At 52.9% G+C, this 115,343-nt stretch carries 83 protein-coding genes and 1 tRNA gene (1 of these 84 running past the window's edge); 44 read left to right on the top strand and 40 right to left on the bottom strand.

Annotated features, from left to right (window positions below; all coding sequences use genetic code 11):
* The 3 genes in view from JIN87_RS09280 to JIN87_RS09270 are tightly spaced (at most 6 nt apart) and all read right to left on the bottom strand, a layout consistent with a single transcriptional unit that may run on beyond the window.
* Nucleotides 1-1,193, bottom strand: partial view of a DUF1501 domain-containing protein gene (locus JIN87_RS09280; protein ID WP_200355276.1) — the 5' portion only. 271 nt of this gene lie to the left of the window's left edge; 1,193 of the gene's 1,464 nt are visible here — the first part of the coding sequence; it begins with the start codon at nucleotides 1,191-1,193; its stop codon lies beyond the left edge, outside the window.
* A gap of 6 nt (nucleotides 1,194-1,199) precedes the next feature.
* A complete protein-coding gene (locus tag JIN87_RS09275; protein WP_200355275.1) occupies nucleotides 1,200-4,763 on the bottom strand; it encodes a PSD1 and planctomycete cytochrome C domain-containing protein in 3,564 nt (1,187 codons plus the stop codon).
* Nucleotides 4,756-5,286, bottom strand: coding sequence for an RNA polymerase sigma factor (locus tag JIN87_RS09270; protein ID WP_200355274.1), 531 nt, complete (start codon nucleotides 5,284-5,286; stop codon nucleotides 4,756-4,758). Before JIN87_RS09270 ends, JIN87_RS09275 begins: the two co-directional genes overlap by 8 nt.
* A gap of 228 nt (nucleotides 5,287-5,514) precedes the next feature.
* Between JIN87_RS09270 and JIN87_RS09265 the strand changes: the two genes are divergently transcribed.
* Nucleotides 5,515-6,528: an NHL repeat-containing protein gene (locus JIN87_RS09265; RefSeq protein WP_200355273.1), complete on the top strand. Its 1,014-nt coding sequence runs from the start codon at nucleotides 5,515-5,517 to the stop codon at nucleotides 6,526-6,528.
* Nucleotides 6,529-6,564: 36 nt separating this feature from the next.
* Here JIN87_RS09265 and JIN87_RS09260 read toward each other — a convergent pair whose 3' ends face one another.
* Entirely contained in the window at nucleotides 6,565-7,470 is a 906-nt protein-coding gene (locus JIN87_RS09260; RefSeq protein WP_200355272.1) for a DMT family transporter, read from the bottom strand.
* A gap of 356 nt (nucleotides 7,471-7,826) precedes the next feature.
* Between JIN87_RS09260 and JIN87_RS09255 the strand changes: the two genes are divergently transcribed.
* The 10 genes from JIN87_RS09255 to JIN87_RS09210 all read left to right on the top strand — a co-directional run bounded on the left by JIN87_RS09255 (nucleotide 7,827) and on the right by JIN87_RS09210 (nucleotide 22,838).
* Complete coding sequence (locus JIN87_RS09255) at nucleotides 7,827-10,424, top strand: peptidase MA family metallohydrolase (protein ID WP_200355271.1); 2,598 nt, start codon at nucleotides 7,827-7,829, stop codon at nucleotides 10,422-10,424.
* Nucleotides 10,408-11,232 (top strand): DUF4159 domain-containing protein, encoded by an 825-nt coding sequence (locus tag JIN87_RS09250; protein WP_200355270.1) that lies wholly within the window; start codon nucleotides 10,408-10,410, stop codon nucleotides 11,230-11,232. The genes JIN87_RS09255 and JIN87_RS09250 overlap by 17 nt, the downstream gene beginning before the upstream one ends.
* Before the next feature lie 35 nt (nucleotides 11,233-11,267).
* Nucleotides 11,268-12,254: an AAA family ATPase gene (locus JIN87_RS09245; RefSeq protein WP_200355269.1), complete on the top strand. Its 987-nt coding sequence runs from the start codon at nucleotides 11,268-11,270 to the stop codon at nucleotides 12,252-12,254.
* 5 nt (nucleotides 12,255-12,259) lie between these two features.
* Nucleotides 12,260-12,700 carry a hypothetical protein gene (locus tag JIN87_RS09240; RefSeq protein WP_200355268.1) on the top strand — a complete coding sequence of 147 codons (441 nt, stop codon included), beginning with the start codon at nucleotides 12,260-12,262 and terminating at the stop codon, nucleotides 12,698-12,700.
* Nucleotides 12,697-13,602, top strand: a complete 906-nt coding sequence (locus JIN87_RS09235) for a DUF58 domain-containing protein (RefSeq protein WP_200355267.1) — start codon at nucleotides 12,697-12,699, stop codon at nucleotides 13,600-13,602. Before JIN87_RS09240 ends, JIN87_RS09235 begins: the two co-directional genes overlap by 4 nt.
* Nucleotides 13,599-15,614, top strand: coding sequence for a BatA domain-containing protein (locus tag JIN87_RS09230; RefSeq protein ID WP_200355266.1), 2,016 nt, complete (start codon nucleotides 13,599-13,601; stop codon nucleotides 15,612-15,614). Before JIN87_RS09235 ends, JIN87_RS09230 begins: the two co-directional genes overlap by 4 nt.
* Nucleotides 15,611-18,988 carry a coiled-coil domain-containing protein gene (locus JIN87_RS09225; RefSeq protein ID WP_200355265.1) on the top strand — a complete coding sequence of 1,126 codons (3,378 nt, stop codon included), beginning with the start codon at nucleotides 15,611-15,613 and terminating at the stop codon, nucleotides 18,986-18,988. Before JIN87_RS09230 ends, JIN87_RS09225 begins: the two co-directional genes overlap by 4 nt.
* Entirely contained in the window at nucleotides 18,985-21,318 is a 2,334-nt protein-coding gene (locus JIN87_RS09220) for a hypothetical protein (protein WP_200355264.1), read from the top strand. The genes JIN87_RS09225 and JIN87_RS09220 overlap by 4 nt, the downstream gene beginning before the upstream one ends.
* Nucleotides 21,315-22,253 (top strand): hypothetical protein, encoded by a 939-nt coding sequence (locus JIN87_RS09215; protein WP_200355263.1) that lies wholly within the window; start codon nucleotides 21,315-21,317, stop codon nucleotides 22,251-22,253. The genes JIN87_RS09220 and JIN87_RS09215 overlap by 4 nt, the downstream gene beginning before the upstream one ends.
* A gap of 78 nt (nucleotides 22,254-22,331) precedes the next feature.
* Nucleotides 22,332-22,838, top strand: coding sequence for a nuclear transport factor 2 family protein (locus JIN87_RS09210; RefSeq protein WP_200355262.1), 507 nt, complete (start codon nucleotides 22,332-22,334; stop codon nucleotides 22,836-22,838).
* 2 nt (nucleotides 22,839-22,840) lie between these two features.
* Here JIN87_RS09210 and JIN87_RS09205 read toward each other — a convergent pair whose 3' ends face one another.
* Nucleotides 22,841-23,833: an NAD-dependent epimerase/dehydratase family protein gene (locus JIN87_RS09205; protein WP_200355261.1), complete on the bottom strand. Its 993-nt coding sequence runs from the start codon at nucleotides 23,831-23,833 to the stop codon at nucleotides 22,841-22,843.
* A 162-nt stretch (nucleotides 23,834-23,995) separates the two neighbouring features.
* Between JIN87_RS09205 and JIN87_RS29035 the strand changes: the two genes are divergently transcribed.
* A complete protein-coding gene (locus tag JIN87_RS29035) occupies nucleotides 23,996-25,615 on the top strand; it encodes a peptidylprolyl isomerase (RefSeq protein WP_200355260.1) in 1,620 nt (539 codons plus the stop codon).
* On the opposite strand, the gene mutL is transcribed toward JIN87_RS29035, so the two are convergent.
* The 8 genes from mutL to JIN87_RS09160 form a co-directional block, all read right to left on the bottom strand.
* Nucleotides 25,616-27,490 carry a DNA mismatch repair endonuclease MutL gene (gene mutL / locus JIN87_RS09195; protein WP_200355259.1) on the bottom strand — a complete coding sequence of 625 codons (1,875 nt, stop codon included), beginning with the start codon at nucleotides 27,488-27,490 and terminating at the stop codon, nucleotides 25,616-25,618.
* Nucleotides 27,491-27,496: 6 nt separating this feature from the next.
* Nucleotides 27,497-28,897: an argininosuccinate lyase gene (gene argH / locus JIN87_RS09190; RefSeq protein WP_200355258.1), complete on the bottom strand. Its 1,401-nt coding sequence runs from the start codon at nucleotides 28,895-28,897 to the stop codon at nucleotides 27,497-27,499.
* Between the two features lie 75 nt (nucleotides 28,898-28,972).
* Nucleotides 28,973-29,416, bottom strand: a complete 444-nt coding sequence (locus JIN87_RS09185) for an ExbD/TolR family protein (protein ID WP_200355257.1) — start codon at nucleotides 29,414-29,416, stop codon at nucleotides 28,973-28,975.
* Between the two features lie 2 nt (nucleotides 29,417-29,418).
* Nucleotides 29,419-29,850, bottom strand: a complete 432-nt coding sequence (locus JIN87_RS09180) for an ExbD/TolR family protein (protein WP_200355256.1) — start codon at nucleotides 29,848-29,850, stop codon at nucleotides 29,419-29,421.
* Nucleotides 29,851-29,859: 9 nt separating this feature from the next.
* Nucleotides 29,860-30,552 carry an SDR family oxidoreductase gene (locus JIN87_RS09175; RefSeq protein WP_200355255.1) on the bottom strand — a complete coding sequence of 231 codons (693 nt, stop codon included), beginning with the start codon at nucleotides 30,550-30,552 and terminating at the stop codon, nucleotides 29,860-29,862.
* A 52-nt stretch (nucleotides 30,553-30,604) separates the two neighbouring features.
* Entirely contained in the window at nucleotides 30,605-31,654 is a 1,050-nt protein-coding gene (locus tag JIN87_RS09170) for a 3-keto-disaccharide hydrolase (RefSeq protein ID WP_200355254.1), read from the bottom strand.
* A 15-nt stretch (nucleotides 31,655-31,669) separates the two neighbouring features.
* The gene (locus JIN87_RS09165; RefSeq protein WP_200355253.1) at nucleotides 31,670-32,695 is read right to left on the bottom strand and encodes an NAD-dependent epimerase/dehydratase family protein; all 1,026 of its coding nucleotides are present in this window, start codon (nucleotides 32,693-32,695) and stop codon (nucleotides 31,670-31,672) included.
* 13 nt (nucleotides 32,696-32,708) lie between these two features.
* Complete coding sequence (locus JIN87_RS09160) at nucleotides 32,709-33,491, bottom strand: NIPSNAP family protein (protein ID WP_200355252.1); 783 nt, start codon at nucleotides 33,489-33,491, stop codon at nucleotides 32,709-32,711.
* A 95-nt stretch (nucleotides 33,492-33,586) separates the two neighbouring features.
* On the opposite strand from JIN87_RS09160, the gene JIN87_RS09155 reads away from it, so the two are divergent.
* The gene (locus tag JIN87_RS09155) at nucleotides 33,587-34,018 is read left to right on the top strand and encodes an acyl-CoA thioesterase (protein ID WP_200355251.1); all 432 of its coding nucleotides are present in this window, start codon (nucleotides 33,587-33,589) and stop codon (nucleotides 34,016-34,018) included.
* A gap of 12 nt (nucleotides 34,019-34,030) precedes the next feature.
* On the opposite strand, the gene JIN87_RS09150 is transcribed toward JIN87_RS09155, so the two are convergent.
* Together JIN87_RS09150 and JIN87_RS09145 are read right to left on the bottom strand one after the other, a co-directional pair.
* A complete protein-coding gene (locus tag JIN87_RS09150) occupies nucleotides 34,031-34,552 on the bottom strand; it encodes a HugZ family pyridoxamine 5'-phosphate oxidase (RefSeq protein WP_200355250.1) in 522 nt (173 codons plus the stop codon).
* Between the two features lie 15 nt (nucleotides 34,553-34,567).
* Nucleotides 34,568-35,761, bottom strand: a complete 1,194-nt coding sequence (locus JIN87_RS09145) for a class I SAM-dependent methyltransferase (RefSeq protein ID WP_200355249.1) — start codon at nucleotides 35,759-35,761, stop codon at nucleotides 34,568-34,570.
* 335 nt (nucleotides 35,762-36,096) lie between these two features.
* Here JIN87_RS09145 and JIN87_RS09140 point away from each other — a divergent pair, with 335 nt between their 5' ends.
* From JIN87_RS09140 to JIN87_RS09115, 6 genes are all read left to right on the top strand, one after another.
* Nucleotides 36,097-37,167, top strand: coding sequence for an Ig-like domain-containing protein (locus JIN87_RS09140; RefSeq protein WP_200355248.1), 1,071 nt, complete (start codon nucleotides 36,097-36,099; stop codon nucleotides 37,165-37,167).
* 23 nt (nucleotides 37,168-37,190) lie between these two features.
* Nucleotides 37,191-39,539, top strand: coding sequence for a dockerin type I domain-containing protein (locus JIN87_RS09135; protein WP_200355247.1), 2,349 nt, complete (start codon nucleotides 37,191-37,193; stop codon nucleotides 39,537-39,539).
* Nucleotides 39,536-40,900: a hypothetical protein gene (locus JIN87_RS09130; RefSeq protein WP_200355246.1), complete on the top strand. Its 1,365-nt coding sequence runs from the start codon at nucleotides 39,536-39,538 to the stop codon at nucleotides 40,898-40,900. Before JIN87_RS09135 ends, JIN87_RS09130 begins: the two co-directional genes overlap by 4 nt.
* On the top strand, nucleotides 40,897-43,689 hold the full coding sequence (locus JIN87_RS09125) for an Ig-like domain-containing protein (protein WP_200355245.1): 2,793 nt from the start codon (nucleotides 40,897-40,899) through the stop codon (nucleotides 43,687-43,689). Before JIN87_RS09130 ends, JIN87_RS09125 begins: the two co-directional genes overlap by 4 nt.
* A 62-nt stretch (nucleotides 43,690-43,751) precedes the next feature.
* Nucleotides 43,752-45,881, top strand: coding sequence for a kelch repeat-containing protein (locus tag JIN87_RS09120; RefSeq protein ID WP_200355244.1), 2,130 nt, complete (start codon nucleotides 43,752-43,754; stop codon nucleotides 45,879-45,881).
* Nucleotides 45,882-45,984: 103 nt separating this feature from the next.
* Nucleotides 45,985-46,269, top strand: coding sequence for a hypothetical protein (locus JIN87_RS09115; protein WP_200355243.1), 285 nt, complete (start codon nucleotides 45,985-45,987; stop codon nucleotides 46,267-46,269).
* Nucleotides 46,270-46,325: 56 nt separating this feature from the next.
* Here JIN87_RS09115 and JIN87_RS09110 read toward each other — a convergent pair whose 3' ends face one another.
* Nucleotides 46,326-47,891, bottom strand: coding sequence for an HTTM domain-containing protein (locus JIN87_RS09110; protein ID WP_200355242.1), 1,566 nt, complete (start codon nucleotides 47,889-47,891; stop codon nucleotides 46,326-46,328).
* A gap of 164 nt (nucleotides 47,892-48,055) precedes the next feature.
* On the opposite strand from JIN87_RS09110, the gene JIN87_RS09105 reads away from it, so the two are divergent.
* Both JIN87_RS09105 and JIN87_RS09100 read left to right on the top strand, forming a co-directional pair.
* A complete protein-coding gene (locus JIN87_RS09105) occupies nucleotides 48,056-49,348 on the top strand; it encodes a vanadium-dependent haloperoxidase (protein ID WP_200355241.1) in 1,293 nt (430 codons plus the stop codon).
* Between the two features lie 64 nt (nucleotides 49,349-49,412).
* Nucleotides 49,413-50,189 carry an SGNH/GDSL hydrolase family protein gene (locus JIN87_RS09100; protein WP_200355240.1) on the top strand — a complete coding sequence of 259 codons (777 nt, stop codon included), beginning with the start codon at nucleotides 49,413-49,415 and terminating at the stop codon, nucleotides 50,187-50,189.
* A gap of 2 nt (nucleotides 50,190-50,191) precedes the next feature.
* Here JIN87_RS09100 and JIN87_RS09095 read toward each other — a convergent pair whose 3' ends face one another.
* Nucleotides 50,192-50,809: a fumarylacetoacetate hydrolase family protein gene (locus JIN87_RS09095; protein WP_200355239.1), complete on the bottom strand. Its 618-nt coding sequence runs from the start codon at nucleotides 50,807-50,809 to the stop codon at nucleotides 50,192-50,194.
* Between the two features lie 247 nt (nucleotides 50,810-51,056).
* On the opposite strand from JIN87_RS09095, the gene JIN87_RS09090 reads away from it, so the two are divergent.
* The 5 genes from JIN87_RS09090 (at nucleotide 51,057) to JIN87_RS09070 (ending at nucleotide 56,226) form a co-directional block, all read left to right on the top strand.
* A complete protein-coding gene (locus tag JIN87_RS09090) occupies nucleotides 51,057-52,496 on the top strand; it encodes a hypothetical protein (protein WP_200355238.1) in 1,440 nt (479 codons plus the stop codon).
* A 135-nt stretch (nucleotides 52,497-52,631) separates the two neighbouring features.
* Nucleotides 52,632-53,108, top strand: coding sequence for a type II secretion system protein (locus JIN87_RS09085; RefSeq protein ID WP_200355237.1), 477 nt, complete (start codon nucleotides 52,632-52,634; stop codon nucleotides 53,106-53,108).
* 142 nt (nucleotides 53,109-53,250) lie between these two features.
* Nucleotides 53,251-54,225: a GSCFA domain-containing protein gene (locus JIN87_RS09080; protein WP_200355236.1), complete on the top strand. Its 975-nt coding sequence runs from the start codon at nucleotides 53,251-53,253 to the stop codon at nucleotides 54,223-54,225.
* On the top strand, nucleotides 54,207-55,217 hold the full coding sequence (locus JIN87_RS09075) for a hypothetical protein (protein ID WP_200355235.1): 1,011 nt from the start codon (nucleotides 54,207-54,209) through the stop codon (nucleotides 55,215-55,217). Before JIN87_RS09080 ends, JIN87_RS09075 begins: the two co-directional genes overlap by 19 nt.
* Nucleotides 55,218-55,467: 250 nt before the next feature.
* Complete coding sequence (locus tag JIN87_RS09070; protein WP_200355234.1) at nucleotides 55,468-56,226, top strand: TLD domain-containing protein; 759 nt, start codon at nucleotides 55,468-55,470, stop codon at nucleotides 56,224-56,226.
* Nucleotides 56,227-56,357: 131 nt separating this feature from the next.
* Here JIN87_RS09070 and groL read toward each other — a convergent pair whose 3' ends face one another.
* The 3 genes from groL to dnaK form a co-directional block, all read right to left on the bottom strand.
* A complete protein-coding gene (groL, locus tag JIN87_RS09065) occupies nucleotides 56,358-58,007 on the bottom strand; it encodes a chaperonin GroEL (RefSeq protein ID WP_200355233.1) in 1,650 nt (549 codons plus the stop codon).
* 53 nt (nucleotides 58,008-58,060) lie between these two features.
* Nucleotides 58,061-58,369: a co-chaperone GroES gene (locus JIN87_RS09060; RefSeq protein ID WP_200355232.1), complete on the bottom strand. Its 309-nt coding sequence runs from the start codon at nucleotides 58,367-58,369 to the stop codon at nucleotides 58,061-58,063.
* Between the two features lie 92 nt (nucleotides 58,370-58,461).
* Nucleotides 58,462-60,417, bottom strand: a complete 1,956-nt coding sequence (gene dnaK / locus JIN87_RS09055; RefSeq protein ID WP_200355231.1) for a molecular chaperone DnaK — start codon at nucleotides 60,415-60,417, stop codon at nucleotides 58,462-58,464.
* 246 nt (nucleotides 60,418-60,663) lie between these two features.
* Here dnaK and JIN87_RS09050 point away from each other — a divergent pair, with 246 nt between their 5' ends.
* Nucleotides 60,664-61,299: an LON peptidase substrate-binding domain-containing protein gene (locus tag JIN87_RS09050; RefSeq protein WP_200355230.1), complete on the top strand. Its 636-nt coding sequence runs from the start codon at nucleotides 60,664-60,666 to the stop codon at nucleotides 61,297-61,299.
* Nucleotides 61,300-61,311: 12 nt separating this feature from the next.
* Here the strand turns inward: JIN87_RS09050 and polX are convergent, their stop codons facing one another.
* From polX to menC, 3 genes are read right to left on the bottom strand one after another with little or no spacing between them, the layout of a single operon-like run.
* Nucleotides 61,312-63,066, bottom strand: a complete 1,755-nt coding sequence (polX, locus tag JIN87_RS09045) for a DNA polymerase/3'-5' exonuclease PolX (protein WP_200355229.1) — start codon at nucleotides 63,064-63,066, stop codon at nucleotides 61,312-61,314.
* Nucleotides 63,067-63,092: 26 nt separating this feature from the next.
* Nucleotides 63,093-64,478 (bottom strand): AMP-binding protein, encoded by a 1,386-nt coding sequence (locus JIN87_RS09040; RefSeq protein WP_200355228.1) that lies wholly within the window; start codon nucleotides 64,476-64,478, stop codon nucleotides 63,093-63,095.
* On the bottom strand, nucleotides 64,463-65,461 hold the full coding sequence (gene menC / locus JIN87_RS09035) for an o-succinylbenzoate synthase (RefSeq protein ID WP_200355227.1): 999 nt from the start codon (nucleotides 65,459-65,461) through the stop codon (nucleotides 64,463-64,465). Before menC ends, JIN87_RS09040 begins: the two co-directional genes overlap by 16 nt.
* Before the next feature lie 102 nt (nucleotides 65,462-65,563).
* Here menC and guaB point away from each other — a divergent pair, with 102 nt between their 5' ends.
* Complete coding sequence (guaB, locus tag JIN87_RS09030; RefSeq protein ID WP_200355226.1) at nucleotides 65,564-67,132, top strand: IMP dehydrogenase; 1,569 nt, start codon at nucleotides 65,564-65,566, stop codon at nucleotides 67,130-67,132.
* A gap of 60 nt (nucleotides 67,133-67,192) precedes the next feature.
* Here the strand turns inward: guaB and JIN87_RS09025 are convergent, their stop codons facing one another.
* On the bottom strand, nucleotides 67,193-67,579 hold the full coding sequence (locus tag JIN87_RS09025) for a hypothetical protein (RefSeq protein WP_200355225.1): 387 nt from the start codon (nucleotides 67,577-67,579) through the stop codon (nucleotides 67,193-67,195).
* Nucleotides 67,580-67,757: 178 nt separating this feature from the next.
* On the opposite strand from JIN87_RS09025, the gene pyrE reads away from it, so the two are divergent.
* Nucleotides 67,758-68,327 carry an orotate phosphoribosyltransferase gene (gene pyrE, locus JIN87_RS09020; RefSeq protein ID WP_200355224.1) on the top strand — a complete coding sequence of 190 codons (570 nt, stop codon included), beginning with the start codon at nucleotides 67,758-67,760 and terminating at the stop codon, nucleotides 68,325-68,327.
* Nucleotides 68,328-68,392: 65 nt separating this feature from the next.
* Here pyrE and JIN87_RS09015 read toward each other — a convergent pair whose 3' ends face one another.
* Genes JIN87_RS09015 through JIN87_RS09000 form a run of 4 tightly spaced genes read right to left on the bottom strand, consistent with a single transcriptional unit; the run spans nucleotide 68,393 to nucleotide 72,941 of the window.
* The gene (locus JIN87_RS09015) at nucleotides 68,393-69,493 is read right to left on the bottom strand and encodes a coiled-coil domain-containing protein (RefSeq protein WP_200355223.1); all 1,101 of its coding nucleotides are present in this window, start codon (nucleotides 69,491-69,493) and stop codon (nucleotides 68,393-68,395) included.
* A complete protein-coding gene (locus JIN87_RS09010; protein WP_200355222.1) occupies nucleotides 69,490-70,557 on the bottom strand; it encodes a vWA domain-containing protein in 1,068 nt (355 codons plus the stop codon). The genes JIN87_RS09015 and JIN87_RS09010 overlap by 4 nt, the downstream gene beginning before the upstream one ends.
* A 12-nt stretch (nucleotides 70,558-70,569) precedes the next feature.
* The gene (locus tag JIN87_RS09005; RefSeq protein ID WP_200355221.1) at nucleotides 70,570-72,051 is read right to left on the bottom strand and encodes a hypothetical protein; all 1,482 of its coding nucleotides are present in this window, start codon (nucleotides 72,049-72,051) and stop codon (nucleotides 70,570-70,572) included.
* Nucleotides 72,052-72,092: 41 nt separating this feature from the next.
* Complete coding sequence (locus tag JIN87_RS09000) at nucleotides 72,093-72,941, bottom strand: MotA/TolQ/ExbB proton channel family protein (RefSeq protein ID WP_200355220.1); 849 nt, start codon at nucleotides 72,939-72,941, stop codon at nucleotides 72,093-72,095.
* A 230-nt stretch (nucleotides 72,942-73,171) separates the two neighbouring features.
* Here JIN87_RS09000 and JIN87_RS08995 point away from each other — a divergent pair, with 230 nt between their 5' ends.
* Nucleotides 73,172-73,786: a hypothetical protein gene (locus JIN87_RS08995; protein ID WP_200355219.1), complete on the top strand. Its 615-nt coding sequence runs from the start codon at nucleotides 73,172-73,174 to the stop codon at nucleotides 73,784-73,786.
* Nucleotides 73,787-73,836: 50 nt separating this feature from the next.
* Nucleotides 73,837-74,589 carry a hypothetical protein gene (locus tag JIN87_RS08990; protein ID WP_234033314.1) on the top strand — a complete coding sequence of 251 codons (753 nt, stop codon included), beginning with the start codon at nucleotides 73,837-73,839 and terminating at the stop codon, nucleotides 74,587-74,589.
* Here JIN87_RS08990 and JIN87_RS08985 read toward each other — a convergent pair.
* Genes JIN87_RS08985 through JIN87_RS08975 form a run of 3 tightly spaced genes read right to left on the bottom strand, consistent with a single transcriptional unit; the run spans nucleotide 74,558 to nucleotide 78,203 of the window.
* Nucleotides 74,558-76,954 carry a DedA family protein gene (locus tag JIN87_RS08985; RefSeq protein ID WP_200355217.1) on the bottom strand — a complete coding sequence of 799 codons (2,397 nt, stop codon included), beginning with the start codon at nucleotides 76,952-76,954 and terminating at the stop codon, nucleotides 74,558-74,560. The genes JIN87_RS08990 and JIN87_RS08985 overlap by 32 nt on opposite strands.
* 8 nt (nucleotides 76,955-76,962) lie before the next feature.
* Nucleotides 76,963-77,697 (bottom strand): NRDE family protein, encoded by a 735-nt coding sequence (locus JIN87_RS08980; protein ID WP_200355216.1) that lies wholly within the window; start codon nucleotides 77,695-77,697, stop codon nucleotides 76,963-76,965.
* The gene (locus JIN87_RS08975; protein ID WP_200355215.1) at nucleotides 77,697-78,203 is read right to left on the bottom strand and encodes a DinB family protein; all 507 of its coding nucleotides are present in this window, start codon (nucleotides 78,201-78,203) and stop codon (nucleotides 77,697-77,699) included. Before JIN87_RS08975 ends, JIN87_RS08980 begins: the two co-directional genes overlap by 1 nt.
* 326 nt (nucleotides 78,204-78,529) lie before the next feature.
* Between JIN87_RS08975 and JIN87_RS08970 the strand changes: the two genes are divergently transcribed.
* A complete protein-coding gene (locus JIN87_RS08970; protein ID WP_200355214.1) occupies nucleotides 78,530-80,587 on the top strand; it encodes an ATP-binding protein in 2,058 nt (685 codons plus the stop codon).
* Nucleotides 80,588-80,608: 21 nt separating this feature from the next.
* Entirely contained in the window at nucleotides 80,609-82,057 is a 1,449-nt protein-coding gene (locus JIN87_RS08965; protein ID WP_200355213.1) for a response regulator, read from the top strand.
* A gap of 116 nt (nucleotides 82,058-82,173) precedes the next feature.
* On the opposite strand, the gene JIN87_RS08960 is transcribed toward JIN87_RS08965, so the two are convergent.
* Nucleotides 82,174-82,249, bottom strand: a tRNA-Ala gene (locus tag JIN87_RS08960).
* A gap of 196 nt (nucleotides 82,250-82,445) precedes the next feature.
* On the opposite strand from JIN87_RS08960, the gene JIN87_RS08955 reads away from it, so the two are divergent.
* Nucleotides 82,446-83,345: an ion transporter gene (locus JIN87_RS08955; RefSeq protein ID WP_200355212.1), complete on the top strand. Its 900-nt coding sequence runs from the start codon at nucleotides 82,446-82,448 to the stop codon at nucleotides 83,343-83,345.
* A 12-nt stretch (nucleotides 83,346-83,357) separates the two neighbouring features.
* On the opposite strand, the gene JIN87_RS08950 is transcribed toward JIN87_RS08955, so the two are convergent.
* The 5 genes from JIN87_RS08950 to JIN87_RS08930 form a co-directional block, all read right to left on the bottom strand.
* The gene (locus tag JIN87_RS08950; RefSeq protein ID WP_200355211.1) at nucleotides 83,358-84,854 is read right to left on the bottom strand and encodes an SLC13 family permease; all 1,497 of its coding nucleotides are present in this window, start codon (nucleotides 84,852-84,854) and stop codon (nucleotides 83,358-83,360) included.
* Between the two features lie 3 nt (nucleotides 84,855-84,857).
* Nucleotides 84,858-85,544 (bottom strand): 3-keto-disaccharide hydrolase, encoded by a 687-nt coding sequence (locus tag JIN87_RS08945; RefSeq protein ID WP_200355210.1) that lies wholly within the window; start codon nucleotides 85,542-85,544, stop codon nucleotides 84,858-84,860.
* Between the two features lie 55 nt (nucleotides 85,545-85,599).
* Complete coding sequence (locus JIN87_RS08940) at nucleotides 85,600-85,785, bottom strand: hypothetical protein (RefSeq protein WP_200355209.1); 186 nt, start codon at nucleotides 85,783-85,785, stop codon at nucleotides 85,600-85,602.
* Between the two features lie 53 nt (nucleotides 85,786-85,838).
* The gene (locus tag JIN87_RS08935; RefSeq protein WP_200355208.1) at nucleotides 85,839-86,900 is read right to left on the bottom strand and encodes a 3-deoxy-7-phosphoheptulonate synthase; all 1,062 of its coding nucleotides are present in this window, start codon (nucleotides 86,898-86,900) and stop codon (nucleotides 85,839-85,841) included.
* A gap of 139 nt (nucleotides 86,901-87,039) precedes the next feature.
* On the bottom strand, nucleotides 87,040-89,187 hold the full coding sequence (locus JIN87_RS08930; RefSeq protein WP_200355207.1) for a hypothetical protein: 2,148 nt from the start codon (nucleotides 89,185-89,187) through the stop codon (nucleotides 87,040-87,042).
* A 470-nt stretch (nucleotides 89,188-89,657) separates the two neighbouring features.
* On the opposite strand from JIN87_RS08930, the gene JIN87_RS08925 reads away from it, so the two are divergent.
* From JIN87_RS08925 to JIN87_RS08910, 4 genes are all read left to right on the top strand, one after another.
* Nucleotides 89,658-97,451: a S8 family serine peptidase gene (locus JIN87_RS08925; protein WP_200355206.1), complete on the top strand. Its 7,794-nt coding sequence runs from the start codon at nucleotides 89,658-89,660 to the stop codon at nucleotides 97,449-97,451.
* A 322-nt stretch (nucleotides 97,452-97,773) separates the two neighbouring features.
* A complete protein-coding gene (locus JIN87_RS08920; protein ID WP_200355205.1) occupies nucleotides 97,774-98,025 on the top strand; it encodes a DoxX family protein in 252 nt (83 codons plus the stop codon).
* Between the two features lie 928 nt (nucleotides 98,026-98,953).
* The gene (locus tag JIN87_RS08915; RefSeq protein ID WP_200355204.1) at nucleotides 98,954-104,740 is read left to right on the top strand and encodes a S8 family serine peptidase; all 5,787 of its coding nucleotides are present in this window, start codon (nucleotides 98,954-98,956) and stop codon (nucleotides 104,738-104,740) included.
* 84 nt (nucleotides 104,741-104,824) lie between these two features.
* The gene (locus tag JIN87_RS08910) at nucleotides 104,825-105,244 is read left to right on the top strand and encodes an ester cyclase (RefSeq protein WP_200355203.1); all 420 of its coding nucleotides are present in this window, start codon (nucleotides 104,825-104,827) and stop codon (nucleotides 105,242-105,244) included.
* A gap of 47 nt (nucleotides 105,245-105,291) precedes the next feature.
* On the opposite strand, the gene JIN87_RS28740 is transcribed toward JIN87_RS08910, so the two are convergent.
* The 3 genes from JIN87_RS28740 to JIN87_RS08895 are packed head-to-tail and all read right to left on the bottom strand — an operon-like array spanning nucleotide 105,292 to nucleotide 108,922.
* Nucleotides 105,292-105,807 carry a biotin/lipoyl-containing protein gene (locus tag JIN87_RS28740; protein WP_200355202.1) on the bottom strand — a complete coding sequence of 172 codons (516 nt, stop codon included), beginning with the start codon at nucleotides 105,805-105,807 and terminating at the stop codon, nucleotides 105,292-105,294.
* Nucleotides 105,808-105,826: 19 nt separating this feature from the next.
* Complete coding sequence (locus JIN87_RS08900; protein WP_200355201.1) at nucleotides 105,827-107,338, bottom strand: ATP-binding protein; 1,512 nt, start codon at nucleotides 107,336-107,338, stop codon at nucleotides 105,827-105,829.
* A gap of 24 nt (nucleotides 107,339-107,362) precedes the next feature.
* Nucleotides 107,363-108,922, bottom strand: coding sequence for an acyl-CoA carboxylase subunit beta (locus JIN87_RS08895; protein ID WP_200355200.1), 1,560 nt, complete (start codon nucleotides 108,920-108,922; stop codon nucleotides 107,363-107,365).
* Between the two features lie 709 nt (nucleotides 108,923-109,631).
* On the opposite strand from JIN87_RS08895, the gene JIN87_RS08890 reads away from it, so the two are divergent.
* The 6 genes from JIN87_RS08890 (at nucleotide 109,632) to JIN87_RS08865 (ending at nucleotide 115,250) form a co-directional block, all read left to right on the top strand.
* A complete protein-coding gene (locus JIN87_RS08890; RefSeq protein ID WP_200355199.1) occupies nucleotides 109,632-111,698 on the top strand; it encodes a carbohydrate binding domain-containing protein in 2,067 nt (688 codons plus the stop codon).
* Between the two features lie 536 nt (nucleotides 111,699-112,234).
* The gene (locus JIN87_RS08885; RefSeq protein ID WP_200355198.1) at nucleotides 112,235-112,843 is read left to right on the top strand and encodes a hypothetical protein; all 609 of its coding nucleotides are present in this window, start codon (nucleotides 112,235-112,237) and stop codon (nucleotides 112,841-112,843) included.
* Between the two features lie 325 nt (nucleotides 112,844-113,168).
* The gene (locus tag JIN87_RS08880) at nucleotides 113,169-113,672 is read left to right on the top strand and encodes a hypothetical protein (protein WP_200355197.1); all 504 of its coding nucleotides are present in this window, start codon (nucleotides 113,169-113,171) and stop codon (nucleotides 113,670-113,672) included.
* Nucleotides 113,673-113,702: 30 nt separating this feature from the next.
* Nucleotides 113,703-114,431, top strand: coding sequence for an NYN domain-containing protein (locus tag JIN87_RS08875; RefSeq protein ID WP_200355196.1), 729 nt, complete (start codon nucleotides 113,703-113,705; stop codon nucleotides 114,429-114,431).
* 442 nt (nucleotides 114,432-114,873) lie between these two features.
* Nucleotides 114,874-115,116: a hypothetical protein gene (locus JIN87_RS08870; protein ID WP_200355195.1), complete on the top strand. Its 243-nt coding sequence runs from the start codon at nucleotides 114,874-114,876 to the stop codon at nucleotides 115,114-115,116.
* Nucleotides 115,113-115,250 carry a hypothetical protein gene (locus JIN87_RS08865; RefSeq protein ID WP_200355194.1) on the top strand — a complete coding sequence of 46 codons (138 nt, stop codon included), beginning with the start codon at nucleotides 115,113-115,115 and terminating at the stop codon, nucleotides 115,248-115,250. Before JIN87_RS08870 ends, JIN87_RS08865 begins: the two co-directional genes overlap by 4 nt.
* The last annotated feature ends 93 nt before the right edge of the window (nucleotides 115,251-115,343 follow it).

Here is a 115,343-nt window from a genome sequence, read left to right as displayed (position 1 = left end):
AGTTCTCCTTGGCAGTAGATCGTCCGACCAAACTCCCCACCCCAAACGACGAGCGTATCGTCGAACATTCCACGCTGCTTGAGGTCAGTGATCAACGCGGAGCAGGCCTGGTCAATGTCCTTGCACTGGTTGGGCAAATCCTTCGGAAGCACATTGTGTTGGTCCCAGCCGCGATGGAAAATCTGCGAAAAGCGAACGCCCTTCTCCGCCAAGCGGCGAGCCATCAAACAGTTGTACGCAAAAGTCCCGGGTTTACGAGAATCCGGTCCGTAAAGGTCGAAAATATAGTCCGGCTCATCCGACAAATCCGTTAGTTCCGGAACCGAAGTCTGCATTCGAAACGCCATCTCGTACTGCGAAATACGGGCATGTGTTTCGGGATCTCCAAATTCGTGATACAGATCGCGATTAATCTCATTGACCCCGTCCAGCATCTGACGGCGCAGGTTTCGAGAGACGCCATGTGGATCGGATAGATACAAAACCGGATCTCCATCGGAACGCAACGCCACCCCTTGGTGCTCAGAAGGCAACGGACCAGAACCCCAAAGCCGAGAGAACAATGCTTGGGCTTCCTTCCGTCCCGTCCAAGAAGAGTTCAAAACGACAAATGCCGGCAAATTCTCGTTCAGGCTTCCCAATCCGTAACTCAGCCATGCCCCTAGGCTAGGTCGGCCCGGGATCTGGTTTCCTGTTTGGATATAAGTGATCGCCGGATCATGGTTAATCGCCTCCGTCCACATCGAGCGAATGATCGCAATGTCATCCACGATCTTTGCCGTGTGCGGCAACAGCTCACTTACCCAAGCACCCGACTTCCCATATTGCTTGAAGTCGTAAATTGTTGGAGCGATTGGGAAACGGTCCTGCCCTGAGGTCATTGTCGTCAAGCGCTGGCCATCCCTAATCGATTCGGGCAAGTCGGTATCGAAGAGTTTCTTCATAGCCGGCTTGTAGTCGAACATATCCATCTGAGATGGAGCTCCCGACATGAACAAGTAAATTCCTCGCTTCGCTTTCGCAGGGAAATGGCTACTGCCAAGAGCTCCATTGGCCAGACCTCCAAGCGGCGAACTGGAGGCAAAGCCCGCCCCGCCCAGAGAGGACAAAGCGGCGATCCCCAGGCCCTTAGCCATGGTACCCAAAAATTGGCGACGTGTCTCTAGTTGTACGTATTGGTCAATCGGGTTCATATCTGGCTAGTATTTGTTGATAAAGCTATCGAGGTTCATGATCTGGCTTGCAACCATAGTAAGCGACGCGAGCGATGCAGCATCTTCAGACTCGAGCGCAACGCTATCGCCTACTTCGAGAAAGGCTTTGGCTGCGTCCGTATCTGCTTGGAAGTTGAGAAGGAACTGTTTGTAGGAGCGTAGAAGCACATCCTTATGCTTTGGGGACAACTCCGAACCAAAAGCAAAGCGATACATGCTACCGATCAGGTTCTCTACGTTACTCGTCCCTTCGATGCTCGCCTCCACAGAACGTTGAGCGAGCATACGAGCCGCCTCAACATATTGAGGATCGTTCATGAGCGTTAAGGCCTGCAGTGGAGTGTTTGTACGCTCCCTTCGTACTGAACAGTTCTCTCGAGACGGAGCATCAAAAATGACCATATTAGGAGGAGGAGCTGTCCGTTTCCAGAACGTGTATAGACTTCTACGATACACAGCATCGCCCTCGTCCTTTTTGTAGAAACGAGTATTGCTTCCAGAGTAGGCAACGGCGTTCCAAATCCCCTTCGGCTGGTATGGCTTCACTGGAACTCCACCGACCTTATCATTCAATGCACCACTTACCGCTAGCGCTTGGTCTCTCAGAACTTCGCCGTCGAGTCGGTAACGAGCGCCCCTAGCGAGATAGATGTTGTCGGGGTCAGCCTCTAGTTCCTCTGGGTCGATACGGGAGTCTTGTCGATAGGTGCTGCTCATCACCATTTTCTTAATGAGTGATTTCAGGTCCCAGCCGTTTTCCTGGAAGTCGACAGCTAGCCAATCCAACAACTCTGGATGGCTCGGATTCGATCCCATGATACCAAAATCTTCGCTGGTTTCAACCAGCCCGCGACCAAACAAGTTCTGCCAATAACGGTTTACTGTCACTCGAGACGTTAGTGGATTCTCTGGACTGACGAGCCAACGGGCGAGCCCCAGTCGATCATTTGGAGCGCCCTCGCCTAGGGTTCCAAAGACGGAAGGTATATCCGCAAGCACCCTGTCACCCTTCTTCTCGTAGTCTCCACGTGACAGCATAAACGCATGCGGTTCTCCATCCGCCTTCTCCTTCATCACTAGAGAGACAGTAGCGTGGTCGTAAATGACTCGATACTTGTTCTCCAAAGGAACGAAAGATTTTCGTACGGGCGAACGCTCGGGATCGATCATGTCGAAGTAGAATGCCTGCAGGGCCTTCTTTTCCTTCTTCTTTCTACTCCCTTCATCCTTCTCGAGAGTCTTGCGAAGTGCCTTCTCCCCTTCGAAATGCGAAAGGGCGTAGAATGGGTGTTCGCTCGAGTAGTAGGCCAAGTTAACCACTGGAGTCTTCTTGGCAGTCTCCTCGTCGAAATCGCTACCGATAACGACTTCCGCCCCCGTACTGAAGTCACCAGTCAATTGGTTAATCGTCAAAGTCCCGTCCACGGCCATCGGCTTGCTATCTTTGGCGAAAGCCACGCCTGAAGCGTCTCCTGAGCCATCATAGGAAACACGCAAGCTGTACTGCCCCCAAGCGGAGATCGCGTAGCGGCTCGCCTTCGTAGTGACTGATATCATGTCTTGCGATTTCAGCGAATGCACAAGCTCCAAGCGAAGACGTCCAATGTTCGGTTGGTCTGGGTCTCCGAAAAGCAAATACAGTCGGTAGCCTCTATCACCATCAAACTTCGACATCAGCAAGTACTCTCCCTCAGGTGCCGTTTTTCCTCCGAGATAGCTCATTGAGAGAATGAACCCATCGCCTTTCCCAAGCGAGGATACCTCATCGGGGACCTCAAATGACTGTCCATAGGTAAAAAATACATCCGCTTCCGGCAGTTTATCCGCAGGCTTCTTCTTTTTCTCCTCTTCGTCTTGCTCGTACGCTTCCGGAGCGAGTTTGCTGATCAACAACGGCTTCACGATGTCCGACGGTAGTTGCTTGTTCTCTTCGGCTAGCCAATCCTCGAAACCATCCTTATTCTCCTTCTTGATCTTTTCTAGGAGCTTGAAGATCTGGTCGTATTCAGATTCTACAGATGGCCACTCCGCTACGTATTCCTCAGTTGGCAAAACCATCACAGGAGCGGTATCCCGAGCATTCCCGTCCATGATCGGCCCATCCAAGTTATTGAAGAAAGCAGAGAACTTATAGAAGTCTTCCATCGATACCGGATCGAACTTATGGTCATGGCAGGACGCGCAGCCCATGGTTAATCCCAGAAATACAGTGGAGGTCGTTTCGACCCTGTCTTTTGCGTAAATGGTACGGTACTCCTCGTCAATCGCTCCCCCTTCGCTGGTGGTGGGGTTACACCGGTTGAAGCCGGTAGCGATGATCTGGTCCTGAGTCGCATTCGGCAACAGGTCCCCGGCAATCTGCTCTACCGTGAAGTCATCGTACGGTTTGTTGTCGTTGAACGCGTTGATAACCCAATCACGATATGGCCAAATCTCTCTGTAATTATCGAGATGTAATCCATGCGTGTCGGAGTAGCGGGCAGCATCTAGCCAATAACGAGCCTGGTGTTCTCCATAGGCGGGGCTTGCGAGAAGAACGTCGACGTACTTTTCGTACGCATTGTATGACTTGTCGGATACAAACGCCTCAACCATCTCCGGGGATGGCGGCAATCCAGTCAAATCAAGAGAGAGACGACGGGCCAGCGTCTCACGATCTGCTTCCGGATTTGGCTTTAGACCAAGTTCATCGTGTCGGGCTGCAATAAACGCATCGATTTCCCCGACTCCCCAATCCGTATCTGGCACCGCCTGTTTGCTTGGCTGCTCGAACGCCCAGTGCCCCTCCCAATTGGCGCCTTGCTCAATCCAGCGTTTGACAAGGTCTTTTTCCTCTTCAGTGAGCGTCTTGTTCGTATCCGGAGGAGGCATAACCTCGCTCTTGAGAGTGCTGACGATACGCTGATATAGAGGACTGCTTTCCGGATCTTCCGCTACGATCGGCGCTTCAAACTTACCATGAGGTTGAAAGGCGTTCGCCTCGATATCCAGACGAAGATCCGCTTTCCGACTCGAAGCATCAGGCCCATGACAATGGTAACAGTTTTCGGAAAGAATCGGACGTATATCGTGATTGAAGCTTACCAGTTCATCCTCAGCAGGACTCTTGCTGATAACTGCAAAGTTTGTCGGCGGCCGTTTGAGATTTCCCTCATTCGGGAATTCCGCTTTTTCGTAGGCCGCTTCAGGAGTCAACACAGGCCCTTCCGAAACGAGTTCCGTCTCGTTGCGTCCTGTAAAATTCAATACAGTCAAAATTCCGACTACGCTAATCGCAACCGAAGCCGCCATTACGCCAATTTGCGGCATGATCCGTCCCCACAAGGTCTTCTCCACCTTTGGAGATTCCTCTGGATCTATCGGCGAACTTTCAGCCAACGCTCCCTTGAGACTAGGTTCCTCTGCCAAAAAAGCGTGCATGTGGCACTGTTCCACATAAGCCTTCCGGGCCTCTGGATCCGTTTCCAGAATCGCGTGCAACTTTTTTGCTTCGCGATCGCTCAGCTCGCCTTCGAGCATCTTGTTTACGAGACTCTGAAACTCATTCATCTTCCGAACTCTCCGATTGAGTCATACATTCAAATAGGGCCTTTCTGGCCCGAAAAAGAACTTGGCCCACGTGATTGGCGCTCAAGTCGTGTTTAGCCGCTATGTCCTTTATGGAGCTGGCCTGGTAATAGTATTCGCTAACGATCACTCTCGTTTTTTCCCTAAGCTTCAGGAGGCAAGCTTCTAGCCGGCGCAGACGTGCTTCGTTCTGGGATCCCGCTTCCTCGCTCAAACTCGCGATCTCGTCCAAGGTCTGCTCGCTAAGCGTTCCCCAACGTTTCGCCCGCTTCTTGATTAACGACAGGCTTTGGAAGTAAGCGATTCTGTAGGACCAAGGAGCAAATCGTTCAGGACGCTGCAGTTCTTCCAGTTTCTGCAAAATCACTCGGTTCGTCTCCTGCAAGGTATCTTTCGCATCTGCAGGACTGGAAACGAGGGATAAGATGTACGCGTAGAGCTTTGGCTGCATCTGCGACAAAAGCTCTTCGTAAAACCGTAATGCTTGGGGATCGGGGGTACTCAAAACGCTGCGGGGTGAGGAGGGAAAACAAGACCTAACAACTACATAGTATCCACTCCCCCGCAAATATTACAGAATTCGTAGGTTTTTTTCTGAACTTTTTTCGAAACGTGAAAAACCTGCATACATCAGCTACTGTAGCCTTGACGAACAGTCGGTTCTCACGGCAGTGAGATTTGTGCACGATTCCTCACCTTCGTACGTGCCTGAACCCGCAACCCCAGCTTAACTATGCGCCTCTACACCCTCCTAGCCGCTACTTTATTGGCTACGTCAGCCTCCTCTCATCCGATCGGAGATCACTCCCACGAAGCTCGTGAGACCATCCAGCACCCTACTCTCGTAGGCAACGGTCAAAACCAATACCGAGCGATTCCGAATTGGGCAAAATTTGAGGACAATAAACCGATTGGAGCGACCCACGGTGGCATTGCGATCGATGCAAGCGGCAAGGTTTACATGTCAACCAACGGTGAGCGTAGTATTTGCGTTTTCGATACGGACGGCAATTTCATCAGAAGCATCGCCCCCGACTGCTCCGGTATCCACTCTCTCATGATTCGAGAGGAAAATGGCGAGGAGTTTCTCTATGGAGCTCACCTGACCGCGCAACGAATCGTCAAACTGGACCTCGAAGGGAATATCGTTCTGGAAATCAAGCACAGCGACGACTCGCCCATTCCCGGAAGCTTCAAGGGACTAACCGCCGTAACCGTCCTGCCGGACGGAAAAATCGTCGCCGCCATCGGCTACGGCTCCAACTTCCTGCATATCTTCTCCCCCGAGGGCGAGCTCTTGAAGACTTTTGGCCGAAAGGGCACCGGCTACGATGAAACCCACACCTGCCACGGCATCTCCCTTGACACCCGCTACGACGAGCTTCGCCTGCTCGTCTCCGATCGCGAAAATCGCCGCCTCAAGCATTACACCCTGGAAGGCGAAATGATCGGCGTTTACTCCACTCACCTCAGGCGTCCCTGCGCTGTCAGCTTCTTCGGCGAACTCTGCGCCGTCGCCGAGCTGCAAGGTCGGGTAACCATCCTTGATAAAAACGGCACTCCCGTCGCCTTCCTCGGTGACAATCCAAACCCGAAGCAATGGGCCGCATTCAAAACGCCGCTCGAAGATATCCCTCTCGGCATTTTCACCGCTCCACACGGCCTAAGCTACGACAAGCACGGCAACCTATACGTCCAGGACTGGAACGCCACCGGCCGTGTCACCAAGCTCGAGAAACTAAAGTAGCGGCACTCGACAAGTGTGCCAAGGCCCCCTAATCCACTAGGCCTTTCTTGCCTCGAGCCGGCTCATCGCCCACAGGGAGCCGAGAATAAGGCTACCCCCAACCACAATCCCGATCCCGATTGATTCGTCCTCGATTAGGAGCGACGATTCGATGACCCCGCAGAGCGGAATCAGAAACCGGTAGGCGGATAGCACCGTCACGCTGTACCGCTCGATCAATCGGTTCCACAGCGTAAACGCTGTCGCGGAAAGGAAGGCCAGGTAGAGCATAATCCAAATCGCGTCAGTCCCGAGATCACTCCAAAATCCATTCCACCCGTTCGCTCCCAAGACGGTTAGCAGCGCTCCGCCCGCAAATAGGGAGATCGCGGTCACAGCCCTGCTCCCGTGCCGCGTTGAAACCTTTTTAAGACCGATCGCTCCCCAAGCCCCAGCCAACGAAGCGAGCAGAAACGCAGCAGAGCCGAGCCCAACATTCCCGCTTCCCGCACCCGGAGCCCAGACGGCGATCACGATCCCGACCGTGCATACAGCGATTACGGTCCATTGGCTACGCGTCGGCATTGGCGTTTTCAGAAAGAACGGCGCGAGCAACATCCACCAGAAACTTCCGCCACCTACCAGCAAAGCTCCCAATGTGCCGCTCGAGACGCTTAAAGCGTAGTAGAAAAACACATACTGAAGGACCGTTTGCCCAAGGACCACCCAAAGAAGCAGCCCCTTGGGGGCCGACCTCATCGTGTTCACAATCGAGCTCCGGCAAAACGGCACGATCAGCAAGCCCGCGATCATGAATCTAACTCCGGCGAACACCATACGTTCTCCAAATCCTTCGATCGCCAGAGTTTCGTAGCTTAGTTTGATCACCGGAAACGCGCTCCCCCAAAGCGCGGCGCAAATCAAGACCTGAACAAAAAAACTGACTGGAAGCTTAGGTTTCATTCCGAAGTTCGTCCAACAAGCTGCATGCCACGGCTACTGCAATGTTAAAGCGGCATTCATGACTCAGCTTTTTCAAAAATTGCAGGCGTCCCGATTCGCTTTCGAAGGCATAGCGCGCGAGGGTTTAGAACGCCTGAATCGGGCGAATCGCCTGTCTTTCGCCCGATCACTCCAACGAACTATCAAAATGGCATGAAGCTAGCTGCTTTGACGCAGAAACCCGTATCAGGACAAGCAATCAATTCAGTCCAGATCCGCCGCAATCCAGCCCTCTTCCCAGCCGTTTCTTTTCCAGCCCCTGCCAGAACATCGATCGAACTCTAAAAACCGTGCCGCTAACCCCGAGATCCAGCATCGTGCCAACCAATCGTTTTCCGATGACCTTGCATGCGCTGATCATCGCCTGCTGCCTGCTCTGTTCCGTGGCGATCGCCCAGGAAACAGAAGAACTCCTGCAGTCCAGCGCCCCCAAACTGGATATCCTGCAGGAGCAGTACAACCAAGGGCTCTACGAAGAGGCTGCTGAGTACGCGAAACGAGGCCAGGAATTCGATCCCTGGAACGGCGAATGGGAAGTGATCAAATCAAAGTCCCTCGTTGCCACCGGACGCTACGAGGAAGCCTACCAGTCGCTTCAAACCTTCGTCGCGGATCGCGTTTATGAACTGAGAGCTCGGCTCCTGCTTTACGACGTCTCTCTCCTCAACGGCCTCGACGAGGAAGCCCGCCGCCAAAAGGACACCCTCGGCTATCTAGTGAACGAGCGAGCCAATCGCTACTCCTACAATCCCGCTAGCATTGCTGCCGTCGGCGATATCGCCCTACTCTTCGATGTTGAGCCCAAGCTTGTCCTCGAAAACTTCTATCGCCGAGCCCAGAGCTACGGTTCCCAACCTCTCTCCGCCTTTCTAGGCATCGGTCGTCTCGCCCTTTCCAAGGACGACTTTAAGCTCGCTTCTAAAACCTACCAGGAAGGCCTTCAGGTTTACCCGGAGAATGTAGAGCTATGGCATGGGCTTGCCTCGTCCTACCGAGAAGGCGATCGATCCAAACTAATCGAGTATGCGGAAAAAGCATTAACGATCAACCCACGCCATGCTCCGAGCCGCATCCTAATCGCGGAGCACCTGCTCGCCGCCGAGGCGTACGATGCAGCGTCAGAACAACTGGATACGGTGCTGCAAACGAACCCGAAGGATTTCAAGGCGCTCGCGCTCAAATCAGCATTGAGCTACATCCGAAATCAAAACGATACGGGCGACGAGCTTCGAACCGCCGCCCTCACCCCTTGGAACACAAATCCGCAAGTAGACTATATCATCGGGAAGCAGCTCTCGCGGAAATACCGGTTCACAGACGGAGCCAGTCATCAGCGAATCGCCCTCAGTCTGGACGAGACTTTCGATCCCGCTCGTTTGCAACTAGCTCAAGATCTACTCCGGCTCGCTCGAAACAAGGAAGCCTGGCCCCTTGCCCACACGGTGTATCAGGCAGACCCTTACAATATCTCCGCCTACAATCTCGTCACGCTACACGACAACCTCGACGATTTTACAACTGTAGACTCTGAAAACTTCCACATCCACTTGAGACAAGATGAAGCCAAGGTTTACGGAGAGCGTGCCTTGCGGGTGCTAGAAAGTGCCCATCAACGCCTCTCTGAACGCTACCAAGTGGAGCTCCCGCAAAAGACGACCGTAGAAATCTACGCGGAGCCTGCCGACTTCGAAACACGCACCTTCGGCGTTCCGGGCAATCCCGGCTACCTCGGCGTTTGCTTCGGCCCCGTCTTCACCATCAACAGCCCAGCCACACGCTCGAGTAATTGGGAAGCCGTTCTCTACCACGAATTTTGCCATACGATCACACTCCATCTGAGCCAAAACAGGATGCCTCGCTGGCTCTCTGAAGGCATTTCAGTTTACGAGGAACAACTTGAAAATCCGTCTTGGGGGCAGCGAATGTCCGCCTCATACCGCGACCGTATTCTCTCAGGCCGCATGCAACCCATAAGTTCCATGAGCTCGGCATTCCTTGAGGCGGAAGACGGCGAGGATATTCAGTTCGCCTACTACCAGTCCTACCTTGTAGTCGAATACCTTGTACAAAATTACGGAATGGAGAAAATTCGTGACCTCTTGGTTTCACTGGGTGAAGGGACCGAGATGAACGACTGCCTCGCTCTCCACCTCGCCCCAATAGAGGCCCTGGATGAGGGCTTCAGCGCCTTCGCACGCGAGCAAGCGGAAGCCCTGGCTCCGGGTTATGAATTTGCCGCCCCGACGGGTTTGATGGCGTCAATCAAAAGCCAGTTAAACGACACAAAAGAATATCAGCCCGTCTTGCAGCGTGGGCTCGACCTGCTCGCCGAAGAAAATTGGGAAGCGACTATCGAAACCTTACAAGAGCTCGTCGACGAAGTCGGGTACCTGCCCGCCCCAGAAAATGCCCACTGGACCCTCGCTCAAGCCTACCGAGGCAACGAGGATCAGCAAAACGAGAAGCGGATCCTCGAGGAGATGTACCAGCACGAGTCAAACCGTCTAGGCCCAATTAGCCGTCTCCATGAAATCGCTACCACCGCTGATTCCCAACCGGACTTGCTCAAATGGTCCAACGCCTGGATTGCCATCAACCCAATGGCCAAGACGCCTTGGCGTACCCTATTGAGCTCGGCATCATCTACAGGAAACAGCGGCCTAGCAATCGAATCAGCCAAAGCGCTTCTCGCGCTCGAAACACCGGACTCCGCTTCCCTGAACTATCAGATCGCCGTGTTGCTGCAAAGCTCGGATCTCGAATCTGCGAAACGCCATCTCATGATGTCGCTCGAAGAAGCTCCACGCTTCCGCAAAGCCTACGCCCTCTATGACGAAATAAATGAGAAGCTAGCTCTCCAAGAAAAGGAACAAAACCTTGAAGGGCTCGAACTCGATTATGACTTTCTCAAGTAAAACGCTCGCAGCCACCCTCCTTTTGATCGCCAGTCTCCACTACGCCAAAGAGACCGACGCTCAAATGCACGATCGAGCAGGAGTGCCCGAATGGGAAGTCCCTGCCGCCTTCAAAAAAGACGTATTCACCTTCGCCCGCATACAATACAATTCGTATGGCAACGACGGATACCGATGGGGCAGACGCCGCGGGCGTTGGGCAATCGACTACCCAGACGCCGAGCTAAACCTCGCCTACCGGCTCCAGCAGATGACCAGTCTAAAGGTCAATCCAGATTCCGCAGTCGTCGTTCTGGACCAAGACAATCTGGCGGACTACCCCTTCCTCTACATGGTCGAGCCGGGCTATCTCAGCTTCCGCGAGTCCGAAGTCGAATCATTGCGTAATTACCTGCTCAACGGCGGCTTCTTAATGATCGACGATTTTTGGGGCGAAGACGAATGGTTGAACTTACGCTATGAATTGGAACGCGTCTTTCCTGATCGAGAGATTCACGATCTCACGATCGATCACCCCATTTTCCACATCGTCTTCGACTTAAAGGAAAAGCCTCAAGTCCCGTCCCTGCACCACGCGATTTCCAACCAAGGAACAGGTATCACTTGGGAACGAGCAGATGCTCAGGAGGTCAATTACAGAGCCATCTACGACGACAACGGACGCATGATCGTCATTATTTGCCACAACACGGACTTAGGCGACGGCTGGGAACGTGAAGGCGAATCAGAATGGTACTTCAGAGAGTTTGCCGAAAAGAAAGCCTACCCCATGGGAATCAATATAATCGTCTACGCTATGACGCACTGAATCGCCAACCGTATCCAACTTTACCTCACAAACCTATGTCAGAAACCATTGAATCACAATCCGAGATTTTCGAACGCGTACAAATCGGTCGCGAAAAAGTAGAACGAGAACTCTCCAAGGCAATTGTCGGCCAGAAAGACGTGACCAAGCAGCTGCTCGTCGCCCTCATGGCCGGAGGGCACTGCATGATAACAGGAGCCCCTGGCTTAGCAAAGACCTTGCTCGTCAAGTCGATCTCCCAAATCTTCCAGCTGAACTTTCAGCGTATCCAGTTCACTCCTGACCTAATGCCTGCAGATATAACTGGCACCGAGATCCTAATCGATTCGGATGAAGGACGTAAGCTCACCTTTGTTCCCGGACCGATCTTTACGAACCTCCTGCTGGCCGACGAAATTAATCGCACACCGCCAAAGACACAATCGGCCCTTTTGGAAGCGATGCAGGAGCATCAGGTCACCGCAGCTGGAGCTCGTCATACCTTGGAAGAACCTTTCTTCGTGCTCGCCACACAGAATCCGGTGGAAATGGAAGGCACCTACCCGCTACCGGAGGCACAACTCGACCGCTTTATCTTCAACGTGCTCATCGATTATCTACCGGAAGAAGATGAAATAGAAGTCGTTCGCCTAACAACCTCACAGGCCAGCGAAAAGATCGAACCGGTTTTTAGCGCGGAAGACGTCATCGCCATCCAAAGCCTAGTGCGAGAGGTGCCCGTGTCTGACGATGTCATCCAATACGCCGTCCAGCTCGTTGCTGCGACACGCCCCGGAACGAAAGACTCGCCCGAGTTTATCAACAAGTACGTAAACTGGGGGGCCGGAACTCGAGCCGCTCAGGCTCTGATCCTCGCCGGAAAGGCGCTCTCGCTTTGGGAAGGCAAACCGTACGTAAGCAAGGAAGAGATCAAATCCCTTGCAAAACCTGTATTACGCCACCGGATACTCCTCAATTATCGAGCCGAAGCGGAGGCCGTAAACGTGGAAAAGATCATCGAGCAACTGATCCAAGACGATTGACGCGAATGCCTACGACAGCCCTATCCAACGACGAACTCGCCAAACGGGCGGAATCCATAGCGCGAACGGCTCATGCGGGACAATTCCGTAGAGACGGCGCCACCCCTTACATCGTGCACCCGCAGGCCGTCAGCGAAAGAGTCGAAGGAGCGGAAGCCAAAGCGGCAGCCTGGCTGCACGATGTATTGGAAGACACCTCATGGACGGAGGAGCAACTGCTCGACGCCGGCATTCCGCAACATGTTGTAGAGGCAGTGACTATCCTGACTAAAAACCCCGGCATCACTTACCAAGACTACCTGGAAAAGGTAAACAACAACCCGCTTTCCCGTACTGTGAAAATAGCGGACATGCTCGCCAATTTGTCCGACAACCCAAGCCGCAAGCAGATTTTGAAATACGCCAAAGGCTTACTCTTCCTACATGGGGAGTCCGAAAACAAGTGAGCCAGCAACGAACATCTATCGACCCCGACGCTCTCCTCGCCATTCGCGATTTGGAGTTGCGGGCTCGCATTGTCGTTGAAGGGATCTGGGCCGGACTCCACCGCAGCCCGTACCATGGATTTTCAGTCGAGTTCTCCGAATACCGCCAGTACAGTCCAGGCGACGACTTGCGCTATTTGGACTGGAAAGCGCTCGCCCGCACGGATCGCGAGTACTTGAAGATATTTGAAGACGAAACCAATCTAATCTGTACCTTAGCCCTCGACTCTAGTCGGTCGATGTCGTTCGGTTCAGGCGCGTTTCCAAAGTTTGAATACGCACGCACTTTGGTCGCCACCCTTTCCTACTTCATGCTCCAGCAGAGGGACGTGGTAGGCTTGGCTCGGTTCGAAGATGACATTTCGGACTTTGTGCCAGCTAGATGGCGTCCAGGCCACCTAAAGTGGCTGCTGGCGTCTTTAGAGCGACCCGCAAACGGCGAGGCAACCGATATCGCCCGCAGCCTCAGAGCGATACGTCGTGTCAGTCGCAAACGCGGAATCATCGTAATCGTATCAGATTTCCTATCGGATCCCGATACGTGGGAACGTGCCCTTTCCCACCTCAGCACTATGGGTCACGATGTGCGAGCCCTTCAAGTTCTCGATCCAGTTGAGCTAGACCTCGAATTCGGCAAAGCTGCCTACTGGGAAGATCTCGAATCCGGGGAGAGTATTTACGTTGATCCCAACGAAATGAGATCCCGTTACCAGGAACGCTTTCAAAAACGTCAGAAACGCCTCGTAGAGGCATTCCTCAACTGCGGAGTTCGCTACCACACGATTCAAACCAACGAACCATTGGATCAAGCTCTACTCGATTTCGTACGAGAGCTTCGCAGTCCCAACAAGATTAGACGATGAACTTTCTAGCTCCACTTTTCTTGTTCGGAATTCTGTTCGTCGCCGGACCTGTAATCTTTCACTTGATACGCCAAGTGCCCCGCAAACGCGTCCGTTTCAGTTCGACCGAACTCCTAGACGAAACGGAACCAAAAACGGAAAAGGCCCGCAAACTTCAAAACCCTTGGCTCCTACTCCTACGCTGCCTAATTGTCGCCCTTCTCACCTTTGCTTTCGCCCGCCCATTTTTTCCGGATGACGATTCCTCTGTCAGTCCCGATGCTGTTCGCAACAACGTGATAATCGCCATCGATCAAAGCGCAAGTATGAGCCGCGACGGTATCGAAGATAACGTTAGAGGCGAAATGAAGGCGATTCTTTCGAGCTTAAAGGATAACGACCAGCTTTCTGTATTCACTTTTACTGATCAGGTCTCGCCCGTTCTAAGCAACGATGAGTGGCAGGAAATTCGCAATGACCTAAAAGTTGATTACGCTCTTGAACTCCTTGATCAACTCCTCGCGAAAAACCGCCCTGCTTCTCTGAGCGTCGCCCTTGAGGAAGCGGTTTCCCAAGCTGAAACGATGCAGGAGGACTCCAAGCTGGCCAGCTACAGTACGGTCTATTTGCTATCAGACTTTTCCAAAGGAACTGACTCCACAAATGTGGATAGCATAGAGTGGCCGCAATATCTGGACCTTCAGCTAAAACAGATACTTCCGAGTCGAGAATCTCCGAATCTTGGCTTGAGTTGGGAAGGTTGGACGTCTCATGAAAACGGAACATTAACCGCAAACCTTGGAGTCTCCTCAACTCATCCAGAGCAGACAATTTCATCTCGTATCGTAGTTACAACTGCCGAAAGCCATAAAGTGGCACAAGACGTCCAGCTCCTCCTCTCGGAAAAGAGCAAGCACCTCATTCAGATAGAAATTCCAAACGAGCATTCGAATTCCCTCTTGTTCTTCGAGATATTTGGTGACGAACACTCTTTTGACAACCGTCTGCCAGTCGCCCCTACCTACACGCCCAAGGTTCAAGTTTCTCTCTTGTCTGACACCCCGTTAAGCAACCCGCAAGGAGCCTCATACTTCGTTAGCAAAGCCTTGGCGGGACTAACCGATCCACAGAGCGAACTTTCTGTCGATCCAGCCGAGATCTCAAGCAACGACACATACGTAATCGATCGCCCCCTCTCAACAAGCGAGATAGCGTCACTGAGACTAGAGATCGAAAGCGGGAAACACGCCTTTTTAATCATCGACAGTATCGAATCCCTAGATACAGTAGCGGCCCTAGCCCAGTCTTCTGATTGGGTTGCGAAGGAGCATAACGGCACTCCTCTTCTTATCGGAGATATTGATTTCAAGCATCCCTTTTTCTCCCCCTTCACTGACGCCCGCTTCAGCAATTTCTCGACCATCCAGTTCTGGGAACCCTTTCTCTTCACCCCTCCGAGTGACCTTTCCCTAAAGGCGGTCTCGCGCTTCGATGACGGCTCCCTGCTTTTGGCACAAATTAACTTAGGGAAAGGATCTCTCTATGTATGGTCCGGTTCGTGGGCACCGCAAAAATCGCAGTGGGTACTCAGCTCGAAGTTCGTTCCTTTCCTCCACCAGTACCTTTTACAAGCCTCAGGAGGACCTAGCCTCTCCAGTAACGCGACCCTAAGCGCCAACTCCGTATCCAATTATCAATCCCTATTCGAAGAGCCTATCGGTGAAATCGTAGGTTTTGAACGGTCGCAAGCTCACAATAGAAGTATCGCCTTCCAGCTCGATTCCAGTGAAAGCGACACTCGCCCTATGAAGCTAGACGAGTGGGACCAGCTGGGGCTGCCCGAAATGAATCAGGAGAGACGTGAAGACATGATCGCAACGTTGATAGCCTCCGTTCATTCTGAATCGATCGAAGAAACCGAGCAGCGGCAAAACGTCTGGCAATGGATCCTTTGGGCGGTACTCTTTTTGCTGATCGCTGAAAGCATTCTCGCCATTCTTTGCACCAAAAGGAAGGAGGCAGTGGCGGCATGAACCATTCATCTGGATACACTTCCAGCCTGAAACACCCGCAACTACAACGGCGACTGTATCCAGTCGCGAAACGGATCCAGCGAATCAAGCGGCTTAGGGTACGCCAAAGGGCGATGATGCTCTCTCTCGCAATTTGTAGCTTGCTCGCACTGGTCACCTTCTTTGCCAACGACCTGGCAACCGTTTCAGTGCTGACCAGCTCCTTTATAACCGCATTCATGCTCGCAAATGCATGGCAAAAGGAAAAGCGAGTCCTCCTGGACTATTTAGAAGCGGCAAGACATGTCGAATCCGAGAATCCAGATCTCCGTCAATCCCTCGTCACCGCCGTTCAGCAACAGCTATCACGCAACAACGACTTCTTCGCCGAAAGGACTGCCAGCATCGCTCTCGGAGCAAAAAGCACAGCGAACTGGCAGCTCGCCCGAAAGGCGGATCACTTGCGGCAACGGCTGCTCTATCTAGGAACTGCTCTCTCCACCCTCGCGATCGTTTTTCTGAACGCAACCTTCACCAACAGTCCCGCAGGCGCTCTCGGAAATCACTTATCGCCCCTGCACAGTCTGCCGGTTACGATCGAGCCAGGTGACGTTGAAGTCGAGCAAGGATCGAGTTTGGTGGTCACAGCTCGTTTCGAAAAAGAGCTCCCTAACGACGCGACCCTGCTTGTCCATTTAGACAATGGACAAACGCTAACCCACGAAATGGGACGCAGCCTCTCGGACCCCGTATTTGCCTATTCATTACGAAATATAGAAAGCTCAGCCTCTTACAGTATACAGTACGATTCCCAGGAAAGTGAAAGCTACCGCATAGAGACCTACACCCTACCCAAGCTCCTTCAAGCGGACGCAAGCTTGGACTATCCAGACTACACGGGCTGGGAAGATGCTGTGATTGAAGATACATTGAAAGTCAGCGCGATTGAGGGAACAGCCCTGCAATATTCCTTTACTTCAGAAAAACCGGTACAAGCAGCTTCCCTCGTAACTGAAGACGGAACTCGCATTCCCCTCGAACCGAAGGATGACTCAGAAACCGAATTCACGTTTACGAAACGCCTGCAGAGCGACGAGCGTTATCACCTCGAACTGGTCGATTTTTCCGGCCGGGAGAACGCCTATCCTCCAGAAGTCTCGATAAAGGTGATTGCCAATCAACGCCCCGATCTTCGCGTCACATCTCCACGAGGAGATCAACGGCTCTCCCTGTTGGAGGAGCTTACGATCAGCGGAAATGCATCCGATGACTTCGGCTTGTTAGACTACGGCATCGGCTTCGTCGTAGCTACCCTTCCTCAAAGCGACATTTCCTTAAACTCGGAGGAATCCCTTGAGCTTCCCCTGACTGGCGAAGTTTCTTACGACCTCGATCTCGAGCAATATGGCCTATACCCCAAGGATACCTTAAACTGGTTTCTCTGGGCAGTAGATTATGGGCCAGACGGCAAACCACGGCGTACCACCGGAGACCTTCTCTTTGCTGAAATACGAAGTTTCGACGAAATATTTAGAGAGCGAGATCAGGGCAGTTCCGGACAAGGAAGCCCTAGCGGGCAAGGGATGGAGTTGATCGAAAAGCAAAGAAGAATTTCGATTTCATTGTTCCGTATCAAGAATACGGCGACAAATACCGAATCAGTTCTAGAGGATTTGGACGTCGTCCAACGCTCTCAGATAGAAGCGATGAACGATTTGCAAGGGGTAATCCCTGAGCTTCAGGAGGCAAGCTCGAGACAACACGCTCAAGATGCCCTGCGCTTCATGGAGGCGGTCAATGACCATATCGATACTACATTCGTAGAATCCCAACTCCGCCCTCTCGAGTCCGCTTGGCGCAACGCCCAAAGCGCCTACGATAGCTTGGTCAAACTCAGCAACGATGAGTACAACGTATCGCGTGGACAAAACCAAGGAGGCGGCGGCGGAAATTCCCAGTCTCGCAACCAATCCCAGATAAACGAACTCGATTTCCGCCAGGAAGACAGCCGCTACGAAACCGCAAGCGAGGCCCAGCAATTGGGATCCCCTGATGACCGCCAAAACCTGGAACTCATTTCTCGCCTCAACGAACTCTCACAACGCCAGGACGACCTCAACCAGCGTCTACAAGAATTGCAGAGCGCTTTAGCCGAAGCTGAAACTGAAGAAGAGCGGGAACGCGTTCGCCGTGAGCTGAAGCGACTTGAAGAAGAGCAACGGGAAATGCTTGCGGAAGCGGATGAAGCGATTCAACAGGCTGGCAATCGACAGCAAACACGGCAGGCGCGACAACAATTAGAAGAAGCTCGCGAAAACATGAGGCAAGCAGGTGAGCAAATGAGCGAAGGTCAAGTCTCGCGCGCTCTCGCATCAGGATCCAGAGCCCAAAGTACCTTGCAAGAAACGCGTGAACAGCTTCGTGAATCAAATTCGAGCCAATTCGCCGATTCCATGCGGGAAGCAAGGTCTCAAGCTCGAGACCTCGCTGAATCCCAGCAAAAGCTCGAGGAAGCCTTAGACGCCTACTCTAACCGAGAGCAGAGATCCCTAGACGATAGCGATGAAAGGGATGAACTCGTGCAAAAGCTAGGAGAGCAATCCGAGTCTTTGGAAAATCTACTAGAAGATGTCCAGGAAATCGCTGAGGCAGCCGAAAGCGTAGAGCCAGGATTATTTCGTGAGTTGTATCAGGTTCTTCGCGACACAAATGGAGGACGTTTCGAGGAGCGTTATGAAAGTAGCTCACAGTTACTGCAGCAAGGGTTCCTAGAAGAGGCAGAAGAGGAACAACGTGGTTTATCGAACGAACTGACAGAGCTTAGTGAAGCTGTCTCGCAGGCAGCAAGCGGTATCCTCGGGAGCGAAGAAGCGACCTTGGAGTTCGCTCAATCTGAACTCGAATCCCTCCAAGAGCAGCTGCAACAGGAGCAGCAAGCCCAAGACTCACCATCACCCACTGGACAGAGCGCTCAGGGACAAGCAAGCGGCGGACAGAGCGCGGCAGAGGCGTTTCGCAGAGGCATGGAAAATTTCAATTCCCCTGGGTCTGCGCCCTTGTCTGGAGCTGGTTACGGCGAGTGGCTCGAGCGTCTGCGTACGGTAGAGAGCTTGATTGAAGAACCTCAAATCCGGGATCGAATTTCTGCCGCTCGCGAATTCGCCGAAAACATGAGGCGAGATTTCAAGCGACACGGCGAGCTCCCCCAATGGAGCATGGTCGTCGACGAAATCGCGACTCCCCTAACTGAAGCCAGTTCCTGGCTAGGCAATGAACTATCTCGTATTAAGAATCCTGACACACTTCAGGCGATCGACCAAGATCCCGTCCCTGAAGCCTACCGTGCTGCGATCGATCAGTATTATGAATCTTTAGGAGAGGAGGACGCACCGTGATTTTTTCAAGTGGTCAGATTTGGCCGATCTTGCTTATCGCGATCGCTCTTCTTCTCCCTCTCTCGTGGTTTGCCTGGTCACGCCACGATCTACGCCAGAAACTCCTTCCCGTGGCGATGAGAGCCATCGGAGTGTCACTTATTCTCTTCGCTCTAGCGGACCCTCTCATATTGGAAGAGCAACCCGCCACAGGCGCCAACCTCGTAGCCATACTCGCCGACGACAGTACCGGGCTTAGAATCACCGACCCAGGCGACCTTATCGATAGAGCCGAAAAATCGAGAAAACTGCTCAGCGGAAGCTCCTCAACTTGGCAGGCGCAATTGGCGAACACCTTTCAGCTCAGAAAATACCGCTTCGACCATTCACTCCACCGAATCGGCGATTTCAACAATTTGTCATTCGAAGGAAACTACAGCGAACTTGGACACAACCTCCTGAAGCTACACGATCGGCTTGATCAAAAACCGCTAGCCGGAATCGTCCTATTTAGCGACGGCAACTCGACCGATGTCGAATTGAGTGACGAAGCCCTTTCGAAGCTTCCCCCTATTTACCCCGTGATCTTAGGTTCGCAAAAGCAAGTCCCCGACCTCGCATTGGGCAAGATCACGCTCGAGCAATCAGCCTTCTCGGACTCTCCCATCGTCTTAGAAGCCGACATACGGCAATCACTGGAAAACCAGTCGCAAGTTAAGCTGCAGCTGAACCAATTAAAACCTCCATCGATTGAAGAAACCGCCCAAACCGCAACCATTCGGCTGGATGAACAAATCCTCGCTGTGGATGCACGTGATCAGACTACGTTCGAGTGGCAAACAGAGGGCGGTGGCACACAGTTCTTCAAACTCGATTTGCGACAAGCCAACACGGAAACACCTCAGCAAGAAGCAACTCTTGCAAACAACCAACGGTTGCTCGCTATCGACAAAGGAAAATCTGAATACAGAATTCTATACGTCACAGGCCGCCCTAACTGGGAGTACAAGTTCCTCAATAGAGCTCTCTCCGAAGACGAACGCCTCAGTATGGTAGGCCTCATTCGAGTCGCCACCAAGGAGCCTAACTTCGAGTTTAAGGGAAGGGCTGGCGAAAACTCTAACTCGCTCTACCGTGGTTTCGGGCGCGAAGAAGAAAACGAGCGCTACGACGAAGCCGTGCTCATTCGAATGAACACCAAAGACGCGAAGGAACTCGTCACAGGATTCCCCAGCGAAGCGGAGGAGCTGTTCGCGTATGACGCGATTGTCATCGACGATCTCGAAGCCGACTTCTTCAGCTTCACGCAACAAACCCTGGTTCGAGACTTCGTGAAAAAGCGAGGGGGGGGGCTCTTGCTGCTCGGCGGCGTAAACGCCTTTCAGGATGGAGGCTACGCGAACACTCCTATCGCTCAGTCTCTTCCCATATACCTTAGCCGAGCCATAGAGACATCGCCATCCCGCCCTCCCGCTCTTTGGGAGCTTACGCGTAACGGTTGGGTTGAACCCTGGACGCGTATCCGCTCTGTGGATTCTGATGAGCGTCTTCGTATACAGGACATGCCTCAGTTTTTCGTCTATAACAAATTCGAAAGGATCAAGCCTGGAGCGGAAGCCCTCGTTTCCATTGAAGTTCCAGGTAGCGAGAATCATCCCGCCCTCGTGACGCGAAAGTTTGGTTCAGGGCGCGTCGCCGCTTTTGCAGTCGGCGATCTCTGGCGTTGGGGACTACAAGATGCGGGCACCCAAGCCGATCTCGCGCAATTCTGGCGACAACTCTCTCGGTGGATGGTTACGGACACTCCTGATCAAATCCAACTTGACGCATCAAAAACGAACGCTCGGGAGATAACCTTAACCGCCAAGGCTTACGATCAAGATTTCAATCCAGTCCAACTCGGCCAAGCCCTCGTGAATATTAAAAATCTCTCTTCGCGTGACTTTGACCGAAAGGTTGAGATGAAAGCAATTCCTGAAAAACCAGGTACCTTCACAACTCGAATCGCAATCAGAGATGAGGGAGCCTATCTAGCTGAAGTAAGCGTCGCAAACGCCGAGGGCGAACTCGTCGGTTCCGCAGAGACAGGCTGGGTAACGCAACCCCTAGTAGACGAATTTGCGGCGACCACCCCAAATCTCGCTTACCTCCAACGAATCGCCGACGCTACAGGTGGCAAACTTCTAAATCCAAGTGATTTGAGCAAACTCGAGCAGCTTATCTCAGAACGCCCAAGTCCCCTCATGGAAACGAAGTCCATCCATGCATGGCATAACAATTGGCTCTATCTCCTAGCCTTGGGAGCTCTTTTAGCAGAGTGGCTTCTGCGTAGAAAGCGAGGTTTAGCATGATCCGACTAACGACCGCATTCATAACCGTCCAACTACTGCTTCAGATCGCTTTCAGCCAGGATCGGCTTCTCGTCATTCAAGGAGCCGCGGGCGAAGAGACATTTGAAGAGCAATTTTCAAAAGCCGCCTCCCTTTGGATGAACTTGGCCGAGGAAACGGTCGTACCAGCGACTCACATACACCCTGGCTCAGACCAAGTGCTGATGAGTGATCGTATCCACGAATGGATCACAAGCGAGCAAACGCTATCTTCCGAAGAAATTTGGATCGTCTACATTGGTCACGGCACTAGCAATGACTCGGGGGCTAAACTAAACCTCCAAGGCCCAGATGTCTCTTCAAACGAGTTCGCACGTTGGCTCGCTCCCTTTGAAGGCGATCTTGTTTTTATACACGGCGGATCAGCTAGCGCACCATTCATGCCTCAACTTGCCAGTCCAGGACGTACTCTCATTACCGCAACGCGCAGCGGAGCGGAAGTGAACTACGCAAGATTCGGAGAGCTGTTCGCTGTGGCGATCTCCAGTCCAGAATCTGACCTAGATTTAGACGGCGAGATATCGTTGCTGGAAGCGTTTATCGCGGCCTCAACCTCGGTCGACACATTTTATGAGGAGGCAGGCAGATTGGCATCTGAGCATGCGTTGATCGACGACAATGGAGATGGAAAAGGGTACCAATACTCCTCGTTTGACGGCCTTCGCCCCAAGAGCGATGTGCAGGATGGTCGCAGAGCCAGTCGAATCTTTTTCCGTGGCACCTACTCAGGAAGCCAACTCTCGCAGAGGCAGCTCTCCGACAGAAACCGGCTAGAAACGGAGCTGGATGAATTGTATTCAAAAAAGAAAGACCTCTCCGAGGTAGAGTATTTCCAGCAACTTGAAGAGATCTTGGATCAACTCGCGTCCCTCTACCGCCAGCCAAACGATTCCTAACCACCTCTTCGGTTGGCTCCGCTAAGGCGCAAAAACGAGTTTGCCCAGGCTCAGATACTTGTTAGCGTCTTTTTCACAGTGAATCTCCGAACGCCACTTGCCCTCCCCCTTTTATTGCTCGTTACCTTGTTCACGTCCTGTGAGTCGACTTTAGACTATGGCTACTACGTCGGCGAACTCAACGACGACAGCATCATGCAACTATTCGCGTTGACTGATGAGACGACGAGCACGCGCGACTTCAACGCCTACCAAAGCTTCTTCTCTCCCAGCTACATTTCGATTGATAGCACCGACGGAAATCGTACCCGTCTCTATCGCGATGACTACCTAGAAATGGTGAAGAACATATTCGAAGACGCCAAGTTTCTGGATATGCATACGGTGGTAATGGATATCGAGTATTCGGAAAGCGGAGACAGCGCCACTGTCAAAATCCAAGAGGAAGAAAGGGGCAAGCAATACGGCGACAAGTGGCACTATACAAGCCTGAGTGATGTTGAGATCGGGATTGAAGAGGGCTGGATCTTTATCAAGCGAACCACTCGGACCTCCAAGCAAGTGATTGAGGAAACTCGCTTCTAGCCCTACTCCTTCACTTCTCGCGACGACACGGCATCCTCCGCCGCATAGCTAAAACTCTTCCCAGCCAAATCGGCGGGCGGGTTGTCACGATACCATTCGATCGATTCCATCAATCCATCGTAGTAGTCAGTCGGCTCTTTGTATCCGAGCTCGTTTCTGATCAAACTCGTATCAATGAGCATATCCTGCGAGAAATCGCCCGGCGTCTTAAGATAGTCCGGCAAATCAGACTCGGAAACAACTTTCACTCGCCCATCCCAGCCGAAGACGGTGCCGATGTGCTCAAGGCGCTCCTTCATGGTAGGTGTCTTAGCCTCGCCCACATTGTAGACTCGATGGGATTCGCCAGGGTTGAGCACGGAAAGAGCGAGCGCGTGAGCGACATCATCAACAAAAGCATGCGTCCACTTCCATCCCGCCTGACTTGAGCTCAAGAGCACAAAAGGACGTTCATCGATCATACGTATGATCAAGGGATAGAATCGTCGAAGGTAATCGTTAGGACCATAAACCGGAGGGAGCCTTAAAATTGTGCAAGGATCCTTGGAGTTGCGGAAAATTGTCTCTACGTCCCTTTTATCTCCTGGCTCATCCCTGCCGAGTCCCCGCTCTCGAAGCGGCGATTTTTCATCGATCGGCACCGAAAGCGCCGGTCCGGGTTCGGTCTGCTTCAAGCGAGCGTGGGCTAGATACACATTGGTATTGCTCGTCACGATCGTATTGGCCACCTGCCCCTGGAAGACCTCTAAGAAGCCAGAGGCCTCGTCTCCTGTATTGGCAGAAAGGTGAATTGCCACGTCTGGCTTAAACTCCAGGCACTCCTCTCGATAGAAGGCTAAAGAGCCTTTGTCCGCCATGATATGCGTCACGCGACTTGCAACACTTTCCGGCGGGGGATTCGGATCGACAAAAGCGACCTCATTTTTCGCATAAACCAGTTCTTCAATGAGCTTGGGGGCGATAAAACGGCCGCTTCCTATGATGAGGCATTTCATTTAAAGTGATGCACGGTCGAAAAGGGGCTGACCGTAGTAATAAAGTTGATGCCTTATCGTTGGCACGCAACCTTTTAGACGACATTACCGTAGTAATCCTGAGCTAAAAACACTAGATTTCGAATTGCCCTAAGCAGCTGCTAGGATAAATCCCTCGTCCCTATGCTTTCTAAACCCAAAAACGCCCTGATAAGCCTATCCGCCCTATTGGGCCTCCTGTTCCTCTTCGCCGGTTGCGCGAAAAAGGAAACGCAACTGCACGCCACCATCTCGACCTCAGAGGGAGATATCGTGGTCCGTCTACGCGACAAGGAAACGCCCAAGACAGTCGAGAACTTCATCGGTCTCGCCGACGGCACAAAGCTGCTGGCCGAAGGCGAGGATGCTGCCAACGCCAAGCCGTTCTACGACGGTCTCATCTTTCACCGCGTGATTGACGATTTCATGATCCAAGGCGGCTGCCCGCAAGGCACCGGTACAGGCGGTCCCGGATACCAGTTCGAGGACGAGACCTACACTGACGGCGCTAAGATCTCAGGGGAAATCAAGGATCTGAAAACAGCCGAGACCGTGTTCAACGTGATGCTGATGCCCCACTATCAGGAACATCGCGGCAAAAGCCCGAGCACAATCGCGTCCGACCTCCTCCGCGAATTGCAGGAGCCACTCGGCATCAAGATGCTTCGTGAAAAGACCGTCGAAGAAATCGCAGCGGAAACTGGTTTCGAGGGCGAACTGCGAGCCCAAGGCGAGGTGCTCCACCCTGTCGCCTACGGAACGCTTTGTATGGCCAATTCAGGCCCTAACACCAATGGCTCCCAATTCTTTATCGTCACCAAAGAAGGCGGCACCCCTTGGCTCGACGGCAAGCACACCGTATTCGGAAAGGTCACTTCCGGAATGGAGGTCGCCGAAGCCATCTCCAAACTAGAGACAGCCGCACAGGACAAGCCCGTTGAAGATGTTGTCATGGAAACGGTTCGCACCGAGCGTCGCGACTCTACCCTCGTAGCGATCATCACCACCAGCCAAGGAGTCATCGAAGCGGAGCTTCTCGAAGATATCGCTCCCAAAACAGTAGAAAATTTTGTAGGGCTCGCAGACGGCAGCAGACTCCTCGCGGACGGAGAAGACCCCGCAAACGCCAAGCCATTCTACGACGGGCTCATCTTCCACCGTGTGATTCCCGATTTCATGATCCAAGGCGGCTGCCCGCAAGGAAACGGCATGGGCGATCCTGGCTACTCGTTCGAAGATGAGACGCACAAGCCCGGACCAGTAATCAGCGGCCCAATCGACACAGAAGCGAAAGTCGAAGCCGTCTACACGCGCATGATCATGCCTCACCTCCAGGAAAATCGAGGCACTAGCCCATCAGAGGTAATCAATCAAATTTACGCCGGCATGCGTCAACAAGCCGGATTTTCCCCAATCATTGGATACGCAGTGGAAGAGCTAGCGAAGGAAGTCGGATTCGAAGGCGATCTCCATGAGCAAGTTCTCAACGGCAGTGTCGCTTACGGAACGCTCTGCATGGCAAACTCCGGCCCCAACACCAACGGCTCCCAGTTCTTCATTGTAACAAAGGAGGGCGGCACACCTTGGCTCGACGGCAAACACACCGTATTCGGAGAAGTTATTTCGGGAATGGAGGTAGCCGAAGCGATTTCCAAGGTAGAAACCGCTGCTCAGGACAGGCCAGCCGAAGACGTCACCATCCTCTCGATACGCGTAAGCGAGGTAAAGGTGAAGGTCGAGAAGGACGAATCCAAAGAGTCCTAACTAAAAGAGTTCGTCTTGCTTCCGACGGTTTCTCCGTTGGAAGCGCTTATCGATCTCGCCGCTGCTAATCTCAATCAACGAAGGGCGCCCTTCCGGATCGGTCAGCGGCTTGTCGCAAGCGAACAACTTGTCGAGCAAGGTGTCGATTTCCCCCTTGCTCAACTCGGAACTTGGACGGCGGATTTTCTTGATCGCTTGCTTAGCGACCAACTCGACCGCGAGATCCGACTTGTCCGCGCTCATGCTTCCTTGACGCAGCAGAGCCAGCATCTCCTTAACAAACTCCTCCGCTTCCTCGCTTTCCAGCCATGTAGGGGTACCTTCAATACGGAAAAAGTTTCTTCCGAAAGGAGCTATTTCGAAACCCAGTCGCGTAAAGAAATCCAGTGATTCCTCCAAAATCGCTGACACGACGGGATCCAACTCCAAGGGCTGGGCCAGCATTAGCTTCTGGCAACGGATCGACTTGTCCGCAAAATCGTTGATCATGCGTTCGTACAGGATGCGTTGCTCGGCCGCTCTCACGCTGAGCAACACAACTCCGTCGCCCGTGTCGAATGTAGCAAACTCTCCTTGCGCCCATCCCAAGTAGCTCCAATTCCGCGATTCGGTCTCCTCCGTCTTTGGTTGCGGTGAAGAAACCTCGGGCTTTGCGTCTACAGCCGCCTTTCGAGCTGCTGGGGCAACTGGTTCCGGCTTCGCCTCCACTGGCGAGGATTCAACAGTCTTAGACTCCTGAACCAGGCGTCTCTTCGGTTTGCTAAGCGGTGCCTCCGCTTTCCTCGGTCTCGGAGCAGGAGTTTCCGGAATAGGCTCAACCACCTCTTCCGCCACATCGTTTTTAGGGAGGCGAACTTCGACTGGCTTGATCGATTGGTACGACTCCGTTTCGGCCTTCAAAGCCTCTAGCAAAGTCCGCACCGCAAATCCCCTCGTCTTAGCTTCCTCGCGAAAACGGATCTCACGCTTCGCAGGATGAACGTTCACATCCACTCGTTCCGGATCCATGTCGAGGAATAGAAACGCCACCGGATAACGCCCCTTGGAGATGTGCCCGTAATAGGACTCGACCACGGCATAGCTGAGGGTCTTGTTCTCGACTGGACGATTGTTCACGAAGAAAAGCATCTCGTGTCGGCTTGATCGAGAGAGACTCGGTTTGCCAATCAAGCCGCGCAACCTCAGGCCATCCTCCTCCGCATCGATCTCGAGGAGGTTGTTAGCGATCTGCTTTCCGAAGATCTCCGCAATTCGTGTTTTGAGCGAGCTGCAAGCTGGCGACTGGAACAGAGACCGCCCGTCATCCAATAAACTGAACCCAATTTCCGGATGGGCCAAAGCATAGAGCCGCACGCACTGCACGATATGAGCCGCTTCCGTAGTCTTGCTCTTCAGAAACTTCCGCCGTGCTGGAACCGTATTGAAAAGCTTGGAAATCGTCATGCGCGTTCCCGCGGGCATCCCGCAATCACGCACGTGAACCATCTTCCCTCCGTCGATCAATACTTCGGTGCCGCTCTCGGCATCGGTCTCGCGAGTCTGCAATTGAAACCTGGATACCGAAGCAATAGAGGGCAACGCCTCACCGCGAAACCCCATCGTCGTCAACCCATCCAGATCCTGCACCTTCTGAATCTTGCTCGTGGCATGCCGCTCCAGAGCTAACAACGCGTCGTCGTGGCTCATGCCACAACCGTTGTCTTCTATTCGCATCAAACTTGTACCGCCGCTGCGAAACTCAACCTCGATCCGAGTCGCCCCCGCATCGATGCTATTTTCAACAAGTTCCTTGATGACCGACGCAGGACGTTCGATCACCTCGCCCGCCGCAATCTGGTTGGCAACGTGATCTGGAAGTAGACGAACTTTTGCCATCAGGAATTAAGCGAGTTGCTTCTTCCAGCGAGCAAGCTGTTTGCGAATCTGCTTTGGTCCAGGCATACCGATGCCTTCACGAACCTTCATCGCCCGCTGCAAGTCGAATACCTCAACCCAGTCGTCGCCAATTTCTGGATGCAGCCCTTTTGCCTTCTCATCCGGCACTTCATGCAGCGGGCAATCCAGCTTCTCGGCAAGAGCGACCAGGGCGCCAACTACGTGGTGAGCCTCGCGGAAAGCGACACCACGCTCAACAAGGTAGTCCGCCAAGTCAGTCGCCAAAAGAGCGGGATCGGAGACGGCCTCGGAACATTTGTCGATACGGAACTCCATGCCTTCGATCGTACCAGCAAGTACATCCAAGCTGATCATGATTTGATCGAAACTGTCGAACACCTGCGGTTTGTCCTCTTGCAAATCTCGGTTATAAGTCAGCGGCAAGCCCTTCACCATCACGAACAGAGCTTGTTCGTTGCCGATGATTCTACCTGATTTCCCACGCAAAATCTCCAAGGAATCAGGGTTCTTCTTTTGCGGCATCAAGCTAGAGCCTGTGCAGAACGCATCTGGCAATTCGACGTATCCAAATTCTGAGGAATTCCAAATAATGACATCCTCAGCAACACGTGAAATATGAGTCGCCGCAACAGAACAAGCGTGGGCAAAGTCAAGAAACAGATCGCGGTCGGCAACGGAATCCATGGAATTCGGCGTCACTTGCGCTTTGCCACGGCTGTTAACGAATCCAAGCGCCTTCGCTGTAAACTCGCGATCGATCGGCAAGGTCGTGCCAGCGATCGCGCCGGCACCGAGAGGACACCAGTTCGCATTCTCAAGCACCTCTTCGAATCGCTTAATGTCACGCCCAAACATTTCCACATAAGCCAACAAGTGGTGAGCTACCGATACAGGTTGAGCGCGTTGAAGATGCGTGTATCCGGGAATAAATACACCTTGATTTTGGTCCGCGATGTCAAGGATCGCACCAAGCAAGGCTTCCAGCTTCGCTATAACTTGCCCACAAGCGTCCTTGAAGAAGAGACGCACGTCAGTGGCCACCTGGTCATTGCGACTACGAGCGGTGTGCATCTTGGCGGCGGCAGGCGTGATCTTGGTCAAGGCCTGTTCGATGTTCATGTGCACATCTTCAAACTCAGCCTTCCACTCCAGCTCTCCCTTGGCGATTTGCTTGCTCAGCGTATCGAGGCCCTTGTGAATTTCGCGCAGCTCCTTCTTCGTGAGCAAGCCGATGTGGTTAAGCATCGCCGTATGGGCCTTGTTTACCTCGATATCGTACGGAGCGAGACGCTTGTCGAAAGACACGGATTCACTGAAGGCCAACATGAGTTCTGCTGGTCCTTTAGAAAAACGTCCACCCCAGGTAGCTTGAGCTTTTTTCGCCATGCTGCGTAGGCTCGCGATCACTTCGCGTTTAGCAACGGAATTTTTTCCTGATCGACTGGGAACTTCGGCCCGCCCCTACTCGATTGTAAAATGCACCGATTTCAGGCCAGCGGTCTCGCAAGCATCCATCACGCGTACAACCATCTGATGGGGCGTATTCGGGGCCGGGGCGATGCTCACCCGAGCCGTTGCTTGCGTCGCTTCCGCACCCTCTCGAAAACGGTTTAGCATAGTAGCGAGCTGAGAGTAACGACTCGATTCAGGCAGGTCGTAGCCATACCCATTGACCCACGGTCGTCCTTCTCCGTCGATCTCAATAACCTGCTGATCTGGAAACTCAATGGGCTCCGGCGACTTGACGACAGCAGGCAACGAAAACCCAATATCCGCCTCCTGCTTCTGAATGCTCGAACTCACCATAAAATAAACCAACAGCAGAAAAACCACGTCGATCATAGGGGCGATCGGCAACTCGCCAATGGATCGCTCGCTTTTTGCTGAGTCCAGAGAAATGGCCATCCTCAGCCAGCCCCTCCCGTCTCGTGGCTTGCATAAAGATAGTCGTGAATCCCAGCCTCCGCCGCTAGCCCCATGACCTTTCGGATCGCGGCGAATGGCGTCCCCTTGGCAGCTCGGATGCTCAGTTTTCCCTTCGAGCGTTCTCTACGAAACTCGGACAAAATGCGACTCAACCCCTCCTCTTCGATCAAGCTTGCTCCGAGATAAACCTGTCCGTCCGCATCGAGACTCACGATCAGGCGGTCCGAATAATCCCGGGACACTTTGGCGTTGGCGGATTCCGGAAGCTCCAGTTCGAGTTTGCTTCCAGCCTGAGACATCGCGCTCGCCGTCATGAAAAACACGAGGAGCAGAAATACCATATCGATCATAGGGGCCATCGAAACGCTGGCCACCTTGCGCGAATCGGATCGATTAGGTATTGAGATGGCCATCACGTCGAATCACCAAGGAAGCGGGCTTCCATCAAGATCGAAGAACAACCCGGATTGCGCGAGCGACAGCGATTCGAACGATTTCCGCAAGGAGCTTACGGACTCCTCCACTGTCAACGCGGCCTCCTGGCCTCCCATATCCGTCTTAACCCATCCAGGATTGAAGGCAGCGATCACCAGTCCCTTTGCCTTGAAAAGCGGAGCAAGCTGGCAAATCGCCATATTCAGCGCTGCCTTGCTTGCGGCGTAGGTACCAGTCGGGCCGCCAAAATCGATATTGAGCCCGAAAGAGCCAAGCCCGGAGGAAATTGAAATCATTTTCCCGCCCTCTGCCATGACTTTGCTGAAGGCTTGCATCACGATCGCCGGGGCGACCGCATTGGTCTCCAAGGTGGCGGAAAATCCCTCCGCCGTCCATTCTCCAGGGGCCTCATGCACGAGCACGCCTGCGTTATTGATCAGTAGATCAAGCTGAGTCCCACGCTTGGCCAGCAGACTAGCGAGGGAAAGGATAGCCAGCGAATCGACGACATCCAAAGCTTCGATCTCCACATTTTCGTGGCTCTGGGCTAAGTGCTTGAGCGCATTCGCAGAATCGGGTTCGCGGCAAGTCGCAATGACCGTCTCACCCGCCTCCGCGTATTGGCATGCTAACTCCAAGCCAATCCCGCGACTGGCGCCTGTAATAAGAATCGTTGCCATATGAAATTGCTAAACAATTGAGATTCAGCTGCAAAGCTCGTTTTTATCGGGCCTATTTTCCCGGCACCCAGAAGTCAGCCCATCCTAGCTCCGCATCCGCGATCGCTTGCAAGCGGGCCTTAACGCGCTTCTCCTCGAGGTGAGCCACGCCTCCAGAGGAGAACACGATTTTCATTCCGGCCGCCTTCGCGGCTTTCAGCGTTGCGACCTCCGGCGCCTTCTCCCGATCGTTAACCACCAGAAGATTCGCCGGAGCCCCTTCCAGACCTGGCTCCATAATCGTAAATCCCAAGCGCCGGGACGCTTTCGCTTGAGCCACCGCAAAGGACAACGATGGCGACTTGATCCCAATATCGATCAGTGGCTGGTTCTTGGCTGAAAGACTTGTTATCAACCGATCAAGCTCTTCATCGGATTCTGCGGATCCCGACGAAGGAAGCACATCCGGAAGAATTTTCACGCGAATGTTCCGATACCTGACCACACTGCCCGGATCGTGAGCCTGGATCGCAAAGGTACCTGAATCCAGCACTCGCTCCTTCATGTTCTCCGGTCGCCAAGGGTTGTCGCGTTCAGTGTACTCGCAAATTAAGCGACCGTTAATGAACGTCTGTATTGTCTTTCCTGCTACACGAATTCGGTACTTGAACCAGACATCGTCACGTACCGGAGCCTGCCAATTGTTGCGGATCGCATAAATGCTCCCCGTCATCTTGTGCTCAACATATTTGCCCTGCGGCACAGGGTTCGAGTTGTTTACCTGACATTCGTACCCCTTGGAAGGCCATCCCTCGTCTTGGAACTCGGTGTGAATATAGATTCCTGAATTCGCTCCCGGAGTGGTCTTCACTTCCGCCTCGAAAATGAAATTCTTGAACGAGTGATCGGACACCTTTCCTGAATAGAACAGGTGTGAACGGTCGCCCTTAGTGACGATGCAGCCTTCCTCAACGACCCAAGAGTCCGGGTTTTCATTGGGAGTCCAGCCTTCCAAGCTCTCTCCGTCGAAGAGGCTCACCCAGTCTTTCGATAAAACAAACGGGGCTGAAACGAAAAGGCCAGCAAGGGCGAGCAGCGCGATTCTACAATTTCTGGGCAACATAAATCAAAGCTAGGGTTATGGGTTGGCAAAGGCTTGCTTCGCCTTGTCTAGACCAGCACGGTAAACGGAAATCAGCTTATCGTAGGCACGGTTCGCTTCCTCGTCAATCGATCGAAGCGATTCGTCCGCATCCATATTTAGGATACTCCTCCGAATCCCGTCCGAGAAAGGTATAGACGCGACAAAGTCAGGGACGACCCGCTTGATCTTCGTATTATCGAAAACAACTGAGACAGCCTTATCGCCCAGCAAGGACCCCTCTTTGTCGGGCATGCAAGAGATGATGAAATCGCTAGCAATGTGCACGATGTCTGGAGCAGGCGCTCCTGCCGCTTGCGCCGTCAGCGAAAAATACTGATCCCATGTCAGAACCTCATCGGTTGTGATATGAAAGTCCTCACCCAGGGCTTCAGCGCATCCCAGCAGCCCAACCAGTCCCTTCGCGAAATCGTCGCTATGCGTAATACTCCAAAGCGAACTTCCGTCACCAGGAACGATGACTGGAGCTCCTCTGCGCATACGGTCGACCAAAGTATAAGGCAGCCTCCAACTATTGAGCACCAAAGGCACGTGGGTCGCTCCGTAGGTCAGTGACGGGCGAACGATCGTGACGGGCAAGGAGCCGTTTTTATGGGCTTCCATAAACAAGCCCTCGCAGTTCGCCTTTTCCCGCGAGTATTCCCAAAACGGATTCTCCAAGGGCGTCTCTTCGGTAATGCGGAAATCGACGACTGGTTTCTGATAGGCGCTCGCGGAAGAGATGAAGACATATTGACCGGTCGCCCCAGCGAATAGATCGATACGAGAGCGAGCTTGCTCCTGATCGAAAACGGTAAAATCCACCACAGCATCCCAAGTCCTACCGCTCAAAGCGGCACGAGCGGATTCCAAATCGTTGACATCCGCGACGACCGAGTCGACGCCTTCTGGGGCCTTGCTATTTCCACGATTCAGAACCGTCACAGAATCGCCGCGATGCTTAGCAAGCTCCACGCAGGCCGAACTGATGATACCCGTTCCTCCGATGAAAAGCGTCTTCATATTCTCAAGCAAGCTACTTGATTTTCGAATAGTCCGTGGGCTCCAGCATTACGCTCTTCACTCCCCCTTTGACCACGAGCGGGCCACCGGCGTTTTCGACCGAAGCGTCACGGGCCGCTTTCCAATCCGGATCGGCCAGAAAGTCCTTGAACATCTGGTTGCGAGCCTCCGCCGACTCGTGCGCCAGCAAGTAGACCAGAGTGTTATCAACCCCTTCCTGTCCTTCCTCGAGGTGGAAGTAGATTAGATTGGTCGCTCCATGCTTTTCGAACAACTCCAGAGTCGCGGTCTTGAAACGCGTATCCAAATTATCAAGATTTCCCTCAGTCGTCGTGTAAGTTCTCAACTCGAACGCACGCTCAGGGTTTTGCTCGGTTTGGACGAGGCTTGGAGAATAGTCCGTCGTGCGAAGCAGCAGGCTGTCGATCTTCGCGACCAGCCGGCCGTCCTTGATCGACTCCGAATAAGCGCTCTTCCACTCCGGATCTTCAATGAAGGCCGCCCACGCTGCCTCTCCAGCCGCCTTATCCTCATAGGCTATCAAATAGACGAGCTTCGGATCTTCGTCCGTCGTCACCCAGTAGCCGACATGCTGCAAGCCATGCTTCTCGAAAAGAGCGAGTGTGTGATTTCGGAACCGTTCGTGCAAAGCCTCGAGTTTTCCTGGATTCGCGTAATAGGTTCTCAACTCAAACAAGCGTCCGTCCTTTTCAGGAGCGTTATCCGTATTCGAAGAACACGAGGAGACGAGCAGCGCCAACAACGCTAGCAACGGGGCAACAGTAGCTTTTTTCATGCGGGGCAAAGGGAAACTTCGATTGAAACGCTTGCAGATCAGCGTTGTCCGAGCAAGCGAAAGTATTACAGATTCCCCTCCAATTCCTGAATACCATGATCAACTCAGGCGTTTACAACCACCCAATCGAAGTAACCAAGGCCCACATTGACGTAAACAGCCACGTCAACAACGTCGTGTACGTACAATGGATGCAGGATGTCGCCTATTCCCATTCCCAGGCAGCCGGCTACGACAACCAAGCGCTTGAGGAGCTCGGCTCGACTTGGGTCATACGCAGCCATTTCGTACGCTACCACAGACCCGCTCTCCTCGGCGACGAGTTGATCGCCCACACTTGGCTAAAAAACATCAAGCGCGCGAGCGCTCTACGGGCATACAAGTTCGTGAGAGCTTCCGATAAGGCGGTTGTCGCCAGCGGCGAATCAGACTGGGTCTATATCGATCGCAATACAGGCCGCCCCAAAGCGATCGAGGACGAGATGCTCGAGGCATTTCCCGTAGTCGCCGACCAAGACGCGCCCTAAACAAGCTACAGCCTAACTTTTCTTGCGGTGCCCGCCTGCCCCCAAGAAACCGATCTCCGACAGACCGTCACCAAAGATTCGGTACGCCTTGCCAAAACCAAGGACCAGCCTGCCTTCACTCGGTCGCAACCGAAACAGGTCAAAATCAACCAAATCCTTCAAATAGCCGACGATCGATCCGTGCCGTTTCTCTAGCCCAGCCATGCCGAGCGCCCATTCCTCGTCCCCACGCTCAATCAATTCGGCCGAACAATTCACGGTCACTCGCTTGCGGGCAAAAAGCTCCTCCGCATGAGTTTCGTCCTCGATAAGAGCCACGCTCGCCACACCAGACTTTTTCAGGTGACCGTAGTGCTTAGCCATCGCGCTCACATAAACATAGAACTCCCCCTTCTCGTTTATCCAAACCGGAGCGTAGCTAGACAATGGGGAACCCGTGTTCGACACCGTTGCTAGCATGCACGAGCGAACCCTATCGAGCAACTTCCTAAGCTCGTCCTGAGCGCCAGCCAATTCTTCGCTTTCCTTATTCATGCGCGACATTCCTCACTAGCGTTGAACGCATTTACAAGCATACAGCCGACGCCCAACCCCGCTTACGGCAGCTCCAATCGCAAAGAGTTCGCCACCTTCCTTTAGTCCGATCTTCTTTCTGAGCTCTTCAGCCGTCATGCCACTGTTGCGTGAAATCACGTTCGCTTTCTTTTTAGGGAACAAGCGTTTCGCCTCTTTAGCGCCAATCGGAGCCTGATCCATGATTTCGAAAACACGCCCCTGAAACCCTTCAGGAATAAACTCAGCCCCGTAGAGCCGAGTTCGCGGATTCAGGGCATTTAGTCCCCATTTTTTCGATACACTCTTAAACCCGCCAGCTTTCATAATTGACGCATTCGGTTCGCAGAGAAAACGTCCGGGTGGAGCGAACTCCCCCTCCTCTTCCTTTTCCTCCGAGAGCGCGAAATCAAATTGATCGACCTGCCCATTCTTCCGCAAGTTCACGCAGTGTATTCGGGCTTCACCGTCAAAGTCTTTACGAGCGACCAAAAAGAGCTCCTTACAGTCGTTTTCCACCGAAATCACGTATAGATCTTCGATACTCGAAAGTTCACTGAGCACACTCGTAACATCGAGCCCTGGCGAAGTTTTCACCGCAACACGCTTCGCTCCTGTCAGCAGCTCGTCCCAATGGGTCGCGATATCCGGCTCGCATGCCTCAAGCGCCGACACCTTGTAGCTTCGATCGTCGCGCCTAGCGGGATCTACGAAGATCAAATCAAAGGGGGGGGGCGCACTTCGCAAAAGCTCCAAACCATCCCCGACTTTACAAGCAACCCGGCCAGAAAGCCCAAATGTCGTAAAATTCTCTTCCGCGATTTCAGCCAACTCCGCATCTCGCTCACAGTACGTGTATGATTCGAACTTCTCGGCCAGAAACCTAGCATCCACCCCGAAACCACCCGTAAGGTCAATCGCGGCCTTACCGCCTTGGAGGACCGAGGAACGGAACCGCGCGACCTGCTCTGACGTGCATTGCTCCAAGGGCAATGACTTCGGGAACACCACCGCCTCATCCCCAGACCAACTCGGAAGTTTCGATCTGGTTTTCGCCCTTCCCTTCACCTGCTGCGCGATAAACCCCATGGGAAGATCCGGATAACGTTTGGCCAACAACGCCAGTTCCGCAGGGGACTTGTTTGCGTTATTCGAAATGAATTCCGTGATTTCGGGAGTGAGCAATGCCATCAGTGAAAGGCAAACCACCAGGAGCGAATGAAATCAACGTGAATCTAAAGGCGCTTTCGAAGTCCTTCCACTCAGAAAAACAAAACGCAGAATAGCGGTTCGCATTGGAGATTACGCTAATTTCCAAGCCGCTGAACGCCTAAGTGGCCGCGTATCCCGCGAAGCAAAATCAAGAGCCCTTATAACTAGTCCAATTTACGGCTTTTTAGCGATATAAGGTTGTCTCCTAACTATTAGTAGTTTTCTGTTTAGCAAATCCACTTGATCAGATACGCCACCTCCAGCACTTGCCTCTGGACCGAGCGTTTAAATCCCGACAACTCTCAAATCCTCCTATGAAGAAGAACAGCCGGACTGTGTGCTCCGTGTTCGCTGCGCTAGCTTTATCGGCTTTAGTGCGGGCTGACTTGCCTGTAACCTTCAACTTGCAAGTCGACCAAGCCGGAGTCGCCCTCCAGTTCGACGTCACCTCGGACAGCCCACTGGAGTCGATCGGGATGCCTAAATTCGAAGGCGCGACCGATCACAATGTCCGCTCCGCTACGATCGAGTCCGGAGCCCATCGCTTCGTCGTCTACTCCCAATCGGGAACCCCAATCGCCGCAAGTGGAGAAGTGAGCGTCACTTTCAATCCGTCTCTCCTACCAGGAGATGGCGTCATCAGTCTGATCAACATCACAGCGAGCGACGCCGAGGGAGCAGTGGTATCAGCCTCTCCAAACGCCCTCCCAGTGCTCACCCAGGAAATGCGGACTCACCAGTCCTTGGAGCTTGGCGATTCGATTGCCATGGAAGCCGTCGTGTACGACTTGGACGGGAGCGTGACGTCCGTTCAGCTTTTCAACGGCAACGACGAGGTCGATTCATCCGACACCGATCCTTTCGCAATTGCCTGGACGCCAGATTCCACAGGGGCCTTCTCTCTGAGCCTCGTCGCCACTGACAATTTAAGCCAGCAGAGCATTTTCGACCTAGGCGTACACCGAGCCTTCACCGACAACGAAATCGTGGATTACGATAGCTTCGCCTCTATCCATTTCGGCAGTACCCCTGCTGATACAGCCTTCGATGCCGACCCCTTAGACAATGGCTTAGAGAATGGGATGGCATACTTGCTCGGATTGAATCCCTACTCTCCTAACTACGACAGGCTTCCTCGATCTAGGATCGAAAAGACGGGGGACGACACCGTACTCGTGCTGTCATTTATCAGACGCTCCAACGCCACCGGCGTAGACTGGGATGCTCGTAAAGCCTCTAACCTTGTCGATTTCGAAGCTCTCGATTCGCCACAAATAATCGAGAACGACAGACAAGACGGAACACATCTAGTGGAACTAAGAATCCCTCTCGAACCAGAAAGCGAGGAATCTACCTTTATCGAACTTGAGGTAAACCAGTCCTAGAACAGTAGCCCCCTACTCGCACAATGAATCTCCCTTCAGCACTACGAATGGCGATCTCGTATAGATACTTGATCGCCACGATTTTCGCTTACGTAACAACCTTCCAACTACAAGCCGAGGAACCAGTTCTTGGAGATCTGAATGCTGACAATGTGGCCAACGTGCAGGATGTCGCTCTCATGGTTCGCCATTTGCAAGGGATCGAGTTCCTCCCCTCCGAATCGACTCCTTTCGCGGACGTAAATGCCGATGGTCTGCTCACACAGACAGACGTCGAGGACTTGGTAAACCTCATCCTCGAACAGGAACCCACCGGAGGGATCGATTTGGCGAAGATCCTTCAATTCTCTCCAGCCAACGGAGAATTCGATGTGTCGCCAACTCGAGAAACCGTGGTGCGATTTTCGATGCCCCTCTCCGAGGATTCAGTCGTAACCAACGACAACTTCTTCGCCACGTTCGCTGGCGAGCGGCTTCTGACACGCGTCGAGCTATCAAGCGACCGAATGAAGGCTACCCTGTTCTACTTGGACTACCTGCCCAGCGGGGCGCGTGTCCGAGTGACATTCGACGGAGAAGGCATTAAAGATTTCCTAGGGCGTCCCATTTCGGTAAACGGAAACGGCGAGATCAATGAAATCGCCCGCTCAGACTTTGAAACGCTGAGCTACGCCCCCGTGGTCAATACCGGAATCGTAGGCACTGTGTTCGCTTCCGAGAAAGACTCCGAAGGCAATGACATACCGCTCCAAGGAGTCGTCATCGAAGTCGTCGGTGATGAGGAAAACACACGGACAACCACAAACGCATCTGGAGAATTCGAACTCACTCCAGTGCCTGCTGGCCGTTTCTTCGTAAACGTCGACGGAAGACCCGTCACTGGCGGCTTTCCGAACGAAGGCTACTATCCGTTTATCGGCAAGGCCTGGGAGGCCGTTGCAGGCGTAGATGACAACCCCGCTGGCGGCGGAGAAGGCATCATCTACCTGCCGTACATTCAGCCTGCGGCCCTAATTACGGTTAGTAGCACAGAGGAGACAAAGGTAGAGTTTTCAAACGATCTGATTTCAGAAAACCCCGAGTTGGCCGGAACCGAATTGCTCGTCCCTGCAAACGCCCTCTTCGCAAACGATGGCACGAGAGGCGGCCGAGTCGGCATCGCTCCCGTGGATCCCGACCGCCTCCCCGAAGAACTTCCTCCCGGACTCGATCTCCCCTTGGTGATCACCATCCAAACAGACGGCGCCACGAACTTTGACGTACCGGTGCCCATCAAATTGCCCAACACCCCCGATCCCGAGACAGGCGAAAAGCTAGCCCCAGGCGAAAGAAGCGCTCTCTGGAGTTTTGACCACGATGTTGGCGAATGGGAAATCGCTGGCCCCATGCGTGTCAGCGACGACGGAATGTTCCTTGAAACCGAACCAGGCGTAGGCGTCCGCCAACCAGGCTGGCACGGCCAACGCCCAGGTAGCTCCGGCGGCGGAGGTGGCGGCGACGGAGACGGCGATGATGATGGAGACGACCTTGAAGACCTCCCAGGCGGCGACGACGGAAACGATGACGGCGACGACTTCGAGGATCTGGATGTCGATTCCGATACTGACACTGACACCGATACAGACACGGATACCGATACTGACACTGAAACGGATACCGATACCGATACAGACTGTGAAGACAGCGAAGAAGATTGTGAGGACTGTGAAGAGGGAGGGATTATAGCCGTCGACGGCCCAGCCATCCCCGTGCCTTCGGGCATGATCAAGAAATTTGAGAAGGCCCTCAACCGCATCCCTCGCGTACGTGCGGAGGTACAGGTCACGATTGGCCAGACCACAGGGGAGATGCAGGATTGCTGCCCTGACCCGAAGGCCCAGCCCATCTCCAACGGTCGCATGAAGGCCGAAACGAAGGCCCAGCTATCTGCTGTCCTTCGGGCAAAGATCTGGGGACCGCCTCTCATCCATTTCGAAGTGGATTTCAAGGTCCTCATCGGCGAATTCCTGCTCGATGCAGGTGTCAACATCAACGCAAGCCCGAGCATAAGCGGCTCCTACGGCGTCGAACGCAACGAGTGTAAGGGCGTCAACTGCGCCTTCTTCGAGTTCGCCGTGAACCTAAACATCGGCTTGGAAGCCTTGGTTGAAGCGACCGCCGAATACTGTGTCGGCTACGGCCGCTTTGCTTACTGCGACGACTTTGATTTCACGGTCCGCCCCGCAGCGGTATTCGCTAACTTCAAAGGCTTTACCAATGTGGACTCGTGCAAGGGTGTAACCGGCAACATTGGCTTGGATAAAATCGAGTTCGTAGCGGACATCAGCGCTTTCGGAATAACGGTCGCTTACAAATACCAGATCTGGCCATGATTCGATATTTCACAGCGTGCTTCCCGGCACGGGCCCTCGTTGCGGCCTTACTGAAGCTCCTGGTTGCTGGAGCGACTCTTTCGTCCCCCTTGGCTGCCCAAGAGCTTGAAACCGAGCGATGGCGCACTCCTATGCGCGTCGACCGGACTACGATGCCAACGGATCTATTGGTGGAGTTCTCCTTCGAGCGGCTCGAAACCCCACTGGTTGACTACGATCCTGGCGAGAATGCTGAAAACGCCACCATGAGCGAATTCGCCCTCTCCTTGGTCAGCGGAGATATCGACAACGCTCTCGCTCTCACCGCCGACCACCCGGGAGCAACCCGCGAGGAAAGCCGTCAGCTTCTGGAAGCGTTCAGCGAGATGTTCTCTTCCGTTCCGGAAGCGGTTCGCCTCGAGCGAACGATCCACTTGGGCCGTGAACGCCTGCTTCTCTGGTCGCTTCCCATGGAAAACGGCGAGCGCTTCTACCGTTCATTCCGTTTCATGCGTCAGGACACGAGCGAGGATTCGCCCATCCAGTACGAAGGCGCCATCAGCGAACCGTTCTCGTCTCTGCTTACCTACGCCTTCCAAATTGACCAGGCAAATGGGCCCGATACGAGGGATCCGGATGAATTCGAGTACGACTATGTGCTCCCCGCCACCGAAGAAGAGCCAGTGCGCTTTCTCTTCAACGGGCAAACGCTCGATGTCGACGCCTATAATCCTGGTGGAGAAACCGGCATCCCAGTAGTGGATACTTACACTCAAGCGATGTCAGCTCTAGCGAACGGTACGGCAGAGGATTACGCCGCACTTTTCACCGACTTCAGTCAAAGTCGCTATGCGGACTGGGCCGTTGAGCAAGGCACCGAGGCTTATGAAGCCTTTCGTTCTGACATGCTTCAGCTGGGAGCACGGATCGTCTTCGTCATGGATGCCGATCCGCTTTACCTCATCTACCACACTCCTACCGACCTTGCCGTATCAGGATCACCCTTACGATATTCAAGCGTGTATCGAGATCCCGATGACGGTTTTCTCCTTTCGAACTTCTATGTCCACGGTCTCGCTGACACCTTCTTGCAACGCCGCGAATACTTCGAGGAGCCCTTCCTCCGTCCCCTTCTCGCTGAAGCCAACATCATGGAAAGCCCAGCGGAAACAGTCGGGCTTGTCGCCAGTTCCGGCGAGTCTGAGCTCCCCGATCCAGACGAAATGCTAGCAGTCTGGGACTCAAACAACAGCAACCCAAGCGAAGAACTACCCACTGACGTCGAAGCCATAGTCAGCAATGAAACACCCTGGTTCTGGATTTTCGGAGGGTTGCTGCTACTCGCCCTCATCGCCTACCGCCTTTTCGTGAAACGCCAATGAAGCCCCTAATCCAACGCTCGATCCCCTGCTCCATTCCGCACACAAGGAGCCATTTCTTGCGGGCCACGAATGTCCTTGGCATCGCCGTTGCCCTCATGTGCGCCCCTAGCTCTACCCTTGCCCAAGAGGACGAGGTCGATCCTGTCGAGGAGAGACGCCAGAGTGTCCGTACTGTTATCGCCCGCCAAGACGTCTCAGGCGGAGGCACCTTTCACTACGTCATCTTTCGGGCACCGACCGAAGAGGAAGCAACCGGCGACGGCTGGACCATGGAACGCAACGTCATCGCTCGTGGCCAGATGGGCTACGAAGGCATTTCGCGAGTCATCCTCGCCCCCGAAACCCATTACTTCATGTCCGCGCTCTACGCTGACTCGTTGATGTTTGGCAGCACGAACTTCACGACGCCGCGCGCAGGTGAAACCTTCGAAATCCCCGCCATGGGCTTCTTCGATCTTGTGGATCCCGACAGCGACGGAGACGGTCTCAGCGACATTCGAGAGTTCGTCGTCGGAACCTTTGAGAACGATCCGGATAGCGATGACGACGAGGTAAACGACGCAGCGGAAATCCAGCAAGGAACGGATCCTCTCGAAGGCGCCGTGGTACAGACTGGCGTCATTGCAACGGCTCCCGTACCTGGAACCGCATTCGATGTTATCGCAACCAACAATATCGCAATCGTGGCAGGCCGCACCGAGGGGATTTCGATTTTCAATATAGAAGCAAGCCGCAGTCCAACGCGTATCGGGCAAATCGATACACCTGGAGACGCCTATCAAGTGGCAAGTTTTGGAACTTATGCTGCAGTAGCAGACAGTGGATCAGGCCTGACAATAATTGACATATCCGATCCACCCGAAGCGAGAATATCGCACACGGTGAACCTCAACCAGGCGATTTACGCGGTAACGACCTACGGCACGATCGCTTTTGCGGGAGGCGCAAACGGCTTGATCGCAGCCGTCGACTTGATTTCTGGAGTGGAGATCTCTCGCTACCAAGGGCTAAGTGGCCGCATCTGGAGTTTAGCAGTAAAAGGTGACTACCTATACGCTCTTCGAGCTGGGACTTTGAGCGTCTTTCACATCGAAGACGGCGGCCTTGAGTTTATCCGCAATGTAGCCGCCTCCGGAGGAGTTGGAGCTGGTCAGCGTCCATTGCGAATCGCTATCGGAGACGATCTTCTCTATACCACCTTTACCAGTGGATTAAATGTCTTCGATATTTCCGATCCGAGTAATCCTACGTTGGCGACTCGGCACTCCACCGCCCAACAGGGATGGAAACAGATTGCTCTAAACGGCAATGGGCAGGGGCTCGCCGCAGTATCCCAAAACAGTACGAACGATGGACCACACCACGTCTCGTTGTATCAATTGGGTGCAGATGGATTAGGCCTCGATTTCGATACGACATACGAAACTCTCGGTCTCGCTGCTAGCGTAACCATATATAATGGACGCGGCTACGTGGCGGACAGCAGTCAAGGCTTGCAAGTCGTAAACTACCTCGCGTTCGATCGATTCGGCGTCGCGCCTGAAATTTCGATCGAAACCAACGCCACGGAAAACGAGGAAGAGGGAGGTCGCCTCGAATTCGAAGAAGGCAAGCTGATCGATATCTTCGCGGATGTTACCGACGACGTTCAGGTTCGAAATGTACAGTTTTATGTAAACGACGAGATCTCGGGCACAGACGGGAACTTCCCATTCGGATTCAGATTGCAGGCCCCGCTTCTTTCCAGCGGAGCTGATTCTTTTACGATCCATGCGGTCGCAACCGATACCGGGGGTAACATGACCACATCGGAGACTGTCGAGATCACGCTCGTACCAGACCGTACTCCACCACGGATCAAAGCGATAACACCACAAAACGCTGCGTACGTCGGTAAGATAAACGCGATAACAGCAGTCAGTAGTGAAAATTTGGATCCCACTACAATTGACTCAAACACCTTCGTGGTCAGAAGAGCCTCCACGGATGAAGTGCTCGGCACCGAAGACGATATCGTGCTCGTTGGTCAACTGTCATTTGACGATACAACAAATCGGATACACTGGGACTTCTTGCAGGATCTTCCAAACGACGTCTACCAAGTAGAAATTTTGCCTCCATTGGCAGATGTGGCAGGCAACCAAATCGAAGCCCCCTTTGTCAGCGCGTTCCAAGTCCTTGGATTCACCGATAGCGATGGAGATGGACTACCTGATTTCTGGGAATTGGAAAATGGAACCGATCCCTTCAATCCCGATTCAAACAACAACGGTATCCCCGATGGTGAAGAAGACGCAGATCGAGACAACCTAAGCGCGATCGGCGAGTTTTTGCTAGACCGTGATCCCAATGATCGGGACTCCAACGATGACGGAACATGGGATGGCAACTACGACGAAGATGGCGATGGACTAACTGATGGCCAAGAACTTCTAGGAGGTTCCGACGTATTCAAAATCGACACAGACGGTGACGGAATAACCGACTTTGACGAGATCAACGAGGGAACAAATCCACTCACCCCAAGCTCTCTCCCCTCATCCCTGGTCGCAAGCAGCACATCCTCATTCCTGAATGCAATCCCACAGGAGGCCAGTCCATTCGAGGAGCTATTCACCGTTGCGTCCGGACCAGTGAGCTACCTCAACGCATTGCCCATAGTTCCAAACGAAGGCGTGCTTTTCTCCGTCAGCTCTAAACTGACGAGCTACTTGAACGCGCTGCCCTTGGGCATAGACGCCGACACGCTAATCGCAATTTCCAAAGAAGTTTCATACGAGGCAGAATAAGCCTGATCTCTTACAAGAACCTAAATCCTATCTCACAGAATCCCTTTCAATCTAGAATCCCCATGAATACTAACAAATGGCATAACCAACAAACTCACCGTCGCTCAATCAATAGTTCCAATTGGACTAAAGCGACCGTCGGGTTGTTGACACTTGTATTCACTGCTTTCCTACAAGGTCAAGATTTGCCCTTTGACAGTGGATCGACAGGTGCTGACGGCCCCTTGCTAACGCCTACTCATCCGTCAAATCGACAAGGTCACGTCGTCGGCTATGACGAAACGAATAACCAATATGTCCTATTCGGAGGATATTGGAGTTCCACCTACTACCCTGAGACTTGGGTTTCAGACGACCCAGCACTAGGCTGGACAAAAGTGGATACGGATACATTCGTCTCAGGGCGCTCCAATTCAGCCATGGCTTGGGACTACAATAGCAACCGCCTCATCATGTTTGGCGGTCACCGAGCGGACGGAACGAAGCTCAACGACATGTGGGCTTGGGATGGCTCTGACTGGACTGAGGTCGACGATGGTACGCCGCCACCCGCAAGATATTGGCACAGTCTCGCCACTGACCCAGTTTCAAAGAAGATGTGGGTTGTGGCCGGACGCAACGCCTCCAACCAAGTCATTAAAGATGTCTGGGAATGGAATGGAACCGCCTGGACTGATCTAGGAAACACTGGAATCGATCCAAGTTTCAACTACAGCTACGAAAGAGCCTTCTACGATGCTCCAAGCGATAGTATCGTCCTTTACTCAAGCTGGTCACAGAAAACGTTTCGCTTCGACGAAGGAGCGTGGTCAGAGCTGGCAACAGCCTCGAAACCGGTTGTCGGCCAAGGCTTCACGATCGCTTGGAATTCCACAACCAACTCGGCCATCCTTTTCGGAGGGAGTTCTGATACAGGCCAAACCTGGGAATTCAAAGGGGACGAATGGATCCTCCTAGCCACCGACACCTCTCTCCCCGATCGCTACAATCATGGATCAGCTTATAGCCCTGATGATGACGAAGTCATCGTTGTCGCAGGCGTCATGGATAACGTTTGGAACGGAACATCGAATCTGCCAGGATACGACACATGGTCGTTTACCAACCCCAATTGGACTTACGAGTCTGGAAGGTTCTACTACTTCGACATGACTGAGAAAGCCGACGGTGTCTGGAATTTCACTACAATTGACATTCCAAGTGGCAGCGAGGTTATCTTCACACGAAACGCCGCGAACACGCCGGTCGTTTGGTTGGCCACCGGAAACGTGAACATTAACGGTCTCCTGCGTCTGGACGGAGAAAACGGCAAGGCAAACGACGGTTCTGATAACTACGCCTTAGGCGGACCAGGAGGTGCAGCCGGAGGGCTTGGCGCAATTAGGTTCGACGTATCGGGCAACTACGCCGGAACTCCCGGACAAGGTGCTGGCGGCGGAGCCCCCGGAGTCACATCCGCACAATACGGCAGCGACGGGAACTTCCGAAGCACCTACGGAAATACGTTGCTCCTCCCGCTTGTAGGCGGATCTGGCGGCGGCGGAGGCGCCTCCAGCGACAACTCTAACGGTGGTCATGGAGCCGGCGGAGGAGGAGCAATCCTCATCGCCTCCGATCTAGATATCACCGTAAACGGCACTATCAACGCCGATGGTGGAGATCGTTCCTGGGGTGGAGCTAGCTACGGTGGAGATGGCTCTGGTGGTTCAATAAAGCTGATGGCGGACCGACTCCTCGGCTCTGGAAATCTCTGGGCACGAGGCGGAAGAAGTAAGACCAACGAAGCTGGAGGTCGAATTCGACTTGAAGCGTTCTTCCGCCCATTGGCTGCTAAAGCATCTCCTCCATCCTCAGCGACCGCTCCGATTGCTGCACCCGATTTCGGCGATTTGCCATCTCTAACCATTCTATCCGTTGACGGCGAAAATGTGGCAGTCCCATCAACGGGTAACTTGCAGACACCTGACGTAGTGTTCACCGCCGCCGGTACAGTAACAATAGTGGTAGACAGTGAAAACATTCCTGAAGGCACGCCCGTAACGCTTAGAATCACGACGAGCGGCGAGATCATCAACCTGCCTGCAGCTGAAGATCCAGATGTAACAGTCGGGGTAGATGGAACCGCTAGTTTCGAAGCCGAAGTTCCAGCTGGCTTAGGCACGATTCAAGCATTCAGCGAGTTCACACCTTAAACTTCCGAATATTCATCGCTTCGAGAGCCTGTTGGGCAAATCACCTTAACAGAGACAAAGGATTGATTTGCTCGACAGGCTCGAAAAGCACACCCCTCCATCAGTGGACCCAGAAGTTAGAAAACTAGCAAAAACGCGACCTTGGGAAGGCATCGTGGTAACACTGGGACTCGCCGCCCTCCTAGGGCACAGTCTATTAAACGGAAGCATCCGCTTCGGCAATAGCCGCTACCGAGAGCCAGTCGTCATGACCTACGAACAGCAACCACGCGACTTCGTTATCGTGATGTCGATTCTGGCAATCATTCTCGCCGGGGCTTTCGTTTATACCGCATTCCGTTTCCGTTGGCGGGCTAGATATCGGCGAGAGGACGGCGACAACGGTTAATTCTTAGGTTAGGCGCCTTTCCTTAATCCGTCGCAGAAGAGGAAAAACAGACGGATCTAAAGGTCGTCAACGACAGCATCATTTTCGTCACTGAGACTATCGCTATCGTACGATTCGTTTTCGGTAGGCTTCTGTAATACCTCGCTCGCAGTTTGAGCGACTCCATCCGCCCATACCGTTTCCAATACCCGAACTTCTGTCTTCCCATAACCCGATCCCGGGAGAATAGGTTCTCGGAAATACAACAGGCTCACCCGATCGATCCTCTTGTTTCGGCCAACCTGGCCATTCCAGCCTTTGACGAAGTACTCCAGGTAATCGTTCCGGAGCCTTCGATATTTGCTCTTTTTCAGGTTAGAAAGATACTTCGTCCAGCGACGGTCCGGCACTCGCTGAGTAAATACCTCAGGGCGGCGGCGCGTAAAGGGTTCGCTCGGATGAAAAAGATCAATGGAGTCGCCATTGGCCAATTGCGCTTCCAGGGCGTACCAACTTGATGACTTAGGTGGATTTGGCGCGAACATTGACCAATTTTGGCGTAGCTTGAAAAGATACATGCAGTTCGCCAACTCCTTGGGCACGTGCTTTCGAATTGGCGAGTCTGCAAGCCCGCGCACGTTCCAGACAAAAACCAAGCTAATCGCAACACCGACCATCCAAGAAGACCGCCAGCCAGGTGTGATAATAGCCCCGCCCTTGGGGACCAAGGACTCGAGGCGACCACGTATGTCACGAACGAAGCCGCCCCACTTCAAACGCCCTCCCCACCAACTTGAAGGGATGAAGATGAGCCAGCTCATTATGGATACAGGAGCAAATATTGCGATATCCAAGACCAAGCCAAAGGCTGCGTGCATCAATATGTAGCCGACAACGGCCACACTCCTTGTCCAATTGTTGAACAAAGGACAGAGAGCCAAGACACACCCGAACCACTCCCAGTGAAACGTAAGCTTCGTCAGGATCTCAAATGAGGTTTCAAATCGCAGAAACCAAACCGCCGGAGCCTTAATCAACGCCTGATTCCGGACAACGTAGTCAATGACCTCCCCACTAGACCAAAGGTCTCCGCTCTTTTGAATGACGGTAAACACATAGACAAACACCGTCTGCAATATGATCGCGACGCCCGGGAGTCCAAGATACAGGTCGCTAGAGCCAAACCGATTTCGAGCCTCAGATTTATCAAGAAGAGAGTCGATCGACCATCGAGCGTTGCTAGGCAAAAACATAAGCCAAAACGCATAGATCGAAAAGAGCGTATCTCCACCGTTCAAAATGAATGGATTGCGATGAAGTAGCGAGAGCAACAGTACCCATGAAGCAATCGTCGCTAGCCTCGTCCAAAGCCCGACAATGATCAGGACAGATACGACAAGATGCAGGAACAGTACCAAAGCGACCTGCTCTGTTTCGCCAAACATCATGTAAAGCGAAAATGACCATGGTCTGTCTACAACACCGAGAAGATCCGCCCGGCTCAGCACCCCGTCATCACTTAAAAACAACTCAGCATCACCGATTCGATTGAATAGGTCGAAGAAAAGAATGCAGCCGAACGCGATGCGAAAAAGAGCGATCGACCTAAGGTCCAGCTGGAAGGGCGACTTGAGTCCAGTCATAGGGTTCAGGATGCAAAGGGAATCATCAGCAGCTACGAAAATGGCGGCCTACCAATTTTGAGCAAGCAGCTTTCATCGCATTCCTAGTTGTGAAAAGGTTCAGCAATCCGAGAATTAGCTGGTCGCAAAATTCTGAAACACTACTCTTCCCAATTGGATTCCCAATGAAATTCTCAGCCTTTTCAAACACACTGTCGAAATCCGTCTTTGCCTTACTAATTGTCGTTTCAAATCCGTTAAAGGCAGAAACCGAGACCCAAAGCCTCTTCGCGTGGACACCTGTACTCGCAAACGCAATACAGACTTCTACGATCTCGCCGTGCTTAGCGTCTCGTAATCTTGCGATAATCTACACTTCAGCCTTCGAATCTGCCAACGCCAGACAACCGCGCTACCAAAGCTATCTCAGCGATATACCAAAGTTAGAAGGTGAAATTGATTCAAGTTACGCAAGCCTCAGCGCCATCGCCTTTGCGGCCAAAACCCTGTTCCCAAGCCAAAGAGCCCACTTTCAAGAATTACAGGTGCAGCAAGAAGTAACGATTGGCGCGAAGCTTGTCCCAGAAACGAGGATACGCTCAAAGAAGTTTGGCGAGGAAATAGCAAAGCAAATGATCTCAATCCGAGAGGACGACGGCTCAACAACGCCTCAAACCTATTTCCCAAAAAACGAAATAGGAAAGTGGAAACGTACCCCACCAAACTTCCGGCCACCCGAATTATCCTATTGGTCAGGAACAAGACCATTCGTCATCGATTCAGCATCTCAATTCAGGCTCCCCCCTCCTCCTTCCCTCGACTCCAAGGAGTACGCAAAAGCATACAATGAGGTGAAAGAGATCGGCGCGATAGACTCAAAAACAAGAACCGCTGATCAGACGGAAATCGCAAAATTCTGGTCTTGTTTTTCCTACACTTCTACACCTGCAGGGCATTGGTTCGAGATCGCGACTAAAGTCGCAGGAAAAGAGCAGTTAGATTTTTTGGATACAACGCGGCTCCTCGCCCTAATAAACTTAAGCATGGCAGACGCTGGTATCGCCTGCTGGGATACGAAATACACCTACGAATCCTGGAGACCGATTCAGGCCATCCGCCTCGCAGACAAGGATGAGAATCCTGAGACCAAGCCCGACCCGAAATGGGATTCGCTACTCGAAGCGCCTCCACATCCAGAATACACTTCAGGACACGGCGCCTTTAGCGGTGCTGGAGGACGTATTATGGAACTTCTGTTCGAGAAAGAATCTCCCTACCCCTTTTCAACCACAAGCAGCGGTTTGCCTGGTGTCGTTCGCAGCTTTTCAAGCTTTTCAGAGTGTACAGACGAGATCTGCGATAGCCGGTTATTTGGAGGGATACACTTCCAGTACTCAAATCTACTTGGTCGAGACTTAGGTACGCAAATAGCCGACTACGTCTTCGAAAGGACGCTTTTGCCCTTGGAGGACAACTAGTAGACAGAACAAAACATCTTCGAACTGAAGCTCTACCTCATCGCTCACACTTAGAAATCCAACGGTGTCTGAAAAACTCCTCAAAACAGCCTGCCTCCTAGCAACCGCAGCCCTTCTTGTTTCCTTAGCCGGCAACTACTTCCTCTTCGACAAAGCATCCGAATTCTATGCACGCGAAGCTGAAGTGCGGATGACTCCCATCAACACCCAGCGCTACGCGACAGAAAACCAGACGATTATCAAAAAAGCGAAAACCAAGCCGAGAATCGTTATGTTCGGTGAATCACGGTGCGGCATGTGGCGTCCCCACGCTCCTAAGAACTGGGGCGAGGTAGAAATCATCAATCGTGGCATTGGCGGCGAAACGACGCCTCAAATCCTAGGAAGACTGCAAGCGGATGTCCTCGAACTTGATCCAGACATCGTGGTCCTCCAAATGGGAGACAACGATTTGAAAACGATGGCAGTCCTTCCCGGCACCCGTGAAAGGGCCATTGAAAGCACCTATTCAAACATAACCAAGATCGCCGAGGGCCTTAGCAATCGCGGTATCCAAGTAGTCATTACCACGATCTTCCCACCTGCCCCAATTGAATTCCTCCGCAAGCCATTCTGGTCCGACGAAGTAAACGAATCGATCGATCTCGTAAATCAGCGCCTCCTCGAATTTGACCACCCAAAGGTTCTGACAGCCAATTGCGACGAGATTCTACGCGACGGGAAGTTCATCAAAGACGAATACTCCATAGATACGCTCCACCTCAACGCAGCAGGTTACCAGGCTCTAAACACAGGACTCGAAGAGCTTATGAAGTCCGTGATCGCAAAGGTTGAACATTAGAATCACTTAGCGACCCATCGTTGTCGGAGGATTTCCTCTCCGGACGCGCGATCTCGAATGATCCCTTCGTAGGTCGCACCCTTTTCGACAGCCCCCACTCCCTTAGGGGTTCCCGTGAGAATGATGTCGTAATCCTCGAGTTCCATAAACTCGGCTACCTCGTCGAGAACAGCACTTGGCTTGTGGATCATCATGTCTACCCCTCCCTGCTGTCTCGTCTGGCCATTGACTAAAAGCTCGACCTCCAAATCGTCGTATCTCCCAGCCAACTCTACGAAGCGACTCAATACAGCAGAGCCATCGAAAGCCTTACAGCGCTCCCACGGCAGGCCATTCTTCTTTAGTCGGCCCTGCAACTCTCTCTTCGTCAGATCGAGAGCGAAACCGACAAAGCGAATCTCCTTCTCTAAGATTCCGAATGCGATTTCCGCCTCGAAGTGGAGAGTTTCACCATGAAAAGCCCGCAATTCAGAAGTGATCGCCGAATTAGGTTTCACAAAGAGAACCATCTGCTCTGGCACGGCGTTCCCGAGCTCCTCGATGTGCTCCACATAGTTCCGCCCTACGCAAACAAGCTTGCTTGGCCTTTTCTGCTCCCCCGCGAATTCCACGCCATTCATACCCCAGCGTTTTAAGAACCTGCCTCCCTATTCCAATTGTTTTAAGTGATAAGTTTTCCGGAAAAGTGTACGAAATTCCTAACGCGAGAATTACTCATTTCGAAAATGAACGACAATACTCAATGAGTCCTTAGACGTTCTATTCCAACAAGTTACACCGCCTCTATAGCTGGTCTATTTTTCTGGCACATGACCTGCAAAATGAAGGTGCAAGTCCGCTAAACTTGCGTTGCTAAAGGAGAAAAACATGAGTCAATTCACATTCAAATCAGTCACGAAGTCACTAGCAGCGATCAGCTTCGCAGCGATCGGTGCGTCTGCGGAGGCCCAGATACGCTACCAGATTGTTGTACCGGAGGTACTAGGCACGCCAATCAATCAAACCTCATCCCACGGGAATGAGATCAACGAAAGCGGCGAAACACTATTAAACCGCATCACTACATTCGCCATCTGGAGAGACAATGCGATCACTCACATCGCGAGCGCAGCATCCGACTACCCAGCCTCTCTTTCAAAAGTAAAAGCCGCCTCGATCAACTCCTTCCAGGAAGTCGTCGGCACAAAGACCTACCGCATTAGCGACGAGTCTGGCTCACGTTTCGACACCTTCCCATTCTATTGGGATCCCAGCAACGGCATCGCCGACTTGAGCGATCTTGGAAGCCGATCCGCTCTGGGAGCCGGTTCAACCTACCTCTACGGAATCAACAATGCAGGACTCTCTGTCGGAACGACGACAGAATACACAGGAGAGACACCAGCAGGAAATACAGCGTTCACTTGGTCCTTCGAAACCGGACGAACAGATATCCCCTCCCTTTCTAGCTACGAAGGACTCAGTCACACCGTTCCAAACGCAGTGAACGAAAAAGGACTGGTTGTCGGGACATATCGCAATTTCCTCGGTTCGCACAGTGTCTACACAGAGCAAGCATTCGCATACACCCCAGAAGCTGGAAACGCCAAACTAGCGGATCTCGCCCCTGAGTTTTTCTCCTCTAAAACCCATATCACGGCTCGCGATGTAAATAATTCGTCAACACTCGTCGGCGAAATGGATCAACAAGCATACATCTTCAATCTGGATACGTTCGAAGGCAAAATCATCCCAGCACCCTCAAATTCAAGCCTTCGCTCCACCAAGGCCCACGCGATCAACGAAAACAACATCGTCGCTGGCACTGCCTCCTTGGCGAATGGAGCTTCCCCAATCGTTTGGTCGGAGGAATTGGGAACCGTTGACCTTCTCCCTCACTTCTCCTCTGAGCTTGAGCAATTGCTACCAAACGGCCTCGCAATTCACGATACACGCATCACTCCCAAGTCCATAAACGGCAAAGGACAAATCTCAGCTACGCTCGACACGAACTCCTCCTTCAACCGCGAAGTCATCCTCGAACCGACTCTCGATTTTCAATGGACAAGCATGACTCAAACGTCTCGAGGCAATGTAAAAGGAATCCTCTACACCCATCAGAAGTCACAATCCGCAGAGCTCATTCCTGCCCAATCTCTTGGCTACCAGATCGCGTTCGAATGCAGCCAGGACATGACTAACTGGAATGATATCGACCACGAAGGGAGCGCGATCAACCACCTCGAAACGGAGCAGAAGATCGAGCTGTTTGTTCCTTTCTCCGATTGTCTCTTCGTTCGCCCAAAGCTCGTCCAATCACAAAACTAAAGGCGAACAGTACTCACTCAAGGCGAACCTCGAGTATCGATTCCACTTACCCCGGAAGCAATTTTCCGTCTCCTCCTAGTATCCCTCCGCAATTACATTCAGTTTACCGGATTTCTAGCGATCCACGTCCGGTACATGAAAAAGGGAAGACGCATTTCAAACTCTCGCAATGGTTTCACCCTTGTCGAGATCATGGTGGTAGTCGTTATCGTCGGACTGCTCGCATCTATCGCGATTCCCGGCTTCACTCAGTCTAAAAGGAACTCCGTCGCCTCTCGTACCGCGAGCGACTTCAAGAAGTTCGCGGACCAATTTTCGCTCTACAACTTGAGCACAGGAGTTTGGCCATCCGATGGTTATCCATCCACTATCCCCACAGGCATGGATGATCAGCTCGGAAAGGGAACCTGGACCGACATCACCGCAATAGGCGGACAATGGGACTGGGATTACCAAGCAATGGGCTTTACCGCTGCGGTCTCCATCCATGGACACAGCGTCGACAACGAAACAATCTTGTCTATCGATAGGCTCATCGACGACGGAAACCTCAGCACCGGCAGCTTTGTCAGAGTCAGCGAGGACCACGTCAGTTACATCATAGAGGAATAGCGACGCCCTTCTATCTTGTTTGTTTCGCGCGTTTGCCTCATTCAAGAGGCATGTATCCGAATACCCATTTCGCGGGAAACCAACATTCTCATGCGAGCGCCTGCTTAACGAAAGCTCAGACGCCGAGCTTTCCCGAAGATCGATGAATTTTCGGACCGAAGTTGAGATCCCTCGTCCGCAAAGCCAATTCGACTACTCGAGCGGTTTGCTCACTCTTGGGTCCTGTTTCGCGGACGAGATCGGCACAAAATTGGCCGATCACCTTTTTTTGTGCGTATCCAATCCATTCGGAACGGTTTTCAACCCTTTGGCCATAGCCGCTTTGTTAGACCGGGCAGTTGAGCAAACACGTTTTGAAGAGGGAGAATTCTTTTGGCATCTAGAACTGTGGAGGCACAACCTAGTCCATAGTTCCCTCGCTAGCACGACACTCGAAACTAGTTTAGAGAACGCAAATAAGTCTCTTGCCCAATTGCGAGATAAGCTAGCCGAGAGCCAACTGCTCATCATCTCGCTAGGGTCGGCTTGGGTCTATGAAATTCAAGATTCAAAGGAGGTAGTTGGCCACAATCACAAACGCCCTTTGAAGGATTTCCAGAAGAGACTCCTCCAGCCTCAAGAAATCGCTTCAAAGCTCAAAACAACCTTTAATCGCCTGCTCGCCAACTCTCCGCAGCTGAAAGTTTGCCTAACCGTCAGTCCCGTCCGCCACCTCAAAGACGGTCTGCACGAGAACAACCTTAGCAAAGCCTCCCTACTACTAGCGGCAGACCGCTTGGCTCAATCGTCACCAAATATCGAATACTTCCCCGCATACGAAATTCTGAACGACGAGCTGAGAGATTATAGATTTTACGCAAACGACCTTGCTCACCCTTCCTCAGAAGCGGTCCAATTCATCTGGGAACACTTCCTAAAGGCCTATCTTTCCAAATCGGATTGGTCCTTGTTTGAAGAGATACGGACCTTGCAAAACTCCCTTGCGCATAGTCCAACACACCCAGAGACAAAAGCGAATCGTCAGTTCCACAGAAAACTCTTAGAGCAAATAGAATCGTTATCGAATAGAGGACTCGACACCGACCCACTCCTTGAGAAATGGAACAACCTTTCCTGAAGCCACCAACTCTACCCCAGTCAGTCAGCTCCAAGATTGATTACTCGCTCGTAAAAAGCACACGGTCTTATGTCCTCTGCAAATCACAAGAATCCGAAATTTGGATAAAACGCGAAGATGAGCTCAGCGCTGGCGTAGCCGGTTCAAAACTCCGCAAATACTCCAGCCTAGTTCCCTATTTCAAAGAAAAAGGTATAAAAGTGGTAGGTTTGATTGGCGGACCGAACTCCAACAATCTCGTCGGGCTTTCCCAACTTCTCAAAGAGAACGACATACAACCGATAGCATTTATCAGAGAGGCAGCGGACAAGACCTTACGCGGCAACTCGCTCTTGCTGGATATGCTCTTGTCCGAGAAAGAAAAGATATCGATCTCAAGAGATGCATGGGACAGCGCATCATCTATAGCAGAAAAGCATCTATCCAAATCCGGCCTGCCCTTTTTCTTGCTTCCAGAAGGAGCTTTCGTTCCGGAAGCCCTACCAGGAGGACTTACCCTCGCAGAAAGCGTATTAGATAATGAAATACAGAATGGCGTATTCTTTGATCGTATTTACATTGATTGCGGCACAGGACTCACAGCGATCGCTCTCATCCTCGGATTAGAATTTCTAGCACCCCAAATTGCAAAATCACGAACCCTCGTTGTCACATTGATCGCAGGCAACGAGGCAACATTCAAAGAGAAGCTAACCCAAACGAGGAAGACGCTCAATATGGGCTCGCAAATCAGCACAGAGCCTAGCTGCACCATCGAGTTCAGACGCCCAGCATTGTCTCCAAAATTTGGTTCAATCAGCAAATCACTGATCAAATCGTGCCGAGAAATCGCCAGAAACCATGGGCTTCTCATGGATCCAACCTACTCAGTGAAGCACTTCCAAAGCATGATCGAAGACTCCCAAAGCCTCACTGAGAAATCGCGTTGTCTGTTCATTTTCAACGGCTCCCCCCTTGGCTTAATGGGATTCCAATCCCTGCTCGGAACATAATCCTATCCCATTCATAATGCAGACGGGAAGTAGAAAATAGTGCGAAACAGTATCCAAGATCAGGTATTCCACTAAAAAGTATCCATCAGTCTTATACCGAAACTTAGGCAAGCTAACGCGTGAAGAAAACTACCTAAGACTCGCTACAGTATAAACCAAGACGTTTAGGTAAATCAGGTTTAAACCGAACGCATAAGACTTTGAATACGAAACATATCGTGTATAATTAAGTCACAAAACACACAGTCAGATGCGCCTCACTCTCCCAAACATTTTGTGGGTCGCCATCGCTGTCGTACTCTCTCCATTTGATTTCACAAATGCCGATTCACGGCAGCTTAGCGAATCCGAGCAATTAGCGATCGTACGATCCTGGCTCCCTTCAAAGACGAAGGGCCTGCACTTGCTGTTCGAATACAACACCTCTTCACAAAGATATAACACAATCACTGCCAAAGAGCTTCACGAAGCGGTCGATAAAGCAGGCCGAACAGTGACAATCATAGAAGCAGAAGCGCCTTATGATCGTAGCCCCCGCATCATCGGAGGCTACAATCCCTACAAATGGAAATCCATATTCGGCAGCTACGAAAGGAGCCCGGGACGATTCATTTTCGATCTCAACAAACAGAAAAAGTGGGAGAGAGATAGCGGGCGAACCGGAAAGACCAGACTAAATCCGGCGGACTATGGACTACAGTTTGGAGAGGGAGATCTCGTCATTAATCCTGACCTGAAATCCGGCTCCTCCAAAGACGCCACCTTTTCAAAACCGAATAGCAGCTCTTCCGTCCTATTTGGCCAGTCCTCAAAATTCAAAATAAGCTCAATCAGAGTCTACGGAGTACTGATGGACACGCACGCCACGCCCGCGGCCGCCCTGCCCGCCTTTAAGGAATACAATCCCCCTGCAAAACCAAGCCCTGTCCCAGACGCCAGTCACTACCTATTTGAGTCTCTAGCTGCAGGAATCGCCCTCATCCTAGCTGCGATCTTAGCCAAGAGATAGGCGTGCGTGTCGGTAGATGCCCTCTCGCACCAAGCATCTCGCAGCTCCAAATAAAGCACAAAAAAGCGGCCCCGGATCCGGGACCGCTTGAAAGCGTTTAGTACTAAACTTGGGATGTATTAGAAAGGCGATTACATCATGCCGCCCATTCCACCCATGCCGCCCATGCCGCCCATGTCGTGGCCGCCTGGAGCTGCAGGTGCTTCCTTTTCAGGAAGATCTGTGATCATACACTCTGTAGTGAGGAGCAGACCAGAGATAGAAGCAGCATTCTGAAGTGCAGAGCGAGTAACCTTAGTCGGGTCAACAACACCTGCCTTGAGAAGATCTTCGTAAGTGTCAGTTGCAACGTTGTATCCAACGTTTCCTTCTTGGCTGAGGATTTCCTTAACCACGACGGAACCTTCAACACCTGCGTTCGCGCAGAGCTGACGGATTGGACCAGCAACCGCTGTCTTGATGATTTGGGCACCGATCGCTTCGTCACCTTCGAGCTCGAGAGCGTCGATTGCTTGAGCAGCACGGATGAGAGCAACACCACCACCTGGGACGATGCCTTCTTCAACCGCAGCGCGTGTAGCGTGGAGAGCATCCTCAACACGAGCCTTCTTTTCCTTCATGTCTGGCTCAGTCGCCGCACCAACGTTGATGACTGCAACACCACCAGCAAGCTTCGCGAGACGCTCTTGGAGCTTTTCGCGATCGTAGTCGGAAGAAGTTTCTTCGATCTGACGACGGATGAGCTTTACGCGGCCTTGGATGTCGTTCGCGGAACCAGCACCTTCAACGATAACTGTGTTTTCCTTGTCAACTGTAACGCGCTTTGCGGAACCGAGGTCGGAGATCTGAACGTTCTCGAGCTTGATGCCGAGGTCTTCAGTGATGCAACGGCCACCAGTGAGAACTGCGATGTCCTCGAGCATTGCCTTGCGGCGATCGCCGAAGCCAGGAGCCTTAACCGCACAAACGTTTAGTGTACCGCGGATCTTGTTAACAACGAGAGCTGCGAGCGCTTCACCTTCGATATCCTCAGCGATGAGGAGGAATGGCTTGCCAGTCTTGGCAACAGACTGGAGAAGCGGGAGAAGGTCGTTGAGGTTAGAAATCTTCTTCTCGTGGATGAGGATGTAAGCGTCTTCGAGGACTGCTTCCATTGTTTCCGCATCAGTTGTGAAGTATGGAGAGAGGTAGCCCTTGTCGAACTGCATACCTTCAACAACGTCGAGCGTTGTTTCCATGGACTTGGCTTCTTCAACGGTGATTGTTCCGTCCTTGCCAACCTTGTCCATTGCGTCAGCGATGATGTCGCCGATTGTCGCGTCCCAGTTTGCGGATACAGTCGCAACTTGCTTAACTTCTTCGCGAGACTCAACAGCCTTGGAGATCTTAGCGAGCTCGGAAACAGCTGCTTCAACAGCCTTGTCGATACCGCGCTTGAGGTAGATTGGGTTGCTACCAGCAGTTACGTTCTTGAGACCTGCACGGTAAACAGACTCAGCGAGAACGGTTGCTGTTGTAGTTCCGTCACCAGCAGAGTCGGAAGTCTTAGAAGCAACTTCGCGAACCATCTGCGCGCCCATGTTTTCGTATGGGTCTGGAAGTTCGATTTCCTTAGCAACGGTAACACCGTCCTTAGTGACGTTTGGAGAACCAAACTTCTTGTCGATAACAACGTTACGTCCCTTTGGTCCGAGAGTTACCTTTACCGCCTTAGCGAGTGTTTCAACACCGCGGAGAACCGACTGACGTGCCTTTTCGTCGAATAGCAATTGCTTAGCCATTATATTTTAAAGTGTGTAATTAATTATTGGTTACTGAGTGAAGATCGCCGAGCTTACGCTTCGATGATACCGAGGATGTCGTCTTCGCGAACGAGGAGGTACGTTTGACCGTCAACCTTAACCTCTGTGCCGCCGTACTTGCTAGTGAGAACGCGGTCGCCAACCTTAACGTTGAAGCCGATAGCGTTTCCCTCTGCGTCCTTGGAGCCAGTTCCGAGAGCGATTACTTCCGCTTCTTGTGGCTTTTCCTTAGCGGAATCTGGGATATAGATACCACCACGAACTTGTTCTTCTTCTTCGATGTGCTTGATAAGCACGCGATCACCTAGGGGTTTTACTTTCACTGATGTTGATGCGCTCATTTTGAGTTATCGTTTTGTTAGATTATGTGATTGATTAAATGAATAACAAGGGACGCTCCAAAACCAATTGGAACGTCCCGAAATTTCGAATACTAGCTCTTCTTGTCGTCGTCGACGACCTCGAAGTCTGCATCCACCACGTCAGCTTGCTTTGGCTCGCTCTGAGCTGGCTCACCTGCGTCCGCACCTGGAGGCGGTGGAGGTGGAGCACCTGCTCCGCCCATTGGATCACCCGCTGCTCCGGCAGCTGCGGCTTCCTGGTAGAGCTCAGCACCGATCTTGGAGAGGTTTTCGAGGGCAGCCTTGATTTCGTCTGAGTTGTCAGACTCAAGTGCCTTCTTGCCTTCAGCGATAGCACCTTCGATTGGAGCCTTCTTGTCAGCTGGGAGCTTGTCGCCTGCTTCGCCGAGCATCTTCTCCATCTGGTAGATTGAAGAGTCGAGCTGGTTACGGTTTTCAACCGTTTCCTTACGCTTCTTGTCTTCTTCCGCGTGGAGTTCCGCGTCCTTGGTCATCTTATCGACTTCCTCTTCGGAAAGACCGCCAGAGCCAGTGATAGTGATCTTCTGGTCCTTGCCAGTGCCCTTGTCCTTAGCGGAAACGTTGAGGATACCGTTGGCGTCGATGTCGAAAGTAACTTCGATCTGCGGTGTACCACGTGGTGCTGGCGGGATGCCATCGAGGTGGAAAGTACCGAGAACCTTGTTGTCAGTCGCCATCTGGCGCTCACCTTGCAGAACCTTGATCTCAACGGATGGCTGGTTGTCAGCGTAAGTTGAGAAAGTCTGAGACTTCTTCGCAGGGATCGTAGTGTTGCGAGGTATCATTGGAGTTGATACGCCACCTGCAGTTTCGATACCGAGCGTGAGTGGAGTCACGTCGAGGAGAAGAACGTCACGAACGTCACCCTTGAGAACCGCACCCTGAATCGCTGCACCGATTGCAACCACTTCATCCGGGTTAACACCTTGGTTTGGCTTCTTGCCAGCGAGCTCTTCAGCGATCTCAACAACCTTTGGCATACGAGTCATACCACCAACGAGAACGAGCTCGTCTACTTCGGAGGTGCTCATATCCGCATCACGCAAACAGTTCTGGAATGGAACCTTGAGGCGTGAGAAGAGATCGTCAGTGATCTGCTCGAGCTTCGAGCGAGTCATCTGAATGTTCAAGTGCTTCGGACCTGAGGCGTCTGCAGTGATGAACGGGAGGTTGATGTCGTAAGTAGTCGCGGATGAGAGCGCGATCTTCGCCTTTTCCGCTTCTTCCTTAAGACGCTGCAGAGCCATTGGGTCGCCCTTCAGGTCGATTCCATTCTCTGTCTTAAATTCGTCCACCATCCAGTTGATGATGTGCTCGTCCCAGTTGTCACCACCGAGCATGGTGTCACCGTTAGTGGACTTTACTTCGAAGACGCCGTCACCGATTTCGAGGATGGATACGTCGAATGTACCACCACCCAAGTCGAACACGGAGATCTTCTCTTCTGACTTCTTATCAAGACCGTAAGCGAGAGATGCGGCTGTAGGTTCGTTGATGATACGAAGTACGTTCAGACCAGCGATCTTGCCGGCGTCTTTAGTCGCTTGGCGTTGGCTGTCGTTAAAGTATGCAGGAACAGTAATAACTGCTTCAGTGATTGTCTCACCGAGGTATGCTTCCGCGTCCGCTTTGAGCTTCGCCAAAACAAAAGATGAAATCTGCTGCGGAGCGAACTGCTCAGTCTTGTCGCCAACCTGACACTCGATGTAAGCGTCGCCGTTGTCCGCACCCACGACAGAATAAGGGAGGTTTGCTGCCTCTTCGCTCAATTCTGTGAAATTGCGGCCAATCATGCGCTTGGCTGAAAAGATGGTGTTCTTCGGGTTCGTTACCGCCTGGCGCTTTGCCGCCTGGCCGACGAGTCGTTCACCTGTCTTGCTAAATGCTACGATTGACGGAGTCGTACGAGCACCTTCTGCATTCGGTACTACGACTGGCTCATCGCCGTCCATAACCGCCATGCAGGAGTTTGTTGTTCCTAGATCTATGCCTAATACACGTCCCATGCCGGCCCATAAGCAAAGGGTGTACCACGAACAACACCGAACCCATTACCCACTGCTATTCTTACACTTATAAATCCAAAGCATGCTATTCACCTTCGTTTTGCCCCCCACAACGATGTCACTATGTCACACCCGTGTCTCACTTTTTTACAATTATGGGCAGTTCGCACGCCCATGTGGGACAAAGTTGATAAATCACACATCAAGCAGGAAACATCCGCAATTACGTGCTACTCTAAGGCACTTATGATTCTACCAGATGAAGTCCCGGCCATGAGCCTGCCGGGCGTCGTGCTTTTGCCCAAAACGGTAATGCCTCTGCGCATCTTTGAAGACAAGTACCGGCAAATGTTGGCCGACTCGCTAGGTGGCCACCGCCTCTTCGCCATCGCAAACAAGATGCAGGAGAATGAGCTGAGCTTCCCGGGAGAGACGCTGAAACTCCACGAGGTCGCCACCGTCGGCCTTATTCGAATGAGCTCTCAGAATCCTGACGGCACCTCTATACTCATGCTAGAGGGAACGGAACGGGTACACATCGATCAGGTTAACGAAGACCTTCCCTACCCGCTCTTAACGGTTAGCCCACTTCCCACTACAAACCGCCCGGAAGATGAACTCGAAGCGGAGCTAGTGGTCGATCTACTTGGAAAAATCGATACACTCCATGAGCTATTTGGTCCATCCAACGACGAAACGGCACACGCCTGCCATGCGATCGACGACCTAGAAATGCTCTGCCACTTCATTATGCAAACCTACTGCACGAGCTCGCCCATGCTTCAAAAAACGCTAGAGACTACCGACCTCGTGAAAAGGTGCAGGATCGTATCCGAGTACCTCAGCCTCCAGATAATGTTGGTAACAGATACCGACCAATAAGCTCGGGAGAACTTACTTTAGACGATCCAATCCGGGGCGACGACGAGCAAAGGCCTGCTTTACCTCGGCTAGCGACAACGTATTGAAAACATGCTTTTCGCTGAGCCACCCTTTTCGGGCCGTATTCACGCCAGCTGATACAAACTTAAAATGCTCGGCCCTGTGAGCGTCCGGGTTGATGCTTGTCAAGAGCCCCTTGTCAGCAGCTTGCCTCCAAAAGCGCCAATCCATATCCAATCTCCTCGGATTCGCGTTGATCTCAATGATCACTCCATTGGCGATGGCCGCGTCAACCACCTTTGCGACATCAAGCTTATAGCCCTCTCGCCTGAGCAGGATTCTCCCGGTCAAATGCCCAAGCATCGTGGTAGCAGGATGCTCGATTGCCCGAATCAACCGCTTCGTCATTTCTGACTCACCTTGAGTCATAGAGATGTGAACCGAAGCCACGACGTAATCCAACGCCATAAGCGTTTCATCTGCGAGGTCCAGGGTCCCATCACCCAAGATATCACACTCGATCCCAGCAAAAACGTGCGTCGAAAATCTACCTGAGTCATTGAGAGCTTCTATCGATTTGATCTGCTCAAGCACTCTTGCGTCATCCAACCCATTCGCCTGGAAGCTCGCCTTCGAGTGATCCGCAGTGCCCCAATATTCCCACCCCAGCGTCTCAGCCGCTTCGGTCATCTCCTCAAGCGAGCAACGCCCGTCAGAAGCTGTCGTGTGATTGTGAAAGGATCCGCGTATCGAATCCCCCCGTAACAACTTAGGGATGCCACCATTTTCCGCGATTTCGATCTCCCCCATACCTTCTCTTAATTCCGGGGGAACGTATTCAAGCCCCAAGCACGAAAAGATATCCGCCTCAGACTTAGCTATTTTGCTATTCGAGAAATCCTCGTCTTCGACCGGCTTCAACCCCCATTCACTCAGACTCAGCCCCTTCGCCAGAGCTCGTTGTCGCATGGCAACATTATGATCCTTCGATCCTGTAAAATGATGCAGGGCAAACGCAAACTGAGCCGGAGGCACCACTCTCAGATCCGCTTGCAACCCAGACTCGAAACGCACACTCGACTTAGTCTCCCCATGGGCAGTCACTTCCTTTACGTCGTCCTGATTGACAAACCACTCCATGATCGGCTTCGGCGTTTCGGAAGCTACGATAAAATCCAAATCCCCGACCGTCTCGCGTTTGCGTCTAAAACTGCCGGCATGAGAAGCCTCCACTACTTCCGGAAGAGCCTTCAGCCCTTCCAGAACAGGTTCGGCGACAGCCCTAGCATCCCACCATAAATGACGTTTTCCATAAGCCTCCCGATTCTCGATTCCTGACAAAATCTTCTCCGCAGTCTTCTTGCCAAATCCCTTCAAAGAAGCCACTGAACCGCTCTCGCAAGCCTCCTTAAGCTCCTCGATGCTCTTTAGCCCCAGTTCCTTATGCAGGGCCTTAATCTTCTTCGCCCCGAGCCCCGGTATCTCAAGCATGGATACCAACCCCGGTTCGACTGACGCTTTCAATTTCTCAAAAAACTCAAGCCCTCCCGTCTCGTGTAACTCAGTGATTTTTTGAGCTAATGCGTCCCCAAATCCCGCGACCTCTTTCAATCTCCCCTCTGCAACCAAATCGGCAAGATCACTCTCTAAGGTTTCGAGTTTACGAGCTCCATTCTGGTACGCCCGAATTTTGAAAGGGTTCTCTCCCTTGAGCTCCAGCAAGGTAGCTATCTCGTTTAATACGTCAGCAATATCGCTCTTATTCATTTATCTATCCAGAAATTTTTAGAATGTTACGCAGGTAGCTTATTCAACAGAGCTTTTCCAGCCTCGTTACGAGGAATTGACTCCAAACGTATCCACTTCTTGGGCATTTTAAACCGAGAAAGCTCGCGCCCGATCATCTCCTTGAGCAACTCCTCTCCCACGCCTTGATCTTGAGGCACATAGGCAACCGCGAGTATTTGCCCCCACTCGTCATCCTCCCGACCGAACGCCGAGACATCTCGCACCAAACCGCTTTTTTCAAACGCCAACTCAATCTCGCGCAAGTTCACCTTTTCCCCTCCAGTAATCACAACGCGGTCCGCACGACCAAGCACGCTCAAATGCCCCTGAGCATCGAGCTTACCCAAATCGGTCGTAATGATCGAAACATCAGAAGGGTCAGGTCGATCTCCAAAATACCCTCGAAATAGCGACGTACCCAAAACTTGGATCAAGCCAATTTCATCCACCGCTTTGCGCGTATTCGTTTGTTCCTCGTCCACGATATCGAGCTTCACATGCGGCAAGGCCCTCCCTTGATGCAACTCGCCCGCAAGAAACTGTTCCGGAAGCAAGGTTGCCACCTGGGCCGCGGTCTCCGTCATTCCATAGGTCAACGCAACCGGAATTTTCAGATCCCGAGCTTTCTCTAGCAAGCCGATAGGAGCTGGGCCGCCTCCCAAGAACACAGCGCGATACTCCTTTAGTTCGGCGATGTGGTCCTCGCTTCGCAATAAACGCTCGAGCTGCGTCGCAACCACTGAAAGAAACCGCACCTCCCTCTTCTCGCCCTTCAACAACCGGTGGACATCGGTAAACGTATCCAAGGTACCGAACACGACTTTTCCAATTGTGAGCAAAGCTCGCACCAATTGCATGAATCCGCTGACATGATACAACGGCAACACGCAATGCCCTGCCATACGATTACAAGAAATGTGCTGCTGAAATCCATAGGTCGCAGCCGCCAAGGTAGTCCAATCATGGATTGCGAAACGAATTCTCCCCGTACTTCCTCCAGTCGGAATCATTACCCTAAGCTTATTCACCCCCATCTGGACCTCCTCAGCAGAAGCCGCAGCAAGCTCGTATTCAAACACTCCAGCGTCGCTGTCTCTGATTTCAGCATGCAAGTCGGCGATTCTCCTCGCCGTATCCAATTCAACCCTACCCCAAGTTGGGTTGAACAAAAACAAGTCGATCTCCTTTCGGGCAAACGCAAGAAAGAGCGCCGTAAAGCTCAAAGGATGCGTTGCGAGTATGGCGACGCGCGCTCTCCCGTCCCTCTTCCCGCAAATCTCCTCGGCGATGCGGTGAGCCGATTCGTATACCGAATCCCAAGCTCCTTCAAATTGAGGGAAAAGCCCTCCGTGAGATTCGAAATCGAAAAGTCTATCTAAGTCAGGTTCCACAGGCGTTCGAAATCATCGCTACTGCCTAAACAACCGTTCTGCAAGAAAGGACCTAACCCCAATCCAATATTCCTATCCGCAAACAAATCATCCACACCGAATCCCAAGGCTCGACGCTGCTGCGAATGGCGGATGGCGAAGCCGATCGCGTTCGAAGCGCCAATCTTAGTCTCAAGCGACGACGAAAAGACACAACAGTCCTCCCCTTGCCCGAGCTCCTGAGAAAGCTCGCGATAGCTTCCGCTAAGCGATGGTTTGATAACAAAAACTCCGGGCCACTGAGCGTCTCGCCATCGCTTCAGGTCGTCCACCGACCCAACCGATTCATCTAAGGCAAGCGGTGTCGGGAAGTCTGAACTTAGCCTAAGCATCTCCGACTCCATGCCCTTGGGCAGCGGTTGCTCGAGAAATTCGACCGGCAACTCCGCCAAACGCTCCAGCCATAGGCTCGCCGTTCGGGCATCGAGCACTCCGTTCGCGTCCAATCGAATTTGGATTTTGCCATCGCTCAAATCCACAAATCGATCCAGGGCACGCATCTCGTCGATGACAGCCCCCTTCCCGATCTTGAACTTCAAACACTGAAAGTGCATCTGCAGCAGCTCCTCGATGCGGGCCATATCATCCAAGTCAGAAACTAGCCCGCACACCGGCCACGGCTCTGCGAGCTCAGGCCACTTCCCTTCGGACGAAACCTGCTCCAAGGCCGACTCTAGCCCCCACGCCAAACAGGGATACCCGCTCAATGCACCTCGCAGGGCCTCCGGCTCCATTTCCTCCCCGATTTCCTCCACCGCAACGAGGGCCGAGGCGAAACTCTCGGTCCCAAAACTCGGAATCGGCGCCACTTCGCCAAAGCCAACGCGTCCATCTCGGTCCTCAATCCGCAGCAATAGTCCCTCCCGCTTAGGAAAAGACTCACGCGCATTACTAAAGACACCGGCAAACGACCGGCGGTAGGCCTTGTATTGAAAGCGATACATTTTAGAGGCCGGAACTACTCGTTCCCCCAAGGCAGGGCAAAATTTTTTAGGCAAGCCTGCCAAATTTCTTGATTCCTCATCAACCTCTCCCTACTTCGGACTATGGCCAGCCTGAGTTCAAAAGACTTCAACGAGAACAACTACTATCTCGGCAGCGAGGAGTTCTTCACTGCGCAGCGAGATAATGCTCTGACCTACGACGACGTGTCGTTAGCTACCAACTACACGGAGATTCTGCCGCGCAACGCCTCCTTGGCGACGACGCTATCGGACCGTCTCTCCTTAAACTTGCCGATCCTCTCCTCGGACATGGATACCGTCACGGAGTCGCAAATGGCGATCCAGATGGCGCTCTCCGGCGGCATGGGCATCATTCATTACAACATGCCCTATCGCGAACAAGTCTCGCAGGTGACACGAGTCAAGTATCACATCAACGGGCTACTTCCCAACCCGATCACCATCCCAGACCACCTTCAGATTGGCGACGTACTCGATCTCATTGACGAAAAACGCTACAAGTTCCGCACGTTCCCGGTAGTGGACGGAAACGGCCGACTCGCTGGCCTATTGAGCAGCCGCGTGGTGAAGGCCCGCTACGGACACCTGGCAGTCAAGGAGGCAATGGACTCCATCGAGCAGGTCCACACCATGAACGAGAAGGATGTGCTGCACGATCCGATCGCGGTCGCGGACAAGTTTTTTAGCAAGCACATCGGCATCAACAAGCTGCTCGTCGTCAACGAAGACGGATTCCTCAAAGGACTCGTCTCGCTCTCCGACATCGAGCGAATCAACGCCGAATCCCAATCCGTGCTCAAACCCGCCCGCGACTCGGACTTCCGCTTGGTAGTCGGCGCCGCCATCTCGGCGATCCGCAAACCTGACGGATCCCTCGATCACGATGCGATAGCCGAACACGTTGGAAACCTCGTTGCCGAACGCGTAGACGCAGTCGCCGTTTCAACCGCGCACGGACACAGCGCCGGAGTCGGTGAAACCGTCAAATTCGTCCGCGAACAGTTCCCTGATCTCACCATCATCGCCGGAAACGTGACTTCCGCCAGCGGCGTAGAGTATCTCGCCGACTGTGGAGCAAACGCCATCAAGATCGGCCAAGGTCCAGGCTCCATTTGCACCACCAGAATCGTAGCAGGAGTAGGCATCCCTCAGCTAACCGCCCTCTACGTCGCTTCAAAAGGCGCTCAAAAGAAAGGCGTCCGCATCATCGCCGACGGGGGTATCACCAAATCCGGAGATATGGTGAAGGCCCTGACCCTATCCGACGCAGTGATACTCGGCGGCATGCTCGCTGGCTGTCGCGAGGCTCCTGGAGAGTTGATCGAAATCAACGGCAAGCTCTACAAGCAATACCGCGGCATGGGCAGCCTCAGCGCCATGGAAAAGGGTTCCGCATCCCGCTACGGACAGGACAAGCGAGACACGACTCGCAAACTCACGGCCGAAGGAATCGAAGGCATGAAAGAAGTTCAAGGCACGGTCGCTGAAACGCTCGCTCCTCTCGCTGGAGGAATCCAGAGCGGAATGGGCTACCTCGGAGCAGCAACCCTTTCTGAACTCAAAACGAACGCCAGATTCGTGAAGATATCATCAGCGGGCATGAAGGAGTCTGCGCCACACGACGTCATCGAAGTATCCAAGCGCGGCTAACTCGACTGAGACCAATTTGAAAAAAGAAGCGGCTACCGATTCCCGGTAGCCGCTTTCTTTTTAAATATCCGTCTTGGAGCGCCCGTGGAGCTTGGACTCCCCTGAAGCATTCGCTTTTCGAACCTTGGATCGAAACACCTCGCTCCAAACCGCATGCATAACCCAAACACCGAAGATGCAGGGCGTAATCGAAATAAGCATACTGGTGAAGTCCGTAGGTCGGATGGCTTCCAATAAAGTTGGCACCGTCAGGAACAATGCGAAACGCCAGCAGGAGCGGCTCTTTTTCAACAAACGCTCGGGCGAACCCTGTACGTCAACCGTTTTGAGATCCGGCTTCAGTCGGCTCGCCACATGCCGGAAATACTTGCCGTAAAACAGGGCGTAGAAAATCCAGACGGCTCCCCAGCTCCAGCTTGATTCAGCGATGCTGCTCGTCTCGTTCATAGTTAAAAATAGTTTGGGTTTGCAGGATCTAGTCGTTCAAATCCGGACTAAGGATAAGATCGGCTAAACTCCTAAGAACCTGAGCCACAGTCTTTGTTCCCCTCTCTGAGGATGCTCCAACTCATTCAAAGGCTTTTTTGCTGGATTGCTTTCCTTAGCCTAGCCTATTTTCCGCCCCATGCAATCCACCCAGGACGAGGTTCTAGACATTTTCAAGCGCACCAAAGCGCTCCTTCAAGGGCACTTCATTCTCCGCTCCGGACTCCGAAGCGAGTACTTCTTCCAGTGCGCTCAGGTCTGCCAATACATGAGCGAGGTCACACGCCTGATCGAGTTGCTCAAGCCCAAGCTCGATTCCCTGGAGTTTGACACCGTTCTCGCTCCAGCAATGGGAGGCCTCGTCGTAGGCCAGGAAGTCGCCCGCCAACTCGACAAGCGCTACATCTTCGTCGAGAAGGTTGACGACAAGCTCGAACTCCGTCGCGGATTCAAGATCGCTGAAGGCGAAAAGGTTCTCATCGTCGAAGACGTCGTCACTCGCGGCGGACGTGCAGACGAGGCAATCGAGATCGTTAAGCAAAACGGCGGTGTCGTCGCCGGCGTTGGAGTACTCGTCGATCGCAGCCAAGGAAACTGGAAAATCGATGCCCCCTTCGTTTCGCTCCTAGAAATGGGATTCCCAACCTACGATCCGGAAAATCTTCCCGATCACCTCAAGGACATCCCCGCCATCAAACCGGGAAGCTAACTCGCTTCGATCTGACTTTCAAAAACACCAAAGGCCCAGCGATTTCGCTCGGGCCTTTTGTTTACTTAAGGGAACCTGATGATCACGCCACCTCCACGCGAAGGCGGTGGCATCGGCGGACGTGGATAGCGGTTTTGCTCGTGTCGGTCGATGTTGTCCATGTTCTCGCGATTCATCCCGATAAACGCACCGCCGTGCTCGTATGTGAGGTCATGCATCAGCTTGGCGAACTTCACGCCTGAGTTCTGCAGGATCATAGCCCCATTGTGAATCACGTTCGGAAAGCCGATCGCGTTGATACGAGCAATCCGGTTTCCTTCCTTGTCCTTGTTCAGTTTTCTGATTTCCGCCAGGACCGGCTCCGGCTTTCCCGTAAACTCGTCTCCAAATACGTAGATGCCAAAGTGGAAATCCTCGACGTCCGGCTCGTAAAGTCGACGGATCGCAACACGAATCCCTGGCACAGGATTACTTTCGCTCTCAAACGGATACAAGCGAACTTGCCTGACCATCGCCTCTCTGAGCTCCGGCGAATCCTCCAACCACTTCCCGCCCATGCGAGACCCCATAATGAAGTGCCCTGAAGCATCCAGAAGCTGAATACCTTTCACCTCTGGATAAGAGCTAATGACCTCTTCAAACTTCCGAACCACGTGGGGATTGATAAGGTTCGTGCTGCCCTCTCGCATGCTTCCAGACGTGTCGATTACGAAAGCGATCACATTGCTCTCTACAGGCACGCCAATCGGCACCGGTTCGATTACCTTCTGCTCGATTTCAGGTTCGGTCTGCAAAGCCGCCAGCTCTTCTTTCACCGATTCGAGATCCGTGATGAATAGCTCCCGAGCCTTCTCCTTGTCGCTTATCTGCTGCTTCAGTTTCGCGATCAAAGCCTCTAGCGTATTACGCTCCCGATCGGTCCGCTTGCGCTTCGTCTTCTGCAGATCAAGCTTCATATCGAGCTCGTCGTTCTTGATCTGGTAGTCGGCTAGCATCAACTGCCGCTGCATAACCGTATTCTCGAGAACCTTCTGCAGTTTCAAAATCTCAGTTTGTTGTACCCCCATGGATACGATAAACAGCAGAATGATCGCCCCGAAACCGCAGCAAATACAGTCGAGGAACGATAGGCTAAAAACCTCAGTCTTTCTTGAACGCCGGCTCATATGTCAGGCCACCCCTCCGATGGGCTAATCATTGCTCCGCTAGTAGAATTCGCCAAACGCCAGAAATGCACAGCTGACCCTGGGTCAGGCATAAGTGGATACATGATTGTGTTGACCGGAAGGTTTAGCTGCAAGGCGTTTTGAGCTGCTCGCAGCATAGCGACGCGATCATCGTACATCACTTGACTTCCACCAGTCGTATAAGAATCCGCAAGCGTCGGCAGCCCATCACAAATCAAGACCAGACGATCAGGTTCCACCGGCAGCTCGTTCACAATCTGGAATGCTCGCTCTAGATTCGCGCCTCCTTCGGGAGTGATGTCGTCAATCGCATTGAGCACGTCGACCGTGAGATTGTTATCCATCGGATCGAACCACTCGCGCCCAAAGCCAACTTCCAGCGGAACCAAATCCTTGTTGAAAAAGATGATTTTGTAGTTCGATCCCTCCTTGAGGTTCGCGATCATCCATTTCAAGGCGAGTTTAACGCGTTTCCACTTCGGGGCATCCCTCCGCTCCCTCTCGGGCTTCTCCACCCATTCGGTGGCTTCCACGATCGTATCAGCGGTCATACCGCCCGATGCCTCAACGAGAAACAAGACCTGTTCGCCAAGAATATCGAAGCCGGTCAAATACTGACGACGGTCAGGATTGGGGATCGGGATTGGAGTCTCCTCCTCCTGAGTCGGCATATTCTCCTTGTCCGCGATCAGCTTTCCAAGCTCCTCCTCAATTGCAGCCAATTGCTGAAGGAGCAGCTTGAGCATCTCGTCCATCTCAGTGTGACGCTTCTTCGCGTCATCTAAGCGAGCCCCGCTGTCTTTCGCCCTTTGCGTTTCGAAGGCAAGAGTCAGTTTTTTGTTCTCGATCTCTTTGTCCTTGAGGTCGATCTCGTTCTCCATCTCGCCGATAACGGCCATAATTTGGGACTGTAGATCGTCCATTGTATCCGCCTTGCGACTGGCGGTCAGAACGAACAGGAGCAACACCGCTCCAAATCCACAACATACGCAGTCGAGGAAGGAGAGGCTAAAAACTTCGGTTTCTTTTCTTTTTCGAGGCATGTACCCAAATATCTACTGGATGCAGTGGATCAGAAGCAGCTGCTTCCGCCTTCCTGGCAATGCGACTTCGAAAGAGTCGCCCGCTCTCAGACTCGTCGACGAGCCGGACTCGATGATCGTACTCTTCGACTCCGCCAAAACCCATTTTTCGTCCGTTAACTGAAGCCGGAACAGCTCCGTCGGCGTGGGCGTGAGATCTCGCTCGACTACGAGATCGAAATCTTCCGAATCCCCAAACCCAATCAAAAAATCGCCTGTTCCTAGCTCGTAAGCCAAACCGTCACAAACGATGTGGGTCGGATTCAAGGATTTGCCCTGTTTTACAAGTCGTATGGCTCCCGCTGGCACGCGTGGCAGCATGCTGCCGTCCTCGCCCTCCTGCGGAACTTCCAAGTTTATCCCCGTTTCCACACGGATGTCCTCGATCGACTCCGGCCTCTCCCAGGTTTTTCCGAGATTAGCAGCCCCAAAAGCCGAACTCTCAGCTGGCAAGTGTTTCACAACCCCTACCCCCTGGGCCACAATTGACTCTTTCAGCCCCTGGATCGCAGCTGCTCGCTCAGACAGAATGACCTGCACCGGCCCTTCCCCGTCTCCGAAATCGTTGATCGTTCTCAGAAGCATCTGCGTCAACGCCTTCACGTAAGGAGCGAGATCGATCGCCGCCAGATCGCGAGTAACCGTCATTTGACGCGACTTCTCCTTGGTAGACACCTCCAAGCTAGCCTCTGACACTTTTCCCAAGTGAAAAAGCATCTCGCGCGTCTGAGCGTGAAAGGCCTGCTCAATTTTCCGGTCCTCGGTGATATCGAACGAAGTTTGCTTCAAGAAACGGTTCGCCAAGGCATTCGAGAAACGCTCCTGCATCGCGTGAAACCCACTTTGCGGCTGCCTCGAGAAGTACACACGCTCGAGTCCGTAACGCTTGTTGAAAACCGTGATATGAGTGGCGTGGAGCAACAGGTCCAAGTGGAACAAACGCTCTCCCTCCGCAACGCCCCAAAGACCTTCACTGTAGAGTGACGCTGCCGCCATATCGACCACCCCAGCCACAGGCAGGTTCAAGTCGTTAAGAATACCCAGCAAAATCCCGATTCTTTGCTCCGAATGCTCGTTGCTCTCCAAATAGTGGCCGGGTACCGCCAAAACCACTCGCTCGATGGAAGGCACTTCCTTGGAAGCTCGATCGACAAGCTCACTCAAGAACTTGTACGCGATCTGCGAATAGGCCATTCGCGAGCGCATCCCCTCGAAGTTCGTCGACTGAAGCGAGAGCTCGTCGATGAAAGAGGAATTTACACGCCGTGGAAAAACTTGCCCGAGCTCCTGAGCTTCCGCTCCAAAAACCAAGGGTTCCGACTCATTACCAGCAAATGCATAAGCGGGAAGGCGTTCCGAATCTCCGCCTAGTTGGATCGTGCGTGTCGACCCATCCTCTTCAATTACCACGCCATGCACGCCCACGTCGCTTAATTCGATTCCAAGAGTAGCCATAATCTTGATCTAAATTCTCTATGTTGTTGCTGCGCCCGGTCTCAGGTGAAGCTGATGTGCGTTTCCTCGTGTTCCGGGGTCTTCATCAGAGCAATCACCCGCTTGCTCACGAACTCCTTCAGATCAAGAATCAGCTTCTCCTGCTTTCCTTGCAGCAAATGGAGGAAAAACATGAGGGCGATACTCAGCAAAAGAGCGATCAGCGTAGAATTGAACGCCAAGCCCAACGAAGCCGTTACCCCCGAGATATCGCCCTTGATCGCTTCGTCCGCCTGGGCAAGCGCCTCGCCAATACCGCGAACCGTTCCGATAAACCCTACCGATGGGATCGCCCACGCCAGATAGCGAAGCAGCCCAAGATCAGAATCAAGCTCGTCGTAAGCCATTTCCGACTTCTCGTGCACCGCCGAGGAAGCGTCCTGAATCGAATGGGTGGAATCAAATCTGTGCAAAGCCGATAAAATGATGTCCGGCAGGATCTTGGACTTCAACTTCGGCGTTCGAGATACGTCGCTCTGCAAATCCTTGTAGTGGCCTAGAGCCTCCTCGGGAATAATCCGTTCCCCCTTTGAGATCCTTAGAAACGGATGGGTAATCACCGATCGTTCCCCCATGACTCGTAAGCCCTTGTAGCCCAGGATAATCATCGCCCACATCATAAGCATCAGACAAACCATCTGCTCCTTGTCCTTGAGAATGATGACAAACGAACGGCTCGCGACCTTAGGCTTGTCCGGGTTCTGGTTAGCCTCAACAAGGCTGGCGATTTCGATGTCCTCCGCCACCGGCCAAATGTAGAAGCGATAAGCGGAAAACACGACGGCCACTGAGACGATCAATCCGAGGGAAATTATCAGGAATTCTCGGGACAGGAAACTGTTCCTCTTCATAAATTTAGTGCGTATTCTTGGTTGTTCAGGGGTAAGTTCAATTCAAGGTAGCTAAACTCGCGTTTAAATCCAGTCTCGCTTACGAATCTGTATACGAACTATGAATAAACATAGTTTCATTGAAATTCACGCCTTATGGCTCTACTTGCTAAACTGTATGTCCCATACATACTTCATAAAATAAATTAGGCGAATCCAATCAACAGTCCCAAAACGTAGTTAATTGTAATATGAATCGGAAGAACGTTCTTATATCCACCCCGCTCGTACTCCTTGCCTCTGCCGCAATGATCTTTCAAACCGGATGCGCTGGACCCGCGGCTTCCAAAACAGTGAAAGGAGCCACCATGGGTGGCGCCGTCGGCGCAGTCGGCGGATTGGTCGCTGGCCAAGACGCAGGCGGAATCGCAGCAGCCGGTGTCGCAGGCGCCGCAGTCGGTACCGTCGTCGGAGCTGTCGCTCAAAACCGAGAAAACAAACGTCAGGACACCCTCGCCCAGCAAAGAGCCTACAACCAGGCGATCGCCATGCAAAAGCGGGCCCAAGAGAAGGAAAAGGCGCAGCTCCATGAAGAGCTGGAGATCGCCGAAGGTTTCCGCATCACGCAAGAAGAGCTCGACGAGATGACGACCCGCGCCGAAAGCGCAGAGGAGCAACTTGCCGTCCTCCAGAAGCGACGCGACGCAGCGATCGAACGTAAACGCTCGCTCGACGAACTCGAAGAGCGCGAACGCGAAGCCCTCGCAGAAGCCGCCCGACTTGAGAAGGAACTCGCCGAACTCGAAGGTGGAGCCACCACCGCTCAAAACAACACGACCGAAGAGCCCGAGACTCCTCAACTATAATAAGGCGATCCTGGCGCACGCCCCGCCCAGCCCCCTACGATTAAGAACCCATGAACAAAATGCGCTTTATCAAAAAATTCCGCTCTGCGGCAATTTGCCTGTGCGTCGCGTTCCTCCTCCAGGCCTGTAACACGACCTACGAAATGCAGGTCGATGCGATCAAAAATCCGTACCCGATCGATCCTGAAGCCGACTCCTACGTCCTCGTACCGAGAGACCCAAGTGTCGACACCAGCGATCTTCGCTATCAGGAAACGGCCAACTGGATCCGGACCGCACTCTCCGCAAAAGGCATGTACGAAGCGCTTGATCCCCTCGAAGCCGACATGGTTATCGAGGTCGATTACGGCATGGAGCCTCCACGCCAGGAGGTCAGAATCGTGGAAGTGCCTGAGTACCGGACAGTGCAAGGCCCCGGGCGGTACGTCACCCAATCCGTTCGCGATCCCAAAACAGGTAAAGTAACCACCTACACCGTTTACGTGCCAGGGCGCCGCACCACCGAGCTCATCGGCTACTCCCAACAAGCCCAGACCATCATCATCAACGAGAAATACATGGTGCTCACCGCCAAGCAAAACACCTTGGCAGAATCCGGGGACGCCGCCGCTGAAGAACTCTGGAGCGTAACAGTCAAAAACGAGGACGACAGCACAGACCTCCGCGAATACCTGCCCATTATGGCCTCGGCCGCCACCGACTACATCGGAGAAGACACCGAGACCGCCAAAACCGTCCGCCTCAAAAGCGACGACGAAGTGGTAGATTTCGTCAAGAAAGGGATCTTGAAGGAGAACCTCTAAAGTGGGCGATCGCTAGCTTCACAACATATCTTTTCGAAACCGGCTCGTGTCCTGCGAGCCGGTTTTCTTTTGCCAGCTCGAAAATCGATTTCCACTGACGCATCAAACTCGACCACCCAAAGAATGGACCGTGCTTCGGATCGTACATATTTGTAGGCTCAGAAGTGATGCCATTTAGCTCAATCACCCGTATCCCTTCACCGCGCTTCAAGTGCTCAACACTCGGGACTCTCAAGTCGTAACGCCCGAAGTGAAATCCCTCCACCCGGCTAGAAAACGAATCAACCGCCTCTTCAAGTTCTGGCGTAATCAGCTCCTCTCCATCGAGAAAAACCGCCCCTCGGCTATGCGTCCCAATCGAGGCCAGCATAAAACGCTCCCCCTTTTGCGGTACCGAATCCAACTGAGATTCGTATTCGCTTAGAAAGTACTTCGCCATACAAACCGCTCGTTGATCTCCTAGGATAAGCTCTTCAAGCGTAGACTGCCCATCGCCCACCACAGAGGTGGTTCGCTTATCGGTTATCGAAGAAATCCACCCGAGCTTCTTACTCTCAAACCTCTGATAGAACACACCGTATTCAGATCCACCGATAAATTCCTGCACGATCGAGTCCTCATTCTGCCCTTCGAAAAAGGAACGCGCCTGTTCGCGGCTCTTTATCACCGTAACGCCCTGTCCCCTCTGCCCAATATCAGGTTTCAACACCACAGGAAACGGAAGATCGAGCCGATTCATAAATGCGTCCAAACGGCTCAGCTTATCCTCCAGCGGTAGATCCAACTCTATCGCTTCAAACCGAGCAACCGGCACCCCATGTTTACTCAGATGCTCTAGTATCTGAATTTTGGATTCGTAGACTAAACCGCTCGCTGGCATACACGGATTCACCGAAAAGGGCAAAGAGATGGAGCGATAACGCAGCGAAAGCCAAATGATGTATGGGACGACCGGTAAGTAGACCGCCCACATGGGCCAAAACTCCCAAGAAACCAAACGACGCCATTGCGAATACAGCAGGCGCCTTCCTCTCCAAGTTACAAGTTTGGCGAAGAGGCGAGCTCCAATCGCAAACGCCACAATCACCAACACGATTCCAAACCAGCCGCCAGCCCCGATAGATTCGAAAAACTCCAAAAACGCCTCCCCAGCGTAGTACGACGCCAACACCAAAATAGGCGTCCAAACCGCCGAAGCCACCAACAAGGCCCACGAAAAGCGTATCCAGCTCACCTTGACAACGCCTGCAGCAAAATACGTCGGCACTCGGCTCCCTGGAAAAAAGCGCGTCAAGACAACCAAAGCGACCCCACGCTTCTCAAACCAAGCTTTACTTTTGTGAAGAGAACCGCCCGAAACCATACGCCTCAATACCGGCAGTTCCAATGCTGTCGCTCCGAAAGATCTCCCAATGAAGTAGATCCCTAAATCTCCCCAAAAGATGCCTAGCAAACAGCCGAGAATCGCGGGCACCAAATCGATTGCCCCGCTAGAAGCCAAAAGTCCTCCGCCAATACAGGCAAAATCCTCGCTCGCCAGAGTAGACACCGCCAAAAGAAAACCGCCCCAAAGGCTCCCTAGCTTGATGCCTTCGTAGTCGGCGAAAAACGCAGCTTCGCCCACGCCCTCGCTCCGTGGGCTAAACGAAATCTCACCCTGATCCCTCAGACCATCATACGATAACAACGATGCGTTTGGGTTTACCTCCAAATAAGCACGCTCTCTTTCAGTAAGAAACGCCGCCTCAATCCCTTCAAAAATCAGCCCGATAGGCGTATTCAAATTTCGATAAGCGATCTCCGCCTCTTTCTGGTCAGCCTCAAAGATTCGCTTCGCGGTGCTAAGGTTATAGGGCAACTGCTCCGCGTATCCGAAATGCGGAACCGCATGATCCAACACCCAGAACCAAGCGAGCTGGAACGCCTTCATCGCCGTGTTCAGTCGTTCATCACCTAACAGTTCAAAACGGGTAGACACCACCGGATCTACCAACAGAACCCCTTCCGTTTTTTCCCTCCCTAATTGCTCGGCGAGCAGGACAGCATCGACTGAGCCATACCCAGAGCCAGCGACCCAAAGCTCCTCAGCTCCGCTCCTTTCAATCGATGCCTGAATAGCCCGCAGATCAACTTTCCCATCGACCCGCTCCGGTCGCCACACCTCGAAATTGGCCTCAATCCAAGCTAAGTCAGACAGGTCACCCTCCGATTCCACAACCCGCTCGAACAGGACCAGCAGCCGCTTACCCTCAAACTCCGGACCACCAGCGGACTCGCCCCGTCGCTCATCCCCCCCCCGCTGCCACAAAAACGAAACGAGCAACAGCACGCCGTAAACGACTATCAGCTTTGACTTCGTCTTCATCTCGTTCTTCACGATCGCGCTCGGGCGATTTCCAAAACCGATTCTTCTCCAAGCGCACGCCGGTCTTGATCCACCCGGGCGTACCGATACCGGATCCCTTTCTCGTCAACTTCCACAACCGAGACGCTATGAGTCCGAGAATCCGCTCGCAGCATCAATGGATTAAAGGCTGGGTCAGCATGAGCCAACTCGGTGTGGTAGGCAAATCGCTCAGAGGCCGTTAAACCACTCCGTTCCGCAAGACGCCTTTCGTATTCCTTTGTGCGATACGATTCGATCTCTTCCGTTTTGTAGGAAGAAGTCGTCAGCAGAGGTCGAGCCAACTCGACAGGCAACAACGCAACTCCATCCCATGCGAATACACTCACTTCACTCCGGTCCGCCAAAGCGATCAAAAACGGGTTAAAGCAGCTAAGGTCTAGTTCCTTGAGCAAGGTAGCGTTAGCACTCTCCCTGCTTAAGCAAAGCGACAACTCCAGCGGGAGCTTCCCCCGACTGACAGCCTCGCCCAGAGGCTTAACGCGAGCTTGAGCTGCGTAATTGTTCAACAGATACACGCAAAGCCCGCACTCGTTCACCGCCAGCCAAGTCCCTCCCCCTTCCGGATCGATCGCGGCCAGCGTTCTTGGCCCAGATCGCTCAAGCAACTTAGGCGGCAAAGCCTCCTTCCGGCTCCTCCGCTCATCTCGATTAAAGCAGAGCGAGAAGCGTCCTCCGTCAGCGCGCCATGAAGCAGTGCACATTATCCGCGAACACTGTCCAAGTACTTCAAAGTCGAAGGAGCCACACCAAATGATTCATTCGGGAAGATCCCTTGCATGCGACTCGCAATGGCGATCAAGGCGTAATGGTGCACCGTATGGCTCACCAAAAACTGCAATTCACGCCCGAAACTTGAATCCGCCCCCTCAACCTCACCCTCGACCGAAGCTCTCACCGAAACCTTCACTGGCGAGGAATATTCCACCTTCGAAGCCTCAAGCCGTTCGCAAACGTCCTGTATGTTGGCGATCGCGACCTTAAGGTCCTTTTCCTCCACGCAATTTCGCTCCCGCTTGTCATAGTTGATCACGCCACCGCGCAAACCATCCAAAAAAGATCGATAGTGATCCAAAACGTGCCTAAAGTGCGTCCCAATTCCAGAGCCAAAGCTGGCAGGATCGGATGCGCTAAAGGAACGATCGTCGTGACGCGAGAGCAGCTGGATTCCTTGCCGCAACAATTCGCTGTTAGCTCGAAGCAGGTTCATTAAAAAGGGATTTTCTAAGTGAGTCGTTCTAGTGCCGACGTATTCCGAGTAAACCCAGTTTTTCGAAAATATTAGGGAAATTATCCTATAAAGGAGGGGATCAAGGCATTTGTGGAGAACTCGTACGCGGGAAAAACGATGCCCGAGGCCATCCGCATGCATATCGAACAAGTCCAAACATGGAAACCCGATCCATCAAACACGAAAGGCTTTGACCTACTGCCGTTTGCACCACTTCCTCGCTTTGCCTAAGGTGCCCTACCCAAAACTCCCGAACACCTAGACAAAACCCTTTTTCTGAAGCCCAACGGACCCACTTCAGCCTAGTGCCCGGACAATCTCCTACAGAATCGCCCTCACGACACTCCCAGACGCAAAGAGTCGAGCTGATCGCCTTTCCCGACGCTATCGGCGACCAGCTACGCCACTGCATCCAAAACGAATACGGCCACGATTGCCTCCGATTTCGGAGTGAAAAACTCGCCCCCGACAGCCTGCACGGCGAATCTCTTGTCCGCTGCATCTGGGTTGATCCGGACAGCCCCGCAATAGCTCCCGAATTCCAAGGGATCTCGGTCGCCATCGGGCGCGGGCTCAAGGCAGAGGCACAGGCAAAGTTGATTTCCAATGGCTTCCTAGGCGTCATCGACCTTCAGCACGTCACCGTCCACTCCGCAGCCGGACTCGCCAGCGCCTATGCTGAACAAGCCGCCAGTCGCTCCACAGCCCCTCAAGACGACCTAGGGTCCGTTCTTTCCGTCGATCTCAGCTCCGACCAAAGCGACGAGGGCACGGAGTATCTAGCAGCCTGCGTCGAACTTCTCGAAATCGGCGTCTACGCTCTCAACGAAAAAAAAGGAGGCATCTTCACCGTCTGGAACGCCCAAATGGAACGCCTCTTCCAAAAATCGAAGAAAGAGGTGCTCGGCAAAAAGGTGGATGCCATTTTCAACGATCCGCTCATCTGCAACGTCTTCCGCGAAACGCCGGCAACCTACTCCAGAAACCGAGCCATCATCCCTAGCAAGGCCCGCACACGCTCGAACTTCATCGCCGACATATCCAAAACCCAACTACGCGAATCCGACGGCACCCCCACCGCAACCGTAGGCATCCTACAGGACGTCACCAGCCGCATCCACTCTGAAAACCGACTCATCGCAGCCTTCAACGAACTCGAGAGCTCCAAGGAAAAGCTCGAGCAAAGTAACCTCGAAATTCGAAAAGGCATCGAAAAGGCAAAAAAGCTAGCCGTCGTCGCCCAGTCCTCCAACAAGGCCAAATCCTATTTCCTCTCCAACATAAGCCACGAGCTACGCACCCCGCTCAACTCCATCGTCAGCCTGACCCACGCCCTGCTGGAGGGCACCTTCGGCGACCTAAACGAGCGGCAACACGAAAACCTCGAGATCGTCTCCGACAGCAGCAAACACCTGCATTCCCTCATCAACGACATCCTCGACCTCTCCAAGATCGAGCTTGGCAAGATGAACCTCAAGTTCGCCCCTGTCAGCATTTCGGACATAGCCCGCTCCTCCATTCGCATGATCGAGCAGGAGGCCGCCCAAAAGAACGTCCGCTGTATCGTCGAAATAGATACCGAACACGAAGAAATCGAAGCCGACGCCAAACGCCTCCGCCAGATTCTGCTCAACCTGCTCGTCAACGCCGTCAAATTCACCAATCCCGACACCAACGTCACACTGAGAATCGGCGAAAACCCAGACGCCCAATCCGTCGTATTCAAAGTGATCGACCACGGAATCGGAATCAACAAGTCCGACTTCTCCAAGATTTTCTCACCGTTCACCCAACTCGACGACTCCCTGTCCCGCCAGTACGAAGGCACCGGACTGGGCCTAGCCATCGCTTCGAAATTCGTCGAACTCCACGGCGGCGGCCTGCGCGTCGAAAGCGAGCAGAACAAAGGCTCCACCTTCACCATCTCCCTCCCGGTCTCCCAGCCTGCCGAAAAACTGGACACCGCGATCCTCCCCTCTCTCAGCGAAATCGCCACCGACGCACGACGCTCGCGAAACATCCTCCTCATCGTCGACGAAAACGAAGGCTCCGCCCTTCGTATCAAAAACCAAGTACAGCAGTTCTCCCCCTTTAGCCCGATCCTCACCATGCCCAACGAAATTTCAGCCTACCACGACCAAGTCGCGCCACAGGCTATCTTCGTTGACCTCAATATCATCAGTTCGCACGGAACCGACTGGATCGCGAGCGCCCAAAAACTCCCAGCCTGGAAACGTACCAAATGGATCGCCATCGGCTCCATCGACCTGCCCGACAACCATCTAGCCGCCAGCAAACTCGGCTTCGACGCTTGCAGCTGCAAACCGATCCCCAATAGTCTGCTCGCCAAACTGTTACACTAGCCGCATCCCAACCAACTCCCGATGCCCAAGAGTTCTCAGAGCACTATACTCGTCGTCGACGACAACCTCGGAGCACGCCGCTCGATCGAAGCCCTACTCTCCAACGAGAGCTACAACTTCCTGCTCGCCGACAGCGGCCAGACCGCGCTCGACCTGCTCGAAGAGAATATTCCAGATGTCATCCTCCTCGACGTCATGATGCCAGGCATGAGCGGATTCGAAGTGTGCAAACGCATCCGCGAAGACCGCCGCGTATCAGAAATCCCCATCATCATGATCACCGCACTCGACGATGAGGAATCTATGATCGAAGGCATCGACGCCGGAGCGGACGATTTCCTCTCAAAACCGATCAGCAAAATCGAACTCCGCTCCCGAATCCGAAGTATCCTACGCCTGAACCGCTTCCGGAAACTCTGCGACGAACGCCAGAAGTTCGAGCTCGTAGTCGCCCAGTCCCACCTAGGCTACGTGGTAATTAACGAGGAACAACGTATTCTTTTTTCCAATACAGCCGCCAAGCGAATGTTGGGAATCGCTGGCAGTGGCCTACAACCCGCCAACTTCTTCGAGACCGCTCAACAAAGCTTCCTCATCCAACCAAACGACATCGAGAGCAAGATCAGGCAAACCGAGCAGCTCTCAAAACTCGACCCGTTCATGCTCGTCCGCTCCAGCCAAAACGACCAAGTCGCCCGCTGGATACGCGTCACATTTCAGGAGCTCGGCCTCAACCACGGAACCCAACAACTGCTCCGCCTCGAAGACATCTCGGACCGGATCGTAGCGTTCCAGGAGAAACACACCTTCTCCCGCATGATCTCGCACAAGCTGCTCACCCCACTCAACGCCATCAAGGCCGCCCATCAGCTCATAAAGACCTCAGAGCCAAGCGTCGACCGCCTCACCCAAATCGCCGACATCCAACAAAAGGGAATCAAACGACTCGAGTACGATATCCATTCCATTCTCAGTTTTCTCGAGCGTGACCGCGAACCCGACAAGTCGCTCACGATCCTCGAGGCCCAGGCGCAAATCCAGCAAGCCGTCGACACCGCCTCCTTCGACTTCTCCCTAACCGTCGAAGAAGGCTTCGACGCCAGCCAAACCATCAACATCTCCGCCCACGCCTTCGAAGCCTGCCTCCGTGAGATCGTGGAAAACGCCGCCAAATTCCACCGCGGCGCTTCCGCCCAGCTCTCCTGCCACGTCAGCAAGAAAGAGGACGAGTCAAAGGTCGAGTTCGTCTTCCAAAACAACTCAGCCCCGCTCTCCAACGAAGAAATCGCCAACGCCTGGAAACCATACTGGCAAGCCGACCGCTACGTCACCGGCGAGATCCCCGGCATGGGACTCGGCCTCTCTCTCATCGCCGCCAATGTCTGGGCCGCCGGCGGAAACTGCACCATCGAGAACCACGCAGCCTCAGACATGGTCCAGCTCACCCTCAGCTTCCCCATCATCGACTAGGTCCCTTCACGGTAGCGGCCATCGTCCCCGATGCCCTCCCCGGAGAAAACCAACAGCCCGCCCACAAAACATAACCACAAAAAAAGCCACTTACTCAGAAGTGGCGGAAATCGGGATGGTGGAGCCGATCGGGATCGAACCGACGACCTCCTGCATGCCATGCAGGCGCTCTTCCAACTGAGCTACGGCCCCAAAACAGGATCGCTAAAACGGCAACGATTCTGCCCCTTGGCAAGAGAAAATTTCGCTTGGAAGAAATATCTCTCAAACAAACCTATCTACAACGCCGCTTAGCCATGGAACCCACACCAACGAGCTGTGTTTATTCAATCTTGAACCCAACCGCATCTTCACCATACGGCCTCTAAATCAAACGACACCAAACTTCATGAGCGCCTTCTTCACGCGAATTCACACTTCCAACTGGTTCCAGAACGCCATCGTCGGGGTCATCCTCCTCGCCGCTATCGCCATCGGTCTCGACACCTACCCCTCAATCCGCAGCGAATACGGGGGCGTCCTTAGCTTCCTCGACAAAACCATCCTCGGCATCTTCGTCGTCGAAATTGTCATCAAGATACTCGCCGAAGGGAAAAAGCCGTGGCGGTACTTCAAGGACGGCTGGAACATCTTCGACTTCCTGATCGTCGCCGTCTGCTTCCTTCCCTTCAACGCCCAATACGTCGCCGTTCTCCGTCTTGCCCGCATCTTGCGCGTCCTCCGGCTGATCACCGTACTCCCCAAACTCCAGCTTTTGGTAGGTGCCCTCCTACGCAGCCTGCCCTCCATGGTCTACGTCGGCCTGCTCCTCTCTATTCTTTTCTACATCTATGGAGTCACCGGCACCATGCTCTTCAGCCAAAACGACCCCATACACTTCGGCACCCTCCAGGACTCCCTCCTATCCCTATTCCGCGTCGTCACTCTAGAGGACTGGACCGACCTCATGTACATCAACATGTATGGTTCCGCCGAATACGGATACGACGGAAATCAAGACCTCATCATTCAAAGCCAAGCCCAACCCCTGCTCTCCATCACCTACTTCGTGTCATTCGTGCTCTTCGGCACCATGGTCATGCTCAACCTCTTTATCGGGGTCATCATGAACGGCATGCAGGAAGCCCAGTTGGAAGCAGAGGAGCGAAACGAGCAAAAAAACATAAAGGAGCTCGGGCACGCCACCCTCGAAGACGACATCAACAACCTCGAACACGAACTCACCAACGTGCAAACGCACCTGGCCAGCCTAAAACGCAAGCTCAAGCACAGCCAAGAAGACAGCTAGCTCGTCCAGAGTTCACTTTGCCCAATCCGGCAAAGTGCCAACTTCGATACCGAAGACGTAGGGACCAAGAACCAGCAACAACACGATCAGAGCTGGCACCAGGAGCAAGTTCAGCAACAAGCCCGCCCTAGCCATCTGCGGCAAAGCGATCCTCCCGCTGCCAAATACGATCGCATTTGGAGGGGTCCCCACTGGCATCATGTAGGAACAGTTTGCCGACAGGGCAGCCGGCGCCAGAAACAGCAGTGGATTCTCCCCCATGCTAACCGCCACAGCACCGATGATCGGCAGAAACGTCGCTGCCGTAGCCGTATTGCTGGTAAGCTCGGTCAGCATCAGGATGCCAAAACAGATTGCGGCCAGAATCAATACGATCGATCGCCCCGAGAGCCCCTGAGTCAGCTCCCCGATATACTGAGACAAACCACTGCTCTGGATCATGCCAGCCAGACTTAGGCCGCCGCCAAAAAGCAAAAGCACCTCCCACGGCAAATCCTTAGTCGCCTGCCAATTCATGACGAACTCGCCTCGCTTCGCATTAACCGGAAGCAGAAACAATAAGATCGCGCTCCCAATCGCGATGCTTGTATCCGAAATCATGGGAAGCACCTGCTGTAGCATGGGACGAAACATCCAGCCCAACGCAGTTAAGCAGAAGACGAACGCCACCATAGCCTCCCCACGGCTAAGTTTCGATAGTTTCTCCTTCTCGCTCTTGATCAGAGCCTCCATTCCGGCGAGCTTGCTCTTCTCGAACCTGAAAGCGACACGCGTTAGAACAAGGTAAACCAGAGGCAAAGTGAGCAAGGTCATCGGCAGACCAATCTTCATCCATTGCAGGAAACCGATCTCGTATCCATGAACCTTACTCATGTACCCCGCTAGAAGCGCATTGGGCGGCGTCCCAATTAAAGTAGCCATTCCACCCGTGGTCGCCCCATAAGCTACCGCCAACATCAAGGCAGGAGCAAACCGAGCTCCAAGACGACCGCCTTCCCCGTCCTTTGGCAACAAAGCGACAACCGAAGTCGCGATCGGAAGCATCATCAGAGCGGTCGCCGTATTGCTCACCCACATACTCACCAGCGCTCCAGCCACCAAAAATCCGGCGATAATTCGGTTCGGCTGCACTCCGAAAAAACCAATCAGCCCGATCGCGACCCGCTTGTGCAAGCCCCACCGCTGCATCGCCAAAGCGATCATAAACCCGCCCAGAAACAGGAAAACCAAAGGATGCGCATAGGGAGCAGACACCTCCTTTATGCTTCCCATTCCCATCATCGGAAACAGAACCAAAGGCAATAAAGCAGTCACTGAAATCGGCACAGGCTCAGTGAGCCACCATACAGCCATCAAACACGCCGCCCCAGCAGTTCTCCACGCAATCAGCGACAGCTCCCCAGGAGGATCGATCAACAAGGTCAGCAGCAAAAGCCCAGGTCCCAAAATCCACCCCGACCACTGACGCAATCCGTAGCGCGCAGGCGTTTCGATACTCTCTCTTAACATATCCTAAAGCTCCAGGACCCGAACGTTTCGATACTCAACTTTCATCACCGACCCATCATGTATCTGAAACCCAATGACACCCTCTTTAGATCCCTTCGGGTCGCCATCCACAAAGTCCATAACCTTCACGCCATTGACCCAATACTCCAAACGATCGCCGCGAGCTCTAAGCGTCATACGATTCCACTCGTCGGTTTTAAAGGCTTCGTTGATCACTGAAGGATCCGGAAAAATCCGCAGCTTCGGCCTCGCGTACCAGTCCCCCAACGATCCTCGCCAATTCCGCTTGTCCGATCCATCGTGGTACGCAGCGTCAAACTCGTAACCAGAGGGAGCCTCAAAACGATCCTTAAACCGGAACTTGTTCACTCGATAGTAAATGCCCGTATTGCGTTTCGTATCGCCCGACAATCTAAGCTCGCACGTGAACTCGAAATCTCGATACCTCCCTTTAGTGTAAATCCACTCAGGAGTCGTAATCTTTTCAGGTCCAGTGTCGCCCACAATTGCGTCGTCCTCGAATCTCCACAATCCAGAAGGCACATCCCAAGCCCTCAAGCTACCACCCGCTAACAAGTCCACCACCCCATCTCCATCGACTCGCGGCTCCACCGCCTCATTGGCTAAGACTTGAGAACCGGCAAGAAAGATAGCGAACGCAAACAGGGTATTCGAGATTAGGGGCATCATGCCCTCATCTCACTTTACCCGTCCATGAAAAGCAACGCTGCATGCAGCGAATGCATCATTTAGATCCGATTAACTGATACAGATCCTCTAGCGCTTCCACCGCTTTCTCGTAGGCTTCACGGACATCAGGCATCTTCTGCACAACCTCATGTTCGCCCAAGGCCATTTGCAGATGCGACGACGCAATATGCGCCCGGTCCAAGGCCTCGTGAATAAAATCCTCTCCAATCGGCTTTTCCATAAGAAACAGACCTAGGTTACCACCCAACGTTCATCAAGCTCTAACAAACAACGCTACCCACGCTTCTCCCTACGGTCACGAACTGCCTTTGCAAGAACACCAAAAAGCTTTTCTGTAGTCTCAAATCCGATACAAGCGTCCGTTATGCTCTGACCATAGACAAGAGCCTCGCCAGGCTTCACCTTCTGGTTCCCCTCAACCAGATGAGACTCGATCATACAACCCACGATTTCCGTCTGCCCTTCGGCAACCTGCTTGGCTACATCTTCTCCTACGACTGGCTGGTTCTCGAATTTCTTGAGACTGTTGGCATGGCTGAAGTCCACAATCAACCCCGCGTCAACTCCCGCTTCCTTCTTCAACTCAACCGCCGACTCAATACTCTCGGCGTCATAGTTTGGCTCCTTGCCACCACGGAGAATCACATGGGCATCCGCATTCCCTGACGTCTGGTAGATCGCCATATCTCCTTCAGCGGTCTGCGACAGAAAGTTGTGCGGCGTGCGGGACGCGTTCACCGCATCGAGGGCGATCTGGAGATTCCCGTTAGTACCATTCTTGAAGCCCACCGGGCACGACAAGCCCGACGCCATCTCGCGGTGCACCTGACTCTCGGTAGTGCGGGCTCCGATCGCCCCCCAGCTCACCAAGTCCGAATAGTACTGCCCAGTTACGATATCCAGAAACTCAGTTCCAGCCGGCAGGCCCAACCTATTGATCTCAATCAACAGCTCCCGAGCCAGACGGATCCCTTTGTTGATATCAAAGCTCCCGTCCAAGTCCGGATCATTGATTAATCCCTTCCAACCTACCGTGGTTCTCGGCTTCTCAAAATAAACCCGCATCACGATTTCTAGATCCTCGAAATGCAGCTGACGCAGTTCGCTCAACCGCCTCGCGTACTCCAGAGCCGACTTGGGATCATGTACTGAACAGGGGCCTACAACCACCAGCAAGCGGTCATCTTCCTGATTTAGAATCCGCCCTATCGTCTTTCGACTGGTTGCTACCAAGTCCTCAATTTCTGAATCGGCAGGAAACTCCTCACAAATGACGGAAGGCGAAGAGACCGTCGTAATCTCGGTAATTCGGGTATCTGAAGTAGAAGATGACATTGCGGGGTGGGGATCAAAAAGGCTGCTCAAGCAAGCTCAGACCTCAAAACACTCCGCCAACCCCAGAAATCAGCAAGCCCTTACCGGCTTTTATATACAAATACCCAGCAAAAATCTCCTTCCCTTCACGCCCTCCAGCTTATTCCGGCTGCTCTCGGTCAGACTCAATCAGCTTCAGAAACTTGTTTTCACTCCCGTCGACCTCGAACTCCACCCAGCGCCATTCGCCGGGCTTCGACTCGCCAGCGACAGCCCAGTCGCTGAGATTGGTCGATTCTATCACAGTGTACTCCTTCCCGATCTCACCAAAGGTTCGTACTTCGAAAAGCTCACGGTCTCCATCGTACTCGTAGTCGAACGTCTGCATCGCCGATATCTCTGTATCACGAACGGCGGAACTAAACGCCCACACTTGCATACAAACACTGGATACATGCCCGCTCGAATCCGGATACTCGAGACTGATCGTGTTGTTTTCCTGCAACAGCGCCTTTGGCACCGATATCTCGATCACCCCAAAAAACGAGCTCCGAGTGCTTTGATCATAACCCCGCCAATCAGAGGGAACCGGCACGGCTTCACCGTTAACGAGCAAAATCGGACTAAGCGAACGCCCATGCGCCCTCCCCATGCCAATCCGCAAAACCGCCTCTCCGTGTTCCGGAATCGTCACGCCATTGATTTCAAAATCGATCCTCTGATCGGCAACGATCGGCTTCAGGTAGCTCGTCGCGTAGTGCTTACTTTCCTCCGAGCTTTCATCAATCACCAAGTCCTCCGCGAACTCGTATTCGATGATCATGGTCGCATTCGCTTCGACAGTCAGCGACGTAGGATAATTTGAATACTCTATCGCCCGCAACTTAGGAACCCCATCTTCGGCGTAAGTCTCCTTCGAATGAACCGAAACGACAGGATTCAGAACCTTCGAAACAAACCGAAGATCCACCGGCTTCGCTTCCAACTCTAGATTGTTAAGGATCAAATAGAGTTTCTTCCCGTCGACGTAAGCATCCACCTGCACGTCCTGATCTTCTGACGTAGTATCGATGCGAATACCATTCACGTTTTTCCAAAGCTCGTAGAACAAAATGAGCTCCGAATACACCCACTCGTTGCCCGAGTCGTTGGGATCTTCAAAACGCTGCCTCAGCAGGCGCGGCCCATACGGATGCCCCGTCTGCTGGCTTCGCCCCCACTCTGCCTTCAATACCACAAATGGCATCGCTTGCAGCATTCGATCTGGACGTTCCATTAATTGCATCAGGATGGACGAAAACGAACGTACATCCGACCAATTCGTCTCCGGAGACCAAGGCTCATTTCCTTCGATCGGTTCGAAGCTTCCAAATTCAGAAATCGCGAAGGGTTTCACTTCGCCCAACGTAAGCATGCTGTAGTGTTCGATCATATCTAGGATCGCCTCCACATTGCTTCCGCTTCGGTACTGAGTTTTAGTCGGATCAAAATGGTCTTCCGGAGCCAAATAGTCGTAGAGATGCGTCGAAAAGAAATCCATTTTCTCCCCAGCCACATCGATGAACATCTTCCAATTATTTTCCCACAGAGCGAAATCCGCCGCCTCAAACGCAGGGTGAGCTGCCGTGTATCCACCAACCATTACATCTGGGTGACTAACCTTCACTTTGTCCGCGACGACATTGTGAAGCTCCGCTATATTCTGTTTCGTCGTCGAGTATTGATTCGCCTTCACAAAGGGTTCGTTCACCACTTCCACCATCGCTGGCTTCGGTTCGCCCGTAACCCCGCCTTCGCCGTAGAAGTACGACAAAAATCCGTCAATGTAGTCCGCAAAAGCCTCGTAACTCCCCAAGGCGAATCCGTCCCCATTTTGCTGCCCGTTTGGATACATGTTCATCTGCCCGCCAATCATATGATTAGCCACGCGCCCCTCGAGCGCGTGGGCAGCGGTGCTCGTAGAATAGTTCGACTTGACCCTGTCTCCTTGAGATTCCAGCGAGATATGATCAATCCATCCTGATTTGGAGGCATGTTCAGTCGTTTGACTGAGAAACCACGGCAGAGCCCCGTTATTCCGACCAAGATACACGTCGTATTCCTCCAAAAACGACTGCCTCATTTGGTTCGAGTCCCAGTCGTTCTCATTCAATCCCGCGTGCACGAGCATGAAACGCGATCGGTCAAATTCGGAGACGCCATTGACGGAGTGACGCACGTCCAAATTCACGACAACTTCATCCGCAGCATTCACGGCAAACGCCACCAGCACACTCGCGGCCAACACAAATTTAGAATGGGGAGCCATTCCACAAGGCTCCCCTTCTTGCATATTGTACTCAATATTTAAGTCCCAAAATCGTCCCAAAGCGGGAGAGAATTAAACTCCTCTCGTAAATTTTGAATACACGGAATCCATCACTGCTTTGTTGGGACGAAAAACCGACATCGCCACCTGAACCATTTCCATTTCCGTCCACACCAAACCGCCAAAAGAACCGCCCTCCTGTCACACAGGCTAAAACGCGATTCACCCTAGGTTCAAAACACAAATCAGGTGCAAACCACCGAAGCAATCTTCCTATTTGAACATAAAAACTCTAATCTAAGTATTTTCTCTTGCCGAAGCTTGGCAGTGAAACTAATCAAGCAGTCCCTTCTCTTAGGACAAAGCAAAGGCTTTCGTGTCTATCGAGCAGGTCTAAAGTCACTCGACTCCTTTCCCTTACACACACTCCCCTTCGTCGAATCGCCCGATCACTCGAGCCCTCACTTTTGATGAAAATCAAAAACACTAAAATCACACGTCTCCTAATTGCCGCAATTCTGGCCTCCGTCCTCGGGCTCATCTTCCACTCGACAAGCACTGCCCCCAGCAAATCGAAGCAGCCTCTAGAATACGCTGCCGCCAAGCCCCAAGTCGCCTCTCCCTCCCAGTCACCTCAACTTGAGCAACCCGTAGCCTTCGACTCGCCCCATTCTGAGGATGCCCCACACTCTTCCTTTCTCCGTTTCCATAAAGCAACTCCGATCCAACGCTTCGAACACACTACCGGCCCTTACCGGATCGAAACCCAAATTTTCAGAACGTCATTCCACAAGCCCCTCGTACGACTGGAAAAACGCTACTACGCAGAGGGGCATGTAGATGCGGGAGCGTTCATCGGCGAAAGCCTTTCGGTCGCGAACGAGTTTATCGTATCCACACAAACAGACAGCAGCTCCAACGAGATTGAGCAACTCGCGACCTCAATCGGAGCCCACGCAACTCCGGTGAGGGGAAGCCAATCACTCTTCCGACTCGTCTTCGGCGAAGACGAAAACTTCGAACAACTCCCTCAGCTAGCCAGCTCTCTTGAAGTCGCGAAATCGATGATTCGCTACGTTGAACCCGATTTCCTCGTGCGAACGACATCGAGGAAACCAAACGATCCTCGTTTCACCGATCAGACCAATTTGCACTTCGAGTACGCGAACGGCGATTCAAGCAGAGACATCGACGCACCAGAAGCATGGGCCATCACCAGCGGATCACCGAATGTCACGATCGCCATAATCGATTCGGGCATCAGATCCACCCACGAAGACCTCAAGGACAACCTATGGGTCAATCCGAACGAAAAATCAAATGGCTCGGACGATGACAGGAACGGGATCGCGGACGACCTCTACGGTTTCAACGCAATCAAAGGCAACGGAGACGTGAGCGACGACAACGGACACGGCACTCACGTCTCCGGGATCGCCGCCGCCAGCGGCAACAATAGCAAAGGCATAACCGGAGTCACCTGGAATGCTCAGATAATGGCTTTGAAATTCCTCGACGCCAGCGGCTACGGGACAAACTCAAACGCGATTGAAGCCATAAACTATGCGATCGCTCAGAAAGCAGACATCATCAACAACAGCTGGGGCGGCTCTGAACAAAGCCAAGCCGTTTTCGAAACACTCAAGAGAGCTTCGAATCAAGGGATTCTCATTGTCACCGCAGCAGGCAACAACGGGGCAAACCTCGATGAAACCCCAACTTACCCAGCCTCATTCAATATCGCCAATCAAGTGGTCGTAGTCGCGTCAAACGACATTGATAAACTGTCCTCATATTCCAACTACAGCGCGAACGCCACCCATCTAGCAGCTCCCGGTCGAGCTCTCAGCACCTACCACCCGTCCGATAGCTCCTACTCAGACCTGGAAGGCACTTCGATGGCAGCCCCGCACGTGTCCGGAGCCTTGGCTTTGATCAAAGCAACCTTCCCCGGCCAGACTGCCACAAAAAACATCCTCCGCCTTCTAGATTCGACGGATCAATTTCCCGCATTAACCGGCAAATGCTTGAGTTCGGGAAGACTCAACCTTCATCGCGCCTTAAGCGGACAAACCAACACCCCCGCCAACGATTCCTTTGAAAACGCAATCGAGTTTCTTTCAAACGGTGGCAGAAAGGCGGGCACAACCAGCAACGCCAGCAAGCAAACCGGAGAGCCGCTCGCCGCGAACCCAAACGCGGGAAAAACAGTCTGGTATTCCTGGAGAAGCGATTCGGCAGGCTCAGCCCAACTCAGAGTATCCCCCACCGGCTTTGCCCCGGCAGTAACAGTTTTCGAAGGGACCACCCTCCAAGGGCTTGAACGAGTAAGCTCCGCAACCAGCTTCCTAGCCGGAGAAGCCACCAAACTGTCGTGGCAGTACCAGCCAGGCGAAACCTACTACATCCAGGTCGACACAAACTCATCGAACACCGGCCCCTTCACCATCGAGCTGTTCAAGACACCGGATAACGACGATTTCGAAAATCCAACAACAATCATTGGAGAAAGCTTTACCCAGGCAGGTAGCAACATCGCCGCCACCCTCGAAGCGGACGAACAGCGAACTCATATCTCGGCCGCAGGCTCCACAGTCTGGTACGAGTGGACCGCCCCCCGAAACGGCGACGACTCTCTGCGCATCGCCCGAACGAGCGAACGCCTCTTCCTTCGCGTTTACGAAGGGGATTCACTAACCAACCTCACGGAAGTCGCATCCGCCTTCGAAGACGGCAGCCAATCGAACCAAGTTCTATCAGTAGCCGCCGACACGACCTATCGCATCCTGGTCGACTCCCTCTCCGAAAACGGGACGGAGTTCTTTATCGAAGGCGCCTACCTAACCGAACCGAAAATCCTAGTCCAACCTCACGATAGAAACGTTAAGCTCGGAAGTGATACCACCTTCAGGGTCGTTGTATCCAGCGCCCACGAAGCAACCTATCAATGGAGCAAAGATGGCCAGCAAATACCGGGAGCAACGCGTAATACGCTCCACCTGAAATCAGTGGCCGAAAACGATCTCGGCGAATATCAGGCGAGAATCTCGCTGCCGAGCCAAACCTTATTCAGCCGAAACGCTCAATTAACGAACAACAAACGTTCGGTCCAATTCCTGAACCAGCCTTCCCCCGCATCAATCCGCAGAGGGCAATCAGCGACTCTCTCGGCGATCGTCAGCCCCATCGATGAACATACACAATTACAATGGCTAAAGGACGGCAAGCCGATCTCAGGACAAAACACCCTTACCTTAAGCCTAGCGAACACCAGCATAACCGACAGCGCCTTCTACCAGCTTCAAGTCACTCAGGATGGAAACGTCTATCACTCTAAACCAGCATACCTTTTTGTATCCGCTAGCGACGAATTTTCGGCCTTCACCTGGGCAAACATTCCAAATTCCTCTCCCCAAGCCCACGAACTGGATCAAGTAAACGGCTACTTTATAGCACAGTATTCAGATGTTGGATTCGGCTTCTCGCTAGATGGCGAAAACTGGCAATACATTCCACTTCCGATACGCAAAATAGTTTGGACTGGAGAGCGCTACCTCGCAGTTACAAATCGTTCCGTCCACGTCTCCCCTAACCTCAGCAATTGGACGCGCACCTTTGAAACCGACTCGGACCTTTACAGTATCGCTTTCGGAGCAGACGTAGCCGTGATGCGGGCCTCCGATGGAATCTACACCTCGAGCGACTTCACAAACTGGTCAAAAACGTCCGAAGCCACTTCCGGTTGGGCCGATCATTTAGAATTCGCAAATGGTTCCTTTGTCGTTCCCAGAGTCGGATCCGTGCTTGTATCCGAAAATGGCACAAACTGGGAAAGCTTCTCCACCTCCACAACTCACCAGTGCTACGTCAGCTACAGCGACAACAAATGGTGGCTGTACAACAGGGCTGCCGCCGGAGCAGCCTATACCTCTCCAGATGCCAAGACCTGGACCGAGTTCCCTTTGCACCAAGAAAATGTCTTCAGCATGTTCTTCGACAAAGCTGAGAACCTCGCCTACATGTACTTGCAGCTCACGGACAATAAAGACTCATTCTTCGCAGAATCCTACGTCGAAGTCCACAGAGTCGAAGAAGACGAAACGAACTTCCTCAAGCAAGTCACACGCTACTCCTCGGAGTACCCATCCCCAATGGTCGGGCTAGACAACAAGGTGCTCGTATCCACTCGATCCGGACACGTTTTCCTAAGCGACTTTACCTCTCTAAACCTAGAGCACGGAGCCACCCCTTGGTACAAATATCCAAGAATCAGCTACGCAAACGGTTTCTACATTGCGGGTTCCGAGCGAGCCCTACACACCTCGCAAGACGGATCGAACTGGACGCTAGCGCATAGCAGCTTGGAGAACTACGGACATTTCGCTTACGGAAACGGCGTCTATGTCGGAACCCGACACTCCGGTCCTTCGCTAAGCGAACTCGATAGACACAACTACAACTTTCAAGCCATCCTCTTCCAAGAAGGGCTCTTCGTCGGTTATAGCGGAGGAAAAATCATCTACTCCAGCGACGGCCAATCATGGGAGACGGGAGCCAGCGGCATGCACAACGCATGGAGGATGGCCTACGGAAACGGCACATTCGTACTCTACTCGGAAGATGGCCTCTTCACTTCAGACAACGGTATCGCCTGGACGCAGCAAAGCCTTCCATCCGGTATGAGGCTCTCCGCTCTCCGCTTTGGAAACAACACCTGGGTCGCCTTCTCGGATAACGTCTGCTATACCTCGGCCGACACGAAGACATGGACTCGAACAGAATCACTCTCGATTCCAAACCACTCCGCGAATACCATCAACAACCTCTATTTCCTAGATGGCAGATTCATCGCTCCGTATTGGGATGAGTACTACTGGTCCTCGACCGACGGAAAGGCATGGACACAGACCGAGCTCAGGCAAGAGCTAGTGAATCACCAGGGCTACCTATACAGTCCGGCTATTTCCGATTCGAAACTCCTTCTACACGGAAGCTCCTACGGCTTAGCGATCCTAGGATCTGGCGAGGCACCCAAATCACGCACAATCATAACGAGCCACAATGAAACCATCGCCACCAGCTTCGGACGCCCTCTAGAATTGACCTTCGAGGCCTTCGCCAGCGAATCGCAATTAGAAAGGATCGAAGTCTGGGTAAATGGACAGCTATGGGAATCGCTCCCGCCCAACTCGACTCGTTTCCAGTTCACACCTGAAACAAGCGGTGATTACACCGTAGAGGTTATCGCCCATTCGCAAGATGGCCACAGTTCCTCGGACACGCTTTTGATCGAAGCGCAACCCTTGCTAAGCATTACGAAACCGGCGAATGAAATCACTCTAAACGATCTTCTCTATTTCCGAGGATCCTACTACGGCGTGGGTTCAGGAGGCCTGCTCTACCTCTCTACCGATGGCATAAGCTGGAAAAGCCTATCCACTCCCGTATCCGAAAAACTCAACAGCATCGCGAAAAGCGAAGACACACTCGTCGTCGGATTTAATGGGGACGGAGTCCTAACCAGCAAAGACGGAATAAACTGGATACGCACGGGCAGCTTCCCTTCGGGCGGAGTCCAATACGACAATGGCCTGTTTGTAGCCGGCCTCTCCTGGAAAACCGTGCTATCTCGAGATGGCTTGAACTGGACGCCTGCCGACTCCCCATCCTCAGCTGAGTCCGCAGGAATAGCCCCAGATACCGAGGACCGAATCTTTAACGTTTACGACCAGTGTTTCAAGGGCGGTATCGGCAGAGGATGGTCTCGACTTCCAGAATTCAAACAAGTCTATCACCTCGGAGACCACTACATCGGCCTCGACTACAATCGATCCATCAAAAGAAGTCAGGATCTAGCCAACTGGGAAACCGTCTTCTCTAACGACTCCTTAGAGTCTATGGAGTTGAAGAATGGACTCCTTTTCGCCAAATACTACGAAACCATTATCTCCGTTACCACGGATGGCATAAACTGGGAAACGCCGGATGCCGACGTCTATTCCTCCCAAATCGAGTTTTTCGACGGTCGCTTCTACGCATGGACTTACGACTGGAATTTCGATCCGCCAAACAAGATCGCAAGTTCCGAGGACGGAGTGCATTGGACCAAGTTCGGGAGCGAGAACCTACAGGCAGAACCCATTTCAGATGGAATACTCATCGCTAGCCCGACCGGCCTCGCGCTCTATCGTCCGGAAGCGCCCTCCTATGAATTCATAAATGAGGAGGGAATCGCCCATTCGCGAACGTTCAACGATTTCGGATTTCGAGAGAATGTCGAAATCATCGGCCAGTCTCCACTGATCGCATTGACAGACTACCAATCCTACTACCGAGACGATCACGGAGCTTGGCAACGGACCAACACAAGAGTAGAGGAGGACACAGTCTACGCCAACGGCGTTTACCTTGGAGATTGGCACTTCGGCTTACACCGAAGCGAAGACGGCGTAGAATGGACCCAATTGGACACTCCCCAATGGCTCCAAGATCTCAATACACACTATTCCGTCATCTCCCTCCAGTCAGACGGAAACTCGTTTTGGCTAACAGTCAACTACACCGTCGACGGACACTACCACTACTCCACCGCACGCTCCGAGGACGGTCTAAACTGGCAGCTTTGCCCTCTCGAAGACAACAGTCGTCCCGAACAGTTCATTCGTTTTAAGGAGGAAACCTATTTCACTCACTTTAGCGAATTTAGAAAATTCAACAGCGACTACGAAAGCTGGAATCTTATCGAGACCTTCAACGGACAGGCCCAAATCACCCACACAGATAGCCTGATTGGCGTCTTGCACGAAGAAGAGATCTTCAGTGGATACAACCGACTCTCGCTCTCTTCAGACGGACAGACATGGCAAACAGTGTCCCCACCCATCACTGGCTACATCAATATCACCGCAACCGCGGAAGCCTTCTATATCTACGGAAACTCGGTCTGGAAATCGACCAACGGAACCGATTGGACAGAAATCATCCCGTTTGAGGCAAAAGCGACTGCGACTCGCGAAAACGTCCTTTTCTATTCAGACGAACTCACCTTCATCGAAGTCGTAGATACCGACCTCGCGATCGTAGACGTTAGCGTTGCAAACAAAGAGTACGGCGTCGGCGATCTTGTCGAAGTCTCCGTAAGCTTGAAGAACAACGGAAAAGAAGGGCTCAGCCTCCCGGAGAACTCACAGATCCGCTATTCGTACCTGAATGAAACGGGACGCTGGAGCAGAAGCGAAGTAGAAGACGGTTTTTCAGGGGATGCCCAAATTCCATTTCAAAGCTTAGCTCCTTTAGAAACCCGTAGTTTCGTATTCACGACAAAAATACCAGAAGGCGTGGCTCCAGATAGGTACCACATCAGCGTCTACTTCGGCTACGACCTGATTGGAGATGACGGAAACAAGAGCAACGACTATATCGTAACCTCAGAAGCCACCAGCATCACAATTCCTTCCCGCACCCTAAATGTTGCAAATCCAGAAAACGGACGCGTAGAGGGAGCAACCGCCCAATCAGAATTCGCATGGAAGGACCGTGTTCCTCTGAGAGCGATTCCAGATTTTGGATACGAACTAGAAAACTGGAATGGCGACTACCCTTACGCCGAGCCTGCTCTCCTGCTAACGCTTCAAGAAGACACCCTTCTCGCACCCGTTTTCAAAACTCAAACCTATGCGGTTAACGTGAATATCGAGGGTCGAGGAAAAGTAGCCGGAATCCCTGACTCGCTAACGATTCAACACGGCCAAGATCTCGACCTAGAAGTCGAACCCGAGGCCGGGTGGGTTTTCCTCGGCTGGGATGGCTACGGAAAAGACCAGTCGGAACAGATAAGCATGAAAGCAGGGCGCAACATAAACATCGACGCTCGTTTTGGCCGCACGTATTCATCATGGGCTGACACACATTTACCAGAAGACGAATCCAACAGAGGCCTCTATCAAACGGCCTCCGGTAGCAGCGCGACCAACATCGAACGTTTCGCCTTCGGCTTGGACTACCTCGAACAAAGGAAAACGTCCCAGCTCGGCACACGCATAGAAGACGGCTATCTCGTATTCCGCTACGCGCTCTTTGCCGGCCTTTTTGAGGTTACAGCCGAACCAACATGGAGCAATGACCTAAGCGTCTGGCAAGACGGAGCAGGTCCCCCGCAAATCGTCAGCAAGACAGACGATCTCGATATCTACGAGTTGAGGGTTCCCCTCAACAACGCCCCGTTCTTCGTTTCCCTAAAGATTCAAGAGAACGCCATCGAGTAATACCGCATGCAAAAAGGGTTGGGCCTCCTCCACTCTCAGCCGATTTCCCTAGGACAAAGCATCTCGGATCACTCTTGGATCGCACTGAAGGCGACATCCTCGCGATTCCGTGCAACACCCCCGACCCATGAACAGTTTTTATAGCGTAGATTAGCTTCAACGTGGGACGTCAGCCCGCTTTGGACAATTTGTGAACCCCGACCCCTTCGCTATGGAAACACTCATCGTAACGCTGCAACTCTTCGTAGGTCTAACAATAATCAACGTGTGGCTCTTTCGAAGAGACAGGCCCACTCAATGGAGAGGTGGGAACGCTAACAGCATGAGAGAGGAGTTCGAAGCCTACGGACTTCCGGCTACCGTGATGCTCACGATCGGCCTAATAAAACTCGCTCTCGCAACCGCGTTAATAGTCGGAATTTGGATACCGAGCATAACCGCCTTCGCCGCTGCCGGATTGGCCATCACTTTGCTGGCAGCTGTGATTGCTCACCTGAGAATTCACGACCCGCTCAAGAAAAGCATACCAGCCGCAACGCTCATGACCATGGCCACCGCGCTGCTAATACTTTAACGATCACACGAACTGCAACTCGCCAGCAGAATAGCCAAAACACAAAACCGCACACGAACAGGGAGGGAAAATGAACTATACAACGATATTTGAAGTGGCACTAGTCGCGAGCTTCAGCCTAGCCGGAGCTCTGCTCATTCATGCCATCGTAAGCCAAACGCTCTTTGGGCAACAAGAGCAACGCGAGAAAGCCAGAATACGCTCCGTTGATAGCTTAGACAACAGACGCCGTTGACTCTACACAAAGCTCATTTCCACATGCAGCCAAGACCAAAAGTCTCGGCTCGCACTGTTTTAAGACCACTTCATGAGTCCACCCCACCGTATCCTTTATTCCCCTACACCCGGAGGGCAACGCTCCGTCGTTGCCGTGAAGCCTAAATCAAACACCTCAGGTCACCCTCGACGCACCGAGTGAAACACAGCATCCTTCGGCATTAGGTCCGTCAAATCCTTCGTTCGTGTAACGAACCCTAGCATTTCTCATACGGTGAGTCGCGCGAGAGCTGACTGACCCAGTCAGCCGCAATGCACATTGGCGTCAACTTATCTGAAGAACCGTCTTCGATATTATCTTCTTCTGCTTCTCCTTCTTCATCTTCTTCTAAAAACACAGACTCCAAGCCTGGAACACCGCTCTCCGAGCGAGAAGTAGAAGCGGATGAAGAAGACGAAGAGCCTTTTAACACTCAAGTTGACGCCAATGCGCAATGCAGGATCGAGTCTCCACGGCGCCTGCGGCGAGGCCGCCCAACCTTCCCCATCCAATGAGAACGTGCCTATTCATAAGCGCCCCATAAAACTCCAAGCAGAGAATCCCCAGATCTAAGTATTTCCCGTAAATTCTCTTGCCGAAAACACAGGGTGACGGTAATTCTCCACAAATCACTCCGCCACTCCCGATGCCCCTTTCCCACGCAGTTTAGCTATGCGAAAGTATCCTCTCGTTACTCTCGCGTTTGTCCTAGCGATTCTGCCTACCCTCTACGTCACGCTCCAGAGGGCTCCCTCCGGCGAACAGACACAACCTGCCCTCACTCCCCAAAAGGAGCAACAGCCAACCCCTGCAGCATCGTCCCTAAAACCCAACAACACAAACACCCCCTCTCTCCCCTCAGCACCCCAGCCAAACTCAAACCACCCGCTCGAGCCGAACGCCTCGCCCCGAAACTGGAACGCCGCCATAACCCTCGTCGAAACGGTCGAAGAGCCTCCCCCCGCCAGCCGCGATCCCATCCTAAGGCACCGCATCGTTCAGGACGACGGTTTCGATTTCCCCATCAGGATCACCGACGCCGTCGTCTACGACGAAACAGGAGCCCCTCAAAAAATCTCCGAGCTCACCGCCTACGCTGCCAATCAAATTTTGCTCCACTCTCCTTCCACCCTCGCTCGGGAGGAAATAGAAGACATCACCCTCTCGCTCGGCTGGACCTACCTCCAGGCCCAAAGCACCGAGCATATAGCCGTTCTACAGGCCAAGGACTTCCATCTCGACACCGTTGAAGACGCGATTGCCGCTCTCGCACTCTCCGAAACGCCCTACCACGCAGAACCGAACCACATCTTCTACGCATCCAAAACGCCCAACGATCCACGCTTCAGCTCAAAGGGCCAATGGGGCCTCGCCCAAGACTCCGATTTCGACATCGACGCTCCCGAAGCTTGGGACAAGCGAACCTCAACCGCCAGCGTCACCATCGCCATCATCGACAGCGGCATCCGACTCGACCACGAGGACCTGAAAACAAACCTCTGGCGAAACTCGAAGGACAGCTCGCGAAACCGAAAAGACGAAGACAACAACGGCTACGTCGACGATGTCCATGGTATCAACATCATAGATACATCCGCTCCTCCCGAAGACGACAATGGGCACGGTACGCACGTAGCCGGGATAGCAGGAGCAGCGGGCAACAACTCCCGAGGAATCTCAGGTGTCGCTTGGGATACCCAACTGATGGCTATCAAGGCCCTAAACTCAGACGGTCGGGGCACCGCGAGCAATATGGTCAAAGCTATCGACTACGCCATCAATTCCGGAGCCGATGTCATAAACGCAAGCTGGGGCAGCGACTCCTACAGCGATGCCATAGATAGCGCCATCCGGAGAGCTCGAGACAAAGACATCCTCGTCGTAGCCGCCGCCGGCAATGACGGCTATAGCTACCCGGACTATCCAGCAAACTCCACTCTAGAAAACGTCGTTAGCGTAGGTTCCGCCAGCAGCCAAGGCGTGAGATCCCTCTTCACCAACCGAAGCTCGACCGAGGTAGACGTCATGGCTCCCGGCAACGGAATTCTCTCCACCTGGCACGAATCCGCGGACGCCTACTCTCAACAGAACGGAACCTCAATGGCCGCCCCTGTCGTGTCCGGCATACTCGCCCTCTGTATCGCCGAATATCCAAACGATGACTACGACACCCACAAACAACGACTCATCGTATCCTCCGTCAAAAGAGACAGCCTAGCCTTTCATTGCGTTTCCGGGGGCTTGGTAAACCTCAACAACGCGCTTCGCATGGATCACGTCCCCGTGCCGCCCGTCCTCCTCAGCACGAGCTCGACGGACATGGCTGTTTACGAAGGCGAATCGCTACACCTCTGGGCCCAAGCGGAGAGCGAACTGCCCCTCCGCTACAAATGGCTCCACAACGGCAGCGAACTTTCCGAAACGAGCTCGGAACTCACCATCGACTCCATCCCCGCTAGCGGAACAGGAACTTACGTCCTAGAAATAATAAACGACGACGCTACCATTTCCGCCGTATTCGAAGTAACAGTACATGCGAGAATGCCTGAGATCGAGGAGCTTATCGGATACGGAGCGGAAGTATACAGCAGTCAAACCGGTCATTGGGAACTTTTTGAGGAAGGTGACACCACATACCTCGCCAACGAAGAGATCACGAGCTATCAAACAGCATTCCTAGAATTTCGCATTCCAGAACCCGGCTTGCTGCGCCTGCGCGGGAAACGCTCGGACAACACCACTCACCACCATACTTTCTACGTCGCAGGGCCTTCGACCTATCAGCAGATATCGGAAACGGATTGGACCACAGCCGACGTCTATTCCGACTACGAAGTAGGCTTCACAGCAACCATTGAACTAAGGAACCATTACTCGAGTGAAAACACTCCCGCTAGATTTGGAACATTCGAAATCCCGACCTTCTACGAACACGGTAAACACCCGCCAGTCTTCTACGAACACATCTACCCCCGAAAACTCACCATCGGCAGTTCCTACACCATGGAGATCTATTCGTCTCAAGAGGATCTCACGTATCAGTGGTACAAGGACGACGCCCCTATCGACGGCGCTACCGAAAGCCGACTGGAGATTACGATTTCCTCAAAGGAAGACGAAGGCTACTACTATGCAGTCGTCAGCAACGAGTACGGCTCACTAGAAACCAGGAAGGCTCTTATCGAAGTCGACGATTCCCCGCAACCCGCTTCCGCTAAGTTCGAAGGGGATCACTATATAGACCTTCTTGCTGGAGAACCGTTCATCCTTCCCATGTCCGTTTTTGGAGCCGAGCCGATCACCTACCAATGGTATCGAAACCACCAGCCAATTCCCGGGGCGAACTCACCCACACTCAACCTCGGCCCCACCTCCATGGCTCACACGGGAAGATACCATCTAACCGTCGAAAACGAACTAAACCACTACCCCTTCGAAAGCTCCTCGATATACATCAATGTACACGAGCAAATCCTTCCCCCAAAATTCAGCCCCAACGACAAGAAAACCCAAAACTACGTTATCGCCGAAGGACAAGATCTCAATGCCCATGTGGGTCGTCCCAACGGTTCGAACCCCATCGACTATCTTTGGTACAAAGACGGAGAACCACTGGAGGAGAACGGAGAAGGAAGCGGTTTAAATATCTACCCCGTAAGCGAGGAACACGCGGGTACCTACTACCTGGAGGCGAGCAATAGTCTCGGCAGCGACCAGAGCGGCCGTATCCATTTATCGGTAACGCCGCAACTCTCAGAGGCCATCGACATGGACGAAATGGAGTTCATGTCGGACTACCCGAAACAATCCCGCTGGCAGTATCTGATATTCCAACAACATACCACTTTCGACGGAGAAGACGCCGCAGAACTCTACCTTCAAGAGGAAAGCTGGATCAACTTCGGATTCTACAACGTAGAGGTAGATACCGTTTTAAAAATTCGTTGGCTTCACACCGGAGAGGGAGCCAGCACTCTGTCGTACTTCGACACGGGCAGGAACAAGACCGCGCTCCCAAATTCCGACTCATGGCAAGAAAAGGTCATCTACCTCCCCGCGCATCACAATCTTGAGTTCCACTTTGCTACGACCGATTCGGAAGCCAAAGCATGGTTCGACGCCTTCGAGATTCTGAAAGAACCCTTCCTCGTCGAACAAATCAAGTTCGACCTCCCAGAAGTCGGCAAGAAAGTGGAGCTCAGCGCCAAGATACTCGCCACCGACGCGAGCTACCAATGGTACAAAAACGACGAGCCGATCCCCGACGCGACCGACGCCACCTATACGATCGATTCCTTCGCTGAGACCGATGCAGGAGACTACCATCTCGTTGCCCAAAACGAGTTCGGAGAAGTCGTCACCAAGAAAAGCCGCGTTGAACTAAACCTGCTAGACGCCGTAATTAAAGACGGCTTAAACGTCGCCCAATCCGAAGGAGTTCGAACTCGTATCGCCCTATCCGATACAGATCCACCAAGCCCCATTCTCGCCTTCGAGCCTGACATCCGGAAAACCTGGAGTCTGGAAACCCAGGTAACTGGACCTGCCGTATTCAGTATCACCTACGAAGCAGACTGGGGTGACGAAATACTGCTGCTAAACGATCAAGTCGTCATCGACGACTATTCCAACGGGCTGAAGACAACGTCCCATTTCGTCCCTGAAGGGACGCATTCCCTCAAACTCGAATTCACGCCATGGAGCTCAAATCTCGAAACTCAAATTCACAAGATAGCTCTCAAAAACCAACCATTGATCACCCTCGACTACAGCTGGGACTACCACTTTGGCGAGTACGGACTCCCTTATGCCAAGTTCTCCGGAATCCCGCCTCTAACCCTCAATTGGTACAAAGACGGCCAAAAGATATCCACTCAAACCAATCTCCAGCCTGGCGCGGCCTACCCATACGATCGGGAAACGAACGAGCTCGACCAAGCTCACTACCAAGCCGAAATCATCGACCGCAACGGAAAGAGCACACTCTCCGAAACGTTCTACTTCTACCTCGGGCAATACCTCCGCGACGTCCTCGACTCCGACGAACAGCTTGGCGTGTGGCTCTACGACGGAGGCTACTCCGATCGCTACCATGACGACACGATCAAATTAGAAGGCCTCTCGTCCCTTGCCCTCCAGGGGCCCTTCAAAACAGATGACAACGCCACACTGAGAATAGACGGCTCATCCTATTACGCGAAAATTAACGTTCGCTCCCAAGGCTTTCCTCCAGGCTCCTCCATCGAATACCACACCGAAGACGGCTTCCAAAGCATTCCCGCCAACGACGACTGGCAAGAAATCGAGATGCGAGTCTACGACTCAACCTTCGCCCTCAGGTTGCCAGAAGGCGACGAGAACAGCATCCTCTGGATCGACAAGATCGAACAAATAGACAGAGCCGTATTCAGAACGAAACCACAGAACATTGCCACCTACCTAGGAGCCGATGTCTCATTCGTAGCAGAAGCCGTAAGCTTCTTCGATGGCAGGTTGCAGCTCCATTGGGAAAAGGAAGGGGAACCAATATCAGGAGGAGATAGGGAACAGCTCAAAATCGAGTCGGTAAGCAAGGAGGACCTCGGCGAATACCGCGTCTCCGCCCTATCGCCCAATGGAGAGACCATTTTCAGCGACCCATTCACCCTCACACTCGTCGACCCTGAACTAGCAAAGGCTATAGGGTACCCTGGGGCAAACATCACCACCACTGGAAGAAACCCTTGGCAGGTCGACTACGAGAAGTCCTTAGACGGCCCCTCCTCCATCATTTCCGGCGAACTCGAAGAAGAGGAATCTACTACCATAAGAATCCAGATCGATGGCCCCGTAGCATGGGGCCTCTACACCTACCGGAGCTCGGACACCAACATTGATCAATACCTGGAAGACAGATGGGAATATCATTCCGCCTACCCGGAATGGGAAACCGGAGAGCAAGCGATCACTCAGGTCGTGTATGACTACAGGCACTACGGTCCCAAAACCAATCGCCGGCTTCGGCTCGATGGCGTAAAACTCACTCGATTCAGCGATCTTCAATACGATCGCTGGATAGACGAGCGACTCGCCACCGCCACGCTCCCACAAACCAACTCCGACCGAATGTCGGACCTTGATGGAGACGGCATCCCCAACTGGCTCGAATTCACGCTAAACCTCGATCCCCTCACCAGAGACACGATTCCCACCTTCGGCGTAAGCGACGCCCTTAACGGCGGACAAGAAGCAGCCATACGTTTTTTCGCAGCCCGCTCAAGCGAGTACTCAGTCTCCTACGAAATTAGCGAAGACTTGAAAACGTGGGCAACCATCCAGCCAGAGCTCGAAATCGTGCACAGCAGCAAGCACTACGACGAGCTGACAGCCCGTTTCTACTTCCAGCCAGAAACAAGCTCACCCTATTTCATCCGCTGGACAATCCATCACCGCACCGAAAACAACCAAGACACCTTCTAGCTCTATCCCAGCAGGTAGAGCCCAACACTCTGTAGGGCGGTGCGCCGAACCGCCACTCCTCCATAATCCAAATCAACTCGAAATATGAAAACAGGAAAACACCTCATGCTCGATTGGTTCGAGCGCGTCTGGAGACGCAACGATATTAACGCCATCGCCGAGCTCATGGCTCCCGATTGCATTGTGCACGGACTCGGAGTCCCAGTCACCGGTCCCGATGAGTTCAAAGGGTTCCACCACACTTTCATCCAAGCGTTCGGAGAGCCATCAGTAGATGTATTCGAGATTGAAGAGATCGAAGACAAGACAATCGGTCACGCCACTTTCAGAGCTACCCACAAGTCCAGCAACCAAGCCATCGAGTTCGTATTCAGCTTCTCCGTACGCTGGCAAGACGGCAAAGCCATCGAAGCACGCAACGTCGTAGACTTCACCAGCATGCTCGCCCAAATCGGAGCCATCGCCCCCAACACCCTCATAAACGCCCTACTGCCTAACAAGTAAACCCCATCCACCTCACCCCTGTAGGGCGGCGCGTCGAGCCGCCAAAATCAATCCACTTCGAACAACAAATCCCCCTTCATCACCAGATCGCCTTCCTTGCTCGCGACCTTCTTAAGGACTCCTGACTTGGGAGCGAGAATCTCGTTCTCCATCTTCATCGCTTCGAGGATGAGCACCGATTGCCCCTTTTCGACTTTGTCACCTTCCTTAAGCATCAAGGCGATAACTTGCCCCGGCATGCTGGCAACCACGTCCCCAGCGATCTTCTTAGGAGCTGGCGGCGGTCGGTAACGCGTCGACTCGATCTTGTCGATGTTCACCGGATACGGCACACCTTTCACCACCACCTCCTCCGGAAATCCGTCTCCCCGACGTCTTACCCGAACGTGGTAGAGGCGATTGTCGATCATCACCGTCTTTACCGCGCCATCCGTATCAGTTTCAAGTATACGCACCATCCGCGTCGCCTTGTCGATTTGAATGGGCGACTCCTCCATGAAGTCGTACTTGCCTTCGATGTTAATGCTACGCTTGGCGTCCGCCTGCCTTACCTTGTATTTCATCAGTCAGATCTCCCAATCGCTATTTCTGCCGGTTAAACCAATCACTGGCCATATCCCAAATTCTCGACTTCGAGTTGCTACGCGCCTGCTCCAGCAAATGCTGCTTGCTCGAGTCCCTATGCAACGACAATGCCGCCACCAGCGAGGCGATCTCCGAATCAAGCGGCGTGCGATAACTCTCGAAGATCCGATCTCGATTCTCTTCCGTAGTCAGGAACTGATTGTCGTAGTCGCCACTCAAATACGGTGGATACGCCATCAAAGCCCTCATCAGCGGGATACTCGTTCGAATTCCATCAATGTGCAGACAATCAAGCGCTGTCCGCATCTTGTTGATCGCCTTGTCACGATTGTTTTCCTTAGTCATCACCAACGCGATAATCGGATCATAGAACGTGCCCACCGAATCGTGCGTATGTACGTTCGTAAGACTGTATACGCCATCTCCATAAGGAAGGTCGAGACGGTCGATTTTCCCAGGCGACGGAGCGAAATTGTTCTCCGTATCCTCCGCCGAGACAAACACACCAATCGCCACCTTGTCCGTATCGACTGCCTTCTGCCCAAACGATAGAGGCTGCCCCGCAGCGATACTCACCTGCTCCCGTAACATATCGACACCCGTAAGAAGCGACGTTACGGCATGCGACGGCTGAATGTAGCTATTAACCTCAAGCAGATAGGCCTGATCTCCATCCAGCAAAAACTCGACCGAGACGAAACCCTTCAAGTCTAGCTGGTCCACTAGCATCTCTACCGCCGAACGAAGCTTGTTCCGCAAGGAGGCGGAAATGAAACTACAAGGCGATTCCGTAACCAACTTTTGGAAACGCCGCTGGATCGTGCACTCGCGCTCAGGGAAAACCACCCGGTTTCCATTCACATCCCTCGCCACCGGAAACTCCACGTGACGCGCGTTCTTCACGCACTTCTCCAAGTACACTCGCTCGGGCTGAAACAGAAAACGCTCCGCCTGACTAGTGATGCTTCGGTAATTCCCCTCGATCTCGGACTCCCGTTCGACCACACGCAGACCGATCCCACCATAGCCCTCGGTCGCTTTCATGACCACTGGATATCCGATATCACTCGCCGCCGCCTTCAGCTCCTCCACATCGCTGGAGGTTTCCGATCCCGGAAGAATCGGCATCCCCAACCCTCGCCCAAACTCCCGAAACGCCGACTTGTTGGACAACAAATCGATCGCGTTGAACTCTGGCGAAATCAGCAAAATTCCTTTCTCGTTCAGCCGGCGTTTAAACTCCACGTTTTGAGCCAGAAAGCCATACCCCGGGTGCACAGCATCAACCCTCAGCCGGTCCGCCAACTCTACAATCTGATCAATATCCAAATACGGGATACCTGACGATTTGACAGTCAGTTCATAGGCCTCGTCCGCATTGCGAACGCCCGCGCTATTCCTATCGTTCGGAGCGTAAATCGTAATCGCCTTACAGCCCAATTCCTTCACCGCCCGCACGCAATTCGCCTGAATCAACCCGCGGTTCGCTACCAGTACAGATGAAAACATGTCTCTATGTATTCAAATTTTAGATCAAAGCGGAATATTCCCGTGCTTGCGCCGCGGCGTTATTTGTCGCTTGCCCAAGTTGGACTTCAAGTAGTTTATCACCGTCGAGCGCGTCTGGTTCGGTTCGATCACGTTGTCGACATAACCCATCGAGGCTGCCAGCTGAGGATTGGCGAACTTGTCCGTATACTCGGACTCCAACTCCTTCGCCCGCTCAGCCTGGTCCTCCGCTTCCATGATGTCCTTGCGGAAGATGATGTTCACCGCCCCCTTGGGGCCCATCACCGCAATTTCAGAGCCTGGCCAAGCCACCACCATATCCGCTCCCAGATGCTTGGAGCACATGCAGATGTAAGCGCCCCCATAGGACTTTCTCATGATGACCGTAAGCTTCGGTACCGTTGCTTCCGAGTAGGCATACAACAGCTTCGCTCCGTGACGGATAATCCCGCTGTACTCCTGATCAGTCCCCGGCAAAAAGCCCGGCACATCCACCAGCGTCAGTAGTGGAATATTGAATGCATCGCAAAACCGCACGAAACGAGCCGCCTTATCCGAAGCATCCACATCCAAGCAACCAGCTAGGTTCTTCGGATTGTTGGCCACCACTCCAACTGAGATCCCGTCCATCCGAGCGAAGCCGATACTGATGTTCTTCGCAAAATTCTCCTGCAGCTCAAAGAAACTTCCAGAGTCCACCAGGCGATCAATCACACCACCGATATCGTACCCCTTGTTCGGATTAGAAGGCACAAAACTATCAAGCTCCGCCACATCCAACTGAGGCACCTTCGAAGGGACTCGCGCGGGAGCATTGTCATTGTTAGCCGGCAGATAAGACAACAACACCTTCACCCAGTCCAAAGTCGTCTCGTCATCCTCGCCCACATAAGTCGCCACTCCAGACTTCTCCATATGGATATCGCCGCCGCCCAAAGTATCCTTCGTCACATTCTCACCAGTGACCGTCTTGATCACCTCCGGTCCAGTGATAAACATGTACGAAGAATCCTGAACCATCGCTACAAAATCTGTAATGCCTGGCGAATACACCGCTCCACCCGCGCACGGCCCCATGATCACGCTGATCTGAGGAATCACCCCAGACGCCTTCGTATTGCGGAAAAAGATTTCACCATACCCGCAAAGAGCGCCAATCCCTTCCTGGATACGCGCCCCGCCAGAATCGTTGAGCATCACCATCGGAGCTCCATTCGCGATCGCCACATCCATGATGTTCGCAATCTTGCGACCATGCATCTCGCCCAGCGAGCCACCCATCACCGTGAAGTCCTGAGCGGCTATATAAACCAGCATCCCATTCACCCGGCCAAATCCAGTCACGACGCCATCCCCAGCGACGCGAGACTTCTCCAGGCCGAAGTTCGTGCTCCGGTGATCGATAAAACCGCCCACTTCTTCAAAAGTCCCCGCGTCGAAGAAATACTCGATCCGCTCCCAAACCGTAAGCTTTCCTTTCTTGCGCTGCGAATCCAGCCGCTTCTCACCGCCTCCCAAACGCATACTCGCCTTTGTTTCGCGGAGTTTTCCGATTCGTTCCAGATTCACTGTGTCAACGCTCATAACTAATAGCAGGGGTTAGAACTATTAGCATACGTGTTAGGATTAACATCCCCATAAGTCGAGCTGCTTACCACAAACCAGGGCACTGATTAGCTAAGCGAAACAGAGCCATAACCTAACCTACACACCACCCAAAACCTCTACTAATAACCCCAAGAACACCCACGAATAAACACCTCAGTATCCCACATCCAAATACGCACCTGTAGCACGACCCACCGAGCCCGTCACAACCTCCCCTGTAGGGCGGCGCGCCGAGCCGCCAAGGCCCCCCTCCTTTGAATATATGATACCGCAGACCAAAAGACCTGAACAATTAAGGTAGCGCCCGTTGTCCCAAACGGGCACCCTCAAATCAAATCGCCGTTGAGACAGCGGCCGCTACCTTCTCGACAGCGAAGATATCAAAGCTTTTTACGTGTTGTATAAGTCACTCGATATCAAAAGCGGGCGGTTTGACAAATTCCCCAAGCGTGGTTAATTACCTAGCCTGCTTTGGGACTCCCTAAGCAAAGAGACTGTTACCAACAAGGGATCCTGATCAGGACATTAGTCCATCATTCGATTGATTCTAATTCAGTAATCAATGCGGAATTTTCTCCACGCATAGCGTGCTCCCGCAACGTCTCACCCAACATCCAAACCAACTCATGACAATTTCGCGTTCGGTTACACCGCGAATAATAACAAAGGAGTGGAATAATATATTATGAACTCTGAATCTATTCCATCTGGCAACGCTCACATCCTGAAACGCGAGTCCCCTGCTTTTAGGTTCATGCGTCTTAGCGTATCCCTCATTTTTATCTGCAGTACACTATTTATCTCCGAGCTGTCCCAAGCCGTGGATTTCCGTCTCATTGGAGACATCGACGGGGAGACCTTCGAGGAGATATCCGGCTGGTCAGTATCCCTGAATTCGGACGGCATGATCCTAGCAGTCGGTGCTCCAGGAAAAGACGCCAGCTCGCGCAAATCAGGCCAAGTCAGAGTCTACCAATACAACCTCGCCTCGGCGACATGGACCCAGCTGGGTAGCGATATCGATGGAGAAGCTGCATTCGACCGATCAGGCAAGTCCGTGTTCATGTGCTCGGACGGAAGAACCTTGGCGGTCGGAGCGCCATTCAATGACGGTAACGGTCTCAACTCCGGCCAAGTCAGGGTCTACCGATACGACGACGCCTCAGCGGATTGGAGCCAGTTGGGTAACGACATCGACGGAGAGACCGTCTACGATCATTCAGGCTGGTCAGTATCACTAAACGCGGACGGGACCATCCTAGCGGTTGGCGCTCCGCTCAATGACGGCAACGGGGACAATTCCGGGCACGTAAGGGTCTACCGATATGACGCCAATACAGCAGCCTGGACCCAGCTGGGTGATGACATCGACGGTGAAGCCAAGTTAGACCACTCAGGTGGTAGCTCAGATGGTTCCAGCGGAGTAATCGTATCCCTAAGCGCAGACGGGACGATTCTCGCGGTAGGCGCTCACTTCAACGACGGCAACGGGGACGATTCAGGACATGTAAGGGTCTACCGATATGACACCAACACGGCAGCGTGGAGCCAGCTGGGCGACGACATCGACGGAGAGGACGAACGAGACCAGTCCGGCAGGGCTATATCTCTAAGTGCGGACGGGACGATCCTGGCTGTTGGCGCACCACGCAACGACGGCAACAGCACCGACTCAGGACATGTTAGAGTTTACCGGTACGATGCCGTTTCCTCAGCCTGGAATCAGTTGGGCGATGACATCGACGGAAGCGAAGAACTCGATCAATCAGGCGGGGCGATATACCTGAGCGCGGACGGAACGATCCTGGCGGTTGGAGCCCCACACAACAACAGCAACGGATCCGACTCCGGACAAGTGAGAATCTACCGGTACGATACCGTTTCGTCGGGTTGGAAACAGCTGGGTAGCGACATCGATGGCGAGACAGGCAACGACCACTTTGGCAAGACATTATCCCTTAGCGCAGATGGAGCTATCCTGGCGGTCGGTGCTCCTTTCCTCGATCGCAATGCGCGCGATGCTGGCAACGCTAGAGTCTACAAGTTACTCAACCCCAGTGAAGCATCCTTAATCCGTATCGAAAAGCTGGAGACTGACGTTGCGATACTACAGCAACAAATGCTGACCTTGCTTGATTTCATCGATGCCTTCGACGAGGACCTCTTGATCCACGTTCACGATAAGAGCGTTCCGGGAAAATACACCGACGTAGCGGAAACAGGGTTTCAAGGTCCCGATCCAGATCCAGATTCCGGCTCAGATCCAGACACAGACCCAACCTCTAACGTTGTAGTCAACGGAGAGTTCGACACAATTCTTCTACCATGGAGGTTCTGGTCGGACCAACCGTCCAACAGCGCAACGGTATCCGACTACAACGGTTTGAGTGAAGTCGCCATCGTGACTATAAACCAAAGCGGGAACAACATACAACTCTACCAACCTAGCATCGAACTGGAGCCGAATACCGACTACATTCTCACGTTCGACGCGTACTCAAATACTGGGCACAATGTAAGACTCTCGGTTTCCAGGCACGATGCGCCCTACACAAACTACGGACTGCACAGAGTTGACGTGGACCTAGGGGACGAGACCACGGGATGGCAAACCTACACGGTACCATTCACAACAAGGAACTTCGTTTCTCCAGTATCCAACGGGAGGCTCTCGTTCTGGTTCGCCAACGACGCCCTCCCGGGAGATCACTACGTATTCGACAATGTGAAACTCGCCCTCGCTGCGCCATAAACGACTAAGCGGACAACAGAGAAGTCACAGCAAACGGCGTCGTCCAAGCCCACAACCACCTCCTCCATATTTCAGTTTTCCCAACACTGTAGGGCGGCGCGCCGAGCCGCCATCCCCCGCACACCCGAAGCCCCCCCTCTAGGACCTTCCCCCCGTCCCCATAATCAGCGAAGAGGGTCATTCACCCAACCTGCTCGCTTTCATTTAATTAGCGGAACACAATCCAAGTATTCCCCGTAATTCCTCTTGCGAATACCTAGCGGGATCAGTAGGGCTTCGAGCGAACTTTACTCTCGAGCCTTATCCCCCTACCCACCATCCGCAACTCCCACTTTACTACACTGAACCTGTCCCGAACGCTCACCGCAATTGCTGCCTTCATCATCGCCGTCACCCTAGGAGGCCAGGCTTCAGCAAACGGAGAAAGTAGCGAGCTTTCCGAGCGCTTCCAGACAATCGTCGCACAGGAAACCGAGCTCACTCTTGGTTTCGTCGAAGGCCTCACAGCGGAGCAAGAAGCATCATACCGCACCGCCATGTCTAAATTCTTGGCGACATCGATGTTGCTACGTTTTCAAATCCTCGACGATGCGGTAGCCAAAAACGACAAAACCCTCCTGAAGAAGCGAAAGAAGGAAATCGAACAAGCAACCCAAAGCGCCAAGCGCGAGCTCGCCCCTCTCCTGAAGGCAAAGAACAAACGAACGGTCAACGACTACCTAGCTTTCCAGAAAGAACTCGGCACCATCTACCTCGAAGCGACACGACGATGGAACCAATTTTTGAAGCTGATGAAGAAAGCGGAGCTCTCTTCAACGCAAATGGACGAGTTAAGGAACCGCCTCGTCCCCTTTTACCTCCAACATCTCACCGTATACGCGTTAAACTGGGATCTCGTTGGAGCTCACCCGTCAACGTTTCCCAGCGAACGAAAAGGAGTGTTTCGACCAATCAGGCAACTCTTTCAAAAAACTCAGGCGGAAGCCCGCGGGGTTCTCACCGAAACTCAAATGAAGACATTCGAGAACGCCATGAGAGAAACGACACGCCTAACCACCCCGATCATCATCACGCAACCAACCTTCGCCTCTCGCGTCTACCTGAGCCCAAACGTAACAACCCCGAGCATGATGATGCACCCATAGGCATATCCACAATCTAATCACAAGAAACACTCGTGCGTGAACACCTGTAGCACGCCCCACCGAGCCCATCACAACCTCCCCATTCCGGTTTCGCCTACCTGTAGGGCGGCGCCCCGAGCCTCCAAAATCACTGTAGGGCGGCGCGCCGAGCCGCCACATCCCCCAGGGCCCGCGCCTAGCGCCTTCACCCCTCCGCATGGCCAGATTACAGGGGTCATTCTCCTATCCCACCATCCCAGCTCGGAATTAGTTGCCCTTAACCTAAGTATTTACCGTAAAACCTCTTGCGGACACTCAAGGCAAACAGTACTTCTCTCCAAGTCCCATGGTCCGCCTTTCCTCCCCCATCTCTTCGCGCCTCATCCTCGCTGGTTCCTACGCCGGGATCGCAGGTGTCACCTTTTACCTCGTCACAATTCTCTTCTTCGGGATCGACATAGATCTAGAAGAGGAAGCCGTAAACGAGTCCCTTCACGGCGTTTTCAACTATCTAGAGCTCGCCATCCTCATGCTGCAAGCGCTCGGCCCCGTCTTCGGCATGATCGTGACCGCCATCCCATTTTTCCCTTTCACCTTTCTCTACGCCTCCTGGGTCTGCCCCAGCCGTATCACGATAACCAGTACGGAAATCCGGGCAAAATTCTTCGGCGCCGAAAAGACCTGGCAGATGAGCGAGCTCGAATCGGTCAAATTCCAGCACGCCAGCGACCAAGAGTTCATCATCCTCAAAGTATCCGGCAAGACCCTCAAAGCTGAAATCGAACACGGCAACTGGGGCCGCATCCGCGACCTCCTCCCTATCGAAATCGCTGTAAAGGCCGGAACCTAGAAACCTCCCCCCATCATCCTAAGCACGAGCATGCCATCCACCCAATCAACCAGTGACAACATCGCACTTCTAATCGACGCCGACAACGCTCCGGCCGCCAAGATAGACTTCATCATCGCAGAGCTCGCCACCTACGGAGTGGTAAGCATTCGTCGAGCATACGGCAACTGGAAGAAAACCACTCTCTCCGGATGGGAAAAAGTCCTCCACGAATACGCTATCCAACCCGTCCAGCATTTCGACATAATCAAAGGAAAAAACGCATCCGACATGGGTCTCCTCATCGAAGCCATGGATATCCTTTACACCAAAGACGTGAGTACCTTTTGCCTCGTTTCCTCGGACTGCGACTTCACTCCGCTTGTCCTTCGACTCCGCGCCGACGGCAAACAAGTAATCGGCTTCGGTGACTCGAAAACGCCCGCTCCCTTTGTAGCCAGTTGCTCACGTTTCCTATATCTCGACGACCAGAAAAAATCCAAAGAGCCCGAGAAGGACAAGACCACTGCCGCCCCAAACCTCAAAGGAGACACCAAGCTCATGAACACGCTCCGCAGCGCAGTAACAGCATGCGCCGAAGAGGACAGCTGGGCATATCTAGGTCCAGTAGGTCAACACATCCAAAACCAAGGATCTTTCGATTCAAGAAACTATGGGTACTCTAAACTAAGCGAGCTATTCGCCGCCATTGACACATTCGAGATCAAAAAACGAAAGAACGGTACTGCATCCAGATTTTCAGTAAGGATAAAGAAGTGATTTCCAAGCGAATGGGTAGCGATCGCTGCCCCCAATCGCCAATCCAAACACACCTCCGTAGAACAGACGCCCTCCTCTTCACACTCCACACTTCCCTTCACCAAGCCCCAGTATCCGTTTTGCTAAGTCACTATCCGAATAATCAGGCGCCCCACCCCGTCCAAAGCCTTCGAGCGCGGCAAAGCCGCTCCGGCTCAAACGGTTCTCTCGACATACAAATACGGGGGCTAAAGTTAGACTCCTTGTCGGATAACCAAAGTAGAATTCACTTTGGTTATCCGACAGCGATTTTGTCTAAGTCGTTGACAAAAGCACCTCCCACTAGGTATTTATCTCTAAAAAACTGTCGGATAACCAAAGTCAGTTCACCCGACAAATTTGTCGCTTAATAATACTGTTCGACGAAAAAAAACTGAACCATACAGAAAACCTGAGAAAGCAAATGAGACTGAAGTATCCGAATATCGCATTCCTTCTCGGATTCACACCTTTCTTTCTCCTAGCTCTTTCAACCTATCTAAAGGGCATTGAAGAAAAATGGATCCCAATCTTGATTGTCGTCATTTCCTTCGGATCAGGAGCACTGTTTTACTGGATAGCCAAAAAGAACACCAACAAAGAAGAAAAGACCAACGAAGCATTCGTAAAAACGAAGAATCGGTTGCCCAAGGAATCCAACTCGTGAATACAAAAACAGATAGGTCGAACCAGGCAGCTCACACAATGTCGGCAAACGCTCGCCTCTTTCGTGACGACCGCATGAAAATCAACATCACAACTAATGGAACCTCAACCGAAGCCGACATCGTGTGGCTTTGACGATATGCAGATAAGATGAAAATCAGACTCCTCCAGTTTGCCCTGCTCGCACTCTTCATTCCATCAGTCGCGACCTCAGTGGCTTTCAAGAAA

The sequence above is a fragment of the Pelagicoccus mobilis genome (assembly GCF_016595505.1).
Classification (GTDB): domain Bacteria; phylum Verrucomicrobiota; class Verrucomicrobiia; order Opitutales; family Opitutaceae; genus Pelagicoccus; species Pelagicoccus mobilis.
This window is presented reverse-complemented; position numbering and strand designations above follow the sequence as displayed.

Excerpts from the sequence above, each read along its gene's own strand:
- JIN87_RS09240 (WP_200355268.1), top strand. The coding sequence starts at position 12,260 with ATGCCTACGACAGCCCTATCCAACGACGAACTCGCCAAACGGGCGGAA.
- JIN87_RS08910 (WP_200355203.1), top strand. The coding sequence starts at position 104,825 with ATGAAAACAGGAAAACACCTCATGCTCGATTGGTTCGAGCGCGTCTGG.
- JIN87_RS08975 (WP_200355215.1), bottom strand. The coding sequence starts at position 78,203 with ATGAACCTGCTTCGAGCTAACAGCGAATTGTTGCGGCAAGGAATCCAG.
- JIN87_RS09150 (WP_200355250.1), bottom strand. The coding sequence starts at position 34,552 with ATGAATAAGGAAAGCGAAGAATTGGCTGGCGCTCAGGACGAGCTTAGG.
- JIN87_RS08925 (WP_200355206.1), top strand. The coding sequence starts at position 89,658 with ATGAAAATCAAAAACACTAAAATCACACGTCTCCTAATTGCCGCAATT.
- JIN87_RS09050 (WP_200355230.1), top strand. The coding sequence starts at position 60,664 with ATGATTCTACCAGATGAAGTCCCGGCCATGAGCCTGCCGGGCGTCGTG.
- JIN87_RS09085 (WP_200355237.1), top strand. The coding sequence starts at position 52,632 with ATGAAAAAGGGAAGACGCATTTCAAACTCTCGCAATGGTTTCACCCTT.
- polX (WP_200355229.1), bottom strand. The coding sequence starts at position 63,066 with ATGAATAAGAGCGATATTGCTGACGTATTAAACGAGATAGCTACCTTG.
- JIN87_RS09025 (WP_200355225.1), bottom strand. The coding sequence starts at position 67,579 with ATGAACGAGACGAGCAGCATCGCTGAATCAAGCTGGAGCTGGGGAGCC.
- argH (WP_200355258.1), bottom strand. The coding sequence starts at position 28,897 with ATGGCGAAAAAAGCTCAAGCTACCTGGGGTGGACGTTTTTCTAAAGGA.
- JIN87_RS08900 (WP_200355201.1), bottom strand. The coding sequence starts at position 107,338 with ATGTTTTCATCTGTACTGGTAGCGAACCGCGGGTTGATTCAGGCGAAT.
- JIN87_RS09245 (WP_200355269.1), top strand. The coding sequence starts at position 11,268 with ATGTCAGAAACCATTGAATCACAATCCGAGATTTTCGAACGCGTACAA.
- JIN87_RS08980 (WP_200355216.1), bottom strand. The coding sequence starts at position 77,697 with ATGTGCACTGCTTCATGGCGCGCTGACGGAGGACGCTTCTCGCTCTGC.
- JIN87_RS09070 (WP_200355234.1), top strand. The coding sequence starts at position 55,468 with ATGCGCCTCACTCTCCCAAACATTTTGTGGGTCGCCATCGCTGTCGTA.
- JIN87_RS08920 (WP_200355205.1), top strand. The coding sequence starts at position 97,774 with ATGAGAGAGGAGTTCGAAGCCTACGGACTTCCGGCTACCGTGATGCTC.
- JIN87_RS09120 (WP_200355244.1), top strand. The coding sequence starts at position 43,752 with ATGAATACTAACAAATGGCATAACCAACAAACTCACCGTCGCTCAATC.
- mutL (WP_200355259.1), bottom strand. The coding sequence starts at position 27,490 with ATGGCAAAAGTTCGTCTACTTCCAGATCACGTTGCCAACCAGATTGCG.
- JIN87_RS08870 (WP_200355195.1), top strand. The coding sequence starts at position 114,874 with ATGAGACTGAAGTATCCGAATATCGCATTCCTTCTCGGATTCACACCT.
- JIN87_RS09060 (WP_200355232.1), bottom strand. The coding sequence starts at position 58,369 with ATGAGCGCATCAACATCAGTGAAAGTAAAACCCCTAGGTGATCGCGTG.
- JIN87_RS09260 (WP_200355272.1), bottom strand. The coding sequence starts at position 7,470 with ATGAAACCTAAGCTTCCAGTCAGTTTTTTTGTTCAGGTCTTGATTTGC.
- JIN87_RS09110 (WP_200355242.1), bottom strand. The coding sequence starts at position 47,891 with ATGACTGGACTCAAGTCGCCCTTCCAGCTGGACCTTAGGTCGATCGCT.
- JIN87_RS09010 (WP_200355222.1), bottom strand. The coding sequence starts at position 70,557 with ATGCCTCGAAAAAGAAAAGAAACCGAAGTTTTTAGCCTCTCCTTCCTC.
- JIN87_RS08880 (WP_200355197.1), top strand. The coding sequence starts at position 113,169 with ATGGTCCGCCTTTCCTCCCCCATCTCTTCGCGCCTCATCCTCGCTGGT.
- JIN87_RS08950 (WP_200355211.1), bottom strand. The coding sequence starts at position 84,854 with ATGTTAAGAGAGAGTATCGAAACGCCTGCGCGCTACGGATTGCGTCAG.
- JIN87_RS09000 (WP_200355220.1), bottom strand. The coding sequence starts at position 72,941 with ATGAAGAGGAACAGTTTCCTGTCCCGAGAATTCCTGATAATTTCCCTC.
- pyrE (WP_200355224.1), top strand. The coding sequence starts at position 67,758 with ATGCAATCCACCCAGGACGAGGTTCTAGACATTTTCAAGCGCACCAAA.
- JIN87_RS09155 (WP_200355251.1), top strand. The coding sequence starts at position 33,587 with ATGATCAACTCAGGCGTTTACAACCACCCAATCGAAGTAACCAAGGCC.
- JIN87_RS09075 (WP_200355235.1), top strand. The coding sequence starts at position 54,207 with ATGGAACAACCTTTCCTGAAGCCACCAACTCTACCCCAGTCAGTCAGC.
- JIN87_RS08965 (WP_200355213.1), top strand. The coding sequence starts at position 80,609 with ATGCCCAAGAGTTCTCAGAGCACTATACTCGTCGTCGACGACAACCTC.
- JIN87_RS09135 (WP_200355247.1), top strand. The coding sequence starts at position 37,191 with ATGAATCTCCCTTCAGCACTACGAATGGCGATCTCGTATAGATACTTG.
- JIN87_RS08935 (WP_200355208.1), bottom strand. The coding sequence starts at position 86,900 with ATGTCATCTTCTACTTCAGATACCCGAATTACCGAGATTACGACGGTC.
- JIN87_RS08945 (WP_200355210.1), bottom strand. The coding sequence starts at position 85,544 with ATGATGCCCCTAATCTCGAATACCCTGTTTGCGTTCGCTATCTTTCTT.
- JIN87_RS08940 (WP_200355209.1), bottom strand. The coding sequence starts at position 85,785 with ATGGAAAAGCCGATTGGAGAGGATTTTATTCACGAGGCCTTGGACCGG.
- JIN87_RS09130 (WP_200355246.1), top strand. The coding sequence starts at position 39,536 with ATGATTCGATATTTCACAGCGTGCTTCCCGGCACGGGCCCTCGTTGCG.
- JIN87_RS09170 (WP_200355254.1), bottom strand. The coding sequence starts at position 31,654 with ATGTTGCCCAGAAATTGTAGAATCGCGCTGCTCGCCCTTGCTGGCCTT.
- menC (WP_200355227.1), bottom strand. The coding sequence starts at position 65,461 with ATGTATCGCTTTCAATACAAGGCCTACCGCCGGTCGTTTGCCGGTGTC.
- JIN87_RS09095 (WP_200355239.1), bottom strand. The coding sequence starts at position 50,809 with ATGAATGGCGTGGAATTCGCGGGGGAGCAGAAAAGGCCAAGCAAGCTT.
- JIN87_RS09230 (WP_200355266.1), top strand. The coding sequence starts at position 13,599 with ATGAACTTTCTAGCTCCACTTTTCTTGTTCGGAATTCTGTTCGTCGCC.
- JIN87_RS09140 (WP_200355248.1), top strand. The coding sequence starts at position 36,097 with ATGAAGAAGAACAGCCGGACTGTGTGCTCCGTGTTCGCTGCGCTAGCT.
- JIN87_RS09225 (WP_200355265.1), top strand. The coding sequence starts at position 15,611 with ATGAACCATTCATCTGGATACACTTCCAGCCTGAAACACCCGCAACTA.
- JIN87_RS09080 (WP_200355236.1), top strand. The coding sequence starts at position 53,251 with ATGAATTTTCGGACCGAAGTTGAGATCCCTCGTCCGCAAAGCCAATTC.
- dnaK (WP_200355231.1), bottom strand. The coding sequence starts at position 60,417 with ATGGGACGTGTATTAGGCATAGATCTAGGAACAACAAACTCCTGCATG.
- JIN87_RS09205 (WP_200355261.1), bottom strand. The coding sequence starts at position 23,833 with ATGAAATGCCTCATCATAGGAAGCGGCCGTTTTATCGCCCCCAAGCTC.
- JIN87_RS08955 (WP_200355212.1), top strand. The coding sequence starts at position 82,446 with ATGAGCGCCTTCTTCACGCGAATTCACACTTCCAACTGGTTCCAGAAC.
- JIN87_RS08995 (WP_200355219.1), top strand. The coding sequence starts at position 73,172 with ATGAATCGGAAGAACGTTCTTATATCCACCCCGCTCGTACTCCTTGCC.
- JIN87_RS09145 (WP_200355249.1), bottom strand. The coding sequence starts at position 35,761 with ATGGCATTGCTCACTCCCGAAATCACGGAATTCATTTCGAATAACGCA.
- JIN87_RS09275 (WP_200355275.1), bottom strand. The coding sequence starts at position 4,763 with ATGAATGAGTTTCAGAGTCTCGTAAACAAGATGCTCGAAGGCGAGCTG.
- groL (WP_200355233.1), bottom strand. The coding sequence starts at position 58,007 with ATGGCTAAGCAATTGCTATTCGACGAAAAGGCACGTCAGTCGGTTCTC.
- JIN87_RS09185 (WP_200355257.1), bottom strand. The coding sequence starts at position 29,416 with ATGGCCATTTCTCTGGACTCAGCAAAAAGCGAGCGATCCATTGGCGAG.
- JIN87_RS08985 (WP_200355217.1), bottom strand. The coding sequence starts at position 76,954 with ATGAAGACGAAGTCAAAGCTGATAGTCGTTTACGGCGTGCTGTTGCTC.
- guaB (WP_200355226.1), top strand. The coding sequence starts at position 65,564 with ATGGCCAGCCTGAGTTCAAAAGACTTCAACGAGAACAACTACTATCTC.
- JIN87_RS09180 (WP_200355256.1), bottom strand. The coding sequence starts at position 29,850 with ATGGCCATCTCAATACCTAATCGATCCGATTCGCGCAAGGTGGCCAGC.
- JIN87_RS08895 (WP_200355200.1), bottom strand. The coding sequence starts at position 108,922 with ATGAGCGTTGACACAGTGAATCTGGAACGAATCGGAAAACTCCGCGAA.
- JIN87_RS09265 (WP_200355273.1), top strand. The coding sequence starts at position 5,515 with ATGCGCCTCTACACCCTCCTAGCCGCTACTTTATTGGCTACGTCAGCC.
- JIN87_RS08990 (WP_234033314.1), top strand. The coding sequence starts at position 73,837 with ATGAACAAAATGCGCTTTATCAAAAAATTCCGCTCTGCGGCAATTTGC.
- JIN87_RS09125 (WP_200355245.1), top strand. The coding sequence starts at position 40,897 with ATGAAGCCCCTAATCCAACGCTCGATCCCCTGCTCCATTCCGCACACA.
- JIN87_RS08890 (WP_200355199.1), top strand. The coding sequence starts at position 109,632 with ATGAACTCTGAATCTATTCCATCTGGCAACGCTCACATCCTGAAACGC.
- JIN87_RS09015 (WP_200355223.1), bottom strand. The coding sequence starts at position 69,493 with ATGAGCCGGCGTTCAAGAAAGACTGAGGTTTTTAGCCTATCGTTCCTC.
- JIN87_RS29035 (WP_200355260.1), top strand. The coding sequence starts at position 23,996 with ATGCTTTCTAAACCCAAAAACGCCCTGATAAGCCTATCCGCCCTATTG.
- JIN87_RS09160 (WP_200355252.1), bottom strand. The coding sequence starts at position 33,491 with ATGAAAAAAGCTACTGTTGCCCCGTTGCTAGCGTTGTTGGCGCTGCTC.
- JIN87_RS09090 (WP_200355238.1), top strand. The coding sequence starts at position 51,057 with ATGAGTCAATTCACATTCAAATCAGTCACGAAGTCACTAGCAGCGATC.
- JIN87_RS08930 (WP_200355207.1), bottom strand. The coding sequence starts at position 89,187 with ATGGCTCCCCATTCTAAATTTGTGTTGGCCGCGAGTGTGCTGGTGGCG.
- JIN87_RS09105 (WP_200355241.1), top strand. The coding sequence starts at position 48,056 with ATGAAATTCTCAGCCTTTTCAAACACACTGTCGAAATCCGTCTTTGCC.
- JIN87_RS09175 (WP_200355255.1), bottom strand. The coding sequence starts at position 30,552 with ATGGCAACGATTCTTATTACAGGCGCCAGTCGCGGGATTGGCTTGGAG.
- JIN87_RS09165 (WP_200355253.1), bottom strand. The coding sequence starts at position 32,695 with ATGAAGACGCTTTTCATCGGAGGAACGGGTATCATCAGTTCGGCCTGC.
- JIN87_RS08875 (WP_200355196.1), top strand. The coding sequence starts at position 113,703 with ATGCCATCCACCCAATCAACCAGTGACAACATCGCACTTCTAATCGAC.
- JIN87_RS09005 (WP_200355221.1), bottom strand. The coding sequence starts at position 72,051 with ATGGCTACTCTTGGAATCGAATTAAGCGACGTGGGCGTGCATGGCGTG.
- JIN87_RS08915 (WP_200355204.1), top strand. The coding sequence starts at position 98,954 with ATGCGAAAGTATCCTCTCGTTACTCTCGCGTTTGTCCTAGCGATTCTG.
- JIN87_RS09215 (WP_200355263.1), top strand. The coding sequence starts at position 21,315 with ATGATCCGACTAACGACCGCATTCATAACCGTCCAACTACTGCTTCAG.
- JIN87_RS28740 (WP_200355202.1), bottom strand. The coding sequence starts at position 105,807 with ATGAAATACAAGGTAAGGCAGGCGGACGCCAAGCGTAGCATTAACATC.
- JIN87_RS08885 (WP_200355198.1), top strand. The coding sequence starts at position 112,235 with ATGTCTAAATTCTTGGCGACATCGATGTTGCTACGTTTTCAAATCCTC.
- JIN87_RS09250 (WP_200355270.1), top strand. The coding sequence starts at position 10,408 with ATGACTTTCTCAAGTAAAACGCTCGCAGCCACCCTCCTTTTGATCGCC.